This window comes from Oxyplasma meridianum, assembly GCF_038024865.1.
Classification (GTDB): Archaea; Thermoplasmatota; Thermoplasmata; order Thermoplasmatales; family Thermoplasmataceae; genus Oxyplasma; species Oxyplasma meridianum.
This window is the reverse complement of record NZ_CP133772.1, coordinates 346,029-461,371: the sequence shown is the minus strand read 5'-3', so window position 1 is coordinate 461,371 and position 115,343 is coordinate 346,029. Positions and strand designations below refer to the sequence as shown.

The 115,343-nt window shown below is 39.6% G+C and carries 116 protein-coding genes and 2 tRNA genes (2 of these 118 cut by a window edge); 55 read left to right on the top strand and 63 right to left on the bottom strand.

Annotated features, from left to right (window positions below):
• The 6 genes from OXIME_RS02380 to proS form a co-directional block, all read right to left on the bottom strand.
• Positions 1-30 carry the beginning of a hypothetical protein gene (locus OXIME_RS02380; RefSeq protein WP_393971886.1) on the bottom strand. It extends 261 nt beyond the left edge of the window, so 30 of the gene's 291 nt are visible here — the first part of the coding sequence; it begins with the start codon at positions 28-30; its stop codon lies beyond the left edge, outside the window.
• Positions 31-159: 129 nt separating this feature from the next.
• Positions 160-321 carry an AbrB/MazE/SpoVT family DNA-binding domain-containing protein gene (locus OXIME_RS02375; protein WP_393971885.1) on the bottom strand — a complete coding sequence of 54 codons (162 nt, stop codon included), beginning with the start codon at positions 319-321 and terminating at the stop codon, positions 160-162.
• A 107-nt stretch (positions 322-428) separates the two neighbouring features.
• Positions 429-1,448: a flap endonuclease-1 gene (fen, locus tag OXIME_RS02370; protein WP_393971884.1), complete on the bottom strand. Its 1,020-nt coding sequence runs from the start codon at positions 1,446-1,448 to the stop codon at positions 429-431.
• 1 nt (position 1,449) lies between these two features.
• Positions 1,450-2,148, bottom strand: a complete 699-nt coding sequence (gene radB, locus OXIME_RS02365) for a DNA repair and recombination protein RadB (protein WP_393971883.1) — start codon at positions 2,146-2,148, stop codon at positions 1,450-1,452.
• A 44-nt stretch (positions 2,149-2,192) separates the two neighbouring features.
• Positions 2,193-2,876: an HAD-IB family phosphatase gene (locus OXIME_RS02360; RefSeq protein ID WP_393971882.1), complete on the bottom strand. Its 684-nt coding sequence runs from the start codon at positions 2,874-2,876 to the stop codon at positions 2,193-2,195.
• Between the two features lie 6 nt (positions 2,877-2,882).
• Positions 2,883-4,280 (bottom strand): proline--tRNA ligase, encoded by a 1,398-nt coding sequence (gene proS, locus OXIME_RS02355; protein ID WP_393971881.1) that lies wholly within the window; start codon positions 4,278-4,280, stop codon positions 2,883-2,885.
• A gap of 1,984 nt (positions 4,281-6,264) precedes the next feature.
• On the opposite strand from proS, the gene OXIME_RS02350 reads away from it, so the two are divergent.
• From OXIME_RS02350 to rnz, 5 genes are all read left to right on the top strand, one after another.
• Positions 6,265-7,677 (top strand): hypothetical protein, encoded by a 1,413-nt coding sequence (locus tag OXIME_RS02350; protein ID WP_393971880.1) that lies wholly within the window; start codon positions 6,265-6,267, stop codon positions 7,675-7,677.
• Positions 7,678-7,760: 83 nt separating this feature from the next.
• Positions 7,761-9,074, top strand: coding sequence for an FAD-dependent oxidoreductase (locus tag OXIME_RS02345; RefSeq protein ID WP_393971879.1), 1,314 nt, complete (start codon positions 7,761-7,763; stop codon positions 9,072-9,074).
• A gap of 7 nt (positions 9,075-9,081) precedes the next feature.
• Positions 9,082-11,805, top strand: coding sequence for a DEAD/DEAH box helicase (locus tag OXIME_RS02340; protein ID WP_393971878.1), 2,724 nt, complete (start codon positions 9,082-9,084; stop codon positions 11,803-11,805).
• A gap of 73 nt (positions 11,806-11,878) precedes the next feature.
• Positions 11,879-12,277 (top strand): toprim domain-containing protein, encoded by a 399-nt coding sequence (locus tag OXIME_RS02335; protein WP_393971877.1) that lies wholly within the window; start codon positions 11,879-11,881, stop codon positions 12,275-12,277.
• 24 nt (positions 12,278-12,301) lie between these two features.
• A complete protein-coding gene (gene rnz, locus OXIME_RS02330) occupies positions 12,302-13,249 on the top strand; it encodes a ribonuclease Z (RefSeq protein ID WP_393971876.1) in 948 nt (315 codons plus the stop codon).
• On the opposite strand, the gene OXIME_RS02325 is transcribed toward rnz, so the two are convergent.
• The 3 genes from OXIME_RS02325 to OXIME_RS02315 all read right to left on the bottom strand — a co-directional run bounded on the left by OXIME_RS02325 (position 13,225) and on the right by OXIME_RS02315 (position 15,599).
• A complete protein-coding gene (locus OXIME_RS02325) occupies positions 13,225-13,647 on the bottom strand; it encodes a hypothetical protein (RefSeq protein ID WP_393971875.1) in 423 nt (140 codons plus the stop codon). The genes rnz and OXIME_RS02325 overlap by 25 nt on opposite strands.
• A 77-nt stretch (positions 13,648-13,724) precedes the next feature.
• Positions 13,725-14,216 carry a dCTP deaminase gene (gene dcd / locus OXIME_RS02320; RefSeq protein WP_393971874.1) on the bottom strand — a complete coding sequence of 164 codons (492 nt, stop codon included), beginning with the start codon at positions 14,214-14,216 and terminating at the stop codon, positions 13,725-13,727.
• Positions 14,217-14,222: 6 nt separating this feature from the next.
• Positions 14,223-15,599 carry a purine-cytosine permease family protein gene (locus tag OXIME_RS02315; protein WP_393971873.1) on the bottom strand — a complete coding sequence of 459 codons (1,377 nt, stop codon included), beginning with the start codon at positions 15,597-15,599 and terminating at the stop codon, positions 14,223-14,225.
• 138 nt (positions 15,600-15,737) lie between these two features.
• Between OXIME_RS02315 and OXIME_RS02310 the strand changes: the two genes are divergently transcribed.
• The 3 genes from OXIME_RS02310 (at position 15,738) to purD (ending at position 18,603) form a co-directional block, all read left to right on the top strand.
• Positions 15,738-16,712, top strand: coding sequence for a Gfo/Idh/MocA family protein (locus tag OXIME_RS02310; RefSeq protein ID WP_393971872.1), 975 nt, complete (start codon positions 15,738-15,740; stop codon positions 16,710-16,712).
• A gap of 102 nt (positions 16,713-16,814) precedes the next feature.
• Positions 16,815-17,318, top strand: a complete 504-nt coding sequence (locus OXIME_RS02305) for an SMC-Scp complex subunit ScpB (protein ID WP_393971871.1) — start codon at positions 16,815-16,817, stop codon at positions 17,316-17,318.
• On the top strand, positions 17,308-18,603 hold the full coding sequence (gene purD / locus OXIME_RS02300) for a phosphoribosylamine--glycine ligase (protein WP_393971870.1): 1,296 nt from the start codon (positions 17,308-17,310) through the stop codon (positions 18,601-18,603). The genes OXIME_RS02305 and purD overlap by 11 nt, the downstream gene beginning before the upstream one ends.
• A gap of 60 nt (positions 18,604-18,663) precedes the next feature.
• On the opposite strand, the gene OXIME_RS02295 is transcribed toward purD, so the two are convergent.
• The 5 genes from OXIME_RS02295 to OXIME_RS02275 are packed head-to-tail and all read right to left on the bottom strand — an operon-like array spanning position 18,664 to position 23,433.
• On the bottom strand, positions 18,664-19,572 hold the full coding sequence (locus OXIME_RS02295; RefSeq protein WP_393971869.1) for an EF-Tu/IF-2/RF-3 family GTPase: 909 nt from the start codon (positions 19,570-19,572) through the stop codon (positions 18,664-18,666).
• 49 nt (positions 19,573-19,621) lie between these two features.
• On the bottom strand, positions 19,622-20,509 hold the full coding sequence (gene hemH / locus OXIME_RS02290) for a ferrochelatase (RefSeq protein WP_393971868.1): 888 nt from the start codon (positions 20,507-20,509) through the stop codon (positions 19,622-19,624).
• Positions 20,510-20,511: 2 nt separating this feature from the next.
• The gene (gene hemE / locus OXIME_RS02285; protein ID WP_393971867.1) at positions 20,512-21,528 is read right to left on the bottom strand and encodes a uroporphyrinogen decarboxylase; all 1,017 of its coding nucleotides are present in this window, start codon (positions 21,526-21,528) and stop codon (positions 20,512-20,514) included.
• A 10-nt stretch (positions 21,529-21,538) separates the two neighbouring features.
• Positions 21,539-22,828 carry an asparagine--tRNA ligase gene (asnS, locus tag OXIME_RS02280; RefSeq protein WP_393971866.1) on the bottom strand — a complete coding sequence of 430 codons (1,290 nt, stop codon included), beginning with the start codon at positions 22,826-22,828 and terminating at the stop codon, positions 21,539-21,541.
• Positions 22,829-22,878: 50 nt separating this feature from the next.
• Positions 22,879-23,433, bottom strand: coding sequence for a DUF309 domain-containing protein (locus OXIME_RS02275; RefSeq protein ID WP_393971865.1), 555 nt, complete (start codon positions 23,431-23,433; stop codon positions 22,879-22,881).
• 101 nt (positions 23,434-23,534) lie between these two features.
• Here OXIME_RS02275 and OXIME_RS02270 point away from each other — a divergent pair.
• Positions 23,535-23,606: transfer RNA gene (locus tag OXIME_RS02270), tRNA-Cys, on the top strand.
• A 392-nt stretch (positions 23,607-23,998) separates the two neighbouring features.
• Here OXIME_RS02270 and OXIME_RS02265 read toward each other — a convergent pair.
• Positions 23,999-25,270 carry an MFS transporter gene (locus OXIME_RS02265; protein WP_393971864.1) on the bottom strand — a complete coding sequence of 424 codons (1,272 nt, stop codon included), beginning with the start codon at positions 25,268-25,270 and terminating at the stop codon, positions 23,999-24,001.
• A 329-nt stretch (positions 25,271-25,599) separates the two neighbouring features.
• Between OXIME_RS02265 and OXIME_RS02260 the strand changes: the two genes are divergently transcribed.
• From OXIME_RS02260 to OXIME_RS02245, 4 genes are all read left to right on the top strand, one after another.
• Positions 25,600-25,896 (top strand): hypothetical protein, encoded by a 297-nt coding sequence (locus OXIME_RS02260; protein ID WP_393971863.1) that lies wholly within the window; start codon positions 25,600-25,602, stop codon positions 25,894-25,896.
• 306 nt (positions 25,897-26,202) lie between these two features.
• Entirely contained in the window at positions 26,203-26,370 is a 168-nt protein-coding gene (locus tag OXIME_RS02255; RefSeq protein ID WP_393971862.1) for a transposase, read from the top strand.
• A gap of 98 nt (positions 26,371-26,468) precedes the next feature.
• A complete protein-coding gene (locus OXIME_RS02250; protein ID WP_393972234.1) occupies positions 26,469-26,576 on the top strand; it encodes a transposase in 108 nt (35 codons plus the stop codon).
• A gap of 227 nt (positions 26,577-26,803) precedes the next feature.
• The gene (locus tag OXIME_RS02245; RefSeq protein ID WP_393971861.1) at positions 26,804-27,019 is read left to right on the top strand and encodes a transposase; all 216 of its coding nucleotides are present in this window, start codon (positions 26,804-26,806) and stop codon (positions 27,017-27,019) included.
• Here OXIME_RS02245 and OXIME_RS02240 read toward each other — a convergent pair.
• Positions 27,002-28,024: a glycosyltransferase gene (locus OXIME_RS02240; protein ID WP_393971860.1), complete on the bottom strand. Its 1,023-nt coding sequence runs from the start codon at positions 28,022-28,024 to the stop codon at positions 27,002-27,004. The two genes, OXIME_RS02245 and OXIME_RS02240, sit on opposite strands and share 18 nt — an antisense overlap.
• Before the next feature lie 223 nt (positions 28,025-28,247).
• Complete coding sequence (locus tag OXIME_RS02235) at positions 28,248-28,766, bottom strand: glycosyltransferase (protein ID WP_393972233.1); 519 nt, start codon at positions 28,764-28,766, stop codon at positions 28,248-28,250.
• Between the two features lie 452 nt (positions 28,767-29,218).
• On the opposite strand from OXIME_RS02235, the gene OXIME_RS02230 reads away from it, so the two are divergent.
• A complete protein-coding gene (locus OXIME_RS02230) occupies positions 29,219-29,476 on the top strand; it encodes a hypothetical protein (protein WP_393971859.1) in 258 nt (85 codons plus the stop codon).
• A 239-nt stretch (positions 29,477-29,715) separates the two neighbouring features.
• On the opposite strand, the gene dapB is transcribed toward OXIME_RS02230, so the two are convergent.
• Entirely contained in the window at positions 29,716-30,516 is an 801-nt protein-coding gene (dapB, locus tag OXIME_RS02225; RefSeq protein ID WP_393971858.1) for a 4-hydroxy-tetrahydrodipicolinate reductase, read from the bottom strand.
• Positions 30,517-31,053: 537 nt separating this feature from the next.
• Here dapB and OXIME_RS02220 point away from each other — a divergent pair.
• Positions 31,054-31,593 (top strand): hypothetical protein, encoded by a 540-nt coding sequence (locus tag OXIME_RS02220; protein ID WP_393971857.1) that lies wholly within the window; start codon positions 31,054-31,056, stop codon positions 31,591-31,593.
• A 187-nt stretch (positions 31,594-31,780) separates the two neighbouring features.
• Here OXIME_RS02220 and OXIME_RS02215 read toward each other — a convergent pair whose 3' ends face one another.
• Genes OXIME_RS02215 through OXIME_RS02205 form a run of 3 tightly spaced genes read right to left on the bottom strand, consistent with a single transcriptional unit; the run spans position 31,781 to position 32,672 of the window.
• Complete coding sequence (locus tag OXIME_RS02215) at positions 31,781-32,221, bottom strand: hypothetical protein (protein ID WP_393971856.1); 441 nt, start codon at positions 32,219-32,221, stop codon at positions 31,781-31,783.
• Positions 32,218-32,406, bottom strand: coding sequence for a hypothetical protein (locus OXIME_RS02210; RefSeq protein ID WP_393971855.1), 189 nt, complete (start codon positions 32,404-32,406; stop codon positions 32,218-32,220). Before OXIME_RS02210 ends, OXIME_RS02215 begins: the two co-directional genes overlap by 4 nt.
• 20 nt (positions 32,407-32,426) lie before the next feature.
• Entirely contained in the window at positions 32,427-32,672 is a 246-nt protein-coding gene (locus OXIME_RS02205; protein ID WP_393971854.1) for a hypothetical protein, read from the bottom strand.
• A 146-nt stretch (positions 32,673-32,818) separates the two neighbouring features.
• Between OXIME_RS02205 and OXIME_RS02200 the strand changes: the two genes are divergently transcribed.
• Entirely contained in the window at positions 32,819-33,226 is a 408-nt protein-coding gene (locus OXIME_RS02200) for a hypothetical protein (RefSeq protein ID WP_393971853.1), read from the top strand.
• Between the two features lie 86 nt (positions 33,227-33,312).
• Here the strand turns inward: OXIME_RS02200 and OXIME_RS02195 are convergent, their stop codons facing one another.
• The 4 genes from OXIME_RS02195 to OXIME_RS02180 form a co-directional block, all read right to left on the bottom strand.
• Complete coding sequence (locus OXIME_RS02195; protein WP_393971852.1) at positions 33,313-34,623, bottom strand: MFS transporter; 1,311 nt, start codon at positions 34,621-34,623, stop codon at positions 33,313-33,315.
• Positions 34,624-34,763: 140 nt separating this feature from the next.
• Positions 34,764-35,747, bottom strand: a complete 984-nt coding sequence (aroF, locus tag OXIME_RS02190) for a 3-deoxy-7-phosphoheptulonate synthase (protein ID WP_393971851.1) — start codon at positions 35,745-35,747, stop codon at positions 34,764-34,766.
• Entirely contained in the window at positions 35,747-36,391 is a 645-nt protein-coding gene (locus OXIME_RS02185) for a hypothetical protein (RefSeq protein WP_393971850.1), read from the bottom strand. The genes aroF and OXIME_RS02185 overlap by 1 nt, the downstream gene beginning before the upstream one ends.
• A 16-nt stretch (positions 36,392-36,407) precedes the next feature.
• Positions 36,408-37,004, bottom strand: coding sequence for a chorismate mutase (locus OXIME_RS02180; protein WP_393971849.1), 597 nt, complete (start codon positions 37,002-37,004; stop codon positions 36,408-36,410).
• A gap of 247 nt (positions 37,005-37,251) precedes the next feature.
• On the opposite strand from OXIME_RS02180, the gene OXIME_RS02175 reads away from it, so the two are divergent.
• Positions 37,252-37,866, top strand: a complete 615-nt coding sequence (locus OXIME_RS02175) for a class I SAM-dependent methyltransferase (protein ID WP_393971848.1) — start codon at positions 37,252-37,254, stop codon at positions 37,864-37,866.
• 18 nt (positions 37,867-37,884) lie between these two features.
• On the opposite strand, the gene OXIME_RS02170 is transcribed toward OXIME_RS02175, so the two are convergent.
• The gene (locus tag OXIME_RS02170) at positions 37,885-38,229 is read right to left on the bottom strand and encodes a rhodanese-like domain-containing protein (protein ID WP_393971847.1); all 345 of its coding nucleotides are present in this window, start codon (positions 38,227-38,229) and stop codon (positions 37,885-37,887) included.
• Between the two features lie 121 nt (positions 38,230-38,350).
• A complete protein-coding gene (locus OXIME_RS02165) occupies positions 38,351-39,493 on the bottom strand; it encodes a cytochrome P450 (protein ID WP_393971846.1) in 1,143 nt (380 codons plus the stop codon).
• A 144-nt stretch (positions 39,494-39,637) separates the two neighbouring features.
• Here OXIME_RS02165 and OXIME_RS02160 point away from each other — a divergent pair, with 144 nt between their 5' ends.
• From OXIME_RS02160 to OXIME_RS02140, 5 genes are all read left to right on the top strand, one after another.
• Positions 39,638-40,219 (top strand): class I SAM-dependent methyltransferase, encoded by a 582-nt coding sequence (locus tag OXIME_RS02160; protein WP_393971845.1) that lies wholly within the window; start codon positions 39,638-39,640, stop codon positions 40,217-40,219.
• 239 nt (positions 40,220-40,458) lie between these two features.
• Positions 40,459-40,662: a hypothetical protein gene (locus OXIME_RS02155; RefSeq protein WP_393971844.1), complete on the top strand. Its 204-nt coding sequence runs from the start codon at positions 40,459-40,461 to the stop codon at positions 40,660-40,662.
• A gap of 129 nt (positions 40,663-40,791) precedes the next feature.
• Entirely contained in the window at positions 40,792-40,959 is a 168-nt protein-coding gene (locus OXIME_RS02150; protein ID WP_393971843.1) for a hypothetical protein, read from the top strand.
• A gap of 356 nt (positions 40,960-41,315) precedes the next feature.
• Complete coding sequence (locus tag OXIME_RS02145; RefSeq protein WP_393971842.1) at positions 41,316-42,185, top strand: EamA family transporter; 870 nt, start codon at positions 41,316-41,318, stop codon at positions 42,183-42,185.
• A gap of 74 nt (positions 42,186-42,259) precedes the next feature.
• Positions 42,260-43,516 (top strand): MFS transporter, encoded by a 1,257-nt coding sequence (locus OXIME_RS02140; protein ID WP_393971841.1) that lies wholly within the window; start codon positions 42,260-42,262, stop codon positions 43,514-43,516.
• On the opposite strand, the gene OXIME_RS02135 is transcribed toward OXIME_RS02140, so the two are convergent.
• Positions 43,513-44,100 carry a cob(I)yrinic acid a,c-diamide adenosyltransferase gene (locus OXIME_RS02135; RefSeq protein WP_393971840.1) on the bottom strand — a complete coding sequence of 196 codons (588 nt, stop codon included), beginning with the start codon at positions 44,098-44,100 and terminating at the stop codon, positions 43,513-43,515. The genes OXIME_RS02140 and OXIME_RS02135 overlap by 4 nt on opposite strands.
• A 101-nt stretch (positions 44,101-44,201) precedes the next feature.
• Between OXIME_RS02135 and OXIME_RS02130 the strand changes: the two genes are divergently transcribed.
• The 4 genes from OXIME_RS02130 to OXIME_RS02115 all read left to right on the top strand — a co-directional run bounded on the left by OXIME_RS02130 (position 44,202) and on the right by OXIME_RS02115 (position 47,457).
• Positions 44,202-44,870, top strand: coding sequence for a 16S rRNA methyltransferase (locus tag OXIME_RS02130; RefSeq protein WP_393971839.1), 669 nt, complete (start codon positions 44,202-44,204; stop codon positions 44,868-44,870).
• An 81-nt stretch (positions 44,871-44,951) separates the two neighbouring features.
• Entirely contained in the window at positions 44,952-45,389 is a 438-nt protein-coding gene (locus OXIME_RS02125; protein ID WP_393971838.1) for a 30S ribosomal protein S15, read from the top strand.
• Positions 45,386-46,729 (top strand): DHH family phosphoesterase, encoded by a 1,344-nt coding sequence (locus tag OXIME_RS02120; RefSeq protein ID WP_393971837.1) that lies wholly within the window; start codon positions 45,386-45,388, stop codon positions 46,727-46,729. The genes OXIME_RS02125 and OXIME_RS02120 overlap by 4 nt, the downstream gene beginning before the upstream one ends.
• Positions 46,730-46,800: 71 nt before the next feature.
• On the top strand, positions 46,801-47,457 hold the full coding sequence (locus tag OXIME_RS02115; protein ID WP_393971836.1) for a hypothetical protein: 657 nt from the start codon (positions 46,801-46,803) through the stop codon (positions 47,455-47,457).
• A gap of 7 nt (positions 47,458-47,464) precedes the next feature.
• On the opposite strand, the gene OXIME_RS02110 is transcribed toward OXIME_RS02115, so the two are convergent.
• From OXIME_RS02110 to OXIME_RS02090, 5 genes are all read right to left on the bottom strand, one after another.
• Positions 47,465-48,274, bottom strand: coding sequence for a hypothetical protein (locus OXIME_RS02110; protein WP_393971835.1), 810 nt, complete (start codon positions 48,272-48,274; stop codon positions 47,465-47,467).
• Entirely contained in the window at positions 48,271-54,612 is a 6,342-nt protein-coding gene (locus OXIME_RS02105) for an STT3 domain-containing protein (protein WP_393971834.1), read from the bottom strand. The genes OXIME_RS02110 and OXIME_RS02105 overlap by 4 nt, the downstream gene beginning before the upstream one ends.
• Positions 54,613-54,719: 107 nt before the next feature.
• Entirely contained in the window at positions 54,720-55,190 is a 471-nt protein-coding gene (locus OXIME_RS02100) for an AAA-associated domain-containing protein (RefSeq protein WP_393971833.1), read from the bottom strand.
• Between the two features lie 1,387 nt (positions 55,191-56,577).
• Positions 56,578-58,059, bottom strand: coding sequence for an MFS transporter (locus OXIME_RS02095; RefSeq protein ID WP_393971832.1), 1,482 nt, complete (start codon positions 58,057-58,059; stop codon positions 56,578-56,580).
• 1 nt (position 58,060) lies between these two features.
• On the bottom strand, positions 58,061-58,495 hold the full coding sequence (locus tag OXIME_RS02090) for a MarR family winged helix-turn-helix transcriptional regulator (RefSeq protein ID WP_393971831.1): 435 nt from the start codon (positions 58,493-58,495) through the stop codon (positions 58,061-58,063).
• A 254-nt stretch (positions 58,496-58,749) separates the two neighbouring features.
• Between OXIME_RS02090 and OXIME_RS02085 the strand changes: the two genes are divergently transcribed.
• Complete coding sequence (locus tag OXIME_RS02085) at positions 58,750-59,775, top strand: hypothetical protein (protein WP_393971830.1); 1,026 nt, start codon at positions 58,750-58,752, stop codon at positions 59,773-59,775.
• 56 nt (positions 59,776-59,831) lie between these two features.
• Here the strand turns inward: OXIME_RS02085 and pheT are convergent, their stop codons facing one another.
• Together pheT and OXIME_RS02075 are read right to left on the bottom strand one after the other, a co-directional pair.
• Positions 59,832-61,430 carry a phenylalanine--tRNA ligase subunit beta gene (gene pheT, locus OXIME_RS02080; protein WP_393971829.1) on the bottom strand — a complete coding sequence of 533 codons (1,599 nt, stop codon included), beginning with the start codon at positions 61,428-61,430 and terminating at the stop codon, positions 59,832-59,834.
• Positions 61,431-61,457: 27 nt separating this feature from the next.
• Entirely contained in the window at positions 61,458-61,787 is a 330-nt protein-coding gene (locus OXIME_RS02075; RefSeq protein WP_393971828.1) for a ribbon-helix-helix domain-containing protein, read from the bottom strand.
• 217 nt (positions 61,788-62,004) lie between these two features.
• Between OXIME_RS02075 and OXIME_RS02070 the strand changes: the two genes are divergently transcribed.
• The 11 genes from OXIME_RS02070 to OXIME_RS02020 all read left to right on the top strand — a co-directional run bounded on the left by OXIME_RS02070 (position 62,005) and on the right by OXIME_RS02020 (position 74,104).
• Positions 62,005-62,514 (top strand): gamma carbonic anhydrase family protein, encoded by a 510-nt coding sequence (locus tag OXIME_RS02070; protein ID WP_393971827.1) that lies wholly within the window; start codon positions 62,005-62,007, stop codon positions 62,512-62,514.
• A gap of 174 nt (positions 62,515-62,688) precedes the next feature.
• A complete protein-coding gene (locus OXIME_RS02065) occupies positions 62,689-63,453 on the top strand; it encodes a flagellin (RefSeq protein WP_393971826.1) in 765 nt (254 codons plus the stop codon).
• Positions 63,454-63,484: 31 nt separating this feature from the next.
• Positions 63,485-63,973, top strand: coding sequence for a flagella accessory protein C (locus tag OXIME_RS02060; RefSeq protein WP_393971825.1), 489 nt, complete (start codon positions 63,485-63,487; stop codon positions 63,971-63,973).
• The gene (locus OXIME_RS02055; RefSeq protein WP_393971824.1) at positions 63,963-64,661 is read left to right on the top strand and encodes a FlaD/FlaE family flagellar protein; all 699 of its coding nucleotides are present in this window, start codon (positions 63,963-63,965) and stop codon (positions 64,659-64,661) included. Before OXIME_RS02060 ends, OXIME_RS02055 begins: the two co-directional genes overlap by 11 nt.
• Positions 64,651-65,070, top strand: a complete 420-nt coding sequence (locus tag OXIME_RS02050) for a flagellar protein F (protein ID WP_393971823.1) — start codon at positions 64,651-64,653, stop codon at positions 65,068-65,070. Before OXIME_RS02055 ends, OXIME_RS02050 begins: the two co-directional genes overlap by 11 nt.
• A complete protein-coding gene (locus tag OXIME_RS02045; RefSeq protein ID WP_393971822.1) occupies positions 65,070-65,522 on the top strand; it encodes a flagellar protein G in 453 nt (150 codons plus the stop codon). Before OXIME_RS02050 ends, OXIME_RS02045 begins: the two co-directional genes overlap by 1 nt.
• 9 nt (positions 65,523-65,531) lie before the next feature.
• Positions 65,532-66,203 (top strand): ATPase domain-containing protein, encoded by a 672-nt coding sequence (locus OXIME_RS02040; RefSeq protein ID WP_393971821.1) that lies wholly within the window; start codon positions 65,532-65,534, stop codon positions 66,201-66,203.
• Between the two features lie 18 nt (positions 66,204-66,221).
• Positions 66,222-67,847 (top strand): type II/IV secretion system ATPase subunit, encoded by a 1,626-nt coding sequence (locus OXIME_RS02035; protein WP_393971820.1) that lies wholly within the window; start codon positions 66,222-66,224, stop codon positions 67,845-67,847.
• A 5-nt stretch (positions 67,848-67,852) separates the two neighbouring features.
• Positions 67,853-69,508, top strand: a complete 1,656-nt coding sequence (locus tag OXIME_RS02030) for a type II secretion system F family protein (RefSeq protein WP_393971819.1) — start codon at positions 67,853-67,855, stop codon at positions 69,506-69,508.
• 280 nt (positions 69,509-69,788) lie between these two features.
• Positions 69,789-73,490, top strand: coding sequence for a tetratricopeptide repeat protein (locus OXIME_RS02025; protein ID WP_393971818.1), 3,702 nt, complete (start codon positions 69,789-69,791; stop codon positions 73,488-73,490).
• Positions 73,487-74,104 (top strand): site-2 protease family protein, encoded by a 618-nt coding sequence (locus OXIME_RS02020; RefSeq protein WP_393971817.1) that lies wholly within the window; start codon positions 73,487-73,489, stop codon positions 74,102-74,104. The genes OXIME_RS02025 and OXIME_RS02020 overlap by 4 nt, the downstream gene beginning before the upstream one ends.
• A gap of 7 nt (positions 74,105-74,111) precedes the next feature.
• Here the strand turns inward: OXIME_RS02020 and OXIME_RS02015 are convergent, their stop codons facing one another.
• On the bottom strand, positions 74,112-74,429 hold the full coding sequence (locus tag OXIME_RS02015) for a hypothetical protein (protein ID WP_393971816.1): 318 nt from the start codon (positions 74,427-74,429) through the stop codon (positions 74,112-74,114).
• Between the two features lie 103 nt (positions 74,430-74,532).
• Here OXIME_RS02015 and OXIME_RS02010 point away from each other — a divergent pair, with 103 nt between their 5' ends.
• The 4 genes from OXIME_RS02010 to glmM are packed head-to-tail and all read left to right on the top strand — an operon-like array spanning position 74,533 to position 77,469.
• Entirely contained in the window at positions 74,533-74,700 is a 168-nt protein-coding gene (locus OXIME_RS02010) for a zinc finger domain-containing protein (RefSeq protein ID WP_393971815.1), read from the top strand.
• 9 nt (positions 74,701-74,709) lie between these two features.
• Positions 74,710-74,976, top strand: coding sequence for an elongation factor 1-beta (locus OXIME_RS02005; protein ID WP_393971814.1), 267 nt, complete (start codon positions 74,710-74,712; stop codon positions 74,974-74,976).
• 11 nt (positions 74,977-74,987) lie between these two features.
• Complete coding sequence (locus OXIME_RS02000; RefSeq protein WP_393971813.1) at positions 74,988-76,067, top strand: glycosyltransferase; 1,080 nt, start codon at positions 74,988-74,990, stop codon at positions 76,065-76,067.
• A gap of 49 nt (positions 76,068-76,116) precedes the next feature.
• A complete protein-coding gene (gene glmM / locus OXIME_RS01995; protein ID WP_393971812.1) occupies positions 76,117-77,469 on the top strand; it encodes a phosphoglucosamine mutase in 1,353 nt (450 codons plus the stop codon).
• A 61-nt stretch (positions 77,470-77,530) separates the two neighbouring features.
• Here glmM and OXIME_RS01990 read toward each other — a convergent pair whose 3' ends face one another.
• The 6 genes from OXIME_RS01990 to OXIME_RS01965 form a co-directional block, all read right to left on the bottom strand.
• On the bottom strand, positions 77,531-78,136 hold the full coding sequence (locus OXIME_RS01990; RefSeq protein ID WP_393971811.1) for a CDP-alcohol phosphatidyltransferase family protein: 606 nt from the start codon (positions 78,134-78,136) through the stop codon (positions 77,531-77,533).
• A gap of 64 nt (positions 78,137-78,200) precedes the next feature.
• On the bottom strand, positions 78,201-78,638 hold the full coding sequence (locus OXIME_RS01985) for an AAA family ATPase (RefSeq protein WP_393972232.1): 438 nt from the start codon (positions 78,636-78,638) through the stop codon (positions 78,201-78,203).
• A 5-nt stretch (positions 78,639-78,643) separates the two neighbouring features.
• Positions 78,644-79,957, bottom strand: coding sequence for a DUF1743 domain-containing protein (locus tag OXIME_RS01980; RefSeq protein ID WP_393971810.1), 1,314 nt, complete (start codon positions 79,955-79,957; stop codon positions 78,644-78,646).
• A complete protein-coding gene (uppS, locus tag OXIME_RS01975) occupies positions 79,958-80,734 on the bottom strand; it encodes a polyprenyl diphosphate synthase (RefSeq protein WP_393971809.1) in 777 nt (258 codons plus the stop codon).
• A gap of 60 nt (positions 80,735-80,794) precedes the next feature.
• The gene (locus OXIME_RS01970) at positions 80,795-81,760 is read right to left on the bottom strand and encodes a class I SAM-dependent methyltransferase (RefSeq protein WP_393971808.1); all 966 of its coding nucleotides are present in this window, start codon (positions 81,758-81,760) and stop codon (positions 80,795-80,797) included.
• Positions 81,757-83,823, bottom strand: coding sequence for an ATP-dependent DNA helicase (locus OXIME_RS01965; protein ID WP_393971807.1), 2,067 nt, complete (start codon positions 83,821-83,823; stop codon positions 81,757-81,759). Before OXIME_RS01965 ends, OXIME_RS01970 begins: the two co-directional genes overlap by 4 nt.
• Before the next feature lie 81 nt (positions 83,824-83,904).
• Between OXIME_RS01965 and OXIME_RS01960 the strand changes: the two genes are divergently transcribed.
• The 5 genes from OXIME_RS01960 to serS all read left to right on the top strand — a co-directional run bounded on the left by OXIME_RS01960 (position 83,905) and on the right by serS (position 89,111).
• A complete protein-coding gene (locus OXIME_RS01960) occupies positions 83,905-84,546 on the top strand; it encodes a RibD family protein (RefSeq protein WP_393971806.1) in 642 nt (213 codons plus the stop codon).
• Positions 84,540-85,769 (top strand): adenosylhomocysteinase, encoded by a 1,230-nt coding sequence (locus OXIME_RS01955; RefSeq protein WP_393971805.1) that lies wholly within the window; start codon positions 84,540-84,542, stop codon positions 85,767-85,769. Before OXIME_RS01960 ends, OXIME_RS01955 begins: the two co-directional genes overlap by 7 nt.
• A 19-nt stretch (positions 85,770-85,788) precedes the next feature.
• Complete coding sequence (locus OXIME_RS01950) at positions 85,789-87,003, top strand: 2,3-bisphosphoglycerate-independent phosphoglycerate mutase (RefSeq protein ID WP_393971804.1); 1,215 nt, start codon at positions 85,789-85,791, stop codon at positions 87,001-87,003.
• A 64-nt stretch (positions 87,004-87,067) separates the two neighbouring features.
• Entirely contained in the window at positions 87,068-87,736 is a 669-nt protein-coding gene (locus tag OXIME_RS01945) for a hypothetical protein (protein ID WP_393971803.1), read from the top strand.
• Between the two features lie 43 nt (positions 87,737-87,779).
• Positions 87,780-89,111: a serine--tRNA ligase gene (gene serS / locus OXIME_RS01940; RefSeq protein WP_393971802.1), complete on the top strand. Its 1,332-nt coding sequence runs from the start codon at positions 87,780-87,782 to the stop codon at positions 89,109-89,111.
• Between the two features lie 7 nt (positions 89,112-89,118).
• Here the strand turns inward: serS and OXIME_RS01935 are convergent, their stop codons facing one another.
• From OXIME_RS01935 to OXIME_RS01920, 4 genes are all read right to left on the bottom strand, one after another.
• The gene (locus OXIME_RS01935; protein ID WP_393971801.1) at positions 89,119-90,573 is read right to left on the bottom strand and encodes an FAD-dependent oxidoreductase; all 1,455 of its coding nucleotides are present in this window, start codon (positions 90,571-90,573) and stop codon (positions 89,119-89,121) included.
• A gap of 103 nt (positions 90,574-90,676) precedes the next feature.
• Positions 90,677-91,684, bottom strand: coding sequence for an encapsulin (locus OXIME_RS01930; RefSeq protein ID WP_393971800.1), 1,008 nt, complete (start codon positions 91,682-91,684; stop codon positions 90,677-90,679).
• Between the two features lie 73 nt (positions 91,685-91,757).
• Complete coding sequence (locus OXIME_RS01925; RefSeq protein ID WP_393971799.1) at positions 91,758-92,159, bottom strand: DUF1634 domain-containing protein; 402 nt, start codon at positions 92,157-92,159, stop codon at positions 91,758-91,760.
• On the bottom strand, positions 92,146-93,126 hold the full coding sequence (locus OXIME_RS01920; protein WP_393971798.1) for a sulfite exporter TauE/SafE family protein: 981 nt from the start codon (positions 93,124-93,126) through the stop codon (positions 92,146-92,148). Before OXIME_RS01920 ends, OXIME_RS01925 begins: the two co-directional genes overlap by 14 nt.
• Before the next feature lie 137 nt (positions 93,127-93,263).
• Between OXIME_RS01920 and pdxS the strand changes: the two genes are divergently transcribed.
• Both pdxS and OXIME_RS01910 read left to right on the top strand, forming a co-directional pair.
• The gene (gene pdxS, locus OXIME_RS01915) at positions 93,264-94,274 is read left to right on the top strand and encodes a pyridoxal 5'-phosphate synthase lyase subunit PdxS (RefSeq protein WP_393971797.1); all 1,011 of its coding nucleotides are present in this window, start codon (positions 93,264-93,266) and stop codon (positions 94,272-94,274) included.
• A 6-nt stretch (positions 94,275-94,280) separates the two neighbouring features.
• Entirely contained in the window at positions 94,281-95,006 is a 726-nt protein-coding gene (locus tag OXIME_RS01910; protein WP_393972231.1) for a DUF92 domain-containing protein, read from the top strand.
• Positions 95,007-95,703: 697 nt separating this feature from the next.
• Here OXIME_RS01910 and OXIME_RS01905 read toward each other — a convergent pair.
• From OXIME_RS01905 to OXIME_RS01885, 5 genes are read right to left on the bottom strand one after another with little or no spacing between them, the layout of a single operon-like run.
• On the bottom strand, positions 95,704-96,234 hold the full coding sequence (locus OXIME_RS01905) for a hypothetical protein (protein WP_393971796.1): 531 nt from the start codon (positions 96,232-96,234) through the stop codon (positions 95,704-95,706).
• Positions 96,235-96,705, bottom strand: coding sequence for a hypothetical protein (locus OXIME_RS01900; protein WP_393971795.1), 471 nt, complete (start codon positions 96,703-96,705; stop codon positions 96,235-96,237).
• A gap of 48 nt (positions 96,706-96,753) precedes the next feature.
• Positions 96,754-97,446 carry an enoyl-CoA hydratase/isomerase family protein gene (locus OXIME_RS01895; RefSeq protein ID WP_393971794.1) on the bottom strand — a complete coding sequence of 231 codons (693 nt, stop codon included), beginning with the start codon at positions 97,444-97,446 and terminating at the stop codon, positions 96,754-96,756.
• On the bottom strand, positions 97,439-99,097 hold the full coding sequence (locus tag OXIME_RS01890; protein WP_393971793.1) for a cytochrome bc complex cytochrome b subunit: 1,659 nt from the start codon (positions 99,095-99,097) through the stop codon (positions 97,439-97,441). The genes OXIME_RS01895 and OXIME_RS01890 overlap by 8 nt, the downstream gene beginning before the upstream one ends.
• A 9-nt stretch (positions 99,098-99,106) precedes the next feature.
• On the bottom strand, positions 99,107-99,799 hold the full coding sequence (locus tag OXIME_RS01885; RefSeq protein WP_393971792.1) for a Rieske 2Fe-2S domain-containing protein: 693 nt from the start codon (positions 99,797-99,799) through the stop codon (positions 99,107-99,109).
• Between the two features lie 235 nt (positions 99,800-100,034).
• Here OXIME_RS01885 and OXIME_RS01880 point away from each other — a divergent pair, with 235 nt between their 5' ends.
• From OXIME_RS01880 to OXIME_RS01865, 4 genes are all read left to right on the top strand, one after another.
• Positions 100,035-100,517 (top strand): hypothetical protein, encoded by a 483-nt coding sequence (locus tag OXIME_RS01880; RefSeq protein ID WP_393971791.1) that lies wholly within the window; start codon positions 100,035-100,037, stop codon positions 100,515-100,517.
• A 106-nt stretch (positions 100,518-100,623) separates the two neighbouring features.
• Positions 100,624-100,696, top strand: a tRNA-Val gene (locus tag OXIME_RS01875).
• Between the two features lie 825 nt (positions 100,697-101,521).
• The gene (locus OXIME_RS01870; protein ID WP_393971790.1) at positions 101,522-102,445 is read left to right on the top strand and encodes a phytoene/squalene synthase family protein; all 924 of its coding nucleotides are present in this window, start codon (positions 101,522-101,524) and stop codon (positions 102,443-102,445) included.
• Positions 102,424-103,152, top strand: coding sequence for a lycopene cyclase domain-containing protein (locus OXIME_RS01865; protein ID WP_393971789.1), 729 nt, complete (start codon positions 102,424-102,426; stop codon positions 103,150-103,152). The genes OXIME_RS01870 and OXIME_RS01865 overlap by 22 nt, the downstream gene beginning before the upstream one ends.
• Here OXIME_RS01865 and OXIME_RS01860 read toward each other — a convergent pair.
• Positions 103,121-104,587, bottom strand: coding sequence for a phytoene desaturase family protein (locus OXIME_RS01860; protein WP_393971788.1), 1,467 nt, complete (start codon positions 104,585-104,587; stop codon positions 103,121-103,123). The genes OXIME_RS01865 and OXIME_RS01860 overlap by 32 nt on opposite strands.
• A gap of 5 nt (positions 104,588-104,592) precedes the next feature.
• Positions 104,593-105,069: a porin gene (locus OXIME_RS01855; RefSeq protein ID WP_393971787.1), complete on the bottom strand. Its 477-nt coding sequence runs from the start codon at positions 105,067-105,069 to the stop codon at positions 104,593-104,595.
• 242 nt (positions 105,070-105,311) lie between these two features.
• On the opposite strand from OXIME_RS01855, the gene OXIME_RS01850 reads away from it, so the two are divergent.
• Positions 105,312-105,449, top strand: coding sequence for a hypothetical protein (locus tag OXIME_RS01850; protein WP_393971786.1), 138 nt, complete (start codon positions 105,312-105,314; stop codon positions 105,447-105,449).
• Between the two features lie 333 nt (positions 105,450-105,782).
• Here the strand turns inward: OXIME_RS01850 and OXIME_RS01845 are convergent, their stop codons facing one another.
• From OXIME_RS01845 to OXIME_RS01800, 10 genes are all read right to left on the bottom strand, one after another.
• On the bottom strand, positions 105,783-105,929 hold the full coding sequence (locus tag OXIME_RS01845; protein ID WP_393971785.1) for a transposase: 147 nt from the start codon (positions 105,927-105,929) through the stop codon (positions 105,783-105,785).
• 611 nt (positions 105,930-106,540) lie between these two features.
• On the bottom strand, positions 106,541-107,794 hold the full coding sequence (locus tag OXIME_RS01840; protein ID WP_393971784.1) for an APC family permease: 1,254 nt from the start codon (positions 107,792-107,794) through the stop codon (positions 106,541-106,543).
• A gap of 100 nt (positions 107,795-107,894) precedes the next feature.
• A complete protein-coding gene (locus tag OXIME_RS01835) occupies positions 107,895-108,254 on the bottom strand; it encodes a transcriptional regulator (RefSeq protein ID WP_393971783.1) in 360 nt (119 codons plus the stop codon).
• The gene (locus OXIME_RS01830; protein ID WP_393971782.1) at positions 108,245-108,937 is read right to left on the bottom strand and encodes a hypothetical protein; all 693 of its coding nucleotides are present in this window, start codon (positions 108,935-108,937) and stop codon (positions 108,245-108,247) included. The genes OXIME_RS01835 and OXIME_RS01830 overlap by 10 nt, the downstream gene beginning before the upstream one ends.
• Positions 108,934-109,734 (bottom strand): hypothetical protein, encoded by an 801-nt coding sequence (locus OXIME_RS01825; protein ID WP_393971781.1) that lies wholly within the window; start codon positions 109,732-109,734, stop codon positions 108,934-108,936. Before OXIME_RS01825 ends, OXIME_RS01830 begins: the two co-directional genes overlap by 4 nt.
• 1 nt (position 109,735) lies before the next feature.
• Complete coding sequence (locus OXIME_RS01820) at positions 109,736-110,119, bottom strand: hypothetical protein (protein ID WP_393971780.1); 384 nt, start codon at positions 110,117-110,119, stop codon at positions 109,736-109,738.
• 24 nt (positions 110,120-110,143) lie between these two features.
• Positions 110,144-110,500: an ATP-binding cassette domain-containing protein gene (locus OXIME_RS01815; protein WP_393972230.1), complete on the bottom strand. Its 357-nt coding sequence runs from the start codon at positions 110,498-110,500 to the stop codon at positions 110,144-110,146.
• 409 nt (positions 110,501-110,909) lie between these two features.
• Positions 110,910-111,062, bottom strand: coding sequence for a hypothetical protein (locus OXIME_RS01810; protein ID WP_393971779.1), 153 nt, complete (start codon positions 111,060-111,062; stop codon positions 110,910-110,912).
• Between the two features lie 222 nt (positions 111,063-111,284).
• Positions 111,285-113,303 (bottom strand): hypothetical protein, encoded by a 2,019-nt coding sequence (locus tag OXIME_RS01805; RefSeq protein ID WP_393971778.1) that lies wholly within the window; start codon positions 113,301-113,303, stop codon positions 111,285-111,287.
• Between the two features lie 43 nt (positions 113,304-113,346).
• Positions 113,347-114,471, bottom strand: coding sequence for a glycosyltransferase (locus OXIME_RS01800; protein WP_393971777.1), 1,125 nt, complete (start codon positions 114,469-114,471; stop codon positions 113,347-113,349).
• A 393-nt stretch (positions 114,472-114,864) separates the two neighbouring features.
• Here OXIME_RS01800 and OXIME_RS01795 point away from each other — a divergent pair, with 393 nt between their 5' ends.
• A protein-coding gene (locus OXIME_RS01795) for a deoxycytidylate deaminase (protein WP_393971776.1) crosses the window boundary here: on the top strand, positions 114,865-115,343 show its 5' portion. The gene runs 31 nt beyond the window's last position; only the first 479 of its 510 coding nucleotides appear in the window; it begins with the start codon at positions 114,865-114,867; the stop codon falls past the right edge of the window.

Sequence of the window (115,343 nt, the reverse complement as noted above, 5' to 3'; positions counted from 1 at the left end):
GGTGGTTTTTTTAATCATTTTCTCATCCATTGTTATCACGCATCTCCCATATTATTTACGTTCACTTAAGTACAGGAATATTATTTAATGTTCGTACCTAAAGGTTTCATTTGATGCAGGTAAACGGTTTGAACAGTGCTCTCTTTTGCCTCTCACTATTCATTTCATTTTTTCAAGAGTCACGTTTTTTCCTTCGAGGTAAAATCCCACGATATCCTTAGGATCAATCTGAAGCTGTTCGGCTACCTTTCTGGGGAGAGTCATCCGAAGTGAGCTTCCTCTTTTGGATACATGTGCCACGTCAATAAGTGTTTTCTCCATTTCCTACCACTTGAATATAACTATAATGATATTTAAATTCATGCAAATAGTTCACATTGATTAATTATTGGCCTTTGATACATTTGACACCATAACTGCATTTAATCTCAGAAGAAGGAGTCCAGGTTGAACTGGCTGGCCTTTTTGTGCACTTTTTCCAGATTTTCCACATAGGGTAAAACACGATCTTTTGAAAAATCATGCCTGTCGCAGAGCATTTCGAAAATTTCCTCCCTTTTTACCTCATGTAAGGTAGTATCAGGGTGTTCCTCCACCGGTGGATGCATGAAGAAATCTTTTATCTCCTGAAGGTTTTCTATCTCCCTGTTCTTCACCTTTAGAACTTCTTCTATGCTACCATACTTTCTGATGAGCTTCACAGCAGTTCTTGCCCCTACCCGGTCAATGCCTGTATTGAAATCTGTCCCCACAAGCAATGCTACATCAATCATATTCTCTCTTGTCATTCCCAGTGTTCGAAATGTCTCAGCCGCTTCGATAACCTCCGGGGAAACATTGATATATATGTTCTTTCCGCTAACCTTCCTTCTGCCGTATATTGTGATATTCCTGTAAATCTGTTTTGCCCCAAAAAGGATGCAGTCATAATCCTGTGAAATGACCCCCTGAACCATATCCTTTCCATTCATCCAGGAAGCCTGGGCTTCGCCTTCGGTCGGTGCCTGAACATATGGTATCCCCATGCAGGTGAGAAGTTCCTTGATCTCTCGGATCATATCAGCATTGATGTAATTGATTCTTGATGAGAGAGACCTTATCTTTTCAACATCCCCCTCCTCTCTGGCCTTCTCAAGGTCACTTATATTCTTTTCCTTTACAATCCTGCGTTCTTCAAGAGTCCTGTTTTTCAGCCTGAATGGTTTACCATCAAAGACATATACCGGTTTAATCCCACTTTCAAGCATGGTGATGGTTCTGTAAAATATTCCTGAAAGGTGGGATGTGACGTTGCCAGATCTATCCATAAGTGGGGTCCCATCAGGCTGCCTTATGCTGCTGAGGAACTGGTATATTATGTTGTAGGCATCTACTGCAACCGTCATGTTTGCCAGATCTTTGATAGTAATTTTCCTTTTCACGACTATATCACTTAAGTCTACCCCCATTTCATCCCTCGCATGTTACTCCGTATTCTACTATTCTGAACCTGGATTCCTTTCCCTCTGGAACAGACCTGTGCTTGATAACCCTGATTTTTCTCACACCTTCGCCATCCTTCTCCAGCCTTATTATTGATTTCATAACATGATCAATTATAAAACCACCGAATGGCTGAAGATTCTTGGAATCAACATCCATGTAGATCTGGTTTGTAAGAAGTACCGGAATTGAGAATTTCAGCGCAATGCCGGAAAGCATGGAAAGCTGCCTCTGTATGCCGTTTACCCTTGAATTGTAATCATTGGATTTCTCCAGCCTGAAGAATTCTGTGAATGAATCCACAACCAGTATTCCAGGGTTCTTCATCTTCTCCAGATTTTTAGTGACTCTCATTATGGAAAGCTCCTGATCATCCAGGGATGAAACGCGGAAAAGCTGCATGTTCTCTGCAATTGACCTGTCTGATCCGCATATCTGCATAAATCTGTCTCCTGAGAAACCTTCTGTATCCAGATAAATTGCTGTTTTCCCCAGCTTTATTGCAGCAACAGAGAAGACCACTGCAAGATTCGACTTGCCTGACCCACCTTCACCGTAGAATTCCGTTATAACACCGGGCTCGAGTCCGCCACCCATCACAGAGTCTATGCATTCAACGCCGGACTGGAGTCTTTCTATAGAAGTGGAGGGATCAATTTTTTCCATTACACATGGTGATCATGTCAGAATATAAATAATAGGCTAAATACTCACCTGCAGTTATCTTCCACCGAGGCCTGATATTTCTCTATAAGCTCAACAACCGGCATAAGTTTCCCCGACACCACCGTAGCTGATGCGAGTTTAGACAGATCCTTTTTGATTGGATTATAAGCTATGGAGTAACCAGACACGGAAAACATGGATGCATCATCCATGGAATCCCCTACAGATACTGTATGATACCGGCCAATGCCAAGCAGTTTCTGCAGGTACACAAGATTCATGTCCTTTCTCCTATAGTTGACGTTCATGATGCCGGATGGCAAAACGAAACCGTTCTTATCCGCCACTATGCTGTTTGCAAATATATAATGAAATTTTTCCATTCTATCTATCTCTTCGGCAAGCAGAGAGATGCCTCCCGAAATTATAGCTACCCTGTGCCCCTCCTTTTTTAGCCTCTGGATACTTTCTACCAAGTCCGGCCTCAATAATATGCCTAATAGAATATTCTTAATTCTGTTTACTGGAACCTGGCCAAGCTTCTTGATCCAGAGAGAAACATCCATTTCCATGAATTGTTCGTAGGTTATTTTTCCACTGATAAACTGTGAAACATTCTCGCTGTTATCCACACCTATGCTTCTGTGAACATATTCCCAGCTGCTGGGGTACTGGGTTAGCACGCCATCCATATCAAATGCAATAAGCAATCCCTGTTTCACATCCATCTTTTTTCAGTATGTTCTCGCGAAAATAGCTGTGAAACCATCTTTTCCGCAGACAATGCACTTTCCTTTATCTTTGCTGTCATGATTCATTCCAAGACATGACATCTCTGTCTGTTCCTCTATTTTCCTTGAACATTCCTCACTTCCGCACCAGAATAATTTTGCAATTCTTTCCAGTCCTTTAATTTCATCTATATTTTCTGCGTTTATGGTCATCTTCTTCATTGTATCAATTGATCTTTCAGTGAGAGTTTTCTTTACAGTTGATAGCAAGGAGTGAATATTTGCAAAAAATTCATCCTTTTCCATGTTCATTTTTTCTTTTTCTGTTCTGAGTGAAACTGTAACCCTGGACTTTTCAACCTCCCTTGCGCCTATTTCTATTCTCAGCGGTACACCCCTCATCTCCCAGTCGTTGTATTTGTATCCGGGAGTGTAGGCATCTCTGTCATCCATTTTGACCCTGAAGTCCATTTCCCTAAGGTTTTCCAAGATTTTATAGGAATATGCCTCCACATCAACCTTCCTGGATGGGATGGGAACTATTATGATCTGCACAGGAGCAATATCAGGAGGGAATATGAGGCCCGTGTCATCTCCGTGAATTGATATTATTGCTGCAAGAAGTCTCTCACTCATTCCGAATGTTGTCTGAGAAACCAATTCATGACTTCCGTCCTCAAGTGCATATGTTATATTGTAGTTTTTGGAGAAATTGGTACCATACTGATGGATTGTTCCTATCTGGAGTGCCCTTCCACTGGGCATTACTGTATCAAATGCAAGTGTATACTTTGCACCTGGAAACTTGTCCCAGTCTGGCCTTTGGTTCACTAAATAGGGGAGACAGAGCATCTCTGTAAGCTTCTTCCAGATAATCAAATATTCATCCATCTGTTTTTCAGCATCCTCGTATGTTGCATGTGCCGTGTGTGCCTCAAAGAAATGGATCTCTCTTATCCTGATGAAAGAACGGGTATGTTTGGTTTCGTAACGGTAAACATTGACAATCTGGTAGATCTTCATGGGAAGATCAGCATGCGACCTGATCCAGAGAGCAAACATTGGGTACATGGCTGCTTCACTTGTGGGCCTCATTGCCATATCTTCTTCCAGCTTCTCACTTCCCCCCTTTGTGATCCAGAAAAGCTCATTCTCGAAACCTTTCACGTGCTCAAATTCTACCATAAGCTGTCCACGAGTGATTAGAACAGGAAAACTGACTTCCTGAAAATCCATGGCATCTACATATTTCCTGGTAAGGTTATCTATAAACTGCATTGCTTTAAGGCCGTATGGCATCCAGACGTTCATTCCTTTTACTGGATACCTCTTGTCACTTAACCCGCTGATTTCAATGATTTCGTTGTACCACTCGCTGAAATTATCCTTTTTGTTTTCCATTTACAAATCGAGTATTTAAGATACGTATAAAACATTTTGATTCGACAAAGGACCTCTGTAATTGAAACTTCATACAGTGGAATTTTTTACATCTTATAAAAACAGAGAGGCGATGGTTGTAAATGAAGATAAAAACATTGATATGAGTCTCAGGCAAGCGTATAAAAGATCATTTAGTTAGAAAGTGTGTTGCACAATTCAATACGCATATGTCATGCCACTTATAATGTTGCAATACTGAACCTTCAGTGCTATTCTTGTGCAATATATCCAGGTTTGACCGCCTTTATTATTTCGCTAATCGTTCTCTTTATGCCGAATAGATATGTTTTCACATTCCAGCGTTTTCCATATTCTACGTGTTTGCTTTTACTGATTTTCACTTGGCTTTTTTATAATCCTGACGATTTTAGAACTTGCAGGCTATCCTCTGATCTGCGAGGAAGCATTCTTCCCTAGCGGGGTAATTGCCTTTAATCCAAATGAAATGAATATTTCGTCTGAATCATATCCCTATTGAATTCCATTATCCTTCTCCCCTCTTTTCCATCATGTATGGATATGACAGCATGGAGTTTTACCAAACCTTCTTTTCCCTTTTTTATTTTGATTTAGGATAGCCACCACGCATTTTGTGTTTGAATACGCTGATTCCCTTCCTGTAATTTACACTAACAGGAGGAGGGACTTAATTTCTGATGGATTGTTCGTAAAAAGCAAGATTGGCATCGTTCTAAGGATGGGGAATTCTTCCATCTATTCCCTCAGGTGAAAAATAGATGGGACATTCTTTATCGTGCAAACGATGCCCCAGTGGGAGAATACCTGGCACACTAGGAATATGCAGTTATAAGGTAAAGGCATTCCTTTCCATGTATTTTCTTGATCCTTTCAAATCTCTTTATGGAGGTACAGTAGTCACATATAAATTGAAAAGTTTTCTATTAAAAATATCATAAAATAAATAATCCTGGGTTAATCCCCGGAATACATGTGCCTACAACGATGAATATTTTAAGTTGAATACAACTTAATGGTCACATCAAAAAAAGCAGGAGAGAAGCCAAGGGAGATAATAAAAATCGTCAGTTGTTAAAAAATGGGATGGGTATTGTGTTTTTTCAATTTAGTTTGTGATGAATTTAATAGCATTACTTCACCTTTTTATTTCTTTTAATCTCTTGATTTCCCTTGGCCACTTTTCCAAAATATCTATGTTGTAACTCTTAATTAAACCCCCCTTCCTATGAGTATAAAGTACACTAGACACATTGTGAAAATTAGTGCACTTGTCAGGACAGCGAATGTAAAAATTATTATAGAAGTATACTGGCATATGTGTTGAAGTAACCCACTGAGAAGCATCATCCAAGGCGGACAGTACAACACCCTAGATTATAGCCACAACGAATTGCTTTCTGGTTATGCCTAGAAGTCTTACCAAGTACAAAACATCGTTAATCCCAATTGTGAGCGCAACTATGGGACTCCTGTATCATAGCAGGGCAGAATAGAAGACAATGGAAGCCACATATAATGTCAAACTCAAATTGTATCTAACGATTTCAGTCTGTTATGGCTAATTTGGATACTGTCAACTAAAAATTGACAATGTGCAAATTCTGAAAAATATAAATATTGGTAATCATTAGGTTCAGCTACAGGAGGTGCATCTGTTGGTCAGCTTTAAGAGACGGGATTATGATGACGATGATGATGACAGCGATGACGATGATGATGAACTTTAATTGATTTTATTTTTTCCCTTTTTTGAATTTGATTGAACAGCATGAAAATTTTCTAGTAGTGCATTTTAACATTTCATTGTCATGTTATCTAAATATCCTTCCGGCAGGAAAGGTGAATCCTTTTACATCCATAACGCGTTTTAATGAACCTCCCGTACTTTATGGGAATCGCAGATTACAGATAGGTTTCCAAAATCCTTTAATGAAAACTAAAATAACAGTTTCCCGTATATCTGATGACGCAGAACCATAAACCATTAAGTGTTGACCAATGGGTTTTACTGGCCAGGTCATCCGTTGTTGAGATAACATACGATCAGTCAGCATCTGACATTATATCGCAGAATCTTCTGATGGATAGAGAGAATAGAAAAATGTGGTTCGGAGTAACCGATCTTGTAAATCCCACCAGAAAATACTATGAGGTTAAATTTCCAGGTATTCCGGAAGATGCAGAAGTTATTGAAAAATTCAGGCACGGAAACAATGTGCATGAGATGATGTTCAGCTGGATAAGGCACTTTGCACCATTCGCTGTAAGGGAGGAGGAAGTGAACGGCGAAAAATATGGCCTTTCGGAGGTACGCGGAAGAATAGACTTCAGGATAGGTAACCATATAATAGAATTCAAAACCACATCACATGATATAAATTGCGAAAGTGATGTTATAAATAAGAATCCCCAGGATCTGGAACAGCTGGTTTTCTACGCGACGCTTTCGGGAAGACTAAACGAAGATCATTATCTTGTCTACTATGAACAGGATCACCATGATCGTTTTAGATCATTTACAATAAGGATTAGTGAGGGATGGGACTCACTGGGATTTATAAGAAACAGGTTTGAATCCATGGTCACTTCCATTCGAAATTCAGATTCTGGAGATCTGGGGAGATGCAGATATTTTGAATATGGATGCAAATTCAGAACAAATAATATCTGCAGTTGCAGCAAATCTTCACCAATAGACTCATCCTCTCTCTTTAATAATGTTACAATAAGGAGAAATGTAGAACTGGAGACAAAACTGGAAGATGGCAGAATAAACTCCTCAGTAACTGAATATGGGAGTTTTTCACTCTGGGATCTTCTAATACCCAGAAGAGTCTACCTGGAAAAAAAAGGGCTTTTTGATCCTGCTGAGGAGGCAGAACCTTTGTATCCTGATGAAACCCTTATTAACGTAAATAATGCTGTTTATGATTCTGGGATATACAGGGAGAGGAGAGAGATGAGAATTGATGGCAGATCACTTGGTTATTTTCCAATGGTTTCAATCGCCACAACTCCCGATGGAGGAGTGGACCAGTTGGAAAGACTGTATCCCGTCCTGGTGAGGTCCTACAGTTTTGAACCGGACAAGCTTTCAACTTCAAGACTGTCTCCGTTTTATATCCTCAGGCTGGCAATGATCTGCAGCCTTGCAGGATCAAATATGGGGTATATTATGTTGGGATTAAAGATGGACAGCAACATAGCTAAATGTTTTAGGGTAAAATTCAGGGATCTTCCGGTTATAAGAGATAAGATAATGGAGAGAATAGAGGAGATGGAATATTCACTGAGTTCCGACATGACAGAAGACCTTCCTTACTGCCCTTCCTTTGTACGGGACAACTGCGGATCCGCCTGCCTATGCAAGCTATAACAAGATTTCTGATCAGAATCATTTTGATCACCACTCATGATTATATCCGGTAGAATTTATCTATTTTCACATTATATGGGAATATGAATTTCATAGTAATTGGAGGAGGTGCAGCCGGCATGTCCGCGGCATCCAAGGCTAAGAGGTCCAACCCATCTCTATCTGTCACGGTGTTGGAAAGCGGGAAATATGTTTCCTATGCGGAATGCGGAATTCCATACCTTATTCAGGGAATAGTCCCCGGAGCTTCAAACCTTCTTCATTATCCAATAACAGAATTCACAATTAATAGGAAGATAGATGTCCAGACGGGAACAAAGGTTGAAAATATTGACAGGAAAGAGAAGACCCTCTTGCTGCAGGATGGGAGAAAGCTGAAATATGATAAACTTCTTATTTCTACCGGTGGAACCGCAAATGTGCCTTTTGGAAGAAGCTTCAAGAACGTGTTTGGAATACGAAGCCTTGAAAGTGGAGAATACGCCAGGAGCATAACAGAAAAATACAATGAAATTCTCATTGTGGGGGACGGGGTTCTTGGCCTGGAGCTTGCATCAGTGCTTCTTGAAAGTGGGAAAAGTGTCACTCTTATTTCAAAACATTCCAGAATCCTCCAGAAACTTGATGAGGATATTGCAGAAGTTGTCCAAAAGGCTATCTCCTCAAAAATTAAGGTGCTTACAGATACCTCCATCAAAGACATTAAAGAAATTGGTGATGGAAAACTTTCAGTAGAAACCTTTAACGGTAAACTCCAAACAGAGGTTGTCATTTTTGCAGTTGGCATAACCCCCAATGTGGATCTGGCCAGAAAAGCTGGACTTGATCTGTTTATGGACAAAGCAATTCTGGTGAACCGCTCAATGCAGACTTCAGACCCAGACATATATGCAGCTGGAGATGTTGCAACGACAACCAATCTTGTTACAAAAACAACAGACTGGCAGCCGCTTGCACAGGTTGCCAACAAGATGGGAAGAGTTGCCGGGTCAAATGTTGCTGGCAAACTGATGGAGTTTCCTGGATCACTGGGAACAACCCTGGTGAAGATTCTTGACCTTGAAGTTGGCTTCACAGGACTTAACAGCAGTGAACTTAAAAGGAAAGGGATAGAATTCAGGGAGAAAATGGTTAAGGCAAAAAGCAAGGCTGCCTATTACCCCGGTTCTGAGGACGTTTACGTGAAGATTCTCATTTCAAAGGAGAATGATACTATCCTTGGGGGGCAGATCGTGTCCAAAGATGGAGGAGCATGGAGATTGAATGCACTGGCTATGGCAATACAGGGTGGTTTTACAGTAGAAGATCTGTTCTATGGTGATCTGGGTTATTCGCCACCATTTGGCCCGGTCTGGGATCCAATTATTATAGCAGCAAGCATCTCCATGAGGGATTAGAACCAGAATGGAAAGTACCATTGAAGGATCGGTAAGCCTGCTTCATCCTGATGTCAGGAATATGCTGGAAAAGCTAGGTGTAACAAAACTTACTGAAGCCCAGGAGAAGTTCATACCACATGTTCTTAGGGGAGAGAATGCGCTTTTGCTTTCACCGACGGGAAGTGGAAAGACAGAAGCTGCCATGCTCCCCATTTTCAGCAGGATACTCTGGGAAAAACCACGGCAGATATCCACGCTTTTCGTAACACCACTGAGATCCCTCAACCGTGACATGGTTTCCCGGCTGGTAAAATACGGAGATATTCTTGGCCTAAGGGTTCAGGTCAGGCACAGTGACGTATCACAGGCTGAAAAGAGAAAGATTGTAGTTGAACCTGCTGACATTCTGGTTACAACGCCGGAATCACTTCAGATTCTCATTAACGGCAAGCGGTTGAGAGACGTAATTTCCAGAATTAAATATGTCATTGTTGATGAACTTCATGAAACAGCACAGAATGAGAGGGGTTCACAGTTTGCCATTGGAATCTCAAGACTCAGAGATATATGCGGAGATTTCCAGATTATCGGTCTTTCGGCAACCGTGGGGAATCCGGAGGAACTTTCCCAGTATCTCTCCCCTGTAAGAGAGGCGAAGATTGTCTCCGCCACCCCAAGGAAGATAATGGATATAACTGTCATTATTCCGGACAAAGCTCCATCTGATGCCTCCGAAAAAATGGGGTGTGAAGACGACTATGCAGGGGCCATACTACACATATGGAACCTGATCAACAGCCATCGTGGAACTCTTGTTTTTGTCAACACCAGAAGTGTTGCGGAAGACATAGCTTTCAGGCTGAAGATGTATTTTGGAGAAATACCTGTTCATGTCCATCACGGTTCCCTCTCCCGGGAGGCAAGGGAAACAGCTGAGACTAAATTCAAAAGTGGAGAAATTAAAGCGCTTATCTGTACATCCTCGCTGGAACTGGGGATCGATATCGGATCTGCTGATCTGGTTATACAGTTCAATTCACCAAGGCAGATCAATAAACTTATACAGAGAGTAGGAAGATCGGGGCACTGGATAGAGAAGATCTCAATGGGAGAAATTGTATGCAGCGATATAATTGAGCTAGAAGAAGCTTCGGCAATAGTCTCCTATGTCCTTGAAGGGCATCTGGAAAACATAGCCATAAGGAAGAACTCGCTTGCCACTGTTGTAAACCAGATCATATCTGAGATAAATATCAAGGGTAGGATTGACGCTGATACTTTTTACAACACCGTGAAGAAAACATATCCGTTTAGGAATCTTGAAAAGGAGGATTTTATTCGAACAGTTGAATTCCTAGCCTCCACCGGCAAGATATGGTTTGAAAACAACGAGATCAGGAGAAGAAGGGGCATATTGAACTATTACCTTGAAAATATATCCATGATCCCCAGCGAGAAAAATTACAAGGTTATTGATGTAATAAACAAGAAGTTCATCGGCACTCTTGATGAGCGATATGTGGTTGATGAAATAGAACCGGGGAGCTACTTTGTAATAAAGGGGTCAACATGGCGGACAATAAGACTAGACAGCGAAAAGATTTTTGTGGAACCTTTTGCAACTGCGGCCATTGCCCCTAAATGGTCTGGAGAGGATATTCCTGTGCTCATGGATGTGACAACAAAGGTATCTGAGAACAGGAAGAGATCCATAATACCTGAATTTGTGTCACCCGGTTCAAGATCTAGGCTTATGGAATGGTATGGGGAACACAATGCCACAATGGACAGGGTGGTTATAGAGACCAGAGGAGGAGAAAACATAATCCAGATACTTTTGGGCACAAAGGGGAACTTTGCACTGGCAGAGATACTCTCAATGATAGTTACATCAATCACCGGAGAAAGCGTTGAAATGGACTATTCGCCCTACCACATCTACATCAGGAGTTCAAGAAAGATTCTCCCCAACGAGATGGAAAGAATCATCAGGGGAATAGATCCGGAAAAGGTGGAGGAATATGTGAAAAGCTCAGCCAGAAGATCAAGGTTCTTCACTGGAGTATTCCTGTATGAAGCAAAAAAGTTTGGAGTGATCAGCAATGATGCAGACCTGAACAGGATAAGGTTTGAGAAGATCGTTGACGCCTACAGGGAGTCCCCACTCTTCACGGATTCCATAAGGAAACTCATGTTCGACTACATGGATATGGATACCCTGAAGGATTATCTGCTGAAGATGAACAGGAACGAAGTGCAGTTTGAATGCAGAAACAGCATATCCCAGGGTTCAGAGGTTTTTCTCAGGCATTATTCCGAAAGGGTTGCACCTCTCAAACCCACCAAAACCATACTTGATACTGTGAAGAAGAGGCTTATGAATGAGGAGGTAACGCTTTACTGCACTTCATGCGGCAATGTCAGGACTCAGAAAATACGTGATATAAAAAGGTTGAAATGCCCTGAATGCGGCAGTAGCCTTGTGGCTTCACTATCACCCTTTGAACGGGAGATGCTTAATGACCAGAAAAATTACGATTTAGCACGGACAAGAAACAGAATTTCAAAGAATGCACATCTCATAAGGGAGAGGGGGATGCAGGCAGTAATAGTGCTGGCAGCAAGAGGAATAGGGCCGGAAACGGCTTCAAGGCTGCTTGAGGTGAGCTACTCCAGCGAAGATGATATGATCCGATCAATACTTACTGCAGAGATAGAGTTCGCCAAAAACAAGAGGTTCTGGGACTGAATGCATTTTTAGGAAAAAGAGATTGACCCAGCCATGCTAAACTTTATTCACTTTGTTTCTTTAAGCATTTACAATGCAGCCTGATCATTCGGGAATGCTGAAAATTATTGATAAATACAGAGAAAAAAATCTTGATACGCCTATTGTCGTAGAGGGAAAAAATGATGTCCAGAGTCTCAGAAAGATTGAATTTTCAGGTGAAATAATAATATTCAACAGCGGCTTGAGTATTGTAAGATTCTCTGAGGAGTTGAAAGAAAGATACAACAGGATAATTATCCTCACCGATTTTGACGCCAAAGGGAGAAGGTTGAGGGATGACATAGAGAAATTCTTTGTGAGTTCCGGTGGCAAGGCGGATACATACCTTTGGGAATACCTGAAGAGGAATGCTGCTGTCAGCACAATTGAAGAGCTGCCCTTCGCTGTCAGCAGATCCAGAACTTATATTTCACTGCCTGGGAAATCATAATTAAAGGATAAGGTATAGGGATTAATGGCTTCAATTGTCAATATAACTTTTCTGGGCACAGGCGGTTCCTGGCCTTTTCCGGGAAGGGGCCTCCCATCCATAGCACTGCAAATTGATGATACACTGAACCTTCTGGACTGCGGTGAAGGAACACAGAAACAGATAATGAAGAGCAACCTCTCCTTCATGCAGATTGATAATATATTCATCACTCATTTTCACGGAGACCATTTTCTTGGACTCTTGGGGCTTGTCCAAAGCATGTCCTTCAATGGAAGAGATGGGGACCTGAATATATATGGGCCTCCTGGTGCAATAAGCATTATTAGCAATGCACTCAATGTGGGCTACTATTCACTGAATTTCAGGATAACAGTGAATGAACTGCTTCTTAATGAGGAGTATGACTTCAGGACCTTTACAGTAACAGTCCATAAGAATGACCATCCGGTTCCTGCCTACAGCTACAGGTTTCATGAGAAAGATCTTGTGAAGATAGACGGTGAAAAGGCAAAACAGCTTGGGATACCCAGCAGGATGCTGGAAAAACTCAGGAGGGAGGGTTCTGTCTTTTATGAAGGGAAGGTGTACAGGATCCAGGATGTTTCTGCAGGAATTAGGAAGGGAAGAACGGTAGTCTATACTGGGGATACAAGGCCCATGGAAGGCATGGCTGAATTTGCACGGGATGCAGACGTACTGATTCACGACACGACAACCGATTCATCGCTTGAACCAAAGGTTAACGAATTTGGGCACTCTTCATCCAGGCAGGCTGCGAAAATAGCATTGAAGGCTGGGGTGAAGAGATTTTACCTGTTCCACTACAGCCCAAGGGTGGATAATGTGGAAACACTTGTTGAAGAGGCCAGAGGCATATTTCCGGAATCCTACCCAAGCAGGGAGATCCTGGAATACAGTATACCTGCGCATAAGGTTGCCCAGGATCAGGATAGAGGGGATTCAGTGTAGTCGTCCATGCGCTTTATGGCACTGACTGTCCCTTCTCCGAAATGTTTTTTCAGTGATTCCTTCCTGAAAGCCAAAAGTGTGGATAGCTTTATTTTCCATGTAACAACGCATTCAGTGCCGTCAGAATTGGTTAATTTTAACTCTTTGGTCCCTTTGAATGGGCCTGAAAGATAAATTTCCCTTAAGATATGGTTTTCAGCATCCTTTTCTATTTTCATAATTCCATTTGCCGGGAATGCAAACCTTATGGAGAAAGTTCCGTCAGGATTCTTCTTCAGATCTCTTATTCCATGCCAGAATGTGGTTATGAGATCAACATTTTCCGACCTTTTCCACATATCATCAACACTGCTCTTCACCTTTTCAGTAATATTAAACTCCAGATCCCTAAAACTCATTTTTTCCATCTCCTTTCGGCGGTATTTTTGTAATATTTCTTATCCTGTGTAAAACATTCTCAAATCGTTTCCACATATCACTGGAAAATATCATGATTTTTACTCTCCGTTATTATTCCCCTGCTGTCCTGATAGTTTCCTGATCTCTCCATATATTTTTTTTCAACTTCCTGATCTGTGCTGTGGAAGATGATCTGTGCAATCCTTTCTCCTCTGGTTAGGGCAATGTATGATTGAGATGCATTGAAGAATGATAGTGTGAGATTGCCATGGAACCCAGAATCTACAGCACCAAAGGATGCAATCAAACCCTTCCTTGCATATGTTGACCTTATCCAGATCTCCCCAATTGCATCTCCAGGCATGTTGATAAATTCCAAGGTTGAAACATGAAAAAATGTCATTGGCGGAATCTCTGCCTCAGCCAGATCATCCATTCCTGGAAGCCTTATAAGATCTATCCTAAGATCATAACCGTTTGGCGTCAGGCTGTCCTTTGAAAAATTCTCAGAAATGATCATCCCCCTGTCCACCAGGTCCATGAGTTTTCTGTCTGAATATATGGCCATTGATGGTTATGCGCCTGCTTTACCTAAATTTTTAGGTACAGGTTTTGAATCATTATAATACCTGGACAGCAGGACGTACAGGACAATTGCTAATAAAAATGAAACATAATAGCTGGTGTCCACACCTCCCATCAGGCTTGAAACGGGACCTATGAAGATCACTCCTGGGTTCATGAATGGGATGGATATAACTATGGAGAGCAGGTAAGAGATGAATCCTATCTTCTTGAAACCGGGTGTTATTGATGATGATCCAGAAATTCTTCTTACTATGAAGAATTCTGCAACCATAACCCCTATCCATGGGGTTATCCAGTAATCAAGGATGAAAAGAAAGGTTTCATAAAATGCATAAAAATTGTTGTACCCTATGATCCCAAGAGCAACTGAAAACAGAGTAACCAACCCTATTATGATTTTACGATTTATCTTTATCCCTGTACTCCTTAGTGAAATGGAGTTTGAGTAAAGATTCAATGCATTGGCTGAAAGTCCTCCCAGGAATAGGGATATCAGACCTATATATCCGAATTTTCCCATGATGGAGGCCAGATCCGTTGCCGGATTACCGTTTGGATTTCCCGATATGACTGCTACCATAAGCCCTGCTATCTCAGCCCATACTGATGCTATGAATGATCCTGCTAATGTCCATGAAAAAACACTTCTGCTGGAGAAGGTGGAGGGAACAAATCTGGAATAGTCCGACGCATATGGCCCCCATGACATAATGTAGGAAAACGAGGAGGCAAGAACTATTCCGAAGCCCACTGCCGCGGTTACACTGTAGGAAGCGCTGTATGATCCCAGTGCAGGGAGATGCCGTAATGATGTGTATATTATGAAAAGGAAAAGAATTCCAAGTATAATTGACAGGATTCTCTCGAATGTGTGAATTCCCTTATGTCCCATTGAAACAGCCAATGCAACTACCAGGGCAACAATAACCAGTGAAAGAACAAAATATAGACCATGAAACAGTGCACTGAGAGCGAATGCAGCCAGTATAAGATTAACAGAAAGCCATCCGGCGGTATTCACCCACTGAAGTGAAGACATAACTTTTGAACCCCTTAATCCAAAGGCAAATTTACTTGACACCATCTGAGGAAGGCCAGATCTTGGGCCGGTTGAACTCATCAACCCGAGAAGCACCCCACCCATAAGGCTTCCAATGACAAGTGCAGCAATGCTAACCTCTATTCCAAGGCCAAGATATATTGGAATAAATCCAACCGCAAAATCCCCGATGGTGAGATTTGACGCAAACCAGATTGTAAACATGGATTTTGAACTGAGGTCCCTATGGTTGTCTGAAAGTGGATTAGAGAGGTTCTCTTCTGAATCATGAATATTAGATTTTACGAACACTTGTTCGGACATTATCCTTACAGGTAGGCCATGCATATAAATTTTGGCTGCTTAATCTTTAAAATAGCCAATGCATGTGTTGATGAAATTACCTTACGGATATTACATTTGAAACCGTAAACATTTAATGATCAGGCTATATCTGACCTCATGAAGTTTGGGATAATAAGTCTTGGAAATCATGCAATGAATAGGGTGATGCCAGCAATAAAATCCTCGGGAAATGAGATTTCCGCCATATATAGCAGGAATATGGAAAAAGCAGAAAAAGAGAGCATGAAATATGGATCGAAACCTTATGACAACCTTGACAGGTTCTTCTCGGATTCTGAATTCGAGGCGGTTTACATATCATCTCCAAATTTTATGCATTTCCAGCATGCAGAGAGATCCATCAATGAAGGGAAAAATGTTCTCGTTGAAAAACAGATGACGTTAAAAAATGTTGAAGCGGAGAAGCTTGTAGATCTTGTAGCCAAAAAGAATCTCCACATTGCAGTTGGTTTTCACATGAGATTTAACCCCGCAGTGGATGATATCAAGAAAATGATTTCCAATGGAGAACTTGGCGAAATAGCACATATACATGGAACATGGGCACATCTTTCTACAGGATCAAGAATGGATCCTGACAGCAGATGGTGGTCAGAGGATGACAAGGTTGGTGGTGGTTCGGTCATGGGTACTGGCGTTCATGTAATAGATACCATAAACTATATTCTTGGCAGAAAACCTGATTCAGTTTATGGAATCAAGAGACCGGAGGGAAGATTGATCGAAGATACTGAAACAATAATAATGCGTTACAGAGATACAGTAGGGGAAGCCCTTTCGTCCCGATCCATAGCCGGCGCATTCAACAGCCTTGTGATTCAAGGTAGCAAAACAACGCTTGTAGCCGAAAACATCTTTGGTACATCTGTAGCCTGCTCACTGAAGAAAGGGGGAAAAATCATCAAGGAGTATGGGGATGGGAATGTTTACCAGAAGGAAGTGTCATCTTTCGTGGATCTTGTCAGCGGAAGGAAAAGCACTATTGCGCAGGTTAAAGATGGCGAGATTGTTGTGAAAATAGTCAATGCAGCAAATGAATCTGATGCCACAAAACAGGAAGTAAGGCTATGAGGAGGGATGCTTCCATTTTCCTTTTTTATAATTTGAGAATAGCATGGAATACAGTAATGGGAGATGCGAATCTCTTTTATCCATTTAAATTATTATAGCATGATGGATATTAAAAATAAGGTTGAGACTCTTCTATTTTCATCTCCTGTTCCACTCTCTCTCGGAGATATTTCAGAACTGCTGGAAACTCCTAAGGAGGAGACATCCAAGATCCTGAGATCGCTGATCAGGGAATATGAAAAAAGACAAGGTGCTATTGAGATTGCAAAACTGGGCAAAAAATACAGAATACAGTTGAGGCATGAATACTCTGAACTTGCAGACATGGTGGCTGAAAGGGAGTTGAACAGGGACCAGTTGAGGGTCCTGGGATTTATCGTTGCAAGAAACCGGACAAACCGCACCGATTTAAGGGAAAGATTCGGAAGCAGGTATGAATTTATCACAGATACCCTTGTTGATAAAAAATTCATAACTGTCAAAAGAGATGGAAATGCAGATATTTTCACTGTAACAAAAAAATTCTTCACATATTTCAATGTTGACAAAAAGAAACTTGAAGAGTTACGTTTGAATAATGGGGAGGGTCTGAACAATGGGAACTAAGGTACTTCTGGTTGGAAGCGGAGGAAGGGAGGATGCTGTGGCAAGGTGTCTTGTTAGGAGTGGTGCTTCATTATATTCTGCCATAAAGAACAGAAATCCGTCAATTATTTCCCTGTCAAAGGAACATATTGTATGCGAGGAAACAGACTTCAAAAGAATTCAGAGATTTGCAGTTGAAAAAGGGGTTGAACTGGCGTTCATAGGCCCGGATCCTGTGCTTGAGACTGAACTTGTAGAGAGGCTTGTGTCAAGCGGGATAGCTGTTGCCTCCCCTGATAGAAAGGCTGCGAGAATTGAGACCTCAAAGGAATTCATGCGGGATCTTATGACAAGATACAGTATACCGGGAAACATACCTTCTATTGTATTTCGGTCTGTAACAGAACTTAAGGGCTTTCTCAAAAAGAGCGGGAAAGAATACGCAATCAAACCTATTGGCCTCACAGGAGGAAAAGGTGTGAAGGTCATGGGTGATCAGGTTGGAACAATGGAAGAGGCTGTTGACTATGCATCTTCAATAATAGGGAGAGACGGAAGGGTATTGCTTGAGGAGAGAGTTACTGGAGAGGAGTTTTCCCTTCAGGTATTCACTGACGGAACACATGTTAAACCAATGCCGGTTGTCCAGGACTTCAAGAGAGCTTATGAAAATGATGCTGGCCCCAATACTGGCGGAATGGGATCAATTTCTGGGGCGGATGGGTTGCCTTTCATACGAAAATCAAGTGTTGAAAAGGCTCTGAATATAACTTCCATGATAATTGATGCCCTCAAAAAGGAGGGTTCACCTTTCAGGGGCGTATTATACGGACAGTTTATGGATACGGAAAATGGACCGGTTGTAATTGAGATAAATTCCAGGTTTGCCGATCCTGAATCCATGAATGTTCTCTCACTCATGAAGAGCAGCATATATGACATATTTTACGAAATAGCTAATGGAAACCTGCACATGAACGTAGAGTTTGAAAAAAAGGCGACAGTCCTGAAATATATCGTCCCACGGGGCTATGGAACAAAACCTGAGACTGGTGTTCTTACTATTGAAAGAAAATCCATGCCTCATAATCTCAGACTTTATTATGCAGCAGTTTCCGGGACTCTTGAAAGGGTGGAGATGTCCACTTCCAGGTCTCTTGCAATGGTGGGGATTGCTGATACGATTCCCCAGGCTTCTGACATTGTGGAGGAGAACCTTCACATTATCAATGGAAATTACTATGTAAGGCATGACATAGGCAGCGGTGAAATGATGGAAAGGAAAGCCTCCAGGACCCTTGTCTGAAAGTTCAATTCTGCATTTTTTAACTATGAAAGAGTTGCCTGAAGAATGAAAATTTTGATCTTATTTGCCTATCTCCATCTTCCCCAAAATCCTTGGGGAAAGGTTGGGGTTTGAGAAAAGAAGCCTTTCATTTACAAGAGGAATAGGGCGGTCAAGCACCATTTTCCCGCTTACCATCTGCCCGCGCTGGTAGATCATTTCATCTGATACAAATATTTCAAAGTCCCCATCCGGAACCTTCCTGAGAGCGCTGTGGAAAATAACTTTTCCAGATATTTCTTTCCCCTGTTTCAGTAAATTATCGGAGAGAAACATTCCCCTCTGGATTTCATCAGCATCAACATTTTTCAATGCAGCTCCAACTCTTGACCCGGAATGGGCTTCATCCACGTCCACATCATGCATCTGTATGGATCTGACCTGAACCTCCCTGTTCAGTCCTGATATGAAAAGTTTCTGGTGCTTGCTTAATTTTCCCGACAGGACGAAACCAAGAATCACTGTGCCCACGCTCTTGACCTGGAAAAAATGGTCAATAATAACCAGGGTCCCCCTCTCTTCTCTCTGAGGCTTGAACTGAATAAGTTTTTCAACCACTCCCATTGGACTGCCAGTGTATATTTCATATTTTTCCAGAACGGTACCTTTTGTTATTTTTCTGGCTCTTTCAGCACTTTCCTCATTTGATGCCACCATAAGTCCGTGGGTCTTTCCCATAAGGTCCAGAGCCATAAGTGCCTCACCGAAACTTCGGTCTATCTCATCAACCCCAACGATTGCATAGTCAGCAGGATATATGCAGTCTGTGAGTGAGGAAAGCTTTTCCGGGAATCTTGATGGCTCAAGAAATGTGGTTATTAGATCTCCATCTTTTCTGGAATGAATTGTAATATCGCTATCAGTGTTTTTCTTTGAAATCTCTCTCAACACTTCAGGAATATTAAACACTAAGACGTTCAACGAACTCATGAAACCACATAACAGGGAAGTATATTGTATTTATCTGATCTGTACGAGGTCACTGTTCCGATATTACAAGATCTGCGAAAACTTTCGCCATTTCCAGGGAATCGTTTGGAGGATCAATTCTGCTATACCCCATACCGTGATCCAGCACCCAGTCTCCAAATTCATGGTCCAGATCGTATTTGATTTCCAGATGATCGTAAACAAAACCCACTGGTATGGTAGTTATTGTCTTAATCCCCCTATTTTCCCATTTTGAAGCAACATCGTATAAAGATGGTTCCAGCCATGCCTTCCCGTATTTTCCCCTGCTCTGGTATCCAATATCATAATTCTTCAATCTGGTTTGTTCAGCAATTTTTTTTGAAAAGGAAAAATATTCCATGTTGTATTGAGATTCGTCCTGGAACAGTGGAAGACTGTGAGCTGAAAAGAGGAAGAGAGTTCCTTCTAGAGCAGCATGGGCTTCCTGAATATTTTTCTTCCATGCATCAAGATAACTGTCAAGTTTCGAGAATCCGTTAATAAAATTTACCTTGCAATTAAGATTCTCCTTCTGCATTGCCTCTTCAAGCGGTTTTTTATAGGAATTTTCCACATTTCGTGATTCAAATGGAAAAATTGGAATTGCTGTGATCATATCCATCCCATCATCTTTTATTCTTTTTACTGCAGTATCCAGAGAGGGTTTCCAGTGTTTTGTTCCAAAATAGACGGAATAGTCACCATGTTTTCTAAGCATTTCACCGACTTTTTTCACAAGAGAATCGATAATGGCGTTTGATGGGGAAACGCCATTGACCATCCTGTATTTTTCCATGTTTTCCGTCATTGCATACTCTGGAACCGGTTTTCCTTCGTAAATACCTGATAGGTATTCAGGAACCTCATCGAGGCTTGTGGGAGAACCGTATGCCATCAAAAGAACTGCATGCCTCATAATTATCTTTCCACGCCGTGGACTATTTCAACAATTTTCTTAAGTGTTTTTACATCTGTACCAGGAAGTACACCATGTCCAAGATTAAAAATATACCTGTCAAAATCCCTCATGTCTTTTGCTATCATCATGGCTTCCTTGAATGCCTGTTCTGGGAATCTTTCTGCAAGTGATGGATCGAGATTTCCCTGAATTCCTTTCTTAGTTCCGTATCTTTCCATGACCTCCCTTAAATCCATTCTCCAGTCCAGGCTGAGAAAATCGAAACCCAAGTCGTATATATTCTTAAGGAGACCTGCAGTGGACGTGCTGAAATAGATCAATGGAACTAAACCTGACAGATCTGAAACGATTTCGTCAAGGTAGGGTTTAACGAATTGTGAAAATGTGTTTGGAGACAAGTTTCCCGACCAGCTGTCGAATATCTGGATGGCAGCCGATCCGGCCCTGATCTGGATTTTAGAGACCTGTATGACCATCTCAGTGACCATCTCCATTATTCTTCTAAATGACGAAGTATCTGAACCAAGGGTTTTTTTCAGAAATAACAGATCCCGATCTGACGAACCCGCCATAAGATATGATGCAATGGTAAGTGGACCTCCGGCAAATCCTATAATAGGAACATTGCTGTGTTTTTCCCTGAAATTTCTGATGGATGCTTCCAGAGGATAATAAAAATCTGAAATGTTGAAATCATGCAGTTTTTTCATTGAAGGGTCAGAGGCAATGGAATTTTCAATGACCGGCCCATGGTTTTCCCTAAAATCGACTCGGAAACCGAGTGCCTCTGCTGGCAGCATTATATCAAAAAAAATTATTGCAGAATCCACTCCAAGTTCCCTTACAGGTTCGTATGTTATTTCCCTGATTATTTCAGGGTTCATGCACAGTTCCTTTATTGATTTAGACTTCCTGAATTCAGAATAACCCCTCATGTAACGCCCTGCCTGGCGCATGAACCACACTGGTATTCTGGAATGATATTCTCCATTAAGTGCATTTATGAAATCGGACAATATACCAATCCTACGGTTTAGTTCTCCTTATTGTTCTGGGATAGGGAATAGCCTCCTTGATATTATTAAGATGAAGTATCCACAGAACCAACCTGTCCAGCCCAAGTCCGAAACCTGAGTGGGGAACGCTCCCATAACGTCTCAGATCGAGGTACCAGTAATAATTTTCCTTTTCCAGACCATACTCTTCCATTCTCTTGAGAAGCGTGTCCAGATCTGATATTCTTTCCCCGCCACCCAGTATCTCTCCGTAACCTTCAGGAGCCAGAAGATCATGGCATAGAATTTCGGATGGATTTTCAGGGTCCGGCTTATGGTAAAATGTCTTCAGGTAGGATGGGTAGTGTGTAACAAATATGGGACTATCAAAATGCACCATTATTGCCCTTTCTTCGTCCGCCCCCAGATCATCTCCATATTTGAGCCCTAACCCCCAATCCTCAGCCATTTTCATCAGGTCTGCATACCGTATTTTCCTGAAGGGAGCCCTGATCTTTTTTAGAAACTCAATATCTCTTCCAAGGGTTTGAAGATCTTCAGAGTTATTTTTTACTACCTCCTGAACAATATACTCAATCATCTTTTCTTCTACCTGCATCATCTCCTCGTTGTGAAGCCAGGCAGCTTCTGCTTCAGCATGCCAGTATTCTGTGAGATGCCTCCATGTTCTTGACTTCTCGGCCCTGAAACTCGGTGAAATCGTAAAGACATTCTCAAGGCTGAATATCATGGTCTCCAGATAGAACTGTGAGCTTTGAGAAAGATAAACTTCTTCGTCAAAAAATGGAACTTTGAATAGAGTGGATCCACCCTCTGCTGCAGTGGAGACCATCAGTGGAGGCTGAACTTCATAGTAACCCAGATTAAAGTAAAAATCAGCAAAAGCTTTGAAAACAGTGGACCTGACCTTCATTGTTGCTGTGAATTCCCTGCTTCTTAACCATAAATGCCTGTTATCAAGGAGGAATTCTTCACCCTGATCCTTGGTTATGGGATAGTTTTCATTCCTCTGGTAAAGTATGTAATCCTCGATCTCAACTTCATAACCGGTGGGCGCCCGTTCATCTTTTCTCAGTGTTCCAGTTATCTCCAGACTGCTTTCTATTGTGAGAGATGAAATCTCTCTGTACTTATTTTCCGGAAGTTTCTTTGTACTTGCAAGCAACTGTATAATTCCGGTTGAATCCCGTAGTACAATGAATGAAAGTTTTCCACTGCTTCTAGTCCTGTAAACCCATCCTCTGAGATGAACGGACTTTCCGTCGTATTCATCATTCAGAACCTCCTTGATATAGCTCATCTTTGCGTCAATGTTTGAAAGCGATAAATATCTTTCTTAAGGATCTTAGATCATTCATCAGGTAGCATTGATTCATAATTCAATGAGATGGGGTAGGAAAAATTCTTTGGGAATTTAGAAAGGAGATCTCTGTTAATGCCTGAAGACCTGATTAACTGGCACGATCTCCCATATATTTCCAAGGATTTCGAAAAGTTACCCATCTGGTACTGCACCATTGATGCAGATATCAATATAAGCCCCTGGAAGTATGATCGTCTGATCCCCTCAGATGACTTCCATAAATTTTCAAGAATGATGTGCGACTCCCAATATCGCTCCTGAAGTGTCAGAGACTCTGAGAATTTTAAAAGTTCGACAATTTTATCCTTGTTTAAGATTCCATGGATTTCAAAAGAACGCTCAATTGAATCAGGGAACGAGATCATCTGCAAATCGTACAATGATTTTACTGATTCTATTGATTCGGCAAGCTTGTCAGTGTGGATATCTAGTTCAAATCCACTTGTATTTCTTCTGATTATTATTTTCCGGAATTTATTTTTAATCTCTTTGGGAATGTTGATTTCACCCCCCTGATAAAGTATATGGAATATGAGTCTCATCAGAATCGTACGTTGATCCGCCATTTATATTTAAATTGCTTCAAATAAGGGGAGGTGGAAAGCCCAAAATTAATAAAAGCATTGAAAATACCGTCCAGTAGGGATAGGTGGCAGAGCGGTTATGCGTGGGACTGCAGATCCCATCTAATAGGGTTCAACTCCCTACCTATCCTTAATGAAAAAGGTATGAATTGGTGTTTCTGAACTTTTTTTGACATTTTCTTTATATACTCTTCCACAAGAAACAGAACTTTTTTTTAGACATAATAATGGCCAAATAAAATTAAATCAAGATCTATAGGTGTAAAATATCTCTGAGGTGATCTATCTCTGCTGATCTGTTCAGCGTTCTCTTATTTTCCCTGTCCATGGGTCTATGTGTTCGTCAGGATCTGTCAACCTTCTTTTTCTTATGAGGATTTCTAATAACTCATTTGCGCATGATCCTTAATTTACAGCCTTTTTTACATGTTCTAATAGAAATATTTATTCATAGGAGTCAGAATGATGCAGGACATTTTCAAAATTATATTAATTCAATGTACGCCATCAATTAAGGCGGAAATCATTTGCCTCCTTTCTCAGATTCCATAAGGAACTTGGGTTTTTCTTCAATGTTGCTGGAGACAATCTTTTTTGTGAATAAAACTACAACGAATGCTATGATTGCAGGAATTACCACGGCAGCAATAGAAGCTGTTCTGTAATTATTTGTCCCAAGAATCTCTGCGTACAATGGCCCTCCTATTATTGTACCAACGTTAAAAATAAAGAATAGAAAGCCTGTTATGGACCCAACAATAGTATCGCTTACTGAATCTTGGCCCAATGCCACCAGAATATCCACATAAACACCCCATCCTGCGCCAAAAATAAAAGTAAATGCAACCAACCCGAAAAAATTAGTTGTCAAGAGAAACATCCCCAAGGAACCAAGGGCAACAAGTCCTGAGGCAAAGATAACCATATATTTTCTTCCTATTCTGTCAGCAGTAAAACCTATGGGAAAAGCCATGATGAATCCTCCAAGACCTGCAGAGGATGCTATTACTGCAGCTGAAGAATTCTTAAAAAGCAGCCCCTTTATCAAGTAGTCTGAAAAATATCCTAGATAACCTGCAAAAAGAGCTATTCCGAAGAAAAATATGGAGACTGAAAGAAGTATTATGTTATAATTAAAAGCATCAGATATTTTTATTTTTGGGCGTTTTCCGATTTTTTTAAACGTAGATGGAATAAATATAAACACCAGGACCAAAATTATCACAGCAAGTCCTCCTGATATCTCAAAAGGAATCCTGAAAGCTGGAAGAAACGGAGATATCACATAAGGACTTGCAAACAGACCCACTCCAAAGAATGTCGCCCAGACTGATACAGCTTTACCTCTCGTTTCAAAGAAAAGGTCTCCTAAAATAGCTACCCCTGCAGGTTGAAACATTCCAACACCGATACCAACCGCAAATCTGGTAGCAAATAATTCTGGTGTGGTTGTAACAAACCCAGTTGCAAAAGTGGCTGCCGAAAAAATTGCCACTGATATTATTATCAGGTTCTTAACTGAAAATCTGTCAAATGAAAAACCACCTAGCAGACTGAACACTGCAATACCTATGGCATATCCTGTTACTATTAGACCAATTGTAAGGTAGGAAGGGCCAGTTAAAGCCGGAACTATGTAAGTAGACCCGAAGGAATATATCTCGCTGTCAAATGCCTCCAGAAAAGCGGGTAGTCCTGCCACAATAGCAATAAGGATAAATTTTCCAATACTTTCACCAGCAGCCTGTCTTACCGTTTCCGATTTCTGTAAACCTATGAGTCTGGTCCTTGCCATGACATGATTTAACGTCTCATTGTTTATAAAATTTTTTTGCCCAATACTGAACTTTATCAGAACTTAAGTTTCAAATATAAAATTGTAAAATCCCCTTTAATGCTGGTTTTCTCCTAATATAGTCTGTAAGTTTATACATGCCCATATGTAAATACTTCATGTAACATAGGCACATGAGACTCAGGATTAACGTTAACAAGAGGGGAAATCGTTCCTGGAAGTATGATCAGATCATAGAGGATTAATCCGATAATGGAAGAAAGAAGGCAAGGATACTGAAACATCTTGGCAGGATAGAATCTGAAAGTGATCTTGAAAAGTACAGGAAGATGTTTGCAATAGAGAAGAAGAAGATGCACATGGATAAGGTTGATCTGAGAAAGCTTGACATAATGCCTCAAAAACTATGTGGAATCATATATGCAGCAAGAATACTCTCACATGATCTTGGCGTGGATCCACTATGTAATATTCTGGGAGAATATCCCATTATAGTTTTCTTATCTGTTGTATCGAGGATCATTGAACTATCATCTGATGTATCTCTCCTAATACTCAAGGAAAAGTACACTATCCCATCCATGACATCACGAAGGATAAGATCTATTCTGCATTTGATACCCTGACATCAAAGAAGGACGAGATGGAGAAAGCTATGGTGAAGGCGCTTAAGCCTTACATGAAAAGGGTTTATTATGGAGGTTTTCCATTAACTTTCTGATTCAACCAATCTGACAGGATTCTTGATAATTTACTGAAAGTGCTGTAAAATTGAAAAGGCCCTGCACAATTCAGATTTAAAGGGGTAAAAATATGCAGTATTAATTGGAAACCTTAGAGAAGGCACTTGATTCCGTCATTCTTGAATCCTATCTGCATGGTCTATCCACACTAAATGTCATAAAGGTAATAGAATCCCTTGGATTGGAGAATTGAAGAATGTATCTGCATCATACATTTCCTCACTCTCATCACAACTTGATGCATCCGCCAGGACATTCATGGAAAGATGGATTGAACAGCCCATGAAATTCATATGCATAGATGCAACACATCTCAAGATCATGGATGCCGGAAAATATGGTAACAAATCTCTATAATATGTATTGGGATAAATTCTGAAGGCAGGAGGGAGATCCTGCCAACCTGATTATACGATTCAGAGATCACGCTGGAATCGCAATAATTCTCTGATTATCTGAAGAGAAGAGGGTTAAAAGGTGTTGCACTTGCCATATCTGATGGGCATAGAGGCATAATGGAGGCTGTAACAGGATCTTTCATTGATGCATCATGGAAATATTGACATGTTTATTTCATGAGGAATTTAATGAAAAATAATTCCTAAGAAGAAATGGGAATCTTTATCTTCCATAGTGAAGAGAACACTAAAGAATGAATCTCTTATATCAAGAATCAAGATCAGAGGATATCCTCATGGAGAATGATCTGGAAAAGTCATCTGATATGTTTTAATGCAGCCATTTATCATTATACAACTAAATTGCCTTTAATAGAACAGATTACAGGTGAATGAGAACAACAAACGTCATTAAAAGATTAAGCCTGGAGTTTAAGAGAAGAACAAAACAAATGGGCGCATTCCCAAATGAAAATGCACTCATGAGGCTAACAGTATCCATAATGATGGACATTAACGAGGAGTGTATAACAGGAAGAAATTGTTTGAGCATGGAGGTTTATGAGGAATTGTTCAGGATTTTTTCGAAATTACAGCAGATCATGTAAAATATTTTCGTAAAAATCCAATATCTCCTTCCTAAAGTTTTGAAAGCTATATTTTAAGGCAAGCGTTCTGCCCTCAATCGATAATGATTCTATATTAGAAAGGGCTTCCTTAATACCGACTTTGATGGAATTAGCATTGGAAGTGTCTACTAATACAGCTTTACCCATAGTCGTTTCGTTATATATTTCAATGTCTGATGCAACAACCGGAAGGCCAACCTTCATAGCTTCTATAACAGGGAAACCAAATCCTTCGTCCAATGAAGGAGATAGTAACAAATCACACGCATTGTATATTAGATTTAGTTTTTCCCCGTCTACGTTTCTGAAAGTAATGGAATCTTTTACTGTACAACCAACGCTGACTATTCTAAAACCATCATCCAGTTTCAGTTGTTCAAGGATTTTTAAATTTTTTCTCTTATCTTTTGTTGCAACAACAAGTATCAAAATCTTTTCATGAGGCAAACCTAATTGGTCCCTAATTTTTTTCTTGTCCTCTATGTGTGCGAAATCATCGGAAACTGGTGGGTATATTCGGGTAATCCTCCCCTCAAAGCCATTGTCTATAAGATGCTTTTTAACATAATTGGAGTCCGTAATTACATCCTCCAATTTTCTATAGTATTTTAAATTGTCAGTTAACCATCTGTTGTAAAAGAAATTGTCATCAAATTTCAAAAAAAAGAGATCGTGGATAGTAGCTATGGAATCCTTTAATGGCTTTCCAACTATGGATGAGTAATGGATTACTGCGTCTTTTTCCTTCCTTTTAAGCTTTCTGTTAAAAACTTGATCATACAATAGACTGTTTATAAACCAGCCATTGCTTATTGGAGGTGAGATCCCATTAATAGTTTCTCCACGATCAAAAATAACGTTTTTATCCATGCGCAGATTCAATAATAATGAGTTTGGTCTCAGAGCTTCATACAGAAAATTAGCGTATCTTCCTATGCCGGAATTGAAAGATGCACTATTCACGACTGCTACCGTTTTATGCACATGTATCAATTGTTGGACTTAATATAAACATTTTTGTGACTTTCGGGTCAATGTTTTGCCTAAGGGACAGGATATTCTAATTGCGGTAAAATCGGTAAAGCCTTGAGTAATTTAGTAAGAGATGATTAAAATGCAGAACTAATTAGAAAAAATGTAAAAGGCCTAATAAGTAGGCCTGCTGAAAATCCTAAGATAATTCCGAATTTTGGCTTATTAATTCTATTTACACTTTAGTTATATGATCGCATAATTGACCAACTAATTTTTTCCAATCGTATTTTTCGCTAATTGTTGAATAAATTTCACGTTTCCTTTTTATGGACCTGATGTGTTCTAGATTGTCCTTTACCCTGATTATCGCTTTTCTTATTGCTTGCTCTGTTATATTTACATATTCTAGTGAACTCAATTTTTCAAATTCATCGAATCTTGGCTTCATAAAAACAGATGTAATTACGTAGAAGCTGGAGCTCAAGCCTTCAAGGATAACCGCTAACAAATTCTCATGATACGAAGGAAAAACAAAGACATCACAGCTATCATACAAGGCATATAGATCTTTATCATTAAAAAAACAATGATAAATTAATCTTGAATCAAAAATATTTTTTATTATGTTTTCCGCACTCCCTCTTCCAACTATGTGAAGCTCAAAGTCAGTGTCATCAATATTCTCGAAAGCAGAAATCAATTGAGAAATCCCCTTTGCGTATTCAATTCGTCCCACAAATAAGAGTCTAATTTTATTTCAGGTGCATTCTTTTATGGTGTGTTCATACAAATTTATGCCGTTAAATCACTGAAGAACCCATAAAGTTGGATCGAGTTTTCAGTGATAAATTAAGTATCTACCTACTTGGTGGATCTTTTATGACTTTAGCCAAATTGAAACCTAAAACTAGAGACATTGATGTGATTGTCAAAGACTTGCGAGAACATGAAATTTTAATGTGTCCCCTTGAAAATTGTGAATATTACCTATTACAGTCTCAGGAATTATCCAAACTCTATTATGAACTTTCTGCGACCGCTCTTCAGAATATTGAAGGATTCAGATAAGAGATATTCATTGAATATGTTGCAAAAAAATTAGTCTTATCCGACTCAATTAAGCTGTGTGCCAGCAAAGTATTTTCAGGAATTCAACTCGCCACCTACAGACTGTCAAATAAAGACATTTTTCTCATGAAAGGGATGACTGAAACAGACAGAGATTTGGAAGACATTGCTTTAATTGCAAGAACAGATTTAGATTATAATCTGGTACTCAATGAATGTATAGAGCAATCTGAAATCGACGCAATATCTAATATTTGGGAATCATCCGTATATGAGAAATGCTTTGAATTGAAGGATAAATATGCATTAAACCTTCTAATAATTCACAGAGTAAGAGAAATTCCTGAAGATAAGATTAGCAGGATAGAGGGAAAGGGCGGAGACCAGGATTAGTGAAGATTATTCCAACAACCTCACATCGAAGAACGCTTAACGAGTTTCAACGACCCCATACAGGCTTCTTAGATCTGGTCAATTTGAGACTATTTCAATGTTTAAGTCAGGAAGCCTCCTTGTACTTAAGGTCCAGGCGTTATAAACTCCCATGTTCTTTGCTTCTCAATGATTGTAGAATTTGGCTACGGGATTAATAACCTTAGCGGTTATTTCCAATAGTTATTGCTGAAAATTCCTCAAAGGATTAGTTTGTCCAGTCCTCTTGTTAAACCAACCATGTCTTTTACTTTTCGTGTTGCAAGAAGAGTTCCTTCAATATATGTATCAGGGAGCGTGCCTGCCTCAAATTTAAGTGTCAGTCTCTCATCCTTTCCGCCGAATATCACATCCGAACCTATTACATAACCGGGAAGGCGCACTGAATGGATGTGTGTTCCATTGGCATTGAAGCCCCTGCTCTCCACTGGACCATTTACTTTGCTATCTGGAACAACCGCTTCCGGTTTTCTTACTTTTGAAAGCCTGCTGGCAATTTCATATGCAGTTCCACTTGGAGAATCGATTTTTGATTCCGAAGCATAATCCACCACCTCCCAACTCGGCATTAATTTAGCTGCAACCGTTGCAAAATGAAGCATAAGTGCTGCAGATATTGCAAAATTTCCTGCTGCAAAAACTCCCACTCCCGATCTTCTTGCTGCATCATCTATCTCTGCATAGTCATCATCAGTCAGTCCTGATGTGCCAATCACCGTATGAACACCCATTTCAATAGCGGTTAGAACATTTGATTTTACTGCATTAGGAGAGGTGTAATCTATGAGAACATCAGTTTTAGTTCTCAGAGCCTCTTTCACTGAACCTGATACTAAAATTGATAAATCATTGAGTTTAAGAAGATCACCAAGATTTTTTCCAGCACTTTGACGTGCCACCGACCCAACGAGTTCCATATCAACTGACTTGACCACTGCAGGTACAAGTGCACTACCTATCCAGCCGGTAGCGCCAGCAATGCATATTCTGATTTTATTCATGATAATAATGGATTCATAGTTGCTTAATTACTGTATTTGTCTGAAAGAAAGCTAAAAAAGTTAACCATAATGGAACCTTGGTCAGAAACATTTCTGGTTATAGAAGAAACATACTCTTTGGAAAACCATTCAGACCCGCAATATTTTTTTGTAATCTTATTCTGCAGTTTGATTTACATGTAATTGCATGGAATACCGTATTTGGTTTCATTCTCTTCACCTATTCTTTTTAAAGAGAACCTACAACTTTTAAAACTTCATATCTTAGATCTCTTACCCACAATATCAGTATATGAAAGATTGCAGAAAATGAATGGAGCCTGCAGTGGAGGACTGAATGCCTATTGCACATTGCAAATCACAACAATATTTTAAACCTTAAACGTTATTGAAAATGGAATGAATGCAAAATGCAATAACTGCGGGCATAGACTGAAGAGGTATGATACTATATGCAGTAATTGTGGAAAACCAGTAAATAGTGGTTTTTTTTATGACCCATATGATCCTGCCAAAATCGTTCAGGCTGATTCGGCTATGCGTTTTACATTTATAAGTCCGGACGAGAAGATTCTTGGAGACTTCAAGCCGTCATCCCGTGTAAAAAAATACCTTACAAATCAGAAAATCAAAACGACGGCATTACAGGCTTTTTTATTTATTATTTTTAGTGGGTCGGTATTGGCTATTCCCAGGAATATTTATCCTTTTTATTTTTATTTGCCTCTGATTTCCTATATATCTTTCATATTCATCCTGTCATTTGTCCCAGCCTATATTTACCTTAGAAGAATCTCTAGAAGAGTTTACATAATTACAGATAAAAGAGTCATATTTACAAAGCCCAAGGGAAAAGCGTTATACAAATCTATCCCAGTTGATTCTATTGAGGCTGCCATTGCAGTTTCCAATCCCGTTTCCCAAATGAACTACTATTCTGTTTTCATTCCTAGAATCCATCACTTTGATATGAATGGAATCGACACAAACCTGCCTGTTACAGTGAAACTCTTAAGCAGAATGGAAAAAAGGATGAAAAGTTGGAACCGAGGAAACATGGAACAAGACATGCTGTAAAGGGTGTAAGAAGAATATCAAAAGAAATAAGAGAAGGGGGATTTCAATTTCTGGATGAAGTTGATGCTCTCAAAGCCGTTAAACTTTTTAATAATACCTTGAAACAGAAAAAATCGGAAACCCTAAAATAAGTGACATGGAAAATAACCGTAAAGGTATGATAACCCAACACCTGCCCATTCTACTTTTATTCCACAATTTTTTTCTCCTTTACTTTTGATCCATCTTCCACAGTGATTTTCTTTCCTTCAGCGTAATCTATGGTACAATTTGCTCCGAAATGCAATTCATTACCCAAGACTCTAGATGATCTCAATCCATCGAATTCCCCTTTCTTGCATTTTATTGTTTCTATTTGTATTTCCCCATGGGAAAATAATTTCATCCTTGGAACAATGAGAATAGATTCGGCTTCCAGGCTTTTAATTCTGCCCATGCTATTGTAAATCTCTATCTCAATGTCTTTGCATACCACACTTTCAGATCTTATGCTGCCTCTTAAAACAATGCCGTCTGATTCAATGGTCTCTGACCTGATGCTTCCTGAGCTTTCAAGATCATGAGTCTTTATACTGGCAGCATGACAACTGCCTGAAAAATCTGCCTCGTCTGCAGTTATGCCTCTCATGATTCGGACAGACCCTGAACTATGTAGATTACGGCACTGAATGTCGAAAGCGTGCAGTGACCATGATGAAGATACACACTTTTTCCTAGAATTTTACCAACAAATTTCATTGAACCTGATACATCTATTGTATGAGAACTGATTACGTCTCCACCCACCTCCGCACTTCCGGAAATGTGTACCATATCTGCGTCACAATTATTTTCTATTTTAGAGGCCCAGAAACTCTAATCTCCTTTGCAAATACTTCTGGCAGAATGCTTGATCCGTTTACCCTGACCGTTTCTCCCCTGTTCCTGGTTCTATTCTGCCCGGGTGATTCTTTTTCTGTTTTGCTATTATTGCCTTTTCCAAAGGATGCCCATCTTGATAGTATCTTATCGTAAACTTCCTTATCTATAACGCCACTATCAAGCATCTCTTTCAATCTTCTCATCTCATGGCTCTCCATGTTCTTCACCCGTCCTATTTCAGGGGATTAAATATATTTATTTTTTATATTATATTTTATTGATTCAACTTTCACGCTTAATGCATTACATATTTTTTACAAACTTCAACAAAAAAGGTAAAATTAACTTGGAACCTTTATCTTCTGTGATTCCTGACATACATAAGATCACAGCGCACCCGAAGATAGAAATAGTGAAGATTCTGCATACAAGACATACTCCAGATGAAATTGCCTCTGAACTTGGCATGACCAGACAGGCAGTTGACAAAAACATCAAGGGTCTGGTCAGGTATGGAATTGTCACCAAAACCTGGATAACTGGATCAAGAAGGCCAAGAGTTGAATTCAGCCTGAACAAAATAAGGACTAAACTTTACAGAAACCTTGAGAAACTGATGCAAAACTACAGAAAAGAAGGAAGTGCAGATGTAATTCAGATCCTGAGAGACCTGGACCTTGCCCTGATTAGGGAAAAGATTTCTTCTGAAAGATACAGGGAAACAAAAGAGGAGGTCAAGAAACAGTATAAGTGGTTCCTCCAGTCTGCATGAAAGGGAACAGTGGGATTTTGACCACATAGGACTGTGAGAAAATTAAGTCTGTTAACCTGTATATTTCCTTATACACCTGCAGAAACTCATGATAATGATTTTCCAAGGGTTTCCGGTGCTAGGAAAAAAGTGACACCCAGCCCAATAAATTCAAAAACTGCAAAGAAAATGAGACCATAGGAGAGATTTAGATGTAGAATGAAAAGAGGGAGGGCAAATACACCAAGAATTGCTCCAAGCCTGGAAGCAGCTGTTGAAATTCCCATGGCTGTCGATCTGATCCTTGTTGGAAAGATTTCCACCGGATAGAGGTAGGTAATATTTGTAGGGCCAATGTTGTGGAAGAAATGCATAAGTGCAAATGCAATGAAAATGAAGGTAAATGGAAGAACTGAATGAAGTGATACAAGTGCAAAAGCTATGAGAGAAATACCTGCAAGACCGAACCCCAGTGATTCCAGTCTCTTCCTCCCGGTTCTGTCTATTGCGTAAAGGCACAGAAGTGTACCAACCACAACCGGAATTTCTTCAAGAAGGGTCTCTGCCATTGTTGATACATATGATGAATTTGACTGAATGAATATGGATGGAGTGTAATTCCAGACGCCATAACTTGCAACGTCGTAACAGAACCATGCAACAGAGGTAAAAATTATAAGAGGAAGAAACCTGGATAGTTCCAAGAATGATGTTTTCCCCTTTTCAACTACCGGCGGAAAAACCAGTGCATTCAATTCTGGAATGGACATGCTGTTTGATACAGCGTAAGCTTCGTTGCTTCTCCCCTCCTTTACGAGCCAGTATGGACTCTCTGGCATTCTGCGCCTCGCGATAATTACAAGGAGTGGAATAATAGCACCTGTTATGTACATCATTCTCCATGCCAGATCACCCGACAGAAGAACAATTGGAATTGATACTGTATAGAATACCAGGGATCCTAATGTCCAGGAAAAAATATTGAAAACCAGGTACTTTCCTCTTGTTTTCCTTGGGGAAAACTCTGCCTGTATTGATGAGCTTATAGGGTAATCCGCACCTATTCCAATGCCGGCAAGCAGCTGGAATATGAAAAACTGAAATATGTTTGAGGACAATCCAGTAAGGAGAAGAAATACAGACGATATTGCAAGATCATACAGGTACAGTGTCCTTCTGCCATATGAATCTGATAGTCTTCCCAGCACAATACTCCCCACGAACATGCCAATGTAAATCGCAGCTGCTGCAAAGGAGACAAAGATAGCCCTGTTGATGAAACTTGACTTAAGGTAAATGTACGCACTTGAAAATATTGAAAGTGCATATCCATCCATGAATACACCCATGGATGATAACAGAGTTATGACCGTCAGCTTCCTGCTCTTTCCCAGGTTTTCGAAAGAAAATGATACCAATTTATGGCATATAGAATAGCACTATTTTCACTTTGCCCATCGATGTGTTCCTGTGGGAGGTGAAGCATGTTAACATTTTATCCAATTTTTGGCATTAATAATGTTCAAAATACTTAGCAGATGATTCCCACTGTTACTGTTTATTGCGTATCACCTGTTAGAAGTTCCCTGACCCTCCTTGCATTTTTCACAATTCTGCCAAAGGTCTCAAACGATATCTGCTGATCTCTGTCTGAAAGTGCTTTTTCAGGGTTATTGTGTACCTCAATCTCCAGCATATGGACTCCGGAAGCTACAGCGGCCAAAGCCAGAGATTCAACGTAATCCCTATTGCCTGAAGGATGGCTGGGGTCTGCACAAACTGGAAGATGACTCACTGATTTAACCACTGCAATGGACCCTGTATCCATCATGAACCTTGTGCGCCTTTCAAATCCTCTTGTCCCGCGGTAGCATAATACCACATTGCCATTTCCTCCTGAAAGAAGATATTCTGCTGAACTCAGCCATTCCTCTGTGGAATTACCCATTCCGTTTTTCAACAGCACAGGCTTTTTATGTTCTCCTATGAACTTCAGCATGGAAAAATTCTGGGAGTTTCTAGACCCGATCTGAATCATATCGACAGTATCCTGGAAGTATGGAAAATCAGATATATCCATGATTTCTGAAACAACCGGCATCCCGGTTTCCTCCTTTGCCTTGGCCAGTATTTTCAGACCCTCCACCCCAAGTCCCTGAAAACTGTATGGGCTTGTTCTGGGCTTAAATGCCCCTCCTCTTATCATGTCTGATCCTAAATCTTTGACTCCTGTTGCAATTTCCATCAGCTGGTCTCTGCTTTCCACAGCGCATGGTCCTGCTGCCACAACCAGTTTTTTTCCTCCAATAACAACGTGATCCACTGCAACAAGAGTGTCCTCACTTTTGGCCTCCCTTGAATAGAGACCTGACTTTACAGAGATTACATGGGAACTGTCAATTTTAAATGATGGATAAAAATTATCAGGCGTTATAAGTATGCTTTTCCCATAGAGTCTTAGGATACGATAGGAATCTGTGGAATCTGAGACAGAATCCTTAAGTGTTTCAAAATAATCCTGATTCTCTGGTATGAGTATCACTAAATTTCACCTCCAAGATCCCTTATGCCTTCCATGATTTTTCTGAAGATAAGCGGAGAATATGGATTCATTGAAATTGTCTTTTTCAATACCTCCCCACTTTCTGCTTTTGAAATATCAGCCATATGTTCAAGTAATCTGGATGATCTGGTTGAAAGATCCTTATGAATTTCCACTCTTGAACTCAGTATGGAGATTATATATGGTGCCACCAATATATCAGCCATAATTCTGTCGTGTCTGTCAGCGGTCATTGAGACAAGTTCAATCTGACCAAAAAGCTTCATAATCATCTCTTTTTTTTCTGGCGGCGATATGTCATCTATGAAAATGATCTGCTTTCTTGCCTTATTCTTATGGGAAAGTGGACCGAAAAGCGGATGGATGCATACTATTTTTCCTACAAACTCAGAGAAGATGGTTTTGACAGATCCAATTTCTATTATGTTTTTCAGGTCTGCATGATCTTTCACAAACTTCAGTGCCACCTCCTGGGGGACTGCGAGTACAACAGCATCCGAATTTCTGATTTCACTTTCCCTTCTGTCGGTATTTTCATCAAGTATATCAGATCCCTTAATCTCGAACCCTTTTCCCCTGAAAAGTTCTGTAAGAAAAGAGCCCATCCTTCCTCTGTTTCCCAAAATAAAGACACCCATCTCAATCAACCTGTACCCTGGTAAAGCTGAAGTTTACCTGGAGAATTACCGGATTCAGACTCATAGTTCCGCTATCATCTAATGAGATGTGGTAAATCTCCTTGTCTCTGGAATGCCCAATCCTTAGGTCCGGAGAATCACAACTGTCATTTATTATATGTGCACCGTTTCTTACTGCACCCAGAACAAATGCAGAGTCAAGTTCCCTGGAGGAGTATATCTCTGATCCTGGTCTGCTGGAAAGCAATCCAGCCACATATTCAAGAATGGAATTTTCGCCGCTTAACTGCAAACATCTTTCAGAAAGATATACTTCAAGTGTTTCATCGACTTTATCCTGGCATGATATTGAGAACTCGAAAATCATGTTAAGGATTGACCGTTGTCTTGGGCTTAGATTACCTAATTTATTTAAAACAATTTCCTCTCTCCTTCTATCCCTTATCTCAAAATTTTCCTTTTCCTTAACACTGGCTATTATTCTTGAAAGTTCTTCCCTTTCTTTAAACAGGCGGACAAGTTCCATTGTATTTTGCAGTATGTCCTTCCGCACTTTTTCCAGTAACCCTGACGTAGCATCCCTTATAAAATAAATCACTATTATCTCTCTTCATAGTGCGTGTTATTATCTAACACTATATAAATTTACCTTATCGATCCCATGGCTGATGGATGGGCTTTTAAAAAAAATTATCTGCATATCTTCAACTTTTGGGATAGATAATCCAAATGTAAGAAGTGAAACAATAACGACTTTCAGCTGCTGAAAAACTGTTTATTGGCAATTTTTCAGTTGCCGTGGAAGGACGGTAGCATTGTTAAATAATACGTAGGAGTCTTGAATCATGGAAGAACAGTACAAAAAGGACCTTTATGAGAGGGGGGAAGAGAGATTCGGATCAATAGGATCAAGAATGTATTCTTTTAGCAGGATCATCCCTACAGTGCGGAACTTTTACAAATTCGTGCTAGAAGATCTGAATTCAATGGAATTTCAAAATATACTTGACATAGGATGCGGAGATGGACATGTGATCATTGAACTTGCAAAAGCTAGAAGCAATTTCAAAGGGAGAGGAATAGACCCCTCTCAACAGATGGTGAATGTTGCCACGAAAAGGTCCAAAGGATCAGGAGTTGAACAGAGGATCAATTTTAAAATTGGAAGCAGCCGTGAAATACCTGATAAGGATAAGTATAACGTGATTTATACCACCATGTCCTTTCATCACTGGAAAGAGAGAGAAAAATCCATTGAAGGCATTATGCAGAGATTGAAGCAAGGTGGTAGTTTTATTGTGTATGAGGTTACCGATAACGGCAGTTTCAGCAAAAGATTTGTAAAGTCACACCTCATGGATGCCCATACATTCCAGAGAATTGCACAAAATATTGGCCTGGAAATAGATCTAAAGGAGAAAAGCGGATTTATAAGGTGCATGTTCAAAAGATCTATATAAAGCAATAATATGAAAAAATCATTTTTCTATATTCTTTCCGGATCTTTTCCAGGATCCCATACCACCTTTAAGATGCGCCACATTTACAAAGCCACTCTTCAGGAACATTGCGCCTGCAGCCCTGCTCCTGTGGCCGGTTGCGCAAATAAGGATATATTTCTGGTCTTTAGGCAGTTGGGATATATGATCCTTTATTGAACCCAGTGGGATATGTTTTGAATTAGCTATATGGCCTTCGCCGTACTCGGAACTTGTTCTTACATCAATAATAACCGTACCTTTTTCTTGTGCCTTTTTTTCAACTGTTTCAGGATCAAGTTCCTCAAGCCCATCTGGAGTTATGAAATAATCAAGAAATGACATAGCGGGGTAATGGTTTACAGTTAATAAGGTTTAAAATTTCAAATGTGTTTATTCTATTAATGTTCATTTTAATAATTATATTTTTTTAGGTTTATTGATCTTCTCTCCCGCTTCAGGTAAATTATGAGACTTTTACTGTAAGTTCCTTGAGTCCATAGACAATTGTACTGTCCTGAGGCACAATTGGAGAATTTCTGTCAATAGTAATCATATGGTATTTTTCCAATAGTGTCTCAAGTGCAATTTTACCCTCAAGCCTGGCAAGTGGGGCACCAAGGCAGTAGTGTATCCCCTCTCCAAATGCTATATGCCTGTTTTCCTTCCTGTTGATATCGAAACTATCCGCGTCAGGGAAAATCGATTCGTCTCTGTTGGCTGAACCGATCCATGGGACCATTATGCTTCCAGCTGGAACCTTTACTCCATTTATTTCTGTGTCATTTATTGCAACTCTGTATATTGACTGGACCGGGCTTCTGTATCTTAGAACTTCTTCGATGGCCCTTGGAATCAGCCCTTTATCAGATCTGATTTCATTCATTGTCCCTGGGTTTTCATCAAAACATAAAAGGGAATTGGATATGAGATTGGTGGTGGTTTCATTTCCTGCCACAAGCAACAGAATAAAGAAGCCCAAGCTCTCCAGTTCAGAGAGATGATCTCCATCAACTTCTGCGTTTATTATGGCAGTTATGAGGTCGTCCCTAGGTTCTTTTTCCCTCTCCACCATCATTTTCCTGAAATATTCAATCATTTCCTTCATTATGGCGGGAAACTCAGCGTAATTACTTTCTGAACCGCCAACTACATTATCCGACCATCTCTTGAATTTGTTCATGTCTTTTACGGGAATGCCCAGCATGGTGGCTATTACAGTTACTGGGAGAGGAGAAGTGTATTCTTTGACTATGTCAAATTTTCCATCTCTGTGTACCGAAAGAAGGTTTTCACATATCTCCCTTATAGCTGGTTCCATTTTCTCCACAGATCTTGGTGTGAATGCCCGTGAAACTATATTCCTCAATTTTGTATGCCTTGGGGGATCCAGGTTTATGATACTTTCAGAAATCGGTCCTCCTGCCGGGTTGAATGCTTTTCCAAACTGCGAAGAAAATTCCTTGAAATTGGAAAGAACGCGCTTTACATCCTCATATCTGAAAACATTCCAAAGTCCATACTCACTGTCCCTGAAGACAGGTTTAGATGTTCTCATCGCTTTGTACCAGGGAAACGGATTCAAGAGATCCCTTTTCATTTCTTCCATAGATATCCGCGCTTAATTCAGAGAGGGTATAAATATTTAATTGCTTAGTAATTAATTACATAATGTGGAAAGAAACATTTCAACAACCTGTCCGCATGATTTTCCAAATAAAAAAGGTTAAAGTTTCAACCCATATAATCATTTATGGATAAAAGAGTGGATTTTGGCGTGTATCACCATTCCAGCAGGACCGAATCTGAAGAATTAAGGAAAACCATTGTTTCTTTATTTGATAAAGCAGCAGAAAAATTGAGAATTGAAAATGACGCTGAAAAATTTACAAAATGCCTGGATGCAGGCTGTGGAAGTGGTTTTGTATCCTACATCCTTCATGAAAGTTTTAAAAACACACATATATGGGCGATTGACAATTTTAAAGATTCCAGCCTTGAAAACAACTCAGTTGAAAAAACTGTTAATAATTTTGAACGTCTGGGAATAACCGATTTCATAACAGTTGTAAAAGCTGACCTGAAGAAAATACCATACACGGATGGTTATTTTGACCTGGCTGCTTCCAGTCTTGTCTACCATAATTTTGGCCATGATCTCTTTCTTGGAATCAAAGAAATTTACCGGGTGCTGAAAGATGATGGAATATTCCTGTATGGCGATATTTTCATTGAGAAGAATATTAATCAGATAAAGGCACTCTTCAATGTTGAAAATACGCTTAAACCTGAATATATGAAGGAATACTCTCTTCTTATGCTTTCTAAAAAGTAGATATGTTTGTAAAAATGCAGATATTCCCATTCAATGTTGCATTGAAACATGACAGGAGGTGTGATCCCGAGTGAAAAGGCCATCCGTGATAACCAATTATGTTGCAATAGCAACTGGGTACCAGCCTGCCGAACTGACCTTTGACCGTCGGATATATGCTCTTCGGGTACAGCATTATTTCACAGTTGCTCTTTTAATATTTGTATACTCAGGCGCAGTCCAGTCTGCATTTGGGTTACATGGCAATAGTAATAGAAGTTTACTCCTTTATAATCACGGCATTTCTGATCAATCTGCCGCACAGATTCTACGGCCCACATATACAGCACCAGAGACCATTTCCTGTTTTTAAAAACATTCTTTCTCTAAGTTTTCTGCTGACTGATGAGATCAATGCAATTTTAGTATTTCATCCTGATCTGGAAAAGCGTAGAATGCAGTAAATGTATATCCATGCGTATATTGTATGGATAGGTGAAACAGTTCCTGAGACAGTTTTTCCGAAAAGCGTTCCATTGAAATTCATATGTTAATTCGCCCTGGCGCTTACATCACTTTCTGTTGGACTTTTTGTGTCCCGGATAGATAATGCAGGGAGTTTTGTTGTTGCAATTATTTCTGGCATAGTTGCCGTAAAATGGCAAGTAATGGGACTTTCAGATATTTTCATGATCGTGCCTATAATTTCCGGCCTCTTCGCAGGGGTTTTACTGGTCAGAAGAGATGGCAAACGTGAATGATAGGCTGATCCTGATAATACTAACCCTTGTACTCCTCAGCTTTCTTCAGAGATTTAACCTTTAAGCATTTTTTTTTAGAATAAGAGATGAAAAAGATCTGCAGAGGGTGTTTGATATGCTGGCAATTTCTTCATTTACTCCCCTCTATATACAATATACAGAAGCTTGACCTAAAGGCTTTAGTCTCACTAGCTGCGGCGTTTGCAGTTATCACGAAGGCAAAAACATGGGGGTTGGCAGTTATTGGATCCAGGGCTTTCTCTCTGGTTTATATGGTTTTGTGACCTAAGAAAATACCCCTTGTTGTAACACCAACAGAATAAATAGAGAGATCATATACAGCACGGTCAAGGTAAATGATTCTGGAGTTAAGCCTCTTCCTGTCTTTGGGTGTCCTCACACTCTGGACTTTTTCAAATACCATAATAAAGAAAGTAAGCGTCCAACTGGGCACTTATCGTACCTCGTCCATAGTTGTGGGCTTGGGCATATTCCCCATGTTAATCGCAATCCTGGTAGAAAGGCCATTGTTCCATTATTCTAGTTTTCTTCTCCTTTCCCTTGTTTCAGGTGTTATGCTGGGCGCCGGATACATATTATTCTACAAAGCACTTGAGAAAGAAAAAGTGTCAAGTGCAGGTGTTATGTTCAACCTCCAGCAGATAATAGTAATCTCCATCGGCATTCTTTTTCTGAAGGAGAATTCTGGACCATATACATATATTGGGATAACTCTCATAATAATGGGTGCACTTTTAGTTTCAGTAAATAGAAATGTAAAGATCAATAGGATTCTTCTTCTGGCCGCAGCTGCAAACATAATCTGGGGTCTTTACTACATTCCTCTTTCTCGGGCCATTTTTGCAGTGCATTTTTCAACCACACCACTGATCCTTGCAAGAATTGTGGGTTTTTTCATCATAACAATTATCTTTCTGCCAAGGATAATGAAGGCAAGAAAGAAACCTAACACAGAAAAGCAGGGGCGTTACAGATCCGTCCTTGCACTGGGGGTGCTTGCAGGGCTTCTTGATGGGAGTGCAAATGTGGTCTATGCCTCTGCAATTTCCGGAGATTTTATCGTGCTTGCTGGGTCAATAGTTGCCATTCTACCGGCAACTATTGCCATATCTGGAGTACTGTTCTTCAGGGAAAAACTGACTGCAATACAGGCATTCGGAATTATATTGGCAATAGCCGGTGCTCTTGTCATATCTTTGATCTGACCTGGAAGATGTTTGTTTTGGCGTTTAATAAGCGCTAAATACAACCGGACCATATAAGTGGAAGAAAGGTCTTTATGTCTTTATTCAAACCGGGTGCCGAAGGAAAAGATCGGCTGAATATTTTCGTAAAGGCCATATCCACCACAGAGTTCATAAGAACATTTGGAAGATCTGCAGCTTGGGTGATAATACCACTTTATCTTGCAGATATTCGGCACATATCTTTTATAGTCATAGGGCTTCTATTCTTTCTTACCTCAGTAATATCTCTCCCGTTTTCCCTTTATGGGGGAAGAATAATTGACAGAATTGGTCGGAGGAGAGTTGTTCTTGTTCTTCCACCCATTGTTTTCACCCTATTCCTATCATTGACATTTGCCATACAGTTTTCTTCACCCACCATTGTGGTTGAAACAATATATCTCTTCATTGCACCTTTTGGCAGCGTTCAGGCAATAGCTGATAATGTAATAATCACTGATACAACCACCATAACGGGGAGAATTGAAGCTTTCAGTATAATAAGGATTGCGGGTAATGTTGGTTTCGCATTTGGCCCCGCAATAGGGGGATTTCTTGCAGGTATAAGCTATGCACTTGTGTTCCTTGCTCCAGCCATAGCTTCAATACTTGAATGGTTTGTGTATATTTTCGTTGTAAAGGAGACAAAGGCAGCCATTGATAAGGATTCTGTAATACTGAGGAAAATCAGGTTCCCATGGAATGATAAAATATTCATGGGCTGGAGCCTGCTTATTGCAGCCTCATTTTTCGCTGTTGGTCAATGGGGACCCACCCTGACTCTGTTCCTGTCCACGGATTATCTATTCACAGCCTACCAGATTGGGGTGATGTATGCCATAAACGGCATTGTTGTTGCTATATTTCAGCTTCCGGTTAACAGACTTGTTAGTAAACTCTCAGAACCAAATAGAATTTCACTAGGCCTTATATTTTATGCTGTAACTTTCCTGCTGATATCTTTTTCTTCAAATTTCTATTTCATTCTCATAGATATAGCATTCCTTACAATAGGAGAGAATATATCAACACCGCCCATCACCAGTTCCATAGGAAAAATGGCTCCATCAGATAAAAGAGGTCAATATTATGGCGTATTCCAGGTTTTTTCAAGCACATTGAGTCCCCTTGCAATCGTTTTTGGAACTTCTATTCTCCCATTTTTTCTGAAAATGCCCGTAATATTTTGGGGAATAATATTTGCAATTAATATTTCAGTAGCATTTTTCATATTTTTCTATGGTACGGGAAACAGATTGAAACAGAGACTTGCTGGAGAAGATTCCCTCCCTATGCAGCCAGCATCCTAAAAATCAATGCCTCTTCTTGCAGGATATCCTTTTGAATACGGGTGTTTGATTTCCTTCATTTCCGTTACAAGGCTGGCCCTTTCCATAATCTCTTCTGGCATTTTTCTTCCGGTGAGTACAACTTCAACGTTTACAGGCTTTTTATCCAGCATGTTTAGGACCTGAACTAATGAAAGCAGGTTGTAATATAAAGCCACGTTGATCTCATCAAGAATTACAATATCCCATTTACCCTCGGCTATGTTCTTTTCCATTTCCAGGAACTCTTCCTGTACTTTTGCCCTGTATTCAGGAGGAGGGACCCCCTTTTTGCAGAACCTAACGTTCCTGACTTTCTTCCTGTCCTCTATGGGCATATCCTCCTCCCATGCTATAAAGTAAGGCATTCCTACATATTTTACCGTCATGCTGTCCGGAAACTTTAAGGCTCCACGGTTTTCCCCGTATGTACCCAACTTCATGAATTGCAGTACGTAGACCTTATAGCCCCATCCTGATGCACGAAACGCCAGGCCAAATGCCGCAGTAGTTTTTCCCTTTCCGTTACCTGTATAAACCTCAATAAGGCCGTCTTTGATTTTCAAGAGTGAACCACGATGGGATATTGCAATTCATTTAAATTTGTATTTCTAAGTGAAACTGGAAAAAATTTCAATACTCAGCATTCAATACCTGTTATGTCGAAATGATTAACCTCATAATTGCAGACGCAGAAATAGAATTCATACCAGCGGAACTCTCCCATGATTTCAACATAATCAATCTGGCAAAGAAGAGAGGGAAAAGTTTTGACAGGATACTGCTTGATTCCAACTATATGCACAGTTCCATAGACAAGCATTTCCCGGGCGAATCCAACAGAAGAGGGAGGCCGGATATAATACATACCCTCCTTATGGTTGTGCAGGATTCCATTCTCAACAAAGAAAAGCAGATCAGGGTGATAATTCATACAAGAATGAATAAAATCATAACCATAAATCAGGAGACCAGGCTGCCCAGATCCTATAACAGGTTCACTGGCCTGTTGGAAAGCCTTTTTGTGAAAGGAAGAATTGAAAGTGATGGTACAGTATTGATGGAGTGCTACGATGGTACCCTTAAGGACGCATTAAGAATGGTCAACTCTGAACATGTAGTTGTATTATCGCCCTCAGGAGAGAAGAAACCCATTGATCAGATCACAGAAGAAAATGAAACAACTTACATCATAGGAGGATTCTCAGAGGGAGATTACATAAGTGATGCTTACTCCATGGGCAGATCGTGCTCTATCTACAGGGATGAACTTACCATCTGGACAGTAGCTTCTGAAATAATATGCTCAACAGAGAGACGGCTTGGATTGGTCTGATTCACTTTAATTTCTGCCTGGTTAATGCAGGAAAAAGGTAATTAATACCTATATAATCTGGGAGGGTTCAAGGTAATTTCAATGGCACGAATGCATACCAGAAAAAGGGGAAAATCAGGATCGAAAAGAGTATATTCGGATGAATCCAAAAGTTGGGTTCAGAGTAACAGTCAAGAGATTGAGGATATTATTGTGCAGCTAAGAAAGGAAGGTGGATCAAGTTCCTATATAGGCATAAGGCTGAGAGACCAGTATGGAATACCGGGAACGAAGATGATCCTGAATAAGAAAATAGGAACAGTGTTGAAGGAGAAAAATCTCAGTCCGGAAGTTCCAGAAGATCTGATGAACCTCATTAACCGATACAAGAATGTGACAAAACACATGCAGCTTAACAAAAATGATATGAGCAATAAAAGAGGTCAGCAGCTCATAATGGCAAAAATACTCAGAATGATAAGGTACTATAAGAACAAAGGCTACCTTTCGAGAGAATGGAACCTGAATAAAGTATTATGATTATGTTGAAAGACATAATAGAGAAGGAATTTTACGATGGGCTAAAGAATGGTGCAAGGCAGATTCTCAATGAGGATTATGTCAGAGTTCTTGCCCATTATGATGGAGATGGAACAAGTTCCGCCATAATTCTTACAAATGCCCTTAAGCGAAAGGGCATAAAATTCAACCTTGGTTATATAAAGGCACTGGACGGTGATAGTTTCAGAAAAAGGATTGAAGAGGATGATATCACAACTATTGTCGTTGACGCTGGGTCGGATCAGGTACAGTATGTTCCAGAATATGAAAAGATAATAGTACTGGATCATCATTTTTTCAACCATACCACTATAAAAGGTCTCAATATAAATGCCAGAGACTATCATGTGGATGGAACCAGGGAAGCATGTGGAGCCACCATGGCATTTCTTATGGCTTTGGCAATAGATGAGGCAAATGCAGATCTGTTTCCTTTTTTCGTGGCAGGCGCCATTGCAGACAAGCAGGACATTGGAGGATTTCATGGACTGAACAGAAAGCTTGTGGAGACTTATGGAAACAAAAGTCATGTATTTCGAGGCATAAATCTTGAAGGTGGGAACCTTATAGATTCTATAACCTATTCAACCGATCCTTTTTTCGATGATCTTACCGGAAAACCAGAGAATGTGGAGAAGTTCCTTTCTGGTATAAATATTCCAGGCAATCGCACATTGCAGGAACTGGGAGAAGATCAGATGAGAAGGTTGGCCGTCAACCTTTCACTTAAACTTCTGGAACAGGGAGTTGGTACTGAAGCCCTTAAGTATCTGGAAAGCGATATAATGAGTTTCGACGGCATGGAATTTTCATCCAAAGAACTGAGCAATATTATAGATGGGAATGGTAAGGTGGGATGGAATTCAATACCAGTCCAATTTTTCCTTGGTGATCAAACTGTTAGAGATGAGATGATAAAGAACTGGAAAGTTTTTAAAACCAAACTCATCGATTACGTTTACAGGACCAACAAAGAACTCTTTGAGGAGAGCCACCTGAGATATTTCTACGCCCCGGAATCAGAAATGGCGGGCGCAATAAGCGGTACTTTAATGCTCTATCTGGCCAGGCAGAATAAGCCACTCATAGGTTTTAATGTTGGTAATGGGGATACCAAAGTTTCCTCGAGAGGGACCAGGAGAATGGTAAAACATGGCCTTAACCTTTCACTTGTTATGAAGGAGGCGGGAAAAGAGGTTGGAGGTAGCGGTGGTGGGCATGATATTGCAGCCGGGGCCGTTATACCAAGGGGAAAGGAAAAGCAGTTTCTTGAAATAGCCAATAATATAGTTGCCGGACAGATAAAGATTCTTAACTGAATACGAAATTATATCTTATTTTAATGCTTTAATTCGCAAAGAATATAAGCCATCAATGCATTTTACTTTGAATGGTAAGGGTAGGCATATTTACTCTTGACTTCAAGTTTTACCATGATATCATAGCTGACCTTCGAAAATGGAAAATCCCATTCACAAGTTTGGAAAGCAAGAGCAACATACCAAGAGATATTTTAGTTGTTTTGAGTTCAGAAAAAGATGAGAGGTTCTGGGACAGACAGATAAATGCCAGAGATTCAACCTATGGAATTAGGAATTCGCTTCCTCTTCTGATGAATCTGGAGACCTTTGATGAAGTTATAATAGGCGTTGATCCAGGTCCCTATCCAGGCTTGGCAGTTGTTGCGGACAATGTACTCACAGAAGCCTTTGAAATGCCATTGATAGAGATGGTAAGATCGGAGGTTATTAAAATCAGGGACTCATACAGGTACAGGAATATATCAATCAAGATAGGGGATGGAGACAAACCACACAGAGACCAGATAATTCATGATCTTATTAGTACTGGAATAGATATTAAGGTAGTGGACGAAAGAAATACAAGTATGCCTCACAAGATCCACAATAATGCTCTCTCAGCTGCCCGAATTGCATCTCTTGGCAATATTTTTGTACCACCCAGAAACAATGAAAAAATGGGAAAAAAAGATGTATATGACAGGGAATTCCTCACAATTCAGGCTGCATTGAACAATGTTTTTTAATTTTTAATTACTTTTTCCATTTTGGCTTTCTTGGTATGTTTCTCCTTCTCCCCGCGCTCATTGCCAATATGACCATAAAAACTACGACCGCACCGGCAACATAGTATATCCAGCTGTAGTTGGGCACTGGCCCGTAATAGAATTTAGTCACGTAGTAGTTATGTCCGTCAGGTAAGGTTACCTGTGTGTTGGCAACAGTAACATTGAGGGTATTCTCACCCCTTATCACATTCAACACAACTTTATTGTTTGAAATAGTTGATGAAGAGTATGTATAATTCACATTAACTGATGATTTTGCAGGGATTTCATGGACTGTTTCGTTACCCACCTCAACGCTGTTAAGGATAAATTCTACGTTTACATTATATATGGGTGCATTGCCGGAATTGATCAATTTAGCGTGAAAAACGATTGGCTTAAGTATCTGAACACTAAAAGTACTTTCATATCTAACTGATGATGAACTAAAATTTGCAGTTTCTATATATGTAATTACCAATGGCCCAGGTACTGAGGGAGCAGTAATAGTTGCTGTAAGAACATCATTTTTCGTTGAATTTAGGTGTATGGTTGTGGCGTTGGAAGAGGATACTCCGGTGAGATTGTCAGCTGCAAGATATGCCGTAAGAGTATAATTTGTAAATCCGTAAGGTGCATCAAAAGTAACGTTAAATGTTGACCCCGTTGAAACAGCCGTAGGTGCAGTGGTGTTAACTGAGAAAGGGGGTATATATCCAGCAGTGGAGATCATTGGAATAAGTGCCATTGATACAAGAACCACCAGTACGATTAAGGATGCTGATCTCAACCTCATTTCTTTCTCCTCCCTCTGGTTGCAGCAATTACAAGCCCTGAAACAACTGCAACAGCTATGATTATAAGCCCGAAATACAGTGTGTCAGATGGATTTCCAGTAAAGTTGGCCCTAATGCCATTTCCAATTGGATATGGGCTTATGCTGACATACGCAGGTTTTTGGACGTATACCGGTTCGTGATATGTTACATTGTTTGACCCGGTGATATTGAATGAGAATGACAGAGGGTAAGCAGCTGCAGTTGAAATCGGGAAAAGCGTAAGATTGAGTTTCATTGATGACCCGAAGGGCACAGTTATATTTGTGATGTTTGATCCGTTCATAGTGAATGCGTAATTCCATGAAGCGTATTTCAATATGCTCTGATTTGCTGAATTTACTGTCATATTGACTTTTATGGCCGTTGTACCATTATTGACTATTGTGAATGGCACGTTAATGTCTTTTCCATATGCTACTGTTATTTTGCTGTAAACTACTTTGTAAAGTGCCTGACCTTGAACATTAACCGGAAGATTCTCTTTTAGAACGCGTGTATTGCCCGTGACGTTTACCGGAATCAGATCAGAACCGGCAGGTGAGGGGACCTTTTCAGTTACGTTTGCTGTAATGTTGATGCTCTGCCCTGGTTGAATATATATTTTCGATACGTTGAAATTCATTAACCATGAGGTTGAACCTGAAGACAATGTTATGTTCTGGGCTGAATTTCCGGCATTTGTAATGGTAAAGTTATACGGGAAACTCTGATTCAGATACGCATGTGGAGTCTTCTGGCTGCTCTTCAGAATGTACGCCTGTATTACCTGTTTTTGCAGGCTTATGGGGATATCTCCTGTTGAGTGCACATATTCTGTGTAATTTGTTTCATACGTTACAGATATAACTGTGCTGTTATATGTTGTTTCACTTGTCTGATATGATGAGGAGAATGTGTAATTTCCAAAGGGAAGCATGATATACTTCTTTGAGGTATTGAAAGTCATTGACGAGATACCCTTGGTTATTGTGACATTTGTTGTGTTGAGAAGCCTGTTTCCAACATTTACAGATATGTACTGAAGAGCGGCATTTTTCGCGTGTATTGTTGTGTTTAAATATTGCTGGAAACTGGGAACATATATATTTCCGAAAAACCCAACACCAGAAGCATTATTCATCAAATATAGAGTATAATTTCCACCGGTGATCATTACAGAGATGTTTCCGTATGAATTTGTAACAGATGATGCAACTGTATTTCCGGAGTGGTTCATAAGTTTGTAATATGTGTATTTAACAGGCGAGTTATCATATAAATTAAGTATGTTAACTGAGGTCTTGAAAGTAGTGGACTGGACTGGAACAGTAACCTTTTTGCTGCCGTTCAGGACTATATTCTGATAACCATGGAGTATGAAGTCACCACTTGAGTTAGAATACTGATTATAATATGAAACATTATAGCTTCCCGCTGGAAGTAATGCGGTTTTGGCATCAACATAGATGGTGCCAATATTTGAAGATATTCTGAATTCTCCGGATGCTATGTTGAGAGAGTTTGCATAGGTAAGTGTATAAGAAGTAAGCATCCTTGGACTAAGGGTGAGATTTTCCTGCAGATTAACAGTTGTTATGTTAGCACGCATCGATTTATTACTGTATACTGTGTATTCTCCAATTGGCAGGGAGACGTTGCTTACCATTTCTGCACCGCTTGAATTAAATATTGTAAAGTTTGTGGCTCCAAGAACCTCTATTGATGCCTCTGGGATAACATTAATTGTAAAGTTCTGATCAGCACTGCTGGAGTAAATTTTCACAGTAGAATCTGGAACAGCGAGGTTCATATTGCTTGTTGTGAGACTTATGGAATAGATGCCAGCAATGGTTTCAAGACTCGCCTTACCATCAGTGAATGATGTGGATGTACGGGTATTTCCATTCAGATAAATCTCACCTGACTTCTCAAGTATTTTAGAGTTATTTGTTAAAACTATGTTAACCTTGTAAAGCAGAGGTGACATAGAATATTCAAACGTAGGCGATGAAGCGTTAAATGTGACATTATACATAGTTCCAGTAAAGAATGCATTATAAGCCCTGGCCCTCAGAACTGATGAGTATGATGATGAGAAGTAAAGCTGGCTGAATCCTTTTCCAGATATATTGCTGAAATATACAGGAACATTGTCTGCATACAGTATCCCGATGCCAGAAGTAAGTGCAGTTGTGGATGTGTATGAAGAACCTGCCTGAGAATTGAAAGCGAACATGGATATTGAATTATTCTGATTTAGATTCAGGTTAAAGGTTTGATTTCCGCTAACTATATATCTGCTGAAACCATAAGAAGTAATTCCAGAGTGTATGGACTTTGCTGAGAATGAGTAGGTACCATCAGGGATAAGCATTGTAAAACTCCTGTTAGTAAGGTCACTGGTTGTTATGAAAGAGTTAGTTGAAAGAATCTCATAGTTTGCAGAATACGCATTAAAGGAAAGCCCTGAAATATGTGATGTAACTGTGACGTAGTTTGAACTCTGAAGATTTATATTTAGAGATGTATTTGTATTAACAGTTACAGTTTCAATGAACGCCTTTCCGGAAGAATTGGCATAAACCGTATAAACACCAAAGGGAAGTTCCTGAATGTATGTTTTACCAGTAGTTGTTATATTATAATAATTGGAAACATCTCCTTCTTCATAGAACCATATACTGGTTGGACCTGAGGAATTTGTAATTTTTCCGGATATTACCCCCGTTATCTCTGCGGTTAGGTTAACCGTTGCATTCAGTCCCCATCCGGGAAAATCCACTTTTGCAGTATTTGTCTCTGAAAGTGTTGAACTTGCGGAAAGTGTATAATTGCCGGGAAATACCCACATATTTGCATAACCATGGCTGTTGGTTATGTTTGAATATGTTCCTGATGGACCTTTGGCTGTCACTTTGTAATTTGAAACGGGATTTCCATTAATATTAACTTCCGCTTTTACTAAATTCATTTGGATTGGCACATTGAAATTAATATCTGACCCAATGGTAACTGCTAAATTTGTGACATTCCTGTACATTTTTCCCTTATAGTATACTGAAACATTGTAATTGTAAGCTGGTATGTCGTGCATAGAATATATTCCATCCACTATGGACAAATTATATGTTGCTCCATAGGTGCTGTTAGAAAGTATCACGTTTCCATTGAAGAAAGATGTTGAGTTCAAATAGGAATTGAAATCAGGTGCCTGCTGATAGACAAAATTTACAGAACCGCTTACGTTTGAAGAATTTACAACTGCGTTCTCATTGATGTAGTAATTTGGCAAACCAGATGATGCATTATACGATGTGGCTATTCTTTCGCCCTGCATCTCTGACACCGTTACATTTACATGCTTAATCACATTGGATCCATAAAGGTATACCGGGTTTATTTTACCTGTTGAGAAATAGAGCGAATCGTTTCCAGGTACTGCACTTATGTTGTAATATCCTTCGTTATTTGTCTTTACGTATCCCTTGGGTATACCATACTGATCCATAAGTGTAACAGTAACATTTGCAACTGGAAGCCCCGAAGGAGTCGTTACCCTTCCGTTTAATACTGCCCCAGGATAATATGCAAATATTGGATCCTCTGCTGAGATAAACTGTGAAGCTTCTGGAAACAGAATCACAGTGCCTTTCTTCTCTTTCTGGTATAAATACGCCTGCTGCAGTGGTATTGTTGAGAAATCATTTGGATATGCCTGGTAATTTTTATGTGGATTATACAGACTTGCACTGTATACTATCTCAAAGTTAGACATGTTCCAACCAGGCAGTACCGGATATGTAGAAGTTGAAGAAGTAAGCCCGGGAATTCCCGAAGTCATCCTAACTGCAGATGGGGGGTAACCCACCATAAATTTGTAAATTGTGGTGTTGTAAAACGCCGGAGCATACTCTATAGTGTAATTGACTGGAGTTTCTCCCGCTGGGAAATCATTGAGGGGGAAGTAAGATCCAGTGTTGTTCTCTGCGTATATCTGGTAGTAATTGGTAGGAACTATTTCACCGTCTGCTGAATAAGATGGCGTGTCGGTAAGATAAGAAGGAGCATAGAATGTTCCAGGGTCTGTACCGGAAGATGGGAACAGTTGGCGATCTATTTGTACATACTGGATGTTGTAACCTGTGTTACCTTCCAGTGCTGAATAAAGAGGTATCAGAGTAGACATAGGATAGTATGCGGAAAGGTACCCCTTAATAAATGCGAAGTATACATTAGCTGGGGTTATAACTGAAGAATAGTTGCCATATATTTTCTGATTGGATAGTACCAGTTTTTTGAATGATGCTGGGTTTTTACTTACATTGTATATCAGGCTTGTTGTTGGACCTCCAAGATATTTCATAAGGTCGTTATTTACGGCCTTACTGAAGGAATTGGAGTTGTTGGCAAAATTACCTTCAAGGACCCTCGCTATAAGAACTGATAGAACCTGAGATTGATTTTGTGCCAGCAGTATTGCACCTGTTGCCCTAAAACCCTGCTGAAAATCATCAGCAACTGCGGGATGCTGCCCCTGATATAATTCCTGGAAACCGTAATCCCACCATGAAACATAGGCAGGCCTTTGATCAAAGGGAACATTTGTATTCTGTGTACGGAGCCATGCAAATGATTGACTAAGAGGGGTTGAACCATTAACTATCCCGTATCCATAACCTCCAACGTATTTATCACTAAGATTGGTGGGGTTTGTTGTCTGAAGGAAACTTGGGAGTGCGCTATTGATTTCTGAGTTAATTTTTGCAGAGGAACTGGATGGTACACTTGCTGAAACCAAATTCAATCCTGATGGAAGAACCAGAACAGCTACCATAATGAAAACAAAAACAACATGTAACCAGCTGATATTACCCTTTAATGCCTTTCTTATTGTTGGTTGCGCCAGGACTCTTCTTCTTTTTATATCATTTAATTTAATCATTCTGGCAAAGTAAATTAGAATGCCTCCTCCAACTATCGCATATGCAGGTGCTGCTGTAATGTTAAATCTGTCAGCTTCAAAGCTCATATAGATTGATACCAATGAAAAGACTAGTATGAGTAAACTAGTATCCTTTCTGTCCTTGATGTAAAAGTAAATCATGTAGGCTAGGCCAGCAATACCTATGAAGAATTGGGCTACTCCAAAGCCACCTATATAACTTCCAAGTGCAGGAGCTGAAGCTTCTGCTATTGTTGAATAAACCCTTGTCTTAATGAAATAGCCATCACCGCTCAAAAGTCTTTCAAATGCACTGTGATAAAATATACTTAAACCGAAAAGGGAAGCAATAACAACTATAACAAGAAACGGAATGATAAGTAACCATGGTTTTCTACCGATTATATTTATCAGGGCGGCGAAAACTATTATCATCAGTGCCATTAAGACTTCTGAATTATACCATCCGGCAAGTTCCGAAACCCCTCTGTAATAATAAAAGCCCATGGCAAATCCAATTAGGGCGAACAGTATAGTGAAGTATGTGAGATACCCAGTTGGTCTCTTAAGAATAAGATTTGCGATGAGCTGTATCCCTACATAAATAAGAATTATAACTTCGATATACGCATAACCTTGCCAGGACAACATCAAACCACCCAGCGAAGCTCCAGCCAGGAGGCCATATATTGTTGCCACACGGTTTGACCTTATATAATTCAAGGTTGATGGAATATACCCCTTTAAATTCGACTGATTTTCTACTATACGTACTTTTTTTGCATGTTTCATGGCTTTCAGGAAGAAATATACAGCAAAGAATGCAAAAATCAATTCTGGAGTGTGCATTCTCCCGCCGCTAAGTATTCCCGATGAAAGGTTGCTCGGCATCAATGTGTAAAGGAATGCTGCCATTAGACCTGCTTTCTTTCCGAATATTTCTCTTCCTATTAGGTATACAGGTATTATGAGGAGCGCGCCGAAGACAGCATCCAGTTCCTCAAATACATAGTAGGCAGCGTTATTAAGTCCGAATATAGGAGACAGTATCTCCGCGAAGAAAACAACCAGCCAGTGGAAAAATGGGTTCCTGGGATTTATGGAACCCAATGGATAGTTAAGTGCGGCGTCATAAACGAGTTGCACATGGTACTGCAATATGTACTCTATGACCCTGAAATTGTAGTATGGGTCACTGCCCCCAGAGGTAGGCAGACTGCTCAATAGGTTCTTTCCTCCTATTACAATGCTCCAGGAATAGTAATTTCCCAGAAACAGGTAAAGTGCGAATAATATTCCGAGGACAATCACCTCCGAATAGTCTCCCAGTTTTTGAGAAACTGGTTTCTTGTATATATTATCTTGAAGTTCCATGGCTTCGTTACCTAGGTAGCACTAATATAATCTAAATATAAAAAACTAAGGTAACAGTAACATTAATAATGCGCTCAAAATTTTCAGTTTTCCCTTTGTAAAAATATTTATTCCCTTAGGAACAGTTGGTCTCTATCAACGTCGTAGTCAATGAGTCGCGAATACCTTCCCCAGTTAGTTATCATCCTGAAAGTCGATTCATTGTTGTCCGATGGAAAATTTTCATTTATGAAATCGTAAAGGTCTTCCTTGTTTATCTCCATGTTCTCTTTGTTCCTGAGAAGCGCAATAAGTGAAACAAATGGCTCTACTTTCGTGAGTTGCCTTTTGAGTATCTCTTTTTTCATGTTAACATCTGATTTCTCAAACTCCTTACCCAGAGGTGTCAGCGTAACATCTCCCTTTTCAACATTAATGAAACCTAGAGATTTTCCATCTTCCAAAAGATTCAACAACGTAGTCCTCTCCTCGTCAAGTGAGTCGTCAAGTGTTGCTATATCTACTGATTTTCCCACATCCTCAAGTATTTCCAGCAAGCCCAGTAAATCCCCTACATTTTCGGTTTCGATTAGTTGCATTATGTATACTATTAATCAGTATAGCTGAATAGATATATTCTTTTTCGTTTGACTGCTTTCCGTTAATAAAAACTGAAGAAACTTTAAAACAGATTCCGTAAATTTTATGAATCTAGTATGGTATCTCACATTTCTTGAAAAATCAGATATATATACAACATTATTAACGCAATTAATAATTTCTGGGTATGCAAGCACCGCATATCTAGTTTATCACGCCCATAATAGACAATATTATTTCGTTTGATGACAGAAAGGGAAGCATATTGATAAACAGATGTTGAAGATTCTCATGTTGCTGTAGATATTCAATATATCGTACAAATCAGCCGAAATATTCCTGGAAAATCACAAGGAATATTCCACTATTACAGGTTTAAAGAAATACCAAGTTTCCAAATATTTTCCCAGATCCAGCATGCTGGATCTGCATGCCATAACCAGAAGAATAGCATTCCCTTACTCAATGGAATCACCTGAAGCGATCCATTAATTCATGATACATAAATGCGAGAAACCCGCTGCCTTTAGAAGAGAGACATGGAATAATTAAAAAGATCCAGAATCAGGATGGTCAAAGACCACAAAGGGGTGCTAATATGTCACTGGATGTAGACCAATTCAATAATTGAATGGATTGTCACAAGGGGAAATATTCATGATTCAAAGGTTTCATGCGAAATTATTGATTCAGTCAGGAATTTCTCATATTCTTTCCTATTCAGCCTACGATAAATAATATATATGCGACTATGTGTTTGGGAATACACATTCTATTTCAATAATTGATACCAAAAAAGAAGGAGAAACTTTCTTTCTCGTTTGAATACAAACAGGAAGTGGGCATTGGTCTGAGAAAGGATTATCCTTCCCTATATTCTTTAATATGGTAGATAGATAATAGATAGATAAAAAGTCCTCCATCCTTGAAAAGGCCATGAGAATGTAGAATAACTGATCAAAGAGAAGGAGATCATATGAAAATGCAAATGGCCTTACGGCAATTGCATACAACCTGATGGTTATACCTAACATTGGATTGGCAGAGAGACCGGTAGAGATAATGAAAATTGTCGCATGCTAAAATGTAAGACACCTAAGAATCTTGATTAAAATGAAAATTATGCAGAATTATTTAGTGCAAAAATTATCTGATTACCCTAGAGAAGTTGCTTTCAGATTCGCAGCTTACCCATGGCACCTCAACAGACATAAATTTTTCAGTCGAAATGTATTCCCTTTTCAAGATTCAACAGAGCGACTTTGTGGACATAAATAAGAATAAGGATCTTACATTCATATTCTTACATTCATATAATACCTTACGAAAGTGGACTTCTCTATCAATTTAGATAAAGTTAAAAGTTGAAAATGTGGAATGAAGTTATCATTCCACTGCAGATATGAGATCATCGTTTGATTTCTTTACTCTTGCAGCTTTCCGGTTCCCCAGGACCTCTCTTGCGAATATTATCATGAAGACGGTGGCAAAGAATGATAAAGCACCTAATGCAAAAGCAAAGAAATATGCAGTTTTATCTGGGAATAAAAATGATACTGTTCCGGCTGAACTCTTTACAAAACTTTGTACCACGAATGCTGAAAGCAATGCCCCTGCCACTGGTGCACCTATACTGCTGCCCAGATATCTGAAAGTACTGTTCATAGATGTTGCCAGGCCCATATTTTGTGGTTCCACTGAAAGCACAAGCAGATTTATCAAAGAGGCGTTCATTACTGACATACCGGACCCGATCATAAATTCAAAGACAAGTGTCATAAGGTATCCAGGAGAAGTGGCGATGAGCAGGAAACCTATACCTGTTACGATTGCTCCAACTATGGCAAGAGGTTTAATTCCAATTCTGGAAATTACTTTTCCTGTTAAAACGGCGAAAATAATCATACCTATTGCAAAGGCGACCATTGATAATCCTGTTCCAAGTATAGAAAGTCCAAATCCGAATGGTTTAGGCGTTTCGAATTTGTAGGAAAGAGCTTGCATTGAAAGATACATCCCAAACCCAGCGACTGTCAATGTTATGTTTGAGATAAGGACGTTCCTTTTGGAAAGAAGTTTTATGTCGAATATGGACTCCCCGCCTTTTCTATGGTAATATGATTCGTACATAAACATAGGAACAAAAAGTGCCAGCCCCACGATGGTCATACCCAGAAACAGTGGAGATGTCCATCCCCATGATGAACCCTCAGACAAAGCAAGAACTACCAAGGCCAGTGGAGTTCCCAGCGCCAACGCACCTATGTAATCAACCTTAACGTCAGGTCTCCTGTATTTGGATTCATGAACCTTTACAATGGTGAGTATTGCTAACAGGAATATGAAGGGAATAGCCGTGTGATATGTCCATCTCCACCCAAATTCATTCGAAATCAAAGACCCCAGAGGAAGACTTATTGCAAATCCTGCACCAAACATTCCGCTTATGAGTGCTTGTGCTTTTGGCACCATATCTTTGGGAAATTCCTCCCTTATCAGAGACATTCCAAGAGGCATTATTGTGAGTCCTACCCCCTGTACTGCCCTTGAGGCCACCATAAATGTGAAGTTAGGGGAGAAACCAGTGACGGAAACAGCAATTGCATAGATGATCATCACTATGGACATCATTTTTTTCTTTCCGTAGATATCGGCCAGTTTTCCAACTATAGGACTCAAAGCAACTCCTGTGATTAGATATGTAGAGAGAACCAGACTAACCTGATCTACGGTAATATGAAACCCCTCTGCTATGGATGGAAGAGATGGGGTCAGCATACCTTCTACATACATCACCGCTACTATTATCATGGCAAGCAAAATCATTACAAAATTTGCATATTTTTTATCATATTTCTGTTCTTCCATATTAATCCTCTCTGGTTCTTTCTCTGTTTATAGACTCTGCGATTCTGTCTATGACTTCACAGGCGGCTTCCTGCTTCGAAGGGTCTATTTTTGAAAGTGAAGACATTATTGTTCTCTCAAATTCATCATAAAATGAGAAAAGACCCCTTGCTCTCTCGGTAGCTGTAACCCATATAACACGCCTGTCATTCTCGTCGTATTCTCTCTTCAGAAACCCCTTTCTTTCAAGAGCGCTTACAATATAAGTTATTGATGACTTAGTCTGATTAATTCTCACAGCCAGATCTGTTAACTTCTGAGGACCGCGTTTTGCGATATATGAGATCAAAAACATACCTGAAAATGATATATTCTCGGTCTTTAGCTGTTTTTCTCTGTAAGCCATTATTTCATAAGCCAGGTTTTTAAGAGAACTTATAACCCGTTCTTCAGACATAATACCGATATTAGTTCAAAGTATTTAACTATATTAGTACGATGATTATCCGAAGTATTTAATTATATTATTTGTCAATAGTTATATTCTCTGAATTTTTTTAGATGTTAATATTCGTGAGGGTTAGTGCTCAGTTTTTTCAGCTCCTCAATCGGTAACTTTGAGAATATAACGACAGAAGACTTTACCTTCGAACATTCACTTTGATTATTGGAAAGTGAAGGTTTATCTTTAAATTTTCACTTCTTTTACTGTTGAAAAAGTACTCCCTTGAGAATAAAATAGTAAAACTGGTTTCGGCCCAAAAGGAGCGTGGGATTCTACAGTCAAGGATAGCTAAAGATCTTGGTTATTCCAGATCATATATCTCTGAAAAGCTGAAAAGCATGGTTGAAAGAGGAATTCTGAGAAGAGAACCTGAGAATCCATTCCAATACAGAATTTATATAACGGAGAATGGCAAAAAAAAAGATGTTAGTTTTACTGTTGGATTGCTGATGGCATCTGAGTATATCTTTGCCATTGCTGCCATAAGAAAAGCTGCAAGGAAAGTGGGGGTAAATGCAAAATTTAAAGTTTACAAAAATACGACCAGACTGAATTCCGATGTCATTGCTGGAAAAATACAGGTTATGCTCAGTCCCACCCTGAGTCAGCTGGCTATGTCCCTTTCTTCAGATTCCATAGTCATGATTAAGCCAATCGCTACTGGAGGTAGTTGCATTATAGAGAATACCAGTTCTAAAAATAATTTGAATCTCAGTAGCAGTTCATCAACCATGATCCTTATGATGAAAAAATTGCTTGGAAGATCCAACAACGGCGAGATTAGAAGAATGGATGACGCTTCAAAATCAATAGACCTGGTAAGAAATGGAGATTTCAGGAGAATCGCTATCTGGGAGCCTTACGCTTCCAGTCTACTTCTTGAAAAAAAATGTACTGTCATCGCTTCTTACTCGGATTTACTTGGTGAATTCCCATGCTGTTTTCTTTCTGCAACACATGAATTTTGTCAGAAGGGCGGGAAGACGATATCAGCTATATCTAATTTTTATGACCAACAGAGAGAAAACCATGATCTTTGCAATAGTGATGTCAAATGGGCCATAAGTTTTATATCTCTAAAAACCGGGATTGATGAAAACCTTGTAGAAAAATCACTTGATAATTACAACTTCAAAATCCATTACAGCCATGAAAAATTGCTTTCCTTTATGGAGAATATACGAACCTACATGACAACGGATCAGGCAGAATCATTGCTGGGTAAGGAATGAGGGAATTTAACTGTGTTTCGGCTACATACTTCGCTTTCTGGATTCTTACATTTGAATCAAAGGTAAATTTCAAAAAATGATACGGGATTTTTCAACTGGAATTTTTCGATCAGATTGGGACTTACTTCCCCTATTATTCCTTTTATATTGGAAGCTTCTATTCTCCCTCCTCTTCCTGGTATAATACCTGGGATGTTTTCTGCTGAGACCTTATATGATTCTGTAAAAATTTTCGTAATTAATGTGTCAAGAGCTGATTTAGCATGTGAATAAGATGCATCTGAACTCTCATACATTACACAAAGTTTTGTTCTCTGGACTCCATTTTCAACTACTTCTCCTATCTCAAATATCCTCTGCGGCAATGGCCTTCTTCTGTTTATTGAAAGAAAATTCAGCATTCCGGGATAGAGTCTGTCTCTAATTACTGAAAAGTCAAGACTTTTAGGGTTTAAGACATCAAATCCACTTTTATAATTTTCATCATCGTAGAATGTTTTGGAAGTGACTACAAAGTTCATAACCTCGTTAAAACCCATCGAGATCATAACGTCTCTCACTTTTTCAAGTTTTGAGACTTTTTTAATGCCCTCCCCTATGGTGGTAAGTTTAAGAGGCGTTTCAAGAAGTTTTGAAAAATCTATGGCCTTTCCTATATCTTCAATTATATCAACGGGACCCATAACGTCAATACGATTCCCCGGGACTATTACTTTAAAATGATTAGGACCCTCTTCTGCGGAGTATCCCATTTTACAAAGTGCTTCATATATTGTTTTATCGGACAGTTGGATTCCCAGTACGTTTTTTATTGTGTTTTTGTTCAGATCAATATCTCTGTTTATATAATTCCTGATTTCCCTAAGGACGCCGGAAGCATAACCATTGATTACTGGAAATTCTATACTGTAACCAAGAACTACCATTTCATATATTAACAGCAATGATGCGTTTCTAACCCCAATAAAATCTGTGCCGGTTATGTCTATAAAGAAATTCTCTGTGCCTCCACTCAGCACGGTCCTCCTGCCATTAATTACAGGAGGCATTGAAAGGACTGTGTCCTCGCTATCTTCAATAAAGACTGCGTTAACCCCAGAAGGAATAAGTTTAGAATATTCCTGACCTTTGGGATGTTCTGCCAGTATCTTTCTTGCTGTTCCATTTACCTGTGCATCATAAGTCTCGAAAGTTTTTGTGTCCATATTCTCTGCTTTATAAAGAATTGGAGGGACAATTGCGTCCAGGTTGTGAATTCCAACCGCCACCTTAGCCCTATTTTTACCCAACCCAGTATGTATCCTTTCCTGATAACTTATAAGGGACTTCAATTTTAATCCGATGGGCTTTCCATGAGCCATGAAACCGAAAACAAATGGTCTTATCTTCCTTACTGAAGATAACACTTTGAATTCAATATTAGATTGAATGATATGTATTGTATCGTATTTATGCCCTTCATAGAAACATTCAATTGCACGGTTAATAGAATAAAATGAAAAAAGGTCCTGTCTGTCAGGATTGAATTCAAGCTTTAATTCAGCATCAATTTCCACTGAATAGCCAATTATTCGAGAAAAATTTATTATCTTCTCTATAAATCCCTCGGAAAACTCTTTTTTTATATCCGAGAGAGATTCTCTTAAAACTACCATTAATTAACGGAAGAAAATAAGTGTTAATTATTTAATGTTTTCTTGATTGTTCAACTGATCCAGTTCTTTGCTTACTCTCTGAGCGGTATAGTCTCTAAGGATAACTCTTATGAGATCTTCCAGTGAAATAGCGCTTCCCTGATCTACATCCTTCTCAAGATCCTGAATAATTTTCTTCGGAAGAAGCACGTCCACTTTACTGGTTGGGCCCTTCTTGTAATGCCTTTCGATGAACTCGTCTACAGCCTTCCTGACCACATCCGAGACATTGTCATACTGATAATTCTCAACGAGTTCTTCGAGCTGATTCATTGTATTCTTGGAAATTCTAACGGTAACCCTGTAAGGTACTGACATCTATTTCACCTCTTGATATATAGGATTTTTATTTATTAATCCTACACATGTCAGACGATTTTTTAAAAGCATATAAAGTTTTTTCATTGAAATTTAAATGAGAAAGTGAGAAATTTATCAGATGGTTTTTCTAAAGAACCTCATCTGTTGCATCATAGTTTTCAAACAAGGTAGAATAAACGATCAATGTTTATGAAGAATCAAATTATATGCTTATATGCCCATTAGAATTGGTAAAAATTGTTACATATCGAAAAGCAGCGTACTAATTGGGGATATAGAGATTGGGGATTTCTCCATGGTAATGGAAAACGCGGTGATTAGAGGTGATCTTAACCGAGTCATATTTGGGAATTATAGTAACATACAAGACAATGCCACAATCCATGTCGATTTTAATCATGAAGCAAATATCGGAGATAATGTGTCAATAGGGCACAACGCGGTTGTCCATGGATCCACCATCGAAGATAACGTTATAATCGGCATGGGGGCCATAATAATGAATGGGGCAGTAATAAAAAGCGGTTCAGTTGTTGCCGCAGGAACAGTGGTTACAGAAAATTTTAAAGGTGAAGAGAATGCCCTTATTATTGGAGTTCCCGGGAAAATCAAAAGAACAGGTAACGATCTTCTGGAATATGCAAAACTAAATGCATCTTCCTATCAAAACCTCCGCGTTAATTATCTTGATGGTAAATATGATATAAAATACGGAGGAAGGTGAGTGAGTCATAATATATTACAGCACATTTATAGATGTTTTATTTAGATAACCTACATAGAGAGGTGCACTCATAGTTACACCCTTGCAAATAGCGTTTCTTACATTAATATGAGTAGTGAATTATACAAAAAAGTTATATTAGTATAGTTGAGGTTGCAAGTGCTGAGGTGTCTAATGTATAGAGCCGTATATAGAGGAGTGAAAAAACTCCGAAAGGTATTCAGCCTTAAGGCGGACAATAAGGCTGAAACTGGGATCGGTACCCTGATTATCTTTATAGCCATGGTACTGGTCGCAGCAGTAGCAGCAACCGTATTGATCAACACCGCCGGATCATTACAGCAGAGAGCAACGAGCACTGGGTCTCAGACAACAAACCAGGTTTCCACTGGGTTGATTGTCCAGTCCATATATGGAATGGATAATAACCGGTCGAATCCAGAGTCTGGAAGTTTGAACTGGACAGCAATATATGTGACGTTGAACACTGGAAGTTCTCCTGTGGATTTGTCAAATGTGTCGCTCAGTCTGGAATACCAGGGACAACTGGCATCGCTTAAGTACACACCAGCAACAACAAACGCAAGCTTTGCAGTCGATACTAATGGAACATCCAACGTTTTCAGCGTTCTTAATGCAGGAGTTGGGTATAAGAATAGTACCGCAACATTCAAAAACGTAGAACTAAAGAATGTGACTAAATCTACTAACTTCGCAATAGTGGTAATAAGAGACCCGTCAAACTCGCTGACAAGCTCTCATCCAGTATTGACAACCGGATCTGAAGTTGTTATTTTGGTGAACACATCTGCAGTATTTGGAGGAATGAAACAGGGACAGGCCGTAACTGGACAGATAAACCCTTCAGTAGGGTCACCTGGAATCATACAGTTTACAACACCGTCTGCCTTCACAGAAACAGTGATGGAACTACAATAAATTCCATAACATCGGAGTACAGTGACTAACAATGGGTCTCTTGGATGATATATTTGGAAGGAGGAGAAGAGAGACCACAGGTAACGTGGCTACCCAAAATGTGCCTCAGCAACAACCCCCTGGCCCAAACCAGGGGGCTCCATCCCAATTTGACAGCAAGTTCATAGATGGGGTTAACCAGAGAATAACCTCAACAGAGAACGAGATCAGCAAAATAAACAATGCACTGGATGGTGCAAAAAGGAGTATATCCGATATAAGAACTGAACTGGACGTAATCAAGGAGAATGTTAAAATGGTAGTATCGTTATATGAAATGGTATCCAAGAAATTTAATCCTTTCATGGACACTACTCCCGAAGAGATTAAGGAAATAACTGATGCCCTTCGGGAAGAGATCCATGAGGTTGAGCTTCTTGTGAGATCAGCCATTAATGATCTCCGTGAACTATACGGGACCCCTGATGTAGACGGTTTGGTATCGGAGATAGAGCCGGAGGTAGACGAAGATGATCAGTGAATCACTAAAGGGATACTTGCAGAGCAAACTGGACTCTGCTGATAAGTCCATACCAAAATTTGTAATAGAAGAGCTGAGACAAAAAGTTCTCAATTCACCAACTAAGTTCTCTAAATCCGACATAGAAACCCTCTTTAACAATCTGCAACAGAGATACAGTGAAGGCAAGGAAAATTCGCTTCTTGGAAAGGTTGATACCCTGTTCAAGGAGATTACAAACGTAGAAAGAATGCTTTCAGGAGACACAAACAGAAAAAAACCTGCAGAAGAAGGCGAAGGCGAAGACCAGCAGTCTTTAAGGAACAGAAACGTATGGAGAACCCACAGGAAGTCCAAGCTTGAAGCTATTGGAGACGATGTCATTTCGTTGATGGTAGCCTTGAGATGGCTGGAATTCCTACTGGATAACTACGGTCCTGAGAATACCATAGACATACTGGACTATTACGAGAGTATCGGGTGGATCTCATCTAACGTAAAGGAACAGATGATTAAATTCACCAAGATGACGGGAATAATAACCCCAGTCCAGGAGTACAAAATAAAGACGACAATTCAGGACCACATCGTGACAATGCTCTTCATAGAAAAATTAAATGGCGGAGAAATCAGCAGAGACATTGTTGAGTCCTTGGAGAGGGAGTTTAGAACTCTTAAAAAGGGAGTTGACGAACTGTATGGGATTTAGTTACGTGGCAGCTGTGGCAATTCTGCTCAGCTCTTCCCTTATTTTTTTCGGGATAATTTATTCAGATTATGTTCATTCAGAAACACAACTTAGCAATGCCCAGAATGACCAGAACAGGCAAATGTACGATTACATAAATTCAAAGGTCAAGATAACCGGATACGACGTGTCGCCTTATAATTCGGTTTATAACGTGACGATCAACATGACAAATACAGGCAGCATATCACTGGATTTGATGAATTCGAATCTGCTGCTGAACGGAAGTTTGGAGAACTTCAGTTACAGTGCTGAATATCTGCTTCCAATGGCAAACGGAAGCGTATCTTTCCAGACGACTGCTGGAAATTACCAGGTGGAGATAGCATTCAACACCGGCTACAATGTAATTACGGAGGTAAAGGTTTAATGGCTTCAATAGCAACATCAGAAATGATAATGTTCATCGCGACGATGGTCCTGACAGCTTCAGTTGTAGGTGTACTGGGAGGCGAAACACTACATCTTTCCAACAGTCTGACAGATTCCTCGGCAAGCGCATCCACCCAGATACAGACAGATTTCAAGATTATAAACGATCCATCTCAGATCCCAAAAGACAAGGGATACGTTTTCTATGTAAAGAATACAGGTCAGGTTGGCTTTGACTTTACAAATAATACGGTGAGTACAATAATCAACGGGTCCATAGTTACAGGGGGCTATATAAGCTATATCACCCCCGCGGGATCTAATGGTGAGTTGATGCCGTCGCAAGTTGGAACCATAGTAGTTAATGTGACCCTGTCCCCCGGATATCACACAATCGTCATAACACTCAACGACGGGGTTACACAGCAAATGGTATTTGAAATAGATTAGTGATCTAAAATGTTCCTTAATTTCACCATCGAGGGGGATGAACTCGACAGAAGAATGGGAGGAGGCCTTTACGTGGGCCAGATTGTCACAATAATAGGTGGCAACGGGGAAGGTAAAACTCTCCTGTCTCTGAGACTATCATACGGGGTGATGAAACATGGGACAGAAATAGCCTACATATCAACACAGTTCCCAATAAGGGAATTTGTTTCAGAGGCGGAAGCCCTTGGGTATTCACTCTTCAACCCAATTCTATCCGGTCAGGTCTCTTACATAACCACTGTTTTCCTTTTGAGGAAAAGCAGAAGATCAACAGTTGACGAGATGCTTAACAATGAGGGGATAAAGGAGAAACAGATGGTTTTGATAGATTCGTTCAAGAAGGATATATTCAGAGATTTCAACTTATCAGACTTCTTCTCCAAGCTCAGGAAGTTCTCGGAGGGGAGGGTGGTTATACTTACTGTGAACCCACAGGACTTTACAAATGAAGAGCTGACAATGATAAAGCAACTTTCCACTACAATAATCAACCTCACATCAAAAGACCTTGCGGGGGAGAGGAAACATATCATTGACCTGATGAAATATCCAATGGCGATGAAATCGTTCCAGCAGGCAATACCGTTCAGGATAGAGCCTGGGCGTGGACTCATAGTGGAAATATCAAGTGTATCATGATCAAAATGAGGTAATAAAATGGCAGAGATGATAATATCAGACAGTCTGGAAGTGGCACAGGGTCGGAACCCTCATTTGAAGGCATATCTTGACAGGTACAGGGCTAATACACAGAGAACACCAACTTTTATTCCTGTTCCTGACAATTCACTGAGAGATTTGGCATCCATTGATATCATTTATCCAGTGGGAGATCCAATATTTATCCATATCAACCTAGATGAATTCGGGGAGAAAACTTACACTCCAATTGAACCTAATTTAACAGATGAGGAGGACCATTTCATGGATGAGGTGTTAAACCTAATACTGGCAGTTGCGGCTGACTATCCTCCTCCTGAGAACGACGAAGTGCTGGAAAGTAATCTGGACGAGATTTACAAAAAGAAAGTATCCCTAGGAACGGCGAACAAGATAAAGGGAACGTCTGCGACGGTGACACCGGAACTAAATTCAAGACTCCTTTACAATCTTAAGAAAAATGTTATGGGGTTGGGGCCAATAGAGCCACTTATCATGGATTCAAATATAGAAGATATAAGCGGGATAGGGGCTTTTGATATATTCATAGTTCACAAAATCTTTGGAACATTAAGAACCAGAATCACCTTTGGAAATAATGATAAACTGTCTCTTTACAGTAAAAGGCTTAGTGAAAGAGTAGGAAGGCCAGTGAGTGATAAGACCCCCATAGTCGATGCAACCCTTCCAGATGGATCAAGGCTTTCAATTGTTTACAGCAGTGACGTTTCGGCAAGAGGTCCCAGTTTCACAATCAGGAAATTTGCAGATATTCCCATAAGTATGGTGCAGCTTGTGAAGTATAATACATTGTCTGCAGAGGAGGCAGCCTATCTCTGGCTTGCACTGGAATACGGGCAGAGTATATTCGTCTGCGGAGAAACAGCCAGTGGAAAAACTACTGTTATTAATGCTATGATTCCATTCATAAGGCCTGAATCCAAGATATTCAGTGCTGAGGATACACCGGAAATAAGAGCTCCGCAACCTGCATGGCAGCAGCTTGTAACAAGGGAAAGGGGAGCTGAAGATAGCAGAGTTACCCTTTATGATCTCTTAAGGACGGCCTTAAGATCAAGACCTAACTACATAATTGTTGGAGAAATCAGGGGTGCTGAAGGTGCAATGGCGTTTCAGGCAATGCAGACAGGCCATCCCGTCCTTTCAACATTCCATGCATCATCGGTTAAGAAGATGATACAGAGGTTCACAGGAACGCCCATAAACATACCTGTCACCTTCATGGATAACTTGAACATCGCACTAATACAGCAGGCTGTTTATGTCAACGGAAGGTTTCTGAGGCGTACCACAAGCATAAATGAGATTGAGGGGTATTTTGAGGAGCTTGGAGGTGTTTCAACCAAGCAGGTGTTTCAGTGGGACCCAACTACAGATCAGCATGTGTTTAGAGGGTTAAATAACAGCTACATTCTTGAAAAAAGAATAGCCCAGACGGCGGGGATGAGGGATCCAAAGGCCATATACGATGAATTGTTCAAGAGGACTCGAATAATTGAGGGTCTGATCAGAAAGAACGTGAATTCGTATTATGATGTCTTCAATATCACAAAAACGTTCTATATCAAGGGAGAAGGCGCCATTTCAGCGCTTTATGGATGATTTAAATGAATGATGCAAAAAGGCTTGGAAGATTTTCTGGTATAGAGTTCGGAAAGAAAGAGGTAATATTCGTACTATTTGCAGCTGCCATTTCTGGTGTTTTCCTTATGCTTTACGGAGAAACAAAGAATATAGTTTTCATCATTATTGCAGCTGCGAGTGCCGTGATGCTCATGGCAATATTCCTTAAACCGGTACTTGAAAGAGATAACAGAAAAAACAACATTAACTCAAACATTCCGTTCTTCATAACCGCCTTTGCCACGCTTTCAGTGAGCGGGGCAAACAGAATCGATATTATTGAACTCCTTTCAAAAAAGGATAAACTTGGTTTTTTAAAGGACGACATGGTCAAGCTTGTGAATCTGGTTAAAAACTGGAAAAGAGGTCTTTCTGAAGCAGCCATGTTCCTTTCACAGAGAACCCCCAGCGAGGTATTTGCGGACTTCCTGGCCAGATTCGGACATGCAATAGACAGTGGACAGGATTTCGAGGAATTTGTCAGAGATGAGGCTGGGACAGTTATGGGCAATTTCGAGACAACGTACATCTCCAGCCTTTACACATTTGATCTTTACAAGGATATGTATGTCTCCCTCCTACTTGCATTTGCATTTCTGATCACATTCATACTGATAATGCCAATTCTAATACCAATAAACATAATAGCGGTGCTTTCCCTCAGCATGATAACAATCATTATGGGCGAAGGGCTTCTTGTTTATGGGATCAAGATTGTGCTTCCCAACGATCCCATATGGCATGATACTGGGATTAAGACAGAATTACAGATCAAGATAAGAAGGATTTTCATAATGGCAGGAGTGCTGTCCATGGTTCTCCTTACAGCTCTTCTCGCTACTGGGCTTTATACCAGGATACCGTTCTACTTCGACGTTGCAATAGTTATAACCCCTTTCGCTTGGCCAGGAATAGTTGGTTCCAGAGAAGAGAAAAAAATCACGAAGAAAGACGACATGTTCGGAAGTTTCATCAGATCCCTTGCTGGATCTGCATCGGCCAGGGGGAATATGATTATCGATGCCCTTAAATCAATTGTTTTACATGATTTTGGATCGCTTACAGCAGATATAAGGAATCTTTACAAGCGCCTCACATACAGAATCAGCAACAAAGAAGCATGGAGGAATTTCAGTGCTGAAACCGGATCTCACCTGATAGAGGTATTCTCCGAATCGTTTATGGAAAGCGTTGACCTTGGATCAGACGCGGAAAAGGCTGGCATGGTAGTTGCAGACAATTTTGATAAGGTTATAAGACTCAGGAAGAGAAGGCACTCCTCTGTGGCAAGTTATGTGGGCGTTATCTATGGCATTACTGGTGGATTGGCGTTTTCGCTTGCAATATCATATGGAGTTCTTGAGATCATAAGCAAGGTATTTTCCACACTGGATGTTTCAAGTCTCCAGGATTTCGGCATCTTTGTGGCACAGCCACCATCTGAACTTTTCATAATTGAGATTTTTATCGTTGCCATACTGTTTCTTCATTCTTTCGTTGCAGGCACTGCCTTAGAAATAGCAGACGGAGGCCGGGTAGCACACAGTCTTCACCATGCCGTCATAATGATCTGGATAGTTTCATTTGTAATATACGGGACTCTTCAGGTTGTAGTTCTTATGCTAGGTGGTGGTCTTTAGTCAACTAATCCCATCTAAAGCCATTTTACCAACACTTCCAGATGTGTTGAAATTTCAGCCCCTTGCGGAGACGGATGGCAATAGTTTGATTTACTTCAGGGTTCAGTTCTTACCATTCATGTCGCAGGATGGAACTTTCTCAATTAATAAGTCCATGCGACTCTTTCATGAATTAAGAACACAGCAGTCAGCTATTTTGAGGCCCCATTAGGAAATATGCCTTAGACATATGGGCATACTGTTGGGAAAAATAAAATAGCTTTGTACCAATTCACCATCAATGGCTGAACAGCCCAGTGGTAAAATAGGCAGCAGGAAAGTGCTTACTGCCATAGAGAAGATCTCGGAGGCACCTGTGGGGAGGGAATTCCAGGAACTCTGTGGAACTTTTTTATCAATAATTTCCAGATTTGATGGAACCCTATCAGCAAAAGATCAGATGAAATATGATCAGTATATTTCAGGGTTAGTTGAAAGGACACGTACTGAGATTGATGGAGATTTGAGTCGGACTATCCTAAGGGAAATTTACAGACTTTTTCCAGGAAATAGATACGCCGCTCTTTACAGTGGAATAGAACTCATAAAGTCAGGTAACCTTGAAGAGGGTCTTAAAATGGTTGAAACCTCAGATATCTGGGATCAATCCAGGGAATTTCTCGAGGTGGTTTCACAATCTGAAATCTCTGATGAAAAAGTAAAGGACATAGTGATTAAATCGGCTTATAAGGGAAATGGTAATCCACAGCTATGGATGAGATTTATGAGTTCAGGGAGAGACAGAAGTGAAGTTGCCTCTGTCATAGACGCATTTAACAGAAATAACTATTACAGTGGACTGGAAAATTTCCTCGATGTTGTGATTGGTTATGATCTAGACCCATTCTATCTTTTAAAGAAAGCGGAATTACTTAAAAAAATGGATAGGAATGATGACCTTTTAGCATTGATCCGGGATTTGAATATTTTCTCCATCAAGGAGGTTGATCAGATAGAGGCCTTCAGTGACCTAATGCTTCAGGTTGGGCTATTCAATAAGAATCTGGAACTCTGCAGATATGGTCTAGAGATTTATGAAGATGTTCATCTCATAGTTAACCTTTCTGAATCCTATGCCGGAATGGGCGATCTCCATAACGCCATTGAAACCTGCATGGAGATTTTGGAAAAGTACCCGGAAAATTATGCCAGCATGATAAGATGCGCCCGCCTTCAATTTGAAGCTGGGAAGTATAAAGATTGCGCTTTCACATTCAGCGCTGTACCCAGGTCAAAACTGAGTGAATCTGATTTTACTGTAATGATCAAATCAAAATCATATTCGTCAATGTACAATGAGGCTCTTTCGGACGTTGCCGACTTGATGAGTTTCTATGGAAAGACTCCTGAAAATCTGCACTTGAAAATGGACCTTGAAATGAAACTCCATCTGGAAAGTGACTGTTATTATACTGCAGGTGAAATCCTGGAACTGAACCCTGATGACACTGCCGCAAGAGAGTTCTACAGGAGCTACTTTTTCGGGAATCAGGAATATGAAAAGTATTTGAAGTTCCTTAATGATGATGAGAAATCTACCCTGATGCCCCAGGTTTATGTAGCACTGGCAGGGACCGGAAAGTTTCAGGATTCAATTGAAGTTCTAAAAAAGAATCCAGCATGTCTTGAATCGCCCATGGTATGGGATTCCATTTTTTTCAAGGTAAGAACTTCAGAACAGATAAAAAAAATTGAGGAATTGATAGAGATATCCAACACCAATGGCATTGAGAAAATAAGGATGATACTGCGCTTCCTGAAAGGCAATTACAGATCTCCCCATGAGTTAAACTGGGATGATCTAGTGGTATCAGGATCTGTCTCGCTGGTTTATATTAATATATATTCATTATTAAAAGAGGGTAGATTTGAAGAGATGGAACAGTGTATTTCATCACTTTCTGAAAACCGCTATGGTGTAATCAGAAATATTGTTGAATATAACAGAGAAGTCCGGAATGGAAAACGTACCGGAGATATTGTAGATTCCATGGATTACCTGTATCCTGCAACCTGGATTTTGATCCTCAATGGGATCTATGACGAAGCGTATGCTAAGTTGAACAAACTGGAGACAAACCATCCTGACCCCTTCTACACATATTACGAGAGCCTTATAATGGAAGGTAAAGGGAATTATGAAGATGCCAGAAAAAATATATCACATGCAGTTGAAAAACTTGAAAATTTCATGTTCCTTGATCTTCTTGCAAGGGTGTCTCTCAGATGCGGGAAACTTGGAGACGCCATATCGGCCTATGAAATTATTTTTAAGAACCGGGGGCAGGATTCAATAGATTTTCCATCACTTTACAGAATACTCTCTGAAATAAAAGATCATGAATTTGTTATGAACTTTGTTGATCTGTGTGAATATAATTCACTTTCAAACATCTGGGTAAAACGGCTTAAACGCAACATTTTTCTGGATAGAAATGACTCAATGTCGGCATTTGAGATATCAAGGGAAATAATTGCTGTTGGAAAACTTGAAGAGGCAGATATAAGAACACATTTATCCATCTTGGAGAAAATCCATCCCCAGGGAGACAGAATCTCTTTTCTTGAAAATGTCCGAGACGATATTAAAGATCCGAAAATTGATGTATTGATAGGAGACGCATACTTTGCCAACGGACATTATGAGAGGGCACTAAGATACTACCATGATGCCATAAGCAATGGGATGGACAGAGCCAGTATTCAGAATTATCCTGAAACGCTTATAAACACCGGGAACTTTGATGAAGCAATGGAGATGATTTCCGGCAAAAATCTATCTTCTTTGCTTCTTGTTAAACTTTACAGCGGTAAGAATGATATTGAATCCATTCTCAGAATCCTTTCAAACTTCAGGGTCAGGGAAAGAGATGACGAGGAGGCTCTGATTTTTCTTTGCAGAAATCACTGGAAGGACCCCGATATAAGAAAATCATTGAAAAACATCTATTCAAACCATGGCTTCCTGTTCCTTGGTAAAGAGATAGGAGTTAAACTGATTCAGGATGGTTCCTACGACGAAGCCATGGATGTTCTGAAAAACCTCTTTAAGAACTATCCTGAAAATATTGAAGTGGCACGGATCTATTCCACACTGCTCATAAAAAATGGAGACCGATCCGAAGCCATAAGATCACTATCAAGAGGGTTGAAAGCCTCAAAGTCGATTGAAGAAGCAACGGAATTCACAAATACTCTGCTTAAGGTATACTTTGAAGACGGCGATTACAAAGCAGTTACCGATCTCTATCTCTCAGATCCATCCCTTATAGACCGTGAGGGGCTAAAGATAACTGTTAAAAGCTATATAGCCCTTGATAAGTTTGAAGAGGCTGAAAGGATAATATCCAGACAAGATAAAATTCTGGACCATGGCCTCAATGACGATCTTTATGATGAGCTCCAATCCAGAAAGAATTTTACAGAGATCCTGACATACGTTAACCGGCTTCTCAAACTGGAATATAAAAAGGGGAGGGTTATTGACACAGATGAGGCTGTATACAAAGCAGAAATACCCATAGACAAGATCCCTTATATAATGGATTTCTTGAAGGGAGACAGATACTGGGGTGCACCAAATCCAGAGAAATATGACCTGATCTCAAGGGACGTGATCAAAAGAATAGTTAAAAATTCAGGTGTAGAAAAGATCAATGATATCAAAATTTTCATGATCTATAACAATCTGGACAGAAAGGATGCTGTGGTGGCAGTAAATCTCTACCATTATATAATGGAAAGAATATCGGAAGTGAGAGTTCCAAAAACAGATGATCCCGTAATACTTGCACTTATGAAAAAGGCACTTAAAGAAAACATACCTATTGAGCCACTTCATATGGCATACATGCTTGATATAGGGATAGGAACCGCTATGGATGTGGTGGCACTCATAGGCTATATGTTTGAAAAGAAACAGAGAGAGAGTGAAATCCAGTGAACAGATTTTATGGAGGTTATTCCAGAGAGATAGAAGATATATCTCTTGCATTTATAATGCTAACTCTCAGCTTTTTCATTGCAATGATCTCAGACAACGGTTTCCATGTTTCGGCACCTGAAGCCGCTTTACTTTTGATCATGAGCGCGCTTGCAGTGGCAACTGCATTCTTCCTCCACGAAATGGCTCACAGGTACGTGGCAAGAAGATTTGGAGGGGTAGCTTTCTTCAAGATATGGCCCTTCGGCATAATATTTGCCTTCATAACCTCATTCTTTGGATTCATATTTGCCGCCCCAGGAGCAGTAAACATTGGAGGAATATACCGGAAAGACCAGTTTGGAAAGTCCGCATTGGCAGGTCCATTGACAAACCTTGTTGTTGGATCAGTTTTTGTGTTTTTGGACATCTTTCTACCAATGGATCCCATACTCCACACAATTTTTGGATTTGTTGGGGGCCTAAATCTCTATTTTGGTGTGTTCAACATGCTTCCAATCCCGCCTCTTGACGGGCAGAAGGTTATGTCGTGGAATCTCAGGATATTCATTATGGTATTTGCAGTTGCCATAATCCTGAATATAATTAATTTCCTTACAATTGGATTCCTGTGATTCTTGTTCAGGGATTTTCCATAATTCCTGATCTGAAAAGTGATTCCATACTTTCCGGCTGAATGAAAAATATAGTGTTTTCCCCCACTTCTATTTTATATGGTATTGTGAAAGATGCACATTTTTCATTATTATGACGGCATAATACCATTTCAGAACTGTTCTTGAGATACTCCCAGACCCCCTTTGAAGGTTTCATTATAATCCCAAGATAGAGTGGCGACTCTGAAGCAATAAAAACATCGGGGTTTTCAAATGACTGTTCAGTTCCATTGGTAACAAATGGAATAAATATTTCCCTGTTCTGGATTAAATTTATGCTCATTTCGATCAATGGTTCATAGTGCATAAGGATTATATATTTTCCACCAATGGCGGAAGGGGTTAATCAATACATATACAATAATCCATGTTAAGGTGTAAAAAATATGAGATACAAACAAAACTGCACATCATGCGGTATCGGACTTGTTGAAATAGGATATTCACTGTTTGACTGTCCCAATTGCGGGGAAGAAGTCATCGGAAGATGCAAAGAGTGCAGAGAGCACACAACAGAATACCAGTGCCCTAAATGTGGCTTTGTTGGTCCATAGGTGTTATGTATGGGGGATGTTGCTGTAGTTTTCAAGATACTTCCAGGCGACGCTGAGACCGATATGAAGAAACTCTCTTCTGATGTAAGGGAGAGAATCAATGGCTTCTGCGAAATAAACAAGATAGAAATGCAGGAGATAGGTTTTGGCCTTTCGGCAATCAGGCTGGAGGTCATTGTACCAGATGAAGAGGGAAAGATTACAAAGGTTGAAGAAATTTTAGGAGAAATTGATGGCGTAGGCCAGGTTGATACAGAAGACGTAACACTGGTCTGAATAAAATTAAGATGAATATATTCCTTATTTCCTTATATATAATAACGGCATTTTCAATTCTCATTGCCGCCGGACTCACTGCAATTGCACTGAAGAGATACCATCCGGAAGGTATTCAGGCTAAATTCCATGGCAGTGCCCTTGTAATCTTGCCTTGCAGAGGGATGGATCTTACACTTGAGGAAAACATAGATTCTCTTAAAAGGCAGAATTATCATAATTATAAACTGATTGCTGTTGTGGATAGCACTGATGATCCATCTGTAAGCGTCTTGACATCGACAGGTGTTGATTACATAGTTTCAGATTTTAAGTGCGCAAACTGCAGCGGGAAAGTCAGGGCAATATCAACCGCAATTAGCAGGTTTAGGGATTTTGATGCCTACGTTATAGCCGATTCAGATATTCTGGCAAATTCTTCATGGCTGAAGAATCTGCTGGGTCCTCTCGCAGAAAAAAATTATGGGGTATCAACAACTTTTCCCTATTTCAATCCCCTTGGCGGCATATGGACAAGAATCAAGCTTGTATGGGGGTTTGTGGGACTTGGTATGATGGAATCCAAGATTACCAGATTTGGATGGGGTGGATCGCTTGCATTTCGTAAGGATCTTTTCCATGATGGTGACTTTGAATTTTTCAGTGAATTCGTTTCCGATGATATTGCCATTTCCAAGATATGCAAAAAGAACAAAATGGACATAGCATATGTTCCTGAATCACAACCTGTCATAAATTCATCAGATGACAGGAAGACATTCATGGAGTGGGCAAACAGGCAGACTGCCCTTTCCATATCCTCATCCAAAAGCGTATTTGTATATGGCATGGTGTTTTATGGCCTGACTCTATTGCTATTTGTCTGGACAATAATCGCTTCAGTTTTCATTTCTTATTTCTTCCTCATCCTTTTTACACCCACCGTTGCCAATGCAGTCAAATCTGCAGGACGAACCAGGAAAGGAAAAGCAGCCAGCGCACTGGTAAGCGTATTCATCCCATTCCTCTATTTCTCAAACCTCCTTATAGCCCATCATATGAAACGGATAACATGGAGAGGACGTGAATACCTTCTTCAGAAGTTTCAATGATCATGGACAGCATTTGTAGACTTTATAATGTTGTTCATTATTTCTACCCATGATTAATAAAAGCCAAAAATCCACAAGACTTTTTGGAACGAATGGCATAAGGGGCATCCCCAATATGGATCTTACCCCGGAATTCTGTTCAAGAGTGGGAAAAGCTATTGGTACTGTTTTCAAGACCAGAGATATTGCAATGGGGAAAGATACAAGAGTGAGCGGGGAGATGATCTGGAGTGCAGTTGAATCAGGAATTCTTTCAACAGGTGTGAACGTCACTGATCTTGGAATATTGCCCACTCCCGCATTACAGTATTACTGCAAGGTCCACAGCGTTTATGGAGTTATTATAACGGCATCCCACAATCCCCCAAAGTTCAATGGCATTAAATGCATAGACAAAGACGGAACGGAATTACAAAGAGAGAGGGAAGAGGAGATAGAATTCATTGTTGAACAGGGAGAATTTATGAAAGCAGACGTGAAGAACATGGGCCAGAGAACCTTTTATCCACTGGCCGTGAATGACTATATCGAGGGCATAAAGAAGATCATTACGCCGGAAAATGTGAAAAAAGCTGAATTCAGAGTGGCAATTGATACAGGAAATGGGGCTGCATTCAGAAGTTCACCTGAACTCCTAACTGAACTTAACTGCAAAGTTGTAACGCTTAACGCAAATCCAGATGGAAACTTCACCTCAAGAAACTCAGAACCTAAACCGGAAAATCTTGGGGATCTGATAGCACTCATGAAAACGGGAAAATTTGACCTTGGAGTTGCACATGACGGCGATGCAGACAGATGTGTTTTTGTGGATGAAAATGGAAATTTTATTGACGGAGACAGGAGTCTTGCCCTGATAGTGAAGTATTTTACCTCACGTGGTTCAAAAGTTGTCACTCCTGTTAGCAGTTCTGATGTAATAGAAGATGTTTGCAACAAGAATGGGGCTGTACTTGTCAAGACCAGGGTTGGAGCCCCCATCGTCTCAAGAACCATGATCAAGGAAAAGGCACTTGTTGGCGGTGAGGAAAATGGAGGAATCATATATGGAAGGCATCAGTACTGCCGTGACGGGGCCATGGCCATGGCCCTTGTTCTTGACCTCATGGCAAGGGAAAAAAAGAAGATCTCAGCTCTTCTCAGTGATCTTCCAGCTTACGCAATGTACAAAACATCAACCGAACTGACAGAGGATTGGAATCAGGTAAGAAAGAGGATAATTGACAGGGCTGGTGCGGAAGAAATTGATTTTACAGACGGTTTGAAGCTTTATCTACGGGAAGGATGGGTTCTTGCAAGGCCCTCAGGAACTGAACCGATTATGAGAATATTTGCCCAGTCAAAGACCGTTGAAAAGGCAAGGGAACTTGCAGAATTCATAATAAAGATAGCTTCACCATAATAATCTTCATCTCTTTCCTTTTCCAAAACGTTCCATGCAGGCATTGCAAATTAAATAATGTTCAGACCGAACCATAAGCATCCAGGAATCTCTTTATTGCGGTGTAATTTCCCGCTATGGCGAACCAGATTAAAAGAATCACAGTTACAGTTATTCTTATACCTGAAAACATAATTGAACCGGGTATGAAAAACTGGATCAGTGTGAAAACCAGCATGAAGACGAGCCTGTCAGCCCTTCCAAGTATTCCTGAATAGTTCCGGCCAAGACCAAGGGCTTGAGACTGAGTCCCCATATAGCTTGTGAGCATTATGCCGATTATGGCCAATATTCCTATTTTCATGTCGCCATATGCGCTGAAAACCATTCCGAGCATTATAAAAATATCAGAATATCTGTCAAAAACGTGATCAAGCAGGTCTCCTCTCCTCGATTGAAGATTCCTCATCCTTGCAACTTTTCCATCCAGAGCGTCAAAAAGGGAAGAGAGTGCTATAAAAATAAAAGAAAAGAGTAGAAAATAGGAACCGATATAATAGAAGATGCCGGCCAGTGCGGCAAGGATCAGTGAAAAAAGGGATATTGAATTAGGATTCATCTTAACAAATGGCGAAGCCATGAGTGTCAGTGTTCCGTCAACCTTTGATCTGTAGGAATCCAGTACCATGGTGAGCCATGATATACAAGACTTTAATTTTTGTCAGTTTTCACATGAGAATTATTTTTTTTGCTTATGCCAGTATCTTATCAAGAATCTGCCTGACGTTAGATACAACCTCATCCATAATGCCAATATTTTTTACAGTGAAGATCTTTGTTGAGGGGAGTGTATCCAGTGCTTCTGAGTAGATTGTCCCGGATTCCTGGACTTCCATATTTTCATTTATCTTCTCAATTTCGTATCCTCTTGATTCATAGACTCTCCTGAGATCTTCCATGCCCCTTTCAAGTATTATTGCATGGCTGCATTTCATCAGGTGAGCATAATGCCCCTCTATGATGGTATACTGGGAAGGGACCAATTTCGCCCTTAGACAATCTATATCGGCCTCTTCCCCTTTGATGCAGCCAAGTGATATTCCAATTTCAACCAGGCTTGTACATCTGTAACCATACTCATTAAGAAGTCTGCATAGTGTTGTTTTTCCACTGCCAGGAACACCACTTATGCATATCAGGCTACCAGATCCATGTTTTTATTTTTCTTTATGACAGGCTGTGTTCCGAAAGGCATTGAAAGATGCCTCCTTGCCATAACTGGAACATTGTATTTACCGGGCATTACTGATCTTTTCTTTTCGGTGTATTCTGGGATAGATGATCTGTTTCCGCACTGTGTACACTGATAACTGAATTTTCCACGGTTGGCCATCCTTTCACCACATATGCTGCATAATGGCGGTAGTCTCATATATTCAGCAACCAGGTTCCTGATTTCCATCTTCTCTATATTTATGGTGCCCTTGAGGAATGATCCATAGACGGTTATGAAATCACCGGGGAGCAGCTGCCTGAATATTGACCTGAACTCTTTTGTGGGTTCGAATGCCGCAATTTTTACAACTTTGCCCCCTGCATTGATGCTTGAAAAATAGTGAGAACCCTGAGTGGGCACAGGTTTTGACAGAACTGTTCCTGAGATCATATAAGTGTGCAGATTGTAGAGTTCTCCATGATATTGTTCTATATGATCATCAGTTCCCTGATTTGTTTCAAATATTATTTCTGAGTCAATTGGAAACGGTAGTTTTGCTGCTACCGATTCTGATGCCTCAACAAGTTTTTCCATATTTATCCCCCTTATGCCGTACACAACTGGTGTTCTAGGGTTAGGGAATATTGCAGGGTACCTGTTTCTTATGTCCACGCTGTTGAAAGTCCCTTCATATCCATCAGCCATCATGGCACATTCCATCTTTGTTTCTTCAGGAATTTCCTTATTTCCTTCACGATATCCAATTATCTCGTAGGTAATTCTTCTTCCTCTCCAGGACATGGCTGCTGAAGATCCAATGAGTCCTCTTCCATTCTTTATTCCCCGATATTTTGATCCAAGTTTATCCAATTGTTTAATGGTCTCATCAAGGTTCACCTGGCAGGTTACTGCGTTTTCATACATAATTTCTGGGAATAAAAAATTTGAAACAACTATTCCAGGGTTTGTGTTTTCATCTCTCTGGTAATTTTTATCAACTAATCTGTACATCTCTTCCAGGATCTTTTCTGGATCTTCTTCCCCTGATGATCTCTCATATGAATAGATGGGTTTTCCTGCAATACGTCCGCAAAAAACCTTTTCCCCTGATCCGTTCCCTACTCTTATCCTCACAGCACCGTTCCCTCTTGTCTTGTAAGGTATATTGGGGTTTAGCCTTACGAGGGATGGAAGGCCGATCAGATCATATTTACCCCTCCTCAGGAATTCACTGACAAGATATGTTGTGCACATTGCCTTTCTGGAATCTGTGTCGTCAAATGAGACATACATTCAGGCCCCGAACCTCCTCTTCCTGGACTGATAGGCACTTATGGCACGGAGAAAATCAACTTTCTTCAACTCTGGCCAGTTGACATCTGAAAAGTAAAGTTCGGAATAGGCTGATTGCCAGAGAAGGAAATTTGATATCCTCTCTTCTCCACTGGTTCTGAGTATGAGATCCGGGTCGGGTATTGATCCGTCATAGAGATATTCCCTGAATTTTTTTTCGTCAATGGAATCCAGGTCCTCCATTCCCGACTGGACATCCCTTACAAGACTTTTTATAGCGTTTATTATCTCTTCCCTTCCGCCGTAACCGATTGCCAGGTTGAACTTGAAATTCTTGAAGCCTTCTGTAAGCTGCTCCACTTCTCTGATAGTTTCCTTAAGATAGCCGGGAAGTTTTCCGGTTTCTCCGATCACCTTGACCCTTATTCCATTCTTTTTTATTCTTTCATCTTTCATAAGGTCCCTTAAGGCCTCATTTATAAGATGAAAAAGGAAATCAACTTCACTGTTGTTCCTCTTGAAATTCTCGGTTGAGAAACCGTATACAGTAACTATCTTAACCCCGACCTCCATGCACCACTCGAGGACCTCCTCAAGTTTTTCTTTTCCCTTGACGTGGCCTTCGTTATCAGATAGACCCAGAGATCTTGCGTATCTCCTGTTTCCGTCGGTGATTATGCCTACATGATGGGGTACCTGATACCTCTTTATATCGTCAATGAGCATTTTTTCGTAAACTTCGCCGGCAATATCGCCTATCTTCTTTCCTATGCTCATCTTTTTTTACCTTTCGCCATGTTCATTATTAATAGACTTTAATTATTTTCCCTTCAAGCACTATTTTAGATTTTTGAAAAGTTCAATTGAATATACATTCAGAAACTTTGAGTAGCCATGAACTATCCTCTTGTTACGCATTTCAAAGCCGATTTCCCTGAATTTTTCCATTCGATCCTCCAGACCGGCACTATCCAGTATCTCATAATAATTTACGAACCCACCTTTTCTAAGTGCAGCATATGCTTTTTCTATGAATGAGAAAGATGTATGGGGAAGATTCATGATTACCCTGTCCATTTCACTGTATTTGAGAATCATCTCCGATGCATCCCCCAGATGAGGAAAAATTTTCCCCTTAATTTTATTCATACCTATATTCTCCTTCATGAGGTCCATTGCTGCAGGATTGCTGTCGAAAGCATGTATTTCGCACCTTTTCATATTTGCTATGGTTACGGAAAATGGTCCCACCCCGGCAAACATATCTATGATTCGTTCTCCCTCCAGAGCACTTTTTGCAACTATATAACGTTCTGTTGCAAGCCGTGGTGAGAAATAAGCGTTTCCAACATCTACGACAAATCTCAGGCCATTTTCCCTGTAAATTGTGCGTGTATTGCCCTGGCCGCATATAAGTTCCAGGTCTCTTGTCCGAAACTCGCCTCTAACACCTTTGTCCAAAAATACTGACTTCACATTTTTCTTAGTTTCTAGTATTTTCCTGGCTATAACTTCCGGATCTTCCTGATCCCCTTTCTTTATTATTGCTATGTCCCCTATAACATCATATGAACCCTTAAATTTCAGTGGCCTGCCAATCTTGCTGGCATCTGGATTCCCCTCATGCTTCACTATCCTGTATTCAACATTCAGATCAGATAGGGATACTTCCTCATTGATGGGTATAAGCACATTGTCTCCTTCGGTTATGATCCTAAATCTGGAATTGACTGCGTTGGAGTTCCTAAGTATCTTCAGAACTGACTCTGCCTCTTTTTTGGGTACTGAAAGATGATCCATCATGCGCTGATCCTGCCAGCAATTCTTCTGGAGTTCTTGATGGTCTCCTGTGCAAGTCTGGTGGAAAATCCAGGTATGAGGGATATAAGTTCAGGTGTAGATTTAGATACTTCCTCAACTGTCTTCAAACCGGATGCAAAAAGCCTCCTGGCTCTCACCCTTCCTATCCCGGCTATCATAGTAAGTGCTATTATCTCTTCACGTACACCCTCCTTTATTCTGTAATTGAGGTTTTCCAAGTCTCTCCTGATCTCGGCTTTGTACATGGAGGAAATCCTTGCAAGCGAATATGAGATCCAGTCACAAGATGAAACCTTTGCCTGTATGTCACCCGGTCCAATATTATACTTTTCTGATATTCTGTTCATCGGTACCTCATTGATCCAGTCCATCAGGACCATGGCAGTTTTTCCGCTGCATACCTCTTCTTCAGTCTCCAGAATTATATTGTTATTCATGAAATATTCCATAATGCCTTCTGCCTCTTCTCTGTTTGCCCTGAAGTTCAGAACGTCCGGTGTTGTGCATATAGTATAAAGGGCAAGAATTTCACTGTGCTTCTTATTGAAGTAATCCCTGAGTATGAGTGCAGTCTTTGGATCAATGTAAAGATCACTGACTGTCTTTCCGAACTGCGTAACGCTATAAATCCCCATTGTATTTTTTATAAACTCATTCTCATGCAGAAAGTCAAGTATACCCTCTATCTTTTTTTCTTCCACCATTTTCTGAGTTTTACCGGCAAATGTATTTGAAAAGAAATCCATAATGCCTTCTTTGGATGTGGCTATTCCCATTGAGATGATCCCCAGAACATTGAATCTGAGAAGGCTGTCCTGGAAAATACCGGATTTCACAGGCTCAGGATCGGTGGAAAGATATGTTTTTGCCATATCAAATGAAGTCTTTGAAGCAGCGTAAAGATATGCATAACCCTCACTGTCATACTGGGGCCTTCCGGCCCTCCCCAGCATCTGCTGAATTTCCATATTTGGCAAAAATTGGGAATACCCATTGGAATAGCGGGTAAGATCTCTTATCAACACAACTCTTGCTGGAAGATTTACACCTGCAGCAAGAGTGGGCGTTGCAACCAGAACTTTCAGGAGACCATCCTTGAAACCTTTCTCGATTCTTGTTCTGGTTTCGCTGGAAAGACCTGCGTGATGAAAGCTGACTCCGTTCTGGACCATACTTTTAAGAGTTTCTTCGTATCTGTCAGTTTCGCCTTTTTCCGGGAAGAAATCAATATTTTTCATAATGAGGTTCTGATCTATGGCAAGGGCAATCCTCTTAGCGTAGTCCTCTGATCTCTTTCTTGAATTTACAAAGATCAGTGTCTGTCCACCCTTTGCAAGATGTGAATTGACAATCTCAATGACTTCGTCCTCCCCCTTCAGTTTTTCTTCCTCTCCGTCCATGTTTACTATCTTTTTTCTGTATATGATCCCGGGTTTAAGAGGTACGGGGCGGAAATCGCTGTTTACAATTGATGAACCCAGCCAGTCCGCAACTTCCGCAATATTGGATATTGTTGCGGAGAGGGCAACAATCCTTATTCCTGGATTCACATACTTGATTGTGGAGATCACCATCTCAAGTTTTGGACCTCTTCCTTCGTCTCCAAGCAGATGGACTTCATCTGCCACAACAAGTCCAAGTTCATCTGCAATTGCTGGATCGTGATGAAGAAGTGAATCGGCCTTTTCTGAAGTACAGACTATAACATCATAATTCTTTATGAATGATGGTGATTTATCGTAATCTCCTATTGAAAGCGCAACCTTTATGCCTATTTTTTCCAGACGTGAAAGTTCTGAATATTTTTCACTTGCAAGAGCCTTGAGCGGAACAATATAAATTGATCTCAACCCCCGCTTGAATGTTTCATATATGGCGGAATACGCAACCAGAGACTTTCCAGCAGCAGTTGGTACAGAAACAACTACGTTATTGCCTTCCTGAAATCTCCTGATGGCTTCCTCCTGGTGTGGATAAAGATTGAAATCCTTGCCTTCAAAAAGTTCCAGGAATTCAGCTGGGTATCCCAGGTCGCCTATTTTCATCTTAGTTTCCTCCATTCCTTATTGGATCATAAATATTACTGAATATACATATTTTTTATTCCACATCAGCATTAACGGTTAATGGATGGGAGACCCTATATTATCATAAATATGGCACAGAGCATTAATGGAATGATAGCCGGTTCCGAGGGAAAGAGGGTTGTCATATCTTCCGAAAGAGACTGGCGGAGAGTGCGTGAATTAAGGAGGAAATGTGATGCCATAATGGTTGGGGCAAGAACAGTCATGAATGACGACCCATACCTGAGTACGGGAGATGGTGATCATACTGAGGATCCAAAGCCGGCCAGAATAGTACTTGACAGGAGATTGAAATTAAAACCTGAATCCCATGTTCTTGACGGGAAATCAAGAACAATAATATTTACATCAAATATGGAAAGAACAGTGAACGGTGCTGAAATAATCAGACTGAAGGATAATGATCTGAAAATAAGTAATATTCTAGCCCATCTTTACAGAATTGGTCTGATGAAAATACTTGTGGAGGGGGGAAAAGATGTTATAACGCAGTTCCTTATGGAAGGAATTTTTGATGAGTTTTACCTTTACATAGGAAATATTATAATAGAGAAAGGTGGACTCCTACTATTCGATCCTTCTGTAAATATAAAAAATGCATCTATGGAAACAAAAGTATACGACGAAGGCATTCTTATGAGACTGAATCCTGAGAAAATTAAGAAGGTGTCAAAATGGTGAGCAATGGGTTTCTAAGGTTAAACTGGGCAAGGGAACACATGCCTGTTTCTGCCCAGATAAGGAAAATGTTTGAAAAAGATCAGCCCTTCAGAGGCTTGAACATAAGCATGGCTCTGCATGTAGAGGCAAAGACCGGTATTTTCGCGCTGCTCCTGAAAGAAGGCGGTGCAAATATCACAATGTCTTCATGCAATCCCCTGAGTTCAGATGATGCAGTGGTAGAATCTCTGAAGAAAGACTATAATATGAAGGTTTACGCAAAGAAGGGAGAAACTGAGGAAGAATATTATGAATACCTTCACAAAACTCTTGATACTCCCCCAGATCTCATAATAGATGATGGAGGGGACCTCACAAAACTTGTGCTTGATGAAAGAAAAGACCTCATAGAGAGACTCCGTGGTGGAAATGAAGAAACCACCACAGGGGTTGTCAGACTCAAGGCTATGGAAAAAGATGGTGCAATGAAATTCCCAATGTTTGATGTAAACGATGCCCAGATGAAGCATTTCTTTGATAACAGATATGGTACAGGCCAGAGCACACTTGACGGAATCATGAATGCTACAAACCTGCTTATAGCGGGTTCCAATGTCACAGTAGCCGGTTATGGGTACTGTGGTAAGGGTGTTGCCATGAGAATGAAGGGGATGGGGGCAAACGTCATAGTAACAGAGATTGATCCTGTGAAGGCTGTGGAAGCTCTGATGGATGGATTCCGAGTAAAGCCAATGTCACAGGCACTCAAAGAGTCGGATTTCGTAGTTACAGTTACCGGGATGAAGGATGTTATAAAATATGAAGACCTGCTCACTGCAAAACCGGGTGTGGTACTTTCAAATTCAGGGCATTTCAACAATGAGATCTGTTTTACGGACCTTGAAAAGAGATCAATAAAGAAGGAAAAGGTCAGGGATCTTGTTACAGCCTATAAACTGGAAAATGGAAACATTATCAACCTTATAGCTGACGGAAGATTGGTCAATCTTGCCTCCGGCCAGGGGCATCCTGTTGAGATTATGGATATGAGTTTTGCAATACAGGCACTGACAGCCCAATATCTGGCAAAAAACTACGAGCAGCTTGAGGACAGGGTCTATCCGGTTCCCTCCGAAATAGACACTGAAGTGGCAAAGATAAAACTCAAGGTCATGGATGTAAACATCGATACTTTGAGCGATGATCAGATCAGGTATGCCGGTTCATGGCAGGAAGGTACCTAATTCTCTGGAGGTATCACTCATGAAGAAAGTGGTCCTGATTGTAATGGATGGGCTGGGAGACAGACCCAACAGCATTCTCCATGGAAAGACTGCACTTCAGGCGGCATACAGGCCTAATCTTAACTATTTGGCCAGCATTGGCTTAAATGGGATGATGCATCCCATCAGACCGGGCATACGTTCAGGATCTGACACTTCACATCTTTCGCTTCTGGGTTATGATCCTGAGAAGGTCTATACCGGGAGAGGACCCTTCGAGGCCCTTGGCCTGGGTCTGGAAGTTTTACCTGGTGATGTAGCGTTCAGGGCAAACTTCGGAACCGTGGATAGCAATGGCAAAGTAATTGACAGAAGGGCAGACCGCATATCTGAGGGGACTGAATTGCTTGCAGCGTCACTTAACATGGAAATTAATGGATACAGATTTAAGGTAAAAGAGGGGGTTGAACACAGGGCAGCCCTTGTGATACATGGTCCCGGGCTTTCCAGTTCAGTTACAGACTCTGATCCCCACGAAGTTGGGAGGAAGATCAATACTGTTCGTGGAACTGAGGAATCCGGAACCAGGACAGCAGAACTTGTGAACAGATTTCTGAAATCTGCAAATATGATACTGGCCAATCATCCTTTAAATGAGAAGAGAGTGAAAGATGGATTGAAGCCCGCAAACTGTCTCCTCCTCAGAGGGGCAGGAAAGGCGCCTGATCTTCAACCTTTCAGTGAGAAGTACAGTATGAAGGGCGCTTGTATCGCAGGAATACCCATGATAACCGGATTGTGCAATATGATTGGAATGGACATAATCAAGGTAAAAGGGGCTACAGGAAGGACAGATACAAATTACGAGGGAAAGATCAACGCCTTACTCCAGGCACTGAAAACATATGACTTTGTTATACTGAATTACAAAGGGACGGATGTTGCAGGGCATGATGGAGACCCGATTCTCAAGAAAAGTGTCATAGAGAGGGTTGACAGAGCAATTTCTCCACTGAAGGATATACTTGAAGACACTGTTGTAGCAATTACAGGAGATCACAGCACACCATGTTCAATGAAGGACCATTCTGGAGATCATGTTCCAATCCTTTTTGTCACATCGGGAAATTTAAGGGACCGTGTGAGGCACTTTGACGAAATAAGCTGCATGGATGGAGCACTTGAGATTAACAGCATCAACGTGATGGATTACCTGTTACAGCTTTCGGAACGGTCAGACAAATATGGAGCCTAGATAATGGCTTATTAACCGTAACCATAGATATGTTTAAATATCTTGTAGGGAATATGCGTCTGACATGAGTATGACCCTCAAGAGATCAAGGATTAAAACCTTGAAAGATTCCTGGAGAGACTGGACAATCTACAGATCATTGAAGAAAAATGAAAGTATGAAGTCCATGATATACTCCCAGCCCAAGGGCATATTTTATGGGATAATATTTTCTCTGATCATGTGGTGGATACCGATTGCTGGCCCGGCGACAGCTGGGTATATTGCAGGGAGATCCTCTGGAACTCCATCTAAAGCCCTTGTGTCAACTCTTGTGGCTACATCCATACTTATGATTCTCACAATGATGTTCCTCCCTTTCAAGACTGGTGTCCTCAGTTCTATAGGTAACTACCTAAGTTCCGGCGTTATTGCAATTTCGGGATCCAAACTGGTTGCATATTCTGGCTTTCTTACCGACCTCTATACATCCTATGGCATACTTAAGACACTGACAATTATAATGCCAGGTTCCCTCATAATATTGAATGTTTTCGGATACGCCGGAGGCTTTATATCTCAGATAAAAAGGCAGGAGGAGAATTATTCAGCAGGTTATCTTAAGAACAGGGTTGGAACCGCAGTTGTAAATAGGGAGAGAAAGTCAAAAATAGATGAAAGGAAAATAATAAGAGAATTCAAAGATGCCAGGAATGACGACGAAGATGGTGTTGGCGACTGGACCTATCTTTGAACTGAAATGAATATTTCAAATATGTAATTGGGTTTAAGTTGTTATGATTGATGTCAAGAAGCTCAGGGAAAATCCTGAGATTTTTTACAAAGCAGCTGAAAACAGGTTTTACGGTAAAGAATACATAGACCGTTTTTTTGAACTGGACGGAAAGTGGCGTGAAAATCTAAAACGGATTAACGATCTCAAACATGAGAAGAACATTGCCACCGGAGAGATATCAAAAAAAATTAAGGATAAACTGGATGTTGAACTAATCAAGGAAAGAGTCAGGGAACTGAATTCAAAAATCGATGAAATGGAGTCGGAACAGAAAACTATAGAGGCAGAAAGGAACAAGGCGGTTTATGCTATTCCCAACCTTCTGCATGAAACTGTTCCCATATGCAAAGGAGATGAAAATAACAGGTTAGTCAAGACATGGGGAGTGGCAAAGGTGTTCAGAGACGATATGGAAGAATTCAGGAAAGCCACTGAAAACAGATCCCAGTATATTATAACAGAAAAGAGACCATTGAGTCATGTGGACCTGGCAGATAAACTGAGGCTTGTTGATCTGGAAAGAGCAGGGAAAGTAGCTGGTGCAAGATTTTATTACCTGAAAAACAGGCTTCTTAAACTGGAGATGGCACTGGAAAACTTTGCTGTTGATTTTCTTTCAGAGAGGGGATTCTCCGTTGTTGAACCACCCTATATGCTTAATTACCAGTCCATGTCAGGCGCAACAGACATGGAAACTTTCAGAGATACACTTTACAAAATAGAGGGGGAAGATCTCTATCTCATCTCCACTTCAGAACATGCCATAGCATCCATGCTTAGAAACGAGATCCTTGAAGAGAATGAATTGCCCTTGAGGATAGCTGGTTTTTCCCCATGTTTCAGAAAGGAAGCAGGTGCTCATGGAAAGGATACAAAGGGTATCTTTAGGGTGCACCAGTTCAATAAAATTGAACAGTTCATTTTCTGCAGAGAGGAAGACTCCTGGGATTTCCTTGAAGAACTGCTGAAGAATTCTGAGGAAATATTCCAGAAGCTGAACATACCTTACAGAGTGGTTAATGTATGCTCAGGGGAGCTTGGATCACTGGCTGCAAAGAAATATGATATTGAAGCATGGTTTGGATCACAGGGAAAGTTCCGGGAGGTAGTATCGGCCTCAAATGACACAGACTACCAGGCGAGAACACTTGACATAAGATACAGGACAAAGGATGGCAATCTGACTCCGCATACCCTGAACTCTACTGCAATAGCAACCACAAGAGTACTTGTGGCCATTATGGAAAACAACCAGACTGAAGACGGGGAGGGGATAATAGTTCCGGAAGCTTTGGTACCCTATACCGGATTTGATATAATTTCCGCAGACTGATTTTCAGTTATGCGGATCTTTCTGAATAAGCTATCTTTGCAGCCATGGTGGAGTATTTTTTCCATCTGTCAAGAAGCGGTATGAATTCCTCTGAAACTTTGTCCATCAGATTAAGGTACTGCAGTATCCCCAGTACGGCCTGATCTGCGTCCCTGACCGCGCTTATGAGATCCCTGTTTCCATTTGTAGAATCCCCTCCTGAGAATAGACCTGGAATTGAGGTCATGCCGTTGGGGTTTACGATGGGTTGTCCCTGAGGGGTTAACCTGAGTTTCCTTAGATATTCCTCCTCCATAAAGGTATAGTCGTTTTCCTGACCTGTTGCTTCTATTACATAATCTGCGTCAATTGTCTGTACCTTGTCCTTGTTGGGAACCGGCTTTGCTCGTCCCTTTCCGTCTGAAACCATGTCGTTTTGCCAGTATTTTACAGCTACAACTCTGTTGCCTTTCTTAACATACTCGAAGGGGGTTACTTCCCAGACATAGTGTACGCCTTCCTCATCGGCCTCCTCCATCTCTTCCTCTGCATTCATGGATGGATATCCGGGCCTATCCACTTCCCTTCTGCGATAGAAAATGTATGAATTCTGAGCCCCGAAACGCAGTGCAGTTCTGGATGAATCGTTTGCGGTAAATCCACCACCAATTATAACTACGTTTTTTCCTACATCGATTTTTTCACCAAAACTAGATCTTCTGAGAAATTCTGTTGCGTGAACAACATTTTCAGCATCACTACCAGGTGTGCCGGTCATCCTTGGCTTCTGGTTTCCTACAGACATGAATACGGCATCGTATTTGTTCATCAATTCCTTAAATGATACATCCTTCCCGACTTCCGTATTAAGATGAACCTCCACCCCCTGTGAAAGTATATACCCTATCTCTTTGTCCAGAACATCCTGAGGTAACCTGTACCTTGGAATGCCGGTTTTCATAAAACCGCCGAGTGCAGGCAATTTCTCGTATATTGTAACTTTTACTCCCTGTATTGAGAGGTAATAGGCTGCGGTAAGACCAGCTGGGCCACCGCCTATAACCGCAACGTTTTTTCCAACGAATTTCCTCTTTGGAACACTTATTATGCTTGAATAGTCATCGAACTTATCTGCAGCGTATCTTTTCAGGTGTCTTATTGCAATAGGCCCACCAGTGTCATAAAGAACGCAGATATCCTCACACATATGAGTACACACACGTCCTATTATTGCAGGAAATGGAAGATTCTCAAAAACAATCCTTACTGTCTGTGCCGGGTCTCCTACTGCCGTGCTTTTAATATAACCACCGATATCAAGGCTGGCAGGACATGCCTGTGTGCATATGTTGCACCCTATGCAGCGGCTCGCTTCTGCAACTGCTGAACTGTCTGAATACTCCTCTAAAGGCTCTATGGTGAAACCCTGGAGCCTCTTTTTTGGATCAGCGTGGTTGATTTTAACACGTTCAAAGCTAAGCATTTTGCATACCCTTAGATCTTAATAACTACAAGAGTTATAAACGTTTTTTAGTTTAAAACTATAAAAATTGATGCCTAATGCCTTCCTTTTCGCTTAAGAAATATTATTTTGGCTTCCAGGTTATTCTGACTGCAGATTTTCTATCAAACAGCATTGGTGCAAATTTGGAATAAATAACATACTGATCTGATAAAACATCTTCACTAATTCTTCGTATTTCAGGGAAGGTTTTGATAAATAATTTGAAAGACCCTTTAGCCAGAGCGAGAAACTGATTCTCTTTTAACAATGATGTAACGTGGATTTCTTCTAGAAGTTTTCTTACCATTTCCATCTCGGTTTGTCCTGTGGATTCAACTTCCCTCACAAGAAGTTCATATGCAGATGATGAGATAAGCAGTTCTGGTCTCTCGACATATCCTGAATCAGAAAGAAACTCTATTGCCTTTATAATGTCTTTTGCAAGATTTCCGGATTTTGACCAGTCTCCAGATTTTATATCAGTGGCCCTATTCAAAAGCGACAGCTCGTGATCAGCCATGATGAGTTTATTGACAGCGGCATCAAATTTTCTAAGAGCCATTTCCTCCTCCATTTTTTTATACTGGCTATCAGTGTGCCTATGAACGTTGTATTGGATTATAACCTGAGAAAGAGGGATTATTTTCTGATTGTCTTCTGGCAATGGTAAACCATCCTGAGACCATTTGATTTCTTCCACATAGGTTATATAGTGGTGGCTAAATGTTTTTGAATCTGGTTCTACTCCCTCCCTTGAAACCTGTAGTTCTTTCTTCCCTACATACATTGGGAACTCCTTTTGCTGGCCAAGAAGTTCTGATGCCTCTTTCCATCCTTCTCTTATTTTTACAAAATCTTCCGGTGCATATTCATGCATGAGTCTCAAAAATTCTCCGAAGTGTGTAATCTCCTCTTTTGCAATGTCTTCATGCACTTTCTTGAATGATCCTTCAGGCATCAATTTCGATTGTTGAAGATAAAAATTGATTGCGTCCAGTTCTGCTGCAAGATCAAGCCTGATTGATCTGGATATCTCTTCATTGTCAAATGTCTTTGTCCTTACCAGTTCTGATGGATCTTTTGAAAACATAGCTGATTATTACCTTTGTCTATTTAAATATAGAAGAAAAATAGTTATAATTTCTGAAAGAACACGTGAAAAATCAGAAATGAACAAAAATCGGTACTACCAGCATAGCGAATAACAGATCAAAGAGAACTATACAGCTTAGGAGTATGTAAAGCCAGTTCTTTTCAATGTAGAATGAGATAAGTGCTGTCACTACCACAGTGATAGGTGTGAATATAAGAATCCATAGACCAAGTGTTACAAAGTAAACTCCATCCAGTGTTACAAGCCCGTGGGGTATATTTCCCAGATGTATAAGATTAGAACTTAATGTTGCACTTCTGTTGTAATAGTCCGAGATATATTTTATAGATTCCCCATCTGATCCTCCCTTTAAAAATATTATAACTATTCCTGTTATGATCAGAGCGATACTAGTAATTACCCCTGCTTTTAGAATCCAGCTTGTGATCAGATCTCTATTAAAGTCTTTCATGTTTCGCCTCTCTCACATTTTTAACATATAGAGCTATTATCATAACAAACGCCAGAATCACAGAAATTAAGAACTGATATATTGTATGTATTTGTAATAAGTGGATAATGTGAAAACCTTTTTGGACCATTTCGATTCCAAGGAAGGACAAAATTCCAAAAAATATCCAGCGTATGTTTTTGTTTGTTATCCTGACAAGTATTTTTGCACCAAAAAATGCCCCAATCAAGACTCCTATGGCAGTTGCAGCTGCAAGGAATATCTGTATGAAACCATTATACCAGTATATGGAACTCCCTGTGGCAGCTGTAATACCAATCATGAAATTGCTTGTTGTTGTAGTAACTTTCATAGGAAGATTCATTGCCCAGTCCATTCCCAGTACCTTCAGTGCACCACTTCCTATGCCAAGTAAACCCGACATAACCCCTGCAAAAAACATTACAACTTCCCCAAGCCACCATCTGACGCCATTGTACTTCATTTCACGTTTTAATTTTGCATCATAGTACTGTCCGGAGAGCTGGAACAACCTGGTAGACCAGTCGGGTTCTTTATGCATTGGCTCTTCATATTTTCCCCTCTTAATGGTTGGAATCAGGGATGTTAATAGAACGATTCCAAATATAATGTAAATTACCCATGATAGATTATCTTTGTCCAGGAAAACAACGGTTATGGATCCAACTATAGCACCCAGGGTCGTTGCAACCTCGAGCCCAACACCAATTTTTATATTTGCTATTTTTTCTTTGGTATACGCGCTTGCAGATCCGGCAGATGTTGCAATGGTTGATATAAGGCTTGCACCGGTAGCAAAGATAATAGGTACACCATAAAATAGAGTTAGAAGTGGAACCAGTACAGTCCCCCCACCGAGCCCGGTCAACGAACCCAAGAGACCTGCAAAAATTCCTCCAAAAACTATCTCTATGAATCTTAAAAGAATCAGTAATATTGCAGACATGTTAATACCCGTTATTACAGCAATATATAAATTAATGATGGATGGATTTTACCAATCGTGGACATATTACCAGATCAGTTTTCGCCTTCGCCACACGAATGTATATATATTTTTTAACGATTTGAAATATGGTTCCAATGTCTCAGGATTTATCAAAATTAAGATTTGGTGACGAATTACTTAAACGTGGCTTTGCCAGGATGACCAAAGGTGGGGTCATAATGGATGTGACCACTGCAGAACAGGCAAAAATAGCCGAGCAGGCTGGTGCAGTCGCAGTAATGGCTCTGGAGAGAGTTCCTGCAGATATAAGGGCTGCTGGAGGTGTTGCAAGAATGGCAGATCCTAAGAAAATTCGCGAGATAATGGAGGCGGTTAGCATTCCAGTAATGGCGAAAGTAAGAATTGGCCACGTTACTGAAGGATATGTACTCCAGGAACTAGGTGTTGACATGCTTGACGAAAGCGAAGTTCTCACTCCAGCTGATCCATTTTTCCATATCTTCAAAAATGAGTATAAAGTTCCAGTTGTTTGTGGAGCAAGGAATATTCCGGAAGCTGTAAGGAGGATTTTTGAAGGGGCTGCGATGATAAGGACGAAAGGAGAGGCAGGCACTGGAAATGTAATAGAGGCGGTCAGGCACATACGGATGGTAAACGAGGGGATTAAAACTTTGAAAAGGTTAAATGAGGAAGAGATCAGAAGAGTAGCTGGCAACATATCTAAAAATTATACTGTATTGAGAAAAGAAACTTCCCAGATCCTGTTTGAGGATGAGAATTTTCTTCCAAACAACGACCTTTACTATGGTATTTCCCAGGACAGAATGATTTCAGGAATTACAAAGATTTTAAAGGAAATTAAAAAAATGGGAAGACTTCCCGTGGTTAACTTTGCAGCAGGTGGAGTGGCGACTCCCGCCGATGGAGCACTTATGATGAAACTGGGAATGGATGGTGTGTTTGTTGGAAGTGGCATATTCAAATCTGCAGATCCTAAGAAAATGGCATCTTCCGTAGTAGAAGCGGTAGAAAATTTTGATGATTACAAAATTATTGGAAATGTTTCAAGTGGCCTTACAGGAATGGCAGGTACAGATATTGAAACCATTCCAAAAGAGTCAAGACTCCAAGACAGAGGATGGTAGGACAGCATAACTTTAATTTTCGCATTTTCCATCGTTCTGGGACTTATAATCCTGTTCATTGTGTCTCAGATTCTTAAAGTATTTGACCTGAAGGGAAGCTTGGCGGCTCTTGTAGTGGGTCTGATCATTGTTTTTTTTGGTTCACTGCAGTGGCTCATACTTCTCCTGATATTTGCAGTAGTTTCACACTTTGCCACAAAAGCCATGTTTGATATGAAAAAGGCAAGGAAACTCCAGGAAGGGGAGCATGGAGAAAGATCCACATCAAATGTACTTTATGCAGGTATAATCGGTCTTGCTATTGCGTGCATAAATTTTGCTCATACACTGCTTAATTCTGCACCGTTTGGTTATTTTGAGTTATTCGCCATATCATTCTCAGTGATCAATTCGGATACCTTTGCCTCCGAGCTAGGTGTGGTGGACAAAAATGTTTACATGATAACTACTTTTAAAAGAACAACTCCAGGTGTCAATGGGGGAGTTTCATTGACTGGTGAAGCAGCAGCATTTTTCGGGGCTCTCATAATAGGAGTTTCTTACAGTATCCTGGCTTTTGGTACGTTGCGTATAGTTCCCATAGTTTTTGTAACAGGCATGGGTTTCCTGGGCTGTCAGATTGATAGTATTCTTGGTGCATTATTTGAAAATGAGGGTAAGATGTCAAAGGGTCAGGTTAATTTTTTCTCAGCATTTGTTTCCGTTGTAGTATCTGCACTGGTACTTCTTTGATTTATAAGCATTATTGAATTGGATGCCCCATTCCAAAATGAAGACGATGAAAGTATAATAATTTATGAAACAGAAACAAATAGATATTGATACCATGATCAGGCATATGGAAGTTAAAGTGGCCTTGAAACGCATAAGATTCATGCATGCCTAAATCATTATATTTTAATGTTTAAGTGGGGAATACAGAATAACTTCAGATTGGAAGAAAGTTTTAACCTGTAAGTTTTTCCAAAGTTTTGTAGATGCAGCAGGAATATTTTTTGTGAGATATGGTAGAATGCGTCTTCGTATTGGGGAAAGCTTTCTATATTCTATGAATAACTACTTTTTCGAAACGGGCAAGACTTAATTAGTGCTTTTTACTTGACTTTGACTTCCGCGACATAATTTGACGAAAATGTTTGTTTTGTGGGGTTTCTGGATATTTTGGTGTGTGTGTCATAACACACGCATTCTTAACATACTTTAATGGTATATCTTTTTGAACAGAATAACAGTAGGATCGCTATCAAATTCTCTAAGATAAAGCATATTCTGACGATTTGCGTCAAAACATCAAGCGAAACACAAATTAGAAATAACCCAGGGATTTTTAAAAAAATAGAAACTGTATTGAGACTTCGTTTCTCAAATAGAACCAGAACTATAATTGTGAGATAATGACCATTGAATGAAATTTACTTTGTTTTAAAAATTAGGTTGGGAAATTAACTGTAAAGATTACCTCTTTCTGCAGTGGCGCATTGTAAGTTGGGGTGACGTATACCAATATGTTATCAACCCGTGGCAATTTAGTGTCATTTTTTAGTATTGAAACAGCTTTCTGATTGACTAGAAATTGCAATGAAACAGTTTGATTAACTACATCTTTCAGAAAAGGAGCTGCTGAAAGATTATACTGGGTGCTGCTGTTAACTGACAAAATAGGTATGGAAATAGTAGAATTGGTAACGTTCAATTTGTATGGAACACTAGGAATCGAACCTAGTGTAATTATAAACCCATTTTGGTTTGTTTGAACGGTAAAGTTGTAATAAAAGTAAGTAGTATTTGTAGTTATGTTAAATGTATTACCGCTATCATTGATGATTGCCAGTAAAGGATTATCTGCATTATAATTGATGTTATCTGATGCAACAACGCCAACTGAAATCCCAACCACGATTACAATCACTGCCACAATTCCAGCTATAATATCGCTTTTTCTAATTTGCGGTTTTTCCATTTAACTCACTTTCTCCAGCATAATTGTTGCAATTGCCCCATAGTGACTAGCGTAAAGGTCCAACTCAACCGTGGTATTTGTAAAATTATTGTTGGAAATCACTGCACTGTTAAGTAGAAGGTGAACAGGTATTGATTTAGCTGCAAAATTAATACTTGTATTATAGGGTTTAGCAACAGAGACTATAGTTGAATTACTAAACTGGAAAGAACCTGGAACTATAGAAAGCGTTAAAGGAGTAATGGTTGAAGAAAAGTTAACATTTGCATAAACTGAGGATGTGGAACTTGTAATATTTACTACAAGTGTCTGAGTTGAGGAGTTATAATAAGAGTCAGACGGACCAGTAATACCCGTAATAGCTATTGGATTTGAACTACTCTTTATTACATGAGGAAGACTTGCTGTTCCTCCAATTATTATTATAAAAATTATAGCGTAACCTATCCATCCCTTTACATTACTTTCCATGAATTATTCACCCTCCTTGATTGGAGCCCATTATACTCTGTATCTTTCTTACAGTCCATTTGTTGCCACCTCTTGATCTTTTCTTCCGTTCTGAATTTCCGAATATAGAAATGTTGAGCGCTCATAATCGAGAACAGCTTTCAGATTAACAAGTGAAGAGCTTCTTCTTTCCGGATAGGGGTAACCTTCTTCCTGGTGAATAATTTTTAATGAATCTTCCAAAAAAGTATCGTTTTCCGATATTACGACATCAGTATTCTTTTCTTCTACTGCTTTGGAAATCTTGAATTTTCTGAACCTTTGTGAAGTTAGGGATCCACCTAGTTTGAAAAAGTACCCATTGTCGACTCCAAGACTAAAGCCTTTCTTTGATATGATTAAATCACAGAGCAAGGCAATTTCATATCCCTCATTTATTGCATCTCCGTTAAGTAATGCGAAAATTGGTTTCTTCATTGAACCTACCAAAGTTGCCAGAGATGTACACGCATCAAGGAATTCCTTTTTCTCTTCTTGCGAAACTAACATTTCAATTCCCTTGCAGAAAATGTTGTTCATTCCTGTTATAGCGACTGATTTTACATCTTGATCAACAGATGCTATGCTTAGAGCGGTCAGAAGTTCTTCAATGCCTCTTACACCTATGAGTCCTTTAGAGTTGGTTCTAAGAACAATTACACCGACACCCTCTTCTTGCCAGAAGCTGATCTGATTATAACCCTGAACTCTAATGTTACTCATTGTAATACGCCGCCCGGTATATCCTAAGAACTATTCCAGCAAGAACCAGTACTATACCCAAACCCATCCCGAATACGCCTTCCTGTGGGATTGAAATGGGGTTTAATTTGGCTATAATAACAATTATCGCAATGGATGCAACTGAAATAATCGATGTTAAGACCATTGCAGTGGTTTTACTTAACTGGTAAGCACTTTTAGTCTTTTCTTTGGGCTTTAAGCTGTATGAAAATTGAGCTGACTTCATGGTACCAATTGCAGCGAATGCTGTTGCTCCAGCGGAAAATGCAGTTGCCAAGATATTTATTCCATTTCCATAGGTTAGGAGTGTACCCAGATTTTCAGAAAAAGTTATAAAAGTGAAACAAAGCAACAAGAGGAATATCAGGAAAGATGTTAATATCCTATTTGGAGATACTTTGAACTTACCTTTCACGTATTGCCTGTTCAGGAAGTACATTCCTCCTACAACAATAACAAATGGCGGTACCAGAACTGATGCTACTATACCATTTGTTATAGGTATCCCTGGAGCAAGTGCACCCCAGAGAGAGAGGATTGCCAAATAGATTATACTTAGAATCCCAAATGAAGTTACCAGCGGTCTTGAAAGCGCATGAAGATCGTTGCTCCTATCGATAAAGGGCACTGCTATGAAGTATACTAGCGGTATGACTGCAAATATTACTGTGCCAGCTAAAGCCTCGTAAGCTCCATCTGCAGCTAGAAACTTGAAGTCTATAGCTTTGTATACGAATAATAGGAACCATGGAGGATATGTTGGTACAAACGCTGCAAATACACTAGATGATGACACCTGCGGAAAAGGCGAAAATAAAGTTGGGACACTTGGTAATAGAATTAAAACAGACGGCACTATTATGATGATGCCAAGGGATATCATCCCGAGTTGTATCATATATGCAAAATTATATGGATTCCATGGCTTGTAATTCGGGTCCGCTTTATCAACTGCAGGTGCTTTGTGCTTGGAATCCCTATGTGAAGGCATTATACCGTTTGCTTCGGCCAAGAAGAAATGAAGCCCGAATATAGCCCCTATTACTAGAACCAGTATAATATGCCATGCAAGCATGTGTGCAAAGAGACTAACGCTTGTTCCATTTCCAAAGAATATTGATTCAAAGGTCTTTCCTAGGAATGGCACAGCTTCAGCTATCCCCCTTCCAACATCCGTTGCATCTGATGAAAGAACATCACCTGTCATTGAATACCCAAAGAAACCAACACCAATTGTTGTAGCCAACAGTATAACGCCACTAATCCATTGTAATACTCTCGGTTTCTTGTATGCACCCATGAAGTAATTTCTAAACATATGAACATAGATCAGAACTATCATCGCGTAGGCACCGTAAAGATGAGAAGTAAGAATAAGTGCACCATAGGGTATTGTCTCTATAATTGCTTCAGTACTATTGTATGCAGAGGCTGGATTATAATACAAAAGGAGTATTAGCCCTGAAATTATCTGATATATTAATGCCACACTTATAAGTGCACCAGTCCAGTACATGAAGCCACCGCGTTTCCTCATGTAGTCGGGGACTCTCTTCAGAGGAAGCTCCGTCATGTGCAAAGGGTCCTTTCCTAATATTGAATTATCCTGAACAAAATCTTGATCCACCATTTTTTATTTTCACACTCCAGAACCTAATAGTACTATGGGAGTTGTAGTAGTGCCCGTTGGAAATGGAGTACCACCTTCGAGGTCATTTGGCTTACCGTAAATTGTTGGGCCCACCATACTTTTAACCTTGTAGTTGTCTAAAGTTGGATCATAATCCAGAATTACGTTAGGCAACGGTCTCGCTGTTGGTCCTGTAGTAACGGCTGCCCCACGATAAGGATCATATGTACTGCCGTGGCACCCGCAATGTATATAGGCTGGACTACTTGCATTCGATGGGAGATCTGAAATCTCATTTTTGGCTGACGGAGGATAATAATGGATAATAGGTGGAACACAGCCAAGATGCTGGCATATTGCACTGAATGCTACTACTGAACCGTGTGGGCCAACTCCATCAGGTGATGTAAAAGTATTTCCATTGGCCGGAATAACTACTTCAGTGCTATTTATTTTAATATCCATGTTTGAAGAGTCACCAAGCCTCAACAGAAAGTTTGGGTCGTCTTGAAGAGGATAATAAAATATTGTTATTACCGGATTGTTTACTTTAAGATCCGTTGTATTGAGTGGAAGACCACTAGAATTAACAATGGTAAGAGTAGGAAACGAGGTCAGCCCAGATACTGGTGCTATGATGTTCTGGACAACGCCTTTTAAAGCGCCTGCAGCTGCCGCCCCCGCGGATAAGACAATCATCATTTTTAGAAAATTTCTTTTTCCGCTATCGACTTCATCGTTTTCCTTCATAAGACTGTAAATAAATCGTAGTATAAGTTTTTTTTTGAATACCAGAAGAGAAAGATGAAGGGATACCTAAGATTAAGGGCCATAGGCAATCGCATTAAATTTATCTATATATCAGATAACTGAATACTTAGATATCTTGATTTCCAGATAACTTTATATCTGTGATAAGGATGTATATCTTGATAATATGACTGATGGAGAAAAAATCGAGGAGAACGAAACAACCGATAACGACAAAAAGAACATATCCGTAAAGGGAGTTAGTAAAAATCTCTACAATCGTGTATTGAATATTGCCAGAGATTCGGGAAAGACTTTGGGCGAAATAACTGATGATGCTTACAGTTCCATCGTGGCAACAGTGGATGGTGCATTGAATGTTTCAAAAGCATTCGTTGAAGGTACCAGAAAAGGAACTTCTAGGATCATTGAAAATATAAAGAATCTGGATCTTACTGAGAAAGATCTCTCTGACATTGGTCAGCGCGTAACAATAAGAAATGTTGTGCACCTTGTTTTGAAAGACATGTCAGACAGCGCGTTCAATTCGGGGATAAACCTAATAGTTCACGTAAATGAACTGGAATACGCAGACACCATAAAAAAATCCTCCATATTGCTCAAGAGTAAATTTGTGGATCATATAGCTTGCATAAAATCTAAAAAGTAATTTAAATACATTTTATTTTTTCTAACTAATATTTTATCCAACGCAGACATAAGAAAATAAAATATACGTATTTATTATCAGCCCAATAAGCAGAATAGATTTTTCAGGGCTCGTAGTCTAGTGGTTATGATACCGCCCTTACAAGGCGGTGGTCACCGGTTCAAATCCGGTCGGGCCCATTTACTTTTGGGGGGATATATATAAGGTCAAAAAAAGTTCTGAATTTAATTATTAATATATCAATTTGTGAATAATATTTTGATTCTGGCTAAACCTTTACGATAATTATTTAGACCTGACAATACAAAAAACTTTCCGTGGTTATATTTTAGTTCTCAAAATAAATTTCATATGCCTTTTAATAACTTTCTTTGTGTAATTTATTTGACATATTCATTACAAAATTTTTGATTTTCCATGGACATCGATGGTTAATTAATCTTATATGATATAGGGTAAATTAATAAAAAAGAATTACCTCTTGAATTAAATCCCATTAACTCAATTGATTAATCGTAATTATTGGTTTTTAGTAATACGAAAATCAAAAAATATTCTTCACGTGGTTTAGACCACTTAAAAGGTGTGAATAAAGAAAAAGTTTGGGAATCCATTCTCGCAAACAACTATGATAATTGTTCTGAAAAATCGCTGAATTTCAATTAAGTATAACACAAGACTTAAGGCAATACCTGTCGATACACAGGAAGTTATAATAACACTGAGATGGGAATCGTCTATCTTTAAAGATCCACTTGAAAAGATGAAGATTCCATATTCCGGGAGGATATTGGAATCAGTGACAACATAGTTTTTTAAGATTAATTAACTTCTTGTTATTTTTAAAAATTCCGAATGAAAATGTTCTCACGCATTTTTCAGAAGCTCAAGTTTATCTATGGAATCTGCCATAATAGTTAAATTAAAAAGTTTACAGAAAACCTTTAAAAAATATCAAAAAAATTTTGACTAATAGCTATATTGATCCCCATATAAGTAATAATATGGATCACGCTACAAGGTCAAATGAAATCTTCGTAAGCAATGACATTCTTAGTGCTCCGAACGAACATGAATTAAAAAATTTTGGAAAAAATACCGAAAAAGAGGATATTTTTAGAAAAGGCAGCAAAACATACTTCAATTCAAGCAGATTCTTTCCAGATGAATACAGAAATGATGTTACTATTTTTTACTCTTTCGTGAGAGTTGCCGATGATCTGGTTGATAAAGTTCCTCAGGACGCAGATGGGTTCTATCATTTCATGGACACATACATGCGGTCTTTATCTGGAGGTTTTAGTGGCTATTCAGTAGTTGATGACTTTGTCTCCTTAATGGAAAAAAAGGGTATAGAACCCAATCTGGTAGAATCATTTTTTAAAGCCATGAAGATGGATCTAACCAAAACAAGGTATGAAACAATGGCCGAACTTTGCGATTACATGCATGGTTCAGCTGAAGTTATAGGTCTTATAATGCGCAGAATTCTTGACCTTCCCAAAGTTGCTGAAGAGTATGCTTCCTTGCTTGGACGAAGCATGCAATTTCTCAATTTCGTAAGAGATGTTAGGGAAGACAACGAATTAGGAAGGATGTACCTTCCTGCAGATAGTGCCAGGAAATTTGGTTTAAATTCCTTGCGGGAAAATGATGTGAAAGGCAAAGAGGAGGATTTTAGTTCTTTTATTAAAGAAAACTTAGATATCTTCTTTGAATGGGATAGGGAGGCTAGGAAAGGTTTTAGATTTATACCAAAGAGGTTGCTAATACCAATCATTACGGCTCAGAATATGTATGCATGGACTGCAAGGAAAATTTTTAGGAATCCCATGATAGTGTTTAGGAATAAGGTAAAACCTTCAAAAGGAAGAATTTTACTTGAAATATTCAAAAACTGGTTCTTATGGAAATTACACTATCTGTAGCCGGACACTTTGCATATCTTTTATTGCTGGCTCTTATAGCATTACCGGTACTTGGATTATCAATAAGCAGCAAGATTCGCAAAATAAGGAAATTTAAACCACTTGTTTTTTCAATATTCACAGTGGCTCCAATATATATTGTATGGGATGAATATGCAGTTTTGATTGGTACTTGGAAGTTCAATCATTCGTATATTATAGGTTTGTATCTATGGTTAATACCAGTTGAAGAGATATTGTTCTTTATAATAGTCCCATTTGCCACCCTTCTTATTTATGAGGGGCTTTTTATGCTTAAAGGGGTTTCTTCCAAAGTTTTTCAATGGCCCGGCATTGCTGCTGGATTAATTCTCGTGGGATTTGGTATAGTAAACTGGCAGCACAGTTACACAATTTTTGCATTCATATTTGCAGGAATGGCTCTGATTTTTATGGCAACTCTTGAACCACAAATGCTATTCTCATCAAGATTATGGGCATTCATGGCAATTTCTTACATACCCTTCGTTGTGTTTGACCACATAATGGTGACTTTACCCATATTCACTTATGGAAAAAACGTAACTTTAGGGATATATATATTTTCAATACCACTCGAAGAATACGTCTATGTGTTTTCCCTTCTGCTTTTCTATGTCTTAGCCTATAATTTTTATCAAGAGAGGCATCTCAAACCTATTTCAAAGGAAAGGACTTCTGTATCATAGAAGATACAATCTCTGCTGCAATGAAGACCATGGGCACACCAATTCCCGGATGTGTGTATTGTCCAGCATAAAAAACGTTTTCTAGGTATCGATTTCTCATAAGGGGCCTAAAACCAGCAGTTTGTCGGATCGTCTGTGACAGACCAAATGCTGTTCCCTTGAAGGCATTGTAATCATTAATAAAGTCACCTTTTCCATATATTCTCATGAAATCTATTGAACCTGCAATGTTTAACCCAGTTACATGTGATATCCTATTCAATGCAGAGATCACGTATCTTTCCCTGATTTGGGGTGAATCATTAAAGTTCTGGGATACTGGTATGAGAATGAAGAGGTTGGAGTTCCCAGAGGGAGAGATTTCTGAGTCACTTTTGCTTCTTAGACTGGCATAGAAAGAGAAATCTTCAGGAATAGTTTCTGATGCTTCTAGACTATCATAATGACTCTTAGCCGACTTCCCAATAAAGATATTATGGTGTTCCAAAGGAATATCTCCTTTAATTCCACAATAGGCAAGTATTGCGGATGGGGCAATATTAGCTCTTTCCCAGTATTTTTTGCCATAATTAGAATAAGAATCTCCTATTACCTTAGAATCTGCGTTAACATAATCAGAATTAAAAAGGAATATATCTCCACTTATCTCTTTGTCATCTGAGAAAACCTTAGTCATTCTTTTCCTATCCGTTTCTGATCTTTTTACTTCAAACCCTGTCTTAAACTTAACACCCACCTCCAGGCAGAGTTTCATAATTCCATCAACCATCTTTCCAAAACCTCCCTCTGGATAGAATACGCCTTGCTGAAATATTGAATAGTTAACCATGCTGTAAACCGCTGGTATGCTTTCAGGAGTCCCTCCAAGAAAAACAGAAGAAAATCCAGTTAATGCACGTAGTTCTTCTGAATCGAAAAATTTAGAGTTAAATTTTGACATAGATTGGAAAAACTGCGTGTTAATTGCCATTTTCAACAAGAATGGGGATAGCATTGAGAAAAAACCTTTGTATTGCTTATAGAGTAATTCCCCCATGGTTTTAGCGTATATCTCGCCTGTGACTTTTAAATAATTTTGGAATTTCTCATAACCGTCATTTTCTAAATTGTCAAAGATCCTCTTTCTTTTCTCTCCAGTTTTACTTACATTTATGGCAGTCTCACTATAATAAATTCTAAAACTTGGATCCAATAACTTCAGCTGATAATAGTCATCAATATTTTTCCCAAGTTTTTTAAAATAATTCTCAAAGACCTCTGGCATCAGATACCATGAAGGACCCATGTCAAATGTATACCCTTTATCTCTAAATACTCTGGACCTTCCCCCAACTTCGTTGTTTTTTTCCAGAACAGTTACAGAGTACCCAAGATTCGCCAGTAATGCAGCTGATGCTAAACCTCCGAAACCGGCACCAACTATTACAACATCCATCTTCCTCACCTTTTTTTAGGAAGAGTGGGGGGAACATCAATCCTCGGTATATAGAATAAGAATCCCCAATTTACCCCCTTATTTTTACCGTCATTCTGGTGATGCATATTGTGCACAGCAATGAGGTTCGTAACATACTTGGAATGCTTTCTATCCCTTAGATGCAGGTATGAATTGTGCATAATCATATCATGCACAACGAGATTAGCAAGTCCATACATTGCCATCCCTAAGCCTGCCGATGCAAAGACAGTATTTCCTGTCTTTGCCCATGTGACAAAAAAGGCCACGGATATGCTTGCGAAAAATAATCCAAAGAGATTATTTCTCTGAAACTTGTGTCCCATGTCTATGTGATGATCCTTGTGAATAGACCATAAAAATCCGTGCATTACATACTTGTGCATAAGTCTGGCAGCCCCCTCCATACCGAAAAATGCTATGAAAAATACTATTGTATCTAGAATAATGTTAAAATACATTTCTTTAACTCACTCCTACGATGAAATCAATCCAGATCTTTTATATATACATTTATCAAAAAAATCTTGAAATAATTTTTTAGTGTATAATAACATTGGAAAGTCAGACATATATTGTTAACCTTTAAAGCACTAAGAATTCTAGGTTATATCACCACAACATTTGCACTTAATTATAAATTTAAGCGTCAATTGAATTTTGATCACCTTTCAGTGTAGTAAAATCAATTATACGTAAAAATATGAAGAAAAAAGCATTTATAAAGGCGCCTCTAAAGATGATGAAAATACATGAGGATATTCCGATAAAAGAACTAAATGGAAAGAATCTACCAAAAACTGATAGCACTTTGATGCCATATAATGTTCTTGTAAACTAAGAATAAAGATTTATTATTGTTTTACTTGTGCGTGCGAAAATAAGCTGTTAGATTAGCCGTAAAGCGTCTAATTTGCAAGCAGGAGGTCTCAGGTTCAAATTTTGACCGGTTTACTTGAAAATGGGGACATACATAACAAAAAAAAGTTTTGAGTTTGATTACTAATATAAATTTATTCAAATAACATGCTTTTTTAAAAAAACTAAATATACAAAAATTTCGTTTGTTTATATTTTGTGATCTCAAAATAAATTCAAAGATATTGTACATGATCTTCTGTAATTTCGAAAAGAACCTGTACAACCGCTCATCGATCTCAATTCTCAAACACCTTCATCCTGTTATACACTCCTCGTTAATGTCCATCATTATGGATACTGTTAGCCTCATGAGTGCATTTTCATTTGGGAATGCGCCCATTTGTTTCGTTTTTTTCTTAAACTCCAGGCTTAATCTTTTAATGACGTTTGTTGTTCTCATTCTACTTTAATATGTTCTATTGAAAGCAAGGTAGTTGTATAATGATAAATGACAGCATTAAAACATATCAGATGACCTTTCCAGATCATTATTTATGAGGATGTCCTCTGATCTTGATTCTTGATATCAGAGATTCATTCTCCAGTTATCCCTTTACTATGGGAGAGCATGAATTATGGAATTATTGCAGGAAAAAAATGAAAAAGTGAAAATTGAAAATAAAAAACAATCATTCGCGAATGATCCGGCAAGGAATTCATAACATTTTACCTAAACATGAAAAGAGAGGCAAAATTAATAGGTTGTTGGGAATTGTCTATAGGATATTCTAATCTGTATAATAATGCAGAGAGGCTTATTAATTCGGTTCTGAATTATATCCTGAATACCAGTACCATGTTGTTTGGGTTATTCTAATCTCAAACGATAATATTGCAATTTATGCGTCGGTGATCGGTACTGAGAAATACCAAAACGTTCCAAGCTTCTATATAAGGGCGTTCATATTTTATCATTATCATGTCCATGGGTCTTGGTGCTTCTGCTTCGGCCAAAAACTCTGACAATACTGGTTTTCGGTATTGTTGGTTTTATAGAGGCGAATTTTGTTCTTACCACATGGAAAATAGTGGCTGCAAAAAACACAGCACCGGCGATTTCAATGCTCTCGACTCCAAGGAATATGAAAAATATTGATATCGTGAATATTCCAAGAACCGGTACAATGAAGAACCAGTTTGTGTAAAGCATACTTTTTTTCCATTATGCCGGTATTTCAGGTGCGTTTTAAGAGCTGCGAGGTTTATGATGGCGTATGCTGAGATTACACAGGTATTTGATGATTCTACTATTGTTCCGAATGATGCTGCGGGCATCATGGCTATGGCAAGAAGCAAAGATACAACTATTGCCACTATCGGTGTCGAAAACCTGTCAAGCCTGGAGATGGCATGGGGTAACTCCCCGTCCCTACCCATGGCATACATAACGCGGGAGGTTCCCAGAATTCCAGTAAGGATCACCCCTGAAGTAGCAACAAGTGCGCCTAAAGAAACGACCAGAACCAGTGCGGGAAGACCCGTTCTGGATGCTGCAAATGCAAGCGGTGATGTTGAGGATGCCAGGCCAGCTGAGGTCGCAAGCCCTATTGCGGAAATGGCGATAACTGAATATATCACTATTGAAATCAGTATGGATATTATAATGGCTTTTGGTATGGTCTTTTCAGGGTCTATTACCTCCTCCGATACCGTGGTTACCCTTGAGAAACCAGAAAACGCGAAAAATATGATAGCTCCGCCTGACAGTATACCTGAATATCCCTTGGAAAAGAAATCTGAGAAGTGGGAAGGATGAAAATAAAAGAACCCGACTACGGAAAATACAAAGAGAATGGTCAAATTTACGATTACAATTGCACGGAGGGTTTTTGCAGAATTCTTTACGCCCATGATATTTAAAACCGCAAATACAGTTATTATTAAAACGCCTATTATCAAAACCGGAAACCTGGAACTGAATATTGAATCCAGATAGCCGCCAAAACTTATGGAAACCGCCGAGAGCGCTATGATATTGCCGAACGTCCAGAGTGACCCACCAACGAAACCTGCATATTGAGAAATAGCTTCCTTACCATACTCGTAAACTCCCCCTTCCTTGTCGACGTGCCTCGCTATCTGAGAAAAGCTTATTCCCGTAAATATGGCAACCATTCCTGCAAGTGGTATCGAGATCAATATGGCCGGCCCTGCAGAGGCGGCGGAGATACCTATAATTACAAATATTCCGGCGCCTACTATTGCTCCAAGATTTATCATTATGGCATCTGGAAGCTTCAGCGTCCTCTGAAATCCTGCAGCCATTCGAGCGTATCGAAGCATCATAGTTAACAATTTCGAATTTCATTGACTTCTAATAATTAAATCTCTTAATTTATGAAATCGAGATTGCCAACACTTTCATTCAGAGAAGATATTTCAGCAGTTGGGAGTAATTTTTGTAAGCTTCCTCGCCCAGTTGGGTAATTTCCACATACACTCTTGGCCCCGCCGCCCTGAAAACCGTCCTGATCTTTATGAGATTGTTGCTCTCCAGCTTCTCAAGGTGGTTGCTTAAGCTCCCCTTGCCAAGTGAAGTTATCATGAGGAGATCAGCAAATGATAGTTTTCTGTTAAGCGCCAACGTTATCAGGATAAGCAGTCTCGCAGTTGACTTCATTACGGGTTCATTGAAGTGGCCTTGGAGGGCTTCCAGAATCCTGTTAAGTTCTGCCATTTTTCCCTCCGGCCATTTCTCTCCTCCACGGGATGATTTCAGTTGCATCCCTCCTGAGTATCTGCATCCGAGATTGCATTGGTTGCGTTGAAGAGAGATATAAAAGATGCCAGAAACCAGGTAATTATGGTAGGTATCCAGAAATCACCGTAATATTCCGAACTGTGAAAAATGAGCACTGACAACCAACCTCCAACTGCACTGAAAATAAATGCAGAAACTGCAATAAGGCCTTCCAACGGAACCCTGCCAAGAGATTTTTTTATCATGGAATAAACATAGATTGCTATTAAAATAAATATGGCTGCCGCAACCAAGGATCCAATGGAGTTCAAAAGAACATCAGACCCAATTATGACGATGGCGATTATTATTGCGATGAAAATCGATAATCCTATCCAGGAATTCCTTTCTGGTTCTCTTTTGGAGTCCATTTTCAATACGCTGTTCAGTTTTGACAGCCTGGCAGCCTTGCTGAAGACAAGACCCGTAATATAGGATGCACTTACTATTATAACCAGGTAAGAGACCAAAAAAGCAACAGTCTGAATAAAGGGCTGTTTTATTAAGTAAAATAGGTAGGGAAGGCCTGAAAATAACAGTATAGATAATGCCCAAATCGCGTAATAGATTCCCCATGCCTTTGCGATTATGTATCTGTCAAGTCTGGTGGCCTTCATCCCCACGCACTTCAGGCGGTCTAATATTTTGGATATGTCGTCTTCATTCATACCTGCCTTCCCTCTTCAATAGACACTGGTTTTATCCTTCTAACCAGGATTATGGATAATACAAAAAGCATCCCTATCCAGAGAGCGAGACACAATAGCAGTATATATGGGTTCATAATGGGACCTGTTCCATTGGTCAGATTCAATTTTGATGCCTCACCGTAATACGACATGAACAAAAGACGTGGGATATCACTGAAGGGGCTTGCATATACCACATATGAAGGGAGGTTAATCCCAAGCTCAGAAAATCCGAAAAGGTATGATAGAATCTGTGGTATAAATACTACAAAAGTTATGTTTTTAAGCCCGACATGATTATTGGAAAATATTATCAATACAACCGAAAGCAGGAACATAAACATCCCGGAGAGGAAGAAAATACCTATTGATTGCAAAGGCAGAACCGGCAATACTGAGTAACCTGTTTTATAGCCAAACATAAGCGCGGTGAACATTATTATAAACGAACCAATTAAAGATGCTACTACAGCAGTACTTGCAGTAAGGTTCAGTATGTATGATGATGGCTTTAGTTTTGTGTACCTGAAACTATATGCCAGAGAGGCGTTGCCATAATACACTGAGTACGATATAGAGGTAGCGATGATACTACCGGATATGAGGCCTATGAGGGAAAACCATACAGATGCGTAATCCAGTGACTGTATCCTGCTTGTATAGTTAAAACCAAAGACAAACGCACCCATGAAAAGCCAAAAAGCCATGAAACCTACTCCCCACCCCCATATAGCCTTGTTGGAGAGTAGAGACTTCAGGAAGTATTTGCCAAGCACTTCAAGCCACCTCGTCAAAAATGGAGTTAAAATTTCTAACGTTTGCAATAGGTATTGTACCAGAGTTCTCCGTGATCGAAAACTTGCCAAAACTTGTTTGCATAACAGCAATATTCCCTTCTACTTCACCCTTGTTAATGTATAGTCTTTTTATCTGATCCGCCTTGAACTTTCCAAAAAGTTTTCCCTCTATCATAAAGTATATTGACCATCCAGACATTCTGGGTAAAAGGTCAAACTCATGCGTATTTAGCAATATGGTGGCTTTCATGTTGATGAGATGATCTAGAAGCTTATGTCTCCTCTCCTGATCAACATTGTCAAATGGTTCATCGAGAATAACCAACAAAGGCGAGAAGCTTAATGCAAGTATATTGCCAACCATCTTCTGCTGTCCGGAACTGATCTCTTAAATCTTTCTGCCTAGGATATCGCTAAGGCCGAATTTCTTCACTAAATCCATTGCATCATGGACATTCCCCCCTTTCATATCTGCATATATCCTGATTGTGTCCCTTACATTGCTTCTCATGATCCTGTAAACCTCCCCAAGATTAGTTGAAAACCTCGTTTCGTGACTAATTTTGTTCACGTCTACACCAAATATGGTTGCATTCCCTGAAGTTATTGGTGCCAGACCTAACATGGATTTTAACAGCGTTGTCTTTCCTGAACCGTTGGATCCCACTATAACAGTTTTTTCATCTTTTAGAGAAAATGAAACACCATCCACCGCCTTATAACTGTAACGCTTATCATATCTCACGCTCAAATCGTGCAGTTCTATCATTAATAATGTATGGTGATTGACCTTATATAAAGAGAATAAAGTTCAAAATCTGAACTGTGGTCTCGCGATGATGAACCATTTACTAAATAAAACAACTTTTCTTATAACAAGTAAATTGCGATGCTTACTGTCCAGATTTTCTTTGATGCGAAATAGATAGAAAGGACAAAAGATAATTTGTTTCGTTAAAATAACAAAAATGGACCCCTCATCTTAAGTATAGAAATCTACTCTATAAGAGATTTACACAGAACTTCCTAGACGCCATGGATGGCCCATGCCTATTGAATTATGCAATACGCTTAAATTATATCTACATTTTTAATAGTATTACTTTAAATTAGTAAGTATGGTTCATCCTACAATATTGTGGATAGAATAATTCTCAATCCATATTTCTCAGCATGGCTTCATATTTCAGTTTTTCATAAACCTTGATCTGGTTGGTGCTTCCCAGTAAATATGAGAAAAAATAGTGGTTAAATATCCTTATTCTCATAATATGGAAAAGCATTGCTATTAAATGTGTGACTAACATGCGTCATCCATAATTTAAGTTCTGTTGTGAGGAATTAGGACTAAAATATCGATGTAACCCATGAAAACTATCTCAAGTCATTAGGTGGGATTCATATGGTAAAGATCTGACCTTTGAATTAGATATCCAGGAAATATATACATCCCCAAAAATGTGGGAAGAACCGTAAGCATTTAACAGGCTTTTTCATAAACCGAATTCCACCAAGTCGGATGTAGCCTACTAAACACTTCCAAAAATAGACTTTAAGCTTGAATTGCTTTGTGATATGCCGGAATATTGATAATTTATGGAATAATATGCAGAATAATATCCGTAGTAAGCCTCCAGCCTGAAGGAAATACCCGACGGAAACTCATACGTTGAGTTTAAGGGAACAATTGTATAATGCGAATAATTTTGTTTAAATGTTGAATTAGAAAAATTAGAAAACTTCCACAAATATCCATTGGCTGAAGCGTTCCCCAGAAACATTTCTGGATAAATCCTGAACTGAATTTTATCTGAGAAATTTCCTTCGACCGTTATATTTACCTTCATCTTGTCAACGCTTGACCCTTCAGTGTAAACATGGACACCCTTTATTGAAATTGGTTCATTTTGAATATGAAATATTGGGGCCGCTGCAACTGGAATTATGATAATTAAAGATAGGATGGCAATCTCTTTTTTAAATCCTTTAATTTTCATCCTTGGTATTTTTTTCAATAATTTCTTCCCATCAATTTTCATAACATCCCATATTAGGAAAAAAGACAAAACTGGCCACAGAACTATATAATTGACAAGAAGTCTAAAATTGAAAAAGAAAACTATCAGTGGAAAAGTTGTCATAGCGTATTTGTATTTCTCGAAACTGAAGAAGTAGAGTACAATTAGCAGTACCATTTCTGTAAAGAACATCAGAGTAAAATAGAGATGATTTAAAAGATAAAAGCCAGCAAAAGATATTATGCTAATTCCCTGACCAACTCCAATGAGAGGCATTGTTTCAGGGGCAAGTATGGCATCTAACCATACATGCGGGGATAGGATAATATATGGCAAGTTTACTCCAAAGAATACAAGTGCAGAAATAAGCGCCGAGATCACTGCATTCTTAAAACCTTTTTCTTTCCAGATGAATATAATGTAGAAAGGGAAGAAAACCCATGCTATCTGCTTAAGTGCGAGCGCAATACCCATGGTAACAGATGGGACAACTTTCCTATTTCGGGTAATAATTGTTACAATTAAAAAAAAGGCCCAGATTATATCTACATCAGAATATCCTGCAAAGGCAAATACCCCAATATCTACGGCAAGCATTAGAACAAGCATTGGAAAATATTCAGGCAGGTTTCTGTTCTTCATGAAGAAGAATGCGATTAGAATTATCCCAACTGTGAATAAAAATACTTCATATCTGGGATCGAAATTTAAAATAACCGAAGGCAAAAATATTATCGCTGCCAGATCGGGATAGAACAGTCCTTTTGCAAAACCACCAGTGGTAAGGGGGGTTCTGAACGCTATGGGAACACGGTAATAATTGAATACGTTCTGAAAAAAGCTAGGAATATATGGATTGTGACCTTTGAAAATAAGAATGGCGGAATAGAAGTCGAACAGCAACTCATCTGTCTGAAATGGAGCAACGAGAAAGATGAACCCTAGAGATATAATTGCAAACTGCATAATTACTGCAAAATAGGCATATTCTTTTCGTGACTGAGGTTTCAGGCTGCCAAATGCTAGATATACCGATACAATAGAAAATCCCAAAGAAATTAAGGTCAAATATATATTGGAAATTATGAAAAAAATAATCAGAGGCATAGCTATTGAAAACCCAGTTAATAAAAGCCTGTCCTGAAGTTTCCTGTTTGGTGAAAATACTTTAAACAGCCTGTTATCAAAAGGGGTTTCTACCAGATAAACTAAGGAGGCTATGATTATAATTGTAGAAAAAATATTGGAAAACCGGTATTGAATAAAGGTATATATAAGGATAAAAAAAGTTAACGGAACGAATAGTATTTTTAAAATAGTCCTGATTGGGAGTTGAACCCGATTGTGTATGACAAGTGAATATGAGCAAAGGAAAATGCCATACAAAATCAGAACCCATTGTATTATAATATACTCTATGGAGAAATAGCCACTCATATAGAGAAATAAATCAGCTAAGTAAAATGATAGTGTACCTACTATGAGAGCCAGGTATCTGTCATTGTTCAATAATTTTCCACTATTTTCCATTGGGCTATGTCAACAACATTGAAAAATATTTAAATTTTCATCTTCAATCTTTAGTTCCTTCTATTATTTCACTTTCAAACTTCTGCTTTTTCTCACCCCACACAAGCGTTGTGGAAAATATATACCTGAAGAGATAGGCAACTGCTATTCCAAGGAAGTTAGCAAGAAGGTATTCAAAACCGCCAACGTAAAGCATGATATAGGAAGCAAAGTTGACAATTCCAGGTATAAGTGAAAAGAAATTATGCATTACAAGCCTCTTGTATATGCCGAATCTCTTTTTCCTGTTCTTAAATGTCCAGAGATCATTGAGGAAGAAATTAGATGTTATAGATGCCTCTATACCGACTATTTCGGCAATATATGGGTTGAAAGTGTGAAGAGCGTAGAGAAGGCCTTCACTTACCAGTACTCCTGAAACACCAACAAGTATGTACTTGAAAAAATTACCTTTGGCTGCTATAAAAAAGAAGAATTCCATTATGTCTCTAATTTTTAATTTGGAATCACCTTTTTCCCTGGGCTTGAAATCTATTGGGAATTCCGTACATTTATAATTCTTTGTGATTAATCTTTCCAGTATATCAACCTGACCGGTATAACCTGCCTTAATTGTGTTCTGGCTAGAAAGGAACTTGTATGCTCTTTTTGAGTAAACCCTGAAACCTGAAGTTACATCCTTGACAGATGGGTGAAAAGCCAAGTTGACCATTTTATTTGCAACAGTGGAGATTACTTTTCTCGACAGCTTGTCGCCATTAGATCCCCCTTTTATATACCTGGACCCAACAACAACGTCAGAGTTCGTTCTGATTGCATAGTTTATCATATTTTTTATTACGTTGGGGTTGTGAGAGAAATCAGCATCCATTACTACGACATAGTCATTTTCTGCCTGTCTCATACCTTCAAGCTCAGCAGATACAAGCCCCCTTTCATTTTTTCTCACAAAGAATTTAACATCGGGGAATATCCCAACAAGCTTGTCTGTTCCATCTTTTGAATCATCATCGACTACATAAATTGAATGAAGGTCCAGATCCTTTAACCGAGGAAGAAGATCCAACAAATTGTGATACTCATTGTAGGTGGGTATCACTACACCTACCGTAGAGTCTCTAAACATGTTTTCAGGTTTCATGATATCTACCATTTCGCCTTCTTCCAACCGTATTTGATCCCATCCGGCATATATTCCATATGGGAACTTCCAGGTTTGACCATTATACTTAAATGATTAATTTGTATTTAATAGTAACTAATGTCAGGATTTTTAATTCACACTATTTTTTATTTTTTTACTGTGGAATAAGGTGGAATTGTAAGTCCGACATAGTCTAACAAATTTTTCTCATTATTAAACATTTTCTATAAATATATACGACAAATAACTTATTTTTATTTTATTCACCGTTTGACCAACTTATTTTTTCGGATTTTTTAAACCTAAAAAATTTACGGTTATAAAATTACAGTTGTTATAATTTATCTGTGATAAAAATTTTTTGTGCGAAATTAATTCTAACCAAAGTTATTATGCCTCAATTTGATTGTTGTAAGAATGGAACCAAGACCTACATGGGATCAGTATTTCATGAGAATGTCATATCTGGCTGCAAGCAGGGCAAATTGCACCAGAAGGAAGGTTGGGGCTGTAATCGTGAAAGACAAACACGTTATAGCCACCGGTTACAATGGCCCACCCACTAACTCAGTTCATTGCAACATTGTGGGATGTATAAGGGATGACCTGAATATACCTTCAGGAGAAAGACACGAACTCTGCAGAGGTCTTCATGCGGAACAAAACGCAATAATTCAGGCAGCTCTCAATGGGGTAAGTACCAGGGATTCTATTATCTACGTTACCACACATCCCTGCGTTGTATGCTCGAAAATGATAATGAATGCACAGATCAAGGAAATTATTTATGCTGACGGGTATCCGGATGAACTTGCTGAACTCATGCTCCTGGAAAGCGATATCACAAAGAGAAGATTTTCCCTCCCTGAAAAAGAGGTCAAAACTATGCTTGGAGA

Bases quoted from the DNA above. Each gene is read 5' to 3' on its own strand.
- OXIME_RS02375 (WP_393971885.1), bottom strand. From the start codon at position 321: ATGGAGAAAACACTTATTGACGTGGCACATGTATCCAAAAGAGGAAGC.
- fen (WP_393971884.1), bottom strand. From the start codon at position 1,448: ATGGGGGTAGACTTAAGTGATATAGTCGTGAAAAGGAAAATTACTATC.
- radB (WP_393971883.1), bottom strand. From the start codon at position 2,148: ATGGAAAAAATTGATCCCTCCACTTCTATAGAAAGACTCCAGTCCGGC.
- OXIME_RS02360 (WP_393971882.1), bottom strand. From the start codon at position 2,876: ATGGATGTGAAACAGGGATTGCTTATTGCATTTGATATGGATGGCGTG.
- proS (WP_393971881.1), bottom strand. From the start codon at position 4,280: ATGGAAAACAAAAAGGATAATTTCAGCGAGTGGTACAACGAAATCATT.
- OXIME_RS02350 (WP_393971880.1), top strand. From the start codon at position 6,265: ATGACGCAGAACCATAAACCATTAAGTGTTGACCAATGGGTTTTACTG.
- OXIME_RS02345 (WP_393971879.1), top strand. From the start codon at position 7,761: ATGAATTTCATAGTAATTGGAGGAGGTGCAGCCGGCATGTCCGCGGCA.
- OXIME_RS02340 (WP_393971878.1), top strand. From the start codon at position 9,082: ATGGAAAGTACCATTGAAGGATCGGTAAGCCTGCTTCATCCTGATGTC.
- OXIME_RS02335 (WP_393971877.1), top strand. From the start codon at position 11,879: ATGCAGCCTGATCATTCGGGAATGCTGAAAATTATTGATAAATACAGA.
- rnz (WP_393971876.1), top strand. From the start codon at position 12,302: ATGGCTTCAATTGTCAATATAACTTTTCTGGGCACAGGCGGTTCCTGG.
- OXIME_RS02325 (WP_393971875.1), bottom strand. From the start codon at position 13,647: ATGAGTTTTAGGGATCTGGAGTTTAATATTACTGAAAAGGTGAAGAGC.
- dcd (WP_393971874.1), bottom strand. From the start codon at position 14,216: ATGGCCATATATTCAGACAGAAAACTCATGGACCTGGTGGACAGGGGG.
- OXIME_RS02315 (WP_393971873.1), bottom strand. From the start codon at position 15,599: ATGTCCGAACAAGTGTTCGTAAAATCTAATATTCATGATTCAGAAGAG.
- OXIME_RS02310 (WP_393971872.1), top strand. From the start codon at position 15,738: ATGAAGTTTGGGATAATAAGTCTTGGAAATCATGCAATGAATAGGGTG.
- OXIME_RS02305 (WP_393971871.1), top strand. From the start codon at position 16,815: ATGGATATTAAAAATAAGGTTGAGACTCTTCTATTTTCATCTCCTGTT.
- purD (WP_393971870.1), top strand. From the start codon at position 17,308: ATGGGAACTAAGGTACTTCTGGTTGGAAGCGGAGGAAGGGAGGATGCT.
- OXIME_RS02295 (WP_393971869.1), bottom strand. From the start codon at position 19,572: ATGAGTTCGTTGAACGTCTTAGTGTTTAATATTCCTGAAGTGTTGAGA.
- hemH (WP_393971868.1), bottom strand. From the start codon at position 20,509: ATGAGGCATGCAGTTCTTTTGATGGCATACGGTTCTCCCACAAGCCTC.
- asnS (WP_393971866.1), bottom strand. From the start codon at position 22,828: ATGAGCTATATCAAGGAGGTTCTGAATGATGAATACGACGGAAAGTCC.
- OXIME_RS02275 (WP_393971865.1), bottom strand. From the start codon at position 23,433: ATGAGACTCATATTCCATATACTTTATCAGGGGGGTGAAATCAACATT.
- OXIME_RS02265 (WP_393971864.1), bottom strand. From the start codon at position 25,270: ATGGCAAGGACCAGACTCATAGGTTTACAGAAATCGGAAACGGTAAGA.
- OXIME_RS02260 (WP_393971863.1), top strand. From the start codon at position 25,600: ATGTTTGCAATAGAGAAGAAGAAGATGCACATGGATAAGGTTGATCTG.
- OXIME_RS02245 (WP_393971861.1), top strand. From the start codon at position 26,804: ATGAGAACAACAAACGTCATTAAAAGATTAAGCCTGGAGTTTAAGAGA.
- OXIME_RS02230 (WP_393971859.1), top strand. From the start codon at position 29,219: ATGACTGAAACAGACAGAGATTTGGAAGACATTGCTTTAATTGCAAGA.
- dapB (WP_393971858.1), bottom strand. From the start codon at position 30,516: ATGAATAAAATCAGAATATGCATTGCTGGCGCTACCGGCTGGATAGGT.
- OXIME_RS02220 (WP_393971857.1), top strand. From the start codon at position 31,054: ATGCGTTTTACATTTATAAGTCCGGACGAGAAGATTCTTGGAGACTTC.
- OXIME_RS02215 (WP_393971856.1), bottom strand. From the start codon at position 32,221: ATGAGAGGCATAACTGCAGACGAGGCAGATTTTTCAGGCAGTTGTCAT.
- OXIME_RS02210 (WP_393971855.1), bottom strand. From the start codon at position 32,406: ATGGTACACATTTCCGGAAGTGCGGAGGTGGGTGGAGACGTAATCAGT.
- OXIME_RS02205 (WP_393971854.1), bottom strand. From the start codon at position 32,672: ATGGAGAGCCATGAGATGAGAAGATTGAAAGAGATGCTTGATAGTGGC.
- OXIME_RS02175 (WP_393971848.1), top strand. From the start codon at position 37,252: ATGGAAGAACAGTACAAAAAGGACCTTTATGAGAGGGGGGAAGAGAGA.
- OXIME_RS02170 (WP_393971847.1), bottom strand. From the start codon at position 38,229: ATGTCATTTCTTGATTATTTCATAACTCCAGATGGGCTTGAGGAACTT.
- OXIME_RS02165 (WP_393971846.1), bottom strand. From the start codon at position 39,493: ATGGAAGAAATGAAAAGGGATCTCTTGAATCCGTTTCCCTGGTACAAA.
- OXIME_RS02160 (WP_393971845.1), top strand. From the start codon at position 39,638: ATGGATAAAAGAGTGGATTTTGGCGTGTATCACCATTCCAGCAGGACC.
- OXIME_RS02155 (WP_393971844.1), top strand. From the start codon at position 40,459: ATGGCAATAGTAATAGAAGTTTACTCCTTTATAATCACGGCATTTCTG.
- OXIME_RS02145 (WP_393971842.1), top strand. From the start codon at position 41,316: ATGATTCTGGAGTTAAGCCTCTTCCTGTCTTTGGGTGTCCTCACACTC.
- OXIME_RS02140 (WP_393971841.1), top strand. From the start codon at position 42,260: ATGTCTTTATTCAAACCGGGTGCCGAAGGAAAAGATCGGCTGAATATT.
- OXIME_RS02130 (WP_393971839.1), top strand. From the start codon at position 44,202: ATGATTAACCTCATAATTGCAGACGCAGAAATAGAATTCATACCAGCG.
- OXIME_RS02125 (WP_393971838.1), top strand. From the start codon at position 44,952: ATGGCACGAATGCATACCAGAAAAAGGGGAAAATCAGGATCGAAAAGA.
- OXIME_RS02120 (WP_393971837.1), top strand. From the start codon at position 45,386: ATGATTATGTTGAAAGACATAATAGAGAAGGAATTTTACGATGGGCTA.
- OXIME_RS02115 (WP_393971836.1), top strand. From the start codon at position 46,801: ATGGTAAGGGTAGGCATATTTACTCTTGACTTCAAGTTTTACCATGAT.
- OXIME_RS02110 (WP_393971835.1), bottom strand. From the start codon at position 48,274: ATGAGGTTGAGATCAGCATCCTTAATCGTACTGGTGGTTCTTGTATCA.
- OXIME_RS02105 (WP_393971834.1), bottom strand. From the start codon at position 54,612: ATGGAACTTCAAGATAATATATACAAGAAACCAGTTTCTCAAAAACTG.
- OXIME_RS02100 (WP_393971833.1), bottom strand. From the start codon at position 55,190: ATGCAACTAATCGAAACCGAAAATGTAGGGGATTTACTGGGCTTGCTG.
- OXIME_RS02095 (WP_393971832.1), bottom strand. From the start codon at position 58,059: ATGGAAGAACAGAAATATGATAAAAAATATGCAAATTTTGTAATGATT.
- OXIME_RS02090 (WP_393971831.1), bottom strand. From the start codon at position 58,495: ATGTCTGAAGAACGGGTTATAAGTTCTCTTAAAAACCTGGCTTATGAA.
- pheT (WP_393971829.1), bottom strand. From the start codon at position 61,430: ATGGTAGTTTTAAGAGAATCTCTCTCGGATATAAAAAAAGAGTTTTCC.
- OXIME_RS02075 (WP_393971828.1), bottom strand. From the start codon at position 61,787: ATGTCAGTACCTTACAGGGTTACCGTTAGAATTTCCAAGAATACAATG.
- OXIME_RS02070 (WP_393971827.1), top strand. From the start codon at position 62,005: ATGCCCATTAGAATTGGTAAAAATTGTTACATATCGAAAAGCAGCGTA.
- OXIME_RS02065 (WP_393971826.1), top strand. From the start codon at position 62,689: ATGTATAGAGCCGTATATAGAGGAGTGAAAAAACTCCGAAAGGTATTC.
- OXIME_RS02060 (WP_393971825.1), top strand. From the start codon at position 63,485: ATGGGTCTCTTGGATGATATATTTGGAAGGAGGAGAAGAGAGACCACA.
- OXIME_RS02055 (WP_393971824.1), top strand. From the start codon at position 63,963: ATGATCAGTGAATCACTAAAGGGATACTTGCAGAGCAAACTGGACTCT.
- OXIME_RS02050 (WP_393971823.1), top strand. From the start codon at position 64,651: ATGGGATTTAGTTACGTGGCAGCTGTGGCAATTCTGCTCAGCTCTTCC.
- OXIME_RS02045 (WP_393971822.1), top strand. From the start codon at position 65,070: ATGGCTTCAATAGCAACATCAGAAATGATAATGTTCATCGCGACGATG.
- OXIME_RS02040 (WP_393971821.1), top strand. From the start codon at position 65,532: ATGTTCCTTAATTTCACCATCGAGGGGGATGAACTCGACAGAAGAATG.
- OXIME_RS02035 (WP_393971820.1), top strand. From the start codon at position 66,222: ATGGCAGAGATGATAATATCAGACAGTCTGGAAGTGGCACAGGGTCGG.
- OXIME_RS02030 (WP_393971819.1), top strand. From the start codon at position 67,853: ATGAATGATGCAAAAAGGCTTGGAAGATTTTCTGGTATAGAGTTCGGA.
- OXIME_RS02025 (WP_393971818.1), top strand. From the start codon at position 69,789: ATGGCTGAACAGCCCAGTGGTAAAATAGGCAGCAGGAAAGTGCTTACT.
- OXIME_RS02015 (WP_393971816.1), bottom strand. From the start codon at position 74,429: ATGAGCATAAATTTAATCCAGAACAGGGAAATATTTATTCCATTTGTT.
- OXIME_RS02010 (WP_393971815.1), top strand. From the start codon at position 74,533: ATGAGATACAAACAAAACTGCACATCATGCGGTATCGGACTTGTTGAA.
- OXIME_RS02005 (WP_393971814.1), top strand. From the start codon at position 74,710: ATGGGGGATGTTGCTGTAGTTTTCAAGATACTTCCAGGCGACGCTGAG.
- OXIME_RS02000 (WP_393971813.1), top strand. From the start codon at position 74,988: ATGAATATATTCCTTATTTCCTTATATATAATAACGGCATTTTCAATT.
- glmM (WP_393971812.1), top strand. From the start codon at position 76,117: ATGATTAATAAAAGCCAAAAATCCACAAGACTTTTTGGAACGAATGGC.
- OXIME_RS01990 (WP_393971811.1), bottom strand. From the start codon at position 78,136: ATGGTACTGGATTCCTACAGATCAAAGGTTGACGGAACACTGACACTC.
- OXIME_RS01980 (WP_393971810.1), bottom strand. From the start codon at position 79,957: ATGTATGTCTCATTTGACGACACAGATTCCAGAAAGGCAATGTGCACA.
- uppS (WP_393971809.1), bottom strand. From the start codon at position 80,734: ATGAGCATAGGAAAGAAGATAGGCGATATTGCCGGCGAAGTTTACGAA.
- OXIME_RS01970 (WP_393971808.1), bottom strand. From the start codon at position 81,760: ATGATGGATCATCTTTCAGTACCCAAAAAAGAGGCAGAGTCAGTTCTG.
- OXIME_RS01965 (WP_393971807.1), bottom strand. From the start codon at position 83,823: ATGAAAATAGGCGACCTGGGATACCCAGCTGAATTCCTGGAACTTTTT.
- OXIME_RS01960 (WP_393971806.1), top strand. From the start codon at position 83,905: ATGGATGGGAGACCCTATATTATCATAAATATGGCACAGAGCATTAAT.
- OXIME_RS01955 (WP_393971805.1), top strand. From the start codon at position 84,540: ATGGTGAGCAATGGGTTTCTAAGGTTAAACTGGGCAAGGGAACACATG.
- OXIME_RS01950 (WP_393971804.1), top strand. From the start codon at position 85,789: ATGAAGAAAGTGGTCCTGATTGTAATGGATGGGCTGGGAGACAGACCC.
- OXIME_RS01945 (WP_393971803.1), top strand. From the start codon at position 87,068: ATGAGTATGACCCTCAAGAGATCAAGGATTAAAACCTTGAAAGATTCC.
- serS (WP_393971802.1), top strand. From the start codon at position 87,780: ATGATTGATGTCAAGAAGCTCAGGGAAAATCCTGAGATTTTTTACAAA.
- OXIME_RS01935 (WP_393971801.1), bottom strand. From the start codon at position 90,573: ATGCTTAGCTTTGAACGTGTTAAAATCAACCACGCTGATCCAAAAAAG.
- OXIME_RS01930 (WP_393971800.1), bottom strand. From the start codon at position 91,684: ATGTTTTCAAAAGATCCATCAGAACTGGTAAGGACAAAGACATTTGAC.
- OXIME_RS01925 (WP_393971799.1), bottom strand. From the start codon at position 92,159: ATGAAAGACTTTAATAGAGATCTGATCACAAGCTGGATTCTAAAAGCA.
- OXIME_RS01920 (WP_393971798.1), bottom strand. From the start codon at position 93,126: ATGTCTGCAATATTACTGATTCTTTTAAGATTCATAGAGATAGTTTTT.
- pdxS (WP_393971797.1), top strand. From the start codon at position 93,264: ATGTCTCAGGATTTATCAAAATTAAGATTTGGTGACGAATTACTTAAA.
- OXIME_RS01905 (WP_393971796.1), bottom strand. From the start codon at position 96,234: ATGGAAAAACCGCAAATTAGAAAAAGCGATATTATAGCTGGAATTGTG.
- OXIME_RS01900 (WP_393971795.1), bottom strand. From the start codon at position 96,705: ATGGAAAGTAATGTAAAGGGATGGATAGGTTACGCTATAATTTTTATA.
- OXIME_RS01895 (WP_393971794.1), bottom strand. From the start codon at position 97,446: ATGAGTAACATTAGAGTTCAGGGTTATAATCAGATCAGCTTCTGGCAA.
- OXIME_RS01890 (WP_393971793.1), bottom strand. From the start codon at position 99,097: ATGGTGGATCAAGATTTTGTTCAGGATAATTCAATATTAGGAAAGGAC.
- OXIME_RS01885 (WP_393971792.1), bottom strand. From the start codon at position 99,799: ATGATGATTGTCTTATCCGCGGGGGCGGCAGCTGCAGGCGCTTTAAAA.
- OXIME_RS01880 (WP_393971791.1), top strand. From the start codon at position 100,035: ATGACTGATGGAGAAAAAATCGAGGAGAACGAAACAACCGATAACGAC.
- OXIME_RS01870 (WP_393971790.1), top strand. From the start codon at position 101,522: ATGGATCACGCTACAAGGTCAAATGAAATCTTCGTAAGCAATGACATT.
- OXIME_RS01865 (WP_393971789.1), top strand. From the start codon at position 102,424: ATGGAAATTACACTATCTGTAGCCGGACACTTTGCATATCTTTTATTG.
- OXIME_RS01860 (WP_393971788.1), bottom strand. From the start codon at position 104,587: ATGGATGTTGTAATAGTTGGTGCCGGTTTCGGAGGTTTAGCATCAGCT.
- OXIME_RS01855 (WP_393971787.1), bottom strand. From the start codon at position 105,069: ATGTATTTTAACATTATTCTAGATACAATAGTATTTTTCATAGCATTT.
- OXIME_RS01850 (WP_393971786.1), top strand. From the start codon at position 105,312: ATGAAGAAAAAAGCATTTATAAAGGCGCCTCTAAAGATGATGAAAATA.
- OXIME_RS01845 (WP_393971785.1), bottom strand. From the start codon at position 105,929: ATGAGAACAACAAACGTCATTAAAAGATTAAGCCTGGAGTTTAAGAAA.
- OXIME_RS01840 (WP_393971784.1), bottom strand. From the start codon at position 107,794: ATGGCTGCAGGATTTCAGAGGACGCTGAAGCTTCCAGATGCCATAATG.
- OXIME_RS01835 (WP_393971783.1), bottom strand. From the start codon at position 108,254: ATGCAACTGAAATCATCCCGTGGAGGAGAGAAATGGCCGGAGGGAAAA.
- OXIME_RS01830 (WP_393971782.1), bottom strand. From the start codon at position 108,937: ATGAATGAAGACGACATATCCAAAATATTAGACCGCCTGAAGTGCGTG.
- OXIME_RS01820 (WP_393971780.1), bottom strand. From the start codon at position 110,119: ATGGTTGGCAATATACTTGCATTAAGCTTCTCGCCTTTGTTGGTTATT.
- OXIME_RS01810 (WP_393971779.1), bottom strand. From the start codon at position 111,062: ATGTTAGTCACACATTTAATAGCAATGCTTTTCCATATTATGAGAATA.
- OXIME_RS01805 (WP_393971778.1), bottom strand. From the start codon at position 113,303: ATGGAAAATAGTGGAAAATTATTGAACAATGACAGATACCTGGCTCTC.